At 29.9% G+C, this 115,343-nt stretch carries 112 protein-coding genes, 1 tRNA gene and 4 pseudogenes (2 of these 117 only partly in view); 83 read left to right on the forward strand and 34 right to left on the reverse strand.

Translation table 11 applies throughout. The features are described 5' to 3' along the window. The 13 genes and pseudogenes from KEC48_RS15325 to KEC48_RS15385 all read left to right on the forward strand — a co-directional run. On the forward strand, nucleotides 1-188 hold the 3' portion of the coding sequence (locus KEC48_RS15325) for an AAA family ATPase (protein WP_211963375.1). Its footprint begins 1,486 nt before the window's first position; the window shows 188 of its 1,674 coding nt (coding positions 1,487-1,674); the start codon falls outside the window, past its left edge; its stop codon occupies nucleotides 186-188. A gap of 175 nt (nucleotides 189-363) precedes the next feature. Then, nucleotides 364-2,037 (forward strand): AAA family ATPase, encoded by a 1,674-nt coding sequence (locus KEC48_RS15330; RefSeq protein ID WP_211963376.1) that lies wholly within the window; start codon nucleotides 364-366, stop codon nucleotides 2,035-2,037. A 243-nt stretch (nucleotides 2,038-2,280) separates the two neighbouring features. Then, nucleotides 2,281-3,705: a PTS transporter subunit EIIC gene (locus KEC48_RS15335; RefSeq protein ID WP_211963377.1), complete on the forward strand. Its 1,425-nt coding sequence runs from the start codon at nucleotides 2,281-2,283 to the stop codon at nucleotides 3,703-3,705. A gap of 113 nt (nucleotides 3,706-3,818) precedes the next feature. Further along, nucleotides 3,819-5,159: a glycoside hydrolase family 1 protein gene (locus KEC48_RS15340; protein ID WP_087360081.1), complete on the forward strand. Its 1,341-nt coding sequence runs from the start codon at nucleotides 3,819-3,821 to the stop codon at nucleotides 5,157-5,159. A gap of 87 nt (nucleotides 5,160-5,246) precedes the next feature. Then, nucleotides 5,247-5,765, forward strand: coding sequence for a hypothetical protein (locus tag KEC48_RS15345; protein ID WP_087360078.1), 519 nt, complete (start codon nucleotides 5,247-5,249; stop codon nucleotides 5,763-5,765). 515 nt (nucleotides 5,766-6,280) lie between these two features. Then, nucleotides 6,281-7,678 (forward strand): annotated as a pseudogene (locus KEC48_RS15350) (6-phospho-beta-glucosidase). Between the two features lie 160 nt (nucleotides 7,679-7,838). Then, nucleotides 7,839-8,944, forward strand: a pseudogene (anmK, locus tag KEC48_RS15355) (anhydro-N-acetylmuramic acid kinase AnmK). A 53-nt stretch (nucleotides 8,945-8,997) separates the two neighbouring features. Further along, a complete protein-coding gene (locus KEC48_RS15360; RefSeq protein WP_211963379.1) occupies nucleotides 8,998-9,837 on the forward strand; it encodes a MurR/RpiR family transcriptional regulator in 840 nt (279 codons plus the stop codon). Between the two features lie 255 nt (nucleotides 9,838-10,092). After that, a complete protein-coding gene (gene murQ, locus KEC48_RS15365) occupies nucleotides 10,093-10,992 on the forward strand; it encodes an N-acetylmuramic acid 6-phosphate etherase (RefSeq protein WP_211963394.1) in 900 nt (299 codons plus the stop codon). Nucleotides 10,993-11,005: 13 nt separating this feature from the next. Then, nucleotides 11,006-11,338, forward strand: a complete 333-nt coding sequence (locus KEC48_RS15370; protein ID WP_087360069.1) for a hypothetical protein — start codon at nucleotides 11,006-11,008, stop codon at nucleotides 11,336-11,338. A gap of 14 nt (nucleotides 11,339-11,352) precedes the next feature. Further along, complete coding sequence (locus tag KEC48_RS15375) at nucleotides 11,353-12,699, forward strand: PTS transporter subunit EIIC (protein ID WP_087360066.1); 1,347 nt, start codon at nucleotides 11,353-11,355, stop codon at nucleotides 12,697-12,699. 54 nt (nucleotides 12,700-12,753) lie between these two features. Beyond that, a complete protein-coding gene (locus tag KEC48_RS15380; RefSeq protein ID WP_087360063.1) occupies nucleotides 12,754-13,653 on the forward strand; it encodes a BadF/BadG/BcrA/BcrD ATPase family protein in 900 nt (299 codons plus the stop codon). A gap of 1 nt (nucleotide 13,654) precedes the next feature. Further along, nucleotides 13,655-15,079: a glycoside hydrolase family 1 protein gene (locus KEC48_RS15385; protein ID WP_087360059.1), complete on the forward strand. Its 1,425-nt coding sequence runs from the start codon at nucleotides 13,655-13,657 to the stop codon at nucleotides 15,077-15,079. 237 nt (nucleotides 15,080-15,316) lie between these two features. Here the strand turns inward: KEC48_RS15385 and KEC48_RS15390 are convergent, their stop codons facing one another. The 3 genes from KEC48_RS15390 to KEC48_RS15400 are packed head-to-tail and all read right to left on the reverse strand — an operon-like array spanning nucleotide 15,317 to nucleotide 17,321. Beyond that, nucleotides 15,317-16,369 (reverse strand): IS3 family transposase, encoded by a 1,053-nt coding sequence (locus KEC48_RS15390; protein ID WP_349291064.1) that lies wholly within the window; start codon nucleotides 16,367-16,369, stop codon nucleotides 15,317-15,319. Continuing rightward, nucleotides 16,255-17,001 (reverse strand): helix-turn-helix domain-containing protein, encoded by a 747-nt coding sequence (locus KEC48_RS15395; RefSeq protein WP_211962179.1) that lies wholly within the window; start codon nucleotides 16,999-17,001, stop codon nucleotides 16,255-16,257. The genes KEC48_RS15390 and KEC48_RS15395 overlap by 115 nt, the downstream gene beginning before the upstream one ends. Before the next feature lie 44 nt (nucleotides 17,002-17,045). Further along, nucleotides 17,046-17,321, reverse strand: a complete 276-nt coding sequence (locus tag KEC48_RS15400; protein ID WP_349291065.1) for a DUF4351 domain-containing protein — start codon at nucleotides 17,319-17,321, stop codon at nucleotides 17,046-17,048. Nucleotides 17,322-17,611: 290 nt separating this feature from the next. Here KEC48_RS15400 and KEC48_RS15405 point away from each other — a divergent pair, with 290 nt between their 5' ends. From KEC48_RS15405 to KEC48_RS15425, 5 genes are all read left to right on the forward strand, one after another. Further along, nucleotides 17,612-18,715, forward strand: coding sequence for a metallophosphoesterase (locus KEC48_RS15405; protein ID WP_087360232.1), 1,104 nt, complete (start codon nucleotides 17,612-17,614; stop codon nucleotides 18,713-18,715). A 30-nt stretch (nucleotides 18,716-18,745) separates the two neighbouring features. Next, nucleotides 18,746-19,153, forward strand: a complete 408-nt coding sequence (locus KEC48_RS15410) for a hypothetical protein (RefSeq protein WP_211963396.1) — start codon at nucleotides 18,746-18,748, stop codon at nucleotides 19,151-19,153. Between the two features lie 64 nt (nucleotides 19,154-19,217). After that, nucleotides 19,218-20,132 (forward strand): ABC transporter ATP-binding protein, encoded by a 915-nt coding sequence (locus KEC48_RS15415; protein WP_249191380.1) that lies wholly within the window; start codon nucleotides 19,218-19,220, stop codon nucleotides 20,130-20,132. A gap of 5 nt (nucleotides 20,133-20,137) precedes the next feature. Further along, on the forward strand, nucleotides 20,138-20,938 hold the full coding sequence (locus KEC48_RS15420) for an ABC transporter permease subunit (protein WP_211963398.1): 801 nt from the start codon (nucleotides 20,138-20,140) through the stop codon (nucleotides 20,936-20,938). Between the two features lie 59 nt (nucleotides 20,939-20,997). After that, entirely contained in the window at nucleotides 20,998-21,909 is a 912-nt protein-coding gene (locus KEC48_RS15425; RefSeq protein ID WP_211963400.1) for an NAD-dependent epimerase/dehydratase family protein, read from the forward strand. 15 nt (nucleotides 21,910-21,924) lie between these two features. Here KEC48_RS15425 and KEC48_RS15430 read toward each other — a convergent pair whose 3' ends face one another. Beyond that, nucleotides 21,925-22,737 (reverse strand): purine-nucleoside phosphorylase, encoded by an 813-nt coding sequence (locus tag KEC48_RS15430; protein ID WP_205089998.1) that lies wholly within the window; start codon nucleotides 22,735-22,737, stop codon nucleotides 21,925-21,927. Nucleotides 22,738-22,799: 62 nt separating this feature from the next. Next, a complete protein-coding gene (locus KEC48_RS15435; protein ID WP_205089999.1) occupies nucleotides 22,800-23,318 on the reverse strand; it encodes a ferritin in 519 nt (172 codons plus the stop codon). Nucleotides 23,319-23,439: 121 nt separating this feature from the next. Between KEC48_RS15435 and KEC48_RS15440 the strand changes: the two genes are divergently transcribed. From KEC48_RS15440 to KEC48_RS15470, 7 genes are all read left to right on the forward strand, one after another. Continuing rightward, the gene (locus KEC48_RS15440) at nucleotides 23,440-24,705 is read left to right on the forward strand and encodes an HD domain-containing protein (protein WP_211963402.1); all 1,266 of its coding nucleotides are present in this window, start codon (nucleotides 23,440-23,442) and stop codon (nucleotides 24,703-24,705) included. Next, nucleotides 24,686-25,096, forward strand: a complete 411-nt coding sequence (locus KEC48_RS15445; protein WP_211963404.1) for a GNAT family N-acetyltransferase — start codon at nucleotides 24,686-24,688, stop codon at nucleotides 25,094-25,096. The genes KEC48_RS15440 and KEC48_RS15445 overlap by 20 nt, the downstream gene beginning before the upstream one ends. A 57-nt stretch (nucleotides 25,097-25,153) precedes the next feature. After that, nucleotides 25,154-25,432, forward strand: coding sequence for a hypothetical protein (locus KEC48_RS15450; RefSeq protein ID WP_211963406.1), 279 nt, complete (start codon nucleotides 25,154-25,156; stop codon nucleotides 25,430-25,432). 18 nt (nucleotides 25,433-25,450) lie between these two features. Beyond that, nucleotides 25,451-25,933, forward strand: coding sequence for a sigma-70 family RNA polymerase sigma factor (locus KEC48_RS15455; protein ID WP_211963407.1), 483 nt, complete (start codon nucleotides 25,451-25,453; stop codon nucleotides 25,931-25,933). Next, nucleotides 25,926-26,603 carry a hypothetical protein gene (locus tag KEC48_RS15460; protein WP_211963409.1) on the forward strand — a complete coding sequence of 226 codons (678 nt, stop codon included), beginning with the start codon at nucleotides 25,926-25,928 and terminating at the stop codon, nucleotides 26,601-26,603. The genes KEC48_RS15455 and KEC48_RS15460 overlap by 8 nt, the downstream gene beginning before the upstream one ends. A 216-nt stretch (nucleotides 26,604-26,819) precedes the next feature. Beyond that, complete coding sequence (locus tag KEC48_RS15465) at nucleotides 26,820-27,623, forward strand: PD-(D/E)XK nuclease family transposase (RefSeq protein ID WP_211963411.1); 804 nt, start codon at nucleotides 26,820-26,822, stop codon at nucleotides 27,621-27,623. An 82-nt stretch (nucleotides 27,624-27,705) separates the two neighbouring features. Beyond that, nucleotides 27,706-28,563: a PD-(D/E)XK nuclease family transposase gene (locus KEC48_RS15470; RefSeq protein ID WP_211963413.1), complete on the forward strand. Its 858-nt coding sequence runs from the start codon at nucleotides 27,706-27,708 to the stop codon at nucleotides 28,561-28,563. 480 nt (nucleotides 28,564-29,043) lie between these two features. Here the strand turns inward: KEC48_RS15470 and KEC48_RS15475 are convergent, their stop codons facing one another. Further along, complete coding sequence (locus tag KEC48_RS15475) at nucleotides 29,044-29,310, reverse strand: hypothetical protein (protein ID WP_087936652.1); 267 nt, start codon at nucleotides 29,308-29,310, stop codon at nucleotides 29,044-29,046. After that, nucleotides 29,231-30,628 (reverse strand): transposase, encoded by a 1,398-nt coding sequence (locus KEC48_RS15480; RefSeq protein WP_211962173.1) that lies wholly within the window; start codon nucleotides 30,626-30,628, stop codon nucleotides 29,231-29,233. Before KEC48_RS15480 ends, KEC48_RS15475 begins: the two co-directional genes overlap by 80 nt. A gap of 223 nt (nucleotides 30,629-30,851) precedes the next feature. Between KEC48_RS15480 and epsC the strand changes: the two genes are divergently transcribed. The 4 genes from epsC (at nucleotide 30,852) to KEC48_RS15500 (ending at nucleotide 32,275) form a co-directional block, all read left to right on the forward strand. Continuing rightward, on the forward strand, nucleotides 30,852-31,388 hold the full coding sequence (gene epsC, locus KEC48_RS15485) for a serine O-acetyltransferase EpsC (RefSeq protein WP_205090816.1): 537 nt from the start codon (nucleotides 30,852-30,854) through the stop codon (nucleotides 31,386-31,388). 58 nt (nucleotides 31,389-31,446) lie between these two features. Beyond that, nucleotides 31,447-31,959 (forward strand): phosphatase PAP2 family protein, encoded by a 513-nt coding sequence (locus KEC48_RS15490; RefSeq protein ID WP_211963415.1) that lies wholly within the window; start codon nucleotides 31,447-31,449, stop codon nucleotides 31,957-31,959. 23 nt (nucleotides 31,960-31,982) lie between these two features. Beyond that, on the forward strand, nucleotides 31,983-32,183 hold the full coding sequence (locus KEC48_RS15495) for a hypothetical protein (protein ID WP_087360299.1): 201 nt from the start codon (nucleotides 31,983-31,985) through the stop codon (nucleotides 32,181-32,183). Between the two features lie 17 nt (nucleotides 32,184-32,200). After that, nucleotides 32,201-32,275 (forward strand) — tRNA-Arg (locus KEC48_RS15500). 114 nt (nucleotides 32,276-32,389) lie between these two features. Here KEC48_RS15500 and KEC48_RS15505 read toward each other — a convergent pair. After that, nucleotides 32,390-32,767, reverse strand: coding sequence for a LytTR family DNA-binding domain-containing protein (locus KEC48_RS15505; protein ID WP_211963416.1), 378 nt, complete (start codon nucleotides 32,765-32,767; stop codon nucleotides 32,390-32,392). A 247-nt stretch (nucleotides 32,768-33,014) separates the two neighbouring features. After that, nucleotides 33,015-33,605 (reverse strand): hypothetical protein, encoded by a 591-nt coding sequence (locus KEC48_RS15510; RefSeq protein WP_211963417.1) that lies wholly within the window; start codon nucleotides 33,603-33,605, stop codon nucleotides 33,015-33,017. 185 nt (nucleotides 33,606-33,790) lie between these two features. On the opposite strand from KEC48_RS15510, the gene KEC48_RS15515 reads away from it, so the two are divergent. The 11 genes and pseudogenes from KEC48_RS15515 (at nucleotide 33,791) to KEC48_RS15565 (ending at nucleotide 41,714) form a co-directional block, all read left to right on the forward strand. Next, nucleotides 33,791-35,035, forward strand: coding sequence for a hypothetical protein (locus KEC48_RS15515; protein WP_211963418.1), 1,245 nt, complete (start codon nucleotides 33,791-33,793; stop codon nucleotides 35,033-35,035). Then, nucleotides 35,020-35,772 (forward strand): ABC transporter ATP-binding protein, encoded by a 753-nt coding sequence (locus tag KEC48_RS15520; protein WP_211963419.1) that lies wholly within the window; start codon nucleotides 35,020-35,022, stop codon nucleotides 35,770-35,772. The genes KEC48_RS15515 and KEC48_RS15520 overlap by 16 nt, the downstream gene beginning before the upstream one ends. Before the next feature lie 230 nt (nucleotides 35,773-36,002). Beyond that, entirely contained in the window at nucleotides 36,003-36,365 is a 363-nt protein-coding gene (locus tag KEC48_RS15525; RefSeq protein ID WP_211963421.1) for a MerR family transcriptional regulator, read from the forward strand. A 1-nt stretch (nucleotide 36,366) separates the two neighbouring features. Continuing rightward, nucleotides 36,367-36,909, forward strand: a complete 543-nt coding sequence (locus tag KEC48_RS15530) for a flavin reductase family protein (RefSeq protein WP_211963423.1) — start codon at nucleotides 36,367-36,369, stop codon at nucleotides 36,907-36,909. 150 nt (nucleotides 36,910-37,059) lie between these two features. After that, nucleotides 37,060-37,419, forward strand: a pseudogene (locus tag KEC48_RS15535) (aldo/keto reductase); the annotation flags it as partial. 63 nt (nucleotides 37,420-37,482) lie between these two features. Beyond that, nucleotides 37,483-38,229, forward strand: coding sequence for a helix-turn-helix domain-containing protein (locus KEC48_RS15540; RefSeq protein WP_087357659.1), 747 nt, complete (start codon nucleotides 37,483-37,485; stop codon nucleotides 38,227-38,229). A gap of 20 nt (nucleotides 38,230-38,249) precedes the next feature. Beyond that, nucleotides 38,250-38,990 carry an IS3 family transposase gene (locus tag KEC48_RS15545; protein ID WP_283092247.1) on the forward strand — a complete coding sequence of 247 codons (741 nt, stop codon included), beginning with the start codon at nucleotides 38,250-38,252 and terminating at the stop codon, nucleotides 38,988-38,990. 12 nt (nucleotides 38,991-39,002) lie between these two features. After that, nucleotides 39,003-39,167, forward strand: coding sequence for a hypothetical protein (locus tag KEC48_RS15550; RefSeq protein ID WP_211963428.1), 165 nt, complete (start codon nucleotides 39,003-39,005; stop codon nucleotides 39,165-39,167). A gap of 82 nt (nucleotides 39,168-39,249) precedes the next feature. Further along, nucleotides 39,250-39,930, forward strand: a pseudogene (locus tag KEC48_RS15555) (aldo/keto reductase); the annotation flags it as partial. Nucleotides 39,931-39,943: 13 nt separating this feature from the next. Next, nucleotides 39,944-40,639, forward strand: a complete 696-nt coding sequence (locus tag KEC48_RS15560; RefSeq protein ID WP_211963432.1) for a carboxymuconolactone decarboxylase family protein — start codon at nucleotides 39,944-39,946, stop codon at nucleotides 40,637-40,639. 331 nt (nucleotides 40,640-40,970) lie between these two features. Next, nucleotides 40,971-41,714 (forward strand): carboxymuconolactone decarboxylase family protein, encoded by a 744-nt coding sequence (locus KEC48_RS15565; RefSeq protein ID WP_211963434.1) that lies wholly within the window; start codon nucleotides 40,971-40,973, stop codon nucleotides 41,712-41,714. Between the two features lie 42 nt (nucleotides 41,715-41,756). Here the strand turns inward: KEC48_RS15565 and KEC48_RS15570 are convergent, their stop codons facing one another. Further along, on the reverse strand, nucleotides 41,757-42,437 hold the full coding sequence (locus tag KEC48_RS15570; protein ID WP_211963436.1) for a response regulator transcription factor: 681 nt from the start codon (nucleotides 42,435-42,437) through the stop codon (nucleotides 41,757-41,759). Nucleotides 42,438-42,609: 172 nt separating this feature from the next. Between KEC48_RS15570 and KEC48_RS15575 the strand changes: the two genes are divergently transcribed. Together KEC48_RS15575 and KEC48_RS15580 are read left to right on the forward strand one after the other, a co-directional pair. Then, nucleotides 42,610-44,682 carry a glutamine synthetase III gene (locus KEC48_RS15575; RefSeq protein ID WP_211963438.1) on the forward strand — a complete coding sequence of 691 codons (2,073 nt, stop codon included), beginning with the start codon at nucleotides 42,610-42,612 and terminating at the stop codon, nucleotides 44,680-44,682. Between the two features lie 116 nt (nucleotides 44,683-44,798). Further along, the gene (locus KEC48_RS15580; RefSeq protein ID WP_211963440.1) at nucleotides 44,799-45,260 is read left to right on the forward strand and encodes a GNAT family N-acetyltransferase; all 462 of its coding nucleotides are present in this window, start codon (nucleotides 44,799-44,801) and stop codon (nucleotides 45,258-45,260) included. Nucleotides 45,261-45,303: 43 nt separating this feature from the next. Here the strand turns inward: KEC48_RS15580 and KEC48_RS15585 are convergent, their stop codons facing one another. The 4 genes from KEC48_RS15585 to KEC48_RS15600 all read right to left on the reverse strand — a co-directional run bounded on the left by KEC48_RS15585 (nucleotide 45,304) and on the right by KEC48_RS15600 (nucleotide 50,897). Next, nucleotides 45,304-47,517, reverse strand: a complete 2,214-nt coding sequence (locus tag KEC48_RS15585; RefSeq protein WP_211963442.1) for an alpha-galactosidase — start codon at nucleotides 47,515-47,517, stop codon at nucleotides 45,304-45,306. A 3-nt stretch (nucleotides 47,518-47,520) separates the two neighbouring features. Further along, on the reverse strand, nucleotides 47,521-47,943 hold the full coding sequence (locus KEC48_RS15590; protein ID WP_087359216.1) for a VanZ family protein: 423 nt from the start codon (nucleotides 47,941-47,943) through the stop codon (nucleotides 47,521-47,523). A 52-nt stretch (nucleotides 47,944-47,995) separates the two neighbouring features. Next, the gene (locus KEC48_RS15595) at nucleotides 47,996-49,414 is read right to left on the reverse strand and encodes a glycoside hydrolase family 1 protein (protein ID WP_211963444.1); all 1,419 of its coding nucleotides are present in this window, start codon (nucleotides 49,412-49,414) and stop codon (nucleotides 47,996-47,998) included. Nucleotides 49,415-49,478: 64 nt separating this feature from the next. Beyond that, entirely contained in the window at nucleotides 49,479-50,897 is a 1,419-nt protein-coding gene (locus tag KEC48_RS15600) for a glycoside hydrolase family 1 protein (RefSeq protein ID WP_211963445.1), read from the reverse strand. 159 nt (nucleotides 50,898-51,056) lie between these two features. Here KEC48_RS15600 and KEC48_RS15605 point away from each other — a divergent pair, with 159 nt between their 5' ends. Further along, the gene (locus tag KEC48_RS15605) at nucleotides 51,057-51,425 is read left to right on the forward strand and encodes a DUF2500 domain-containing protein (protein WP_211963447.1); all 369 of its coding nucleotides are present in this window, start codon (nucleotides 51,057-51,059) and stop codon (nucleotides 51,423-51,425) included. A 10-nt stretch (nucleotides 51,426-51,435) separates the two neighbouring features. Here KEC48_RS15605 and KEC48_RS15610 read toward each other — a convergent pair whose 3' ends face one another. Next, the gene (locus KEC48_RS15610) at nucleotides 51,436-53,298 is read right to left on the reverse strand and encodes an ABC-F family ATP-binding cassette domain-containing protein (RefSeq protein WP_211963448.1); all 1,863 of its coding nucleotides are present in this window, start codon (nucleotides 53,296-53,298) and stop codon (nucleotides 51,436-51,438) included. Nucleotides 53,299-53,417: 119 nt separating this feature from the next. On the opposite strand from KEC48_RS15610, the gene KEC48_RS15615 reads away from it, so the two are divergent. The 3 genes from KEC48_RS15615 to KEC48_RS15625 are packed head-to-tail and all read left to right on the forward strand — an operon-like array spanning nucleotide 53,418 to nucleotide 57,030. Next, nucleotides 53,418-55,337, forward strand: coding sequence for an aconitate hydratase (locus KEC48_RS15615; RefSeq protein WP_205090996.1), 1,920 nt, complete (start codon nucleotides 53,418-53,420; stop codon nucleotides 55,335-55,337). Further along, nucleotides 55,337-56,329 carry an isocitrate/isopropylmalate dehydrogenase family protein gene (locus KEC48_RS15620; RefSeq protein WP_211963449.1) on the forward strand — a complete coding sequence of 331 codons (993 nt, stop codon included), beginning with the start codon at nucleotides 55,337-55,339 and terminating at the stop codon, nucleotides 56,327-56,329. The genes KEC48_RS15615 and KEC48_RS15620 overlap by 1 nt, the downstream gene beginning before the upstream one ends. A gap of 11 nt (nucleotides 56,330-56,340) precedes the next feature. Beyond that, nucleotides 56,341-57,030 (forward strand): GntR family transcriptional regulator, encoded by a 690-nt coding sequence (locus KEC48_RS15625; RefSeq protein WP_211963450.1) that lies wholly within the window; start codon nucleotides 56,341-56,343, stop codon nucleotides 57,028-57,030. A gap of 32 nt (nucleotides 57,031-57,062) precedes the next feature. On the opposite strand, the gene KEC48_RS15630 is transcribed toward KEC48_RS15625, so the two are convergent. Further along, entirely contained in the window at nucleotides 57,063-57,968 is a 906-nt protein-coding gene (locus KEC48_RS15630) for a DUF4143 domain-containing protein (protein ID WP_211963451.1), read from the reverse strand. 918 nt (nucleotides 57,969-58,886) lie between these two features. Here KEC48_RS15630 and KEC48_RS15640 point away from each other — a divergent pair. The 5 genes from KEC48_RS15640 to KEC48_RS15660 all read left to right on the forward strand — a co-directional run bounded on the left by KEC48_RS15640 (nucleotide 58,887) and on the right by KEC48_RS15660 (nucleotide 63,179). Then, the gene (locus KEC48_RS15640; protein WP_211963452.1) at nucleotides 58,887-60,281 is read left to right on the forward strand and encodes a 6-phospho-beta-glucosidase; all 1,395 of its coding nucleotides are present in this window, start codon (nucleotides 58,887-58,889) and stop codon (nucleotides 60,279-60,281) included. A gap of 229 nt (nucleotides 60,282-60,510) precedes the next feature. Further along, entirely contained in the window at nucleotides 60,511-61,581 is a 1,071-nt protein-coding gene (locus KEC48_RS15645) for a hypothetical protein (RefSeq protein WP_087359262.1), read from the forward strand. Further along, nucleotides 61,578-62,717: a hypothetical protein gene (locus KEC48_RS15650; RefSeq protein WP_211963453.1), complete on the forward strand. Its 1,140-nt coding sequence runs from the start codon at nucleotides 61,578-61,580 to the stop codon at nucleotides 62,715-62,717. The genes KEC48_RS15645 and KEC48_RS15650 overlap by 4 nt, the downstream gene beginning before the upstream one ends. Then, the gene (locus tag KEC48_RS15655; protein ID WP_211963454.1) at nucleotides 62,714-62,851 is read left to right on the forward strand and encodes a hypothetical protein; all 138 of its coding nucleotides are present in this window, start codon (nucleotides 62,714-62,716) and stop codon (nucleotides 62,849-62,851) included. The genes KEC48_RS15650 and KEC48_RS15655 overlap by 4 nt, the downstream gene beginning before the upstream one ends. Nucleotides 62,852-62,933: 82 nt before the next feature. Then, complete coding sequence (locus tag KEC48_RS15660) at nucleotides 62,934-63,179, forward strand: hypothetical protein (protein ID WP_211963455.1); 246 nt, start codon at nucleotides 62,934-62,936, stop codon at nucleotides 63,177-63,179. A 58-nt stretch (nucleotides 63,180-63,237) separates the two neighbouring features. Here KEC48_RS15660 and KEC48_RS15665 read toward each other — a convergent pair whose 3' ends face one another. Then, a complete protein-coding gene (locus KEC48_RS15665) occupies nucleotides 63,238-64,800 on the reverse strand; it encodes an AAA family ATPase (RefSeq protein ID WP_211963456.1) in 1,563 nt (520 codons plus the stop codon). Nucleotides 64,801-65,312: 512 nt separating this feature from the next. Between KEC48_RS15665 and KEC48_RS15670 the strand changes: the two genes are divergently transcribed. The 20 genes from KEC48_RS15670 to rfbB all read left to right on the forward strand — a co-directional run bounded on the left by KEC48_RS15670 (nucleotide 65,313) and on the right by rfbB (nucleotide 85,094). Further along, nucleotides 65,313-67,184 carry a nucleoside-diphosphate sugar epimerase/dehydratase gene (locus tag KEC48_RS15670; RefSeq protein ID WP_211963457.1) on the forward strand — a complete coding sequence of 624 codons (1,872 nt, stop codon included), beginning with the start codon at nucleotides 65,313-65,315 and terminating at the stop codon, nucleotides 67,182-67,184. Between the two features lie 232 nt (nucleotides 67,185-67,416). Continuing rightward, on the forward strand, nucleotides 67,417-67,929 hold the full coding sequence (loaP, locus tag KEC48_RS15675; RefSeq protein WP_211963458.1) for an antiterminator LoaP: 513 nt from the start codon (nucleotides 67,417-67,419) through the stop codon (nucleotides 67,927-67,929). Nucleotides 67,930-67,962: 33 nt separating this feature from the next. Continuing rightward, entirely contained in the window at nucleotides 67,963-68,484 is a 522-nt protein-coding gene (locus tag KEC48_RS15680; protein ID WP_211963459.1) for a hypothetical protein, read from the forward strand. After that, on the forward strand, nucleotides 68,477-69,091 hold the full coding sequence (locus tag KEC48_RS15685; RefSeq protein WP_211963460.1) for a sugar transferase: 615 nt from the start codon (nucleotides 68,477-68,479) through the stop codon (nucleotides 69,089-69,091). The genes KEC48_RS15680 and KEC48_RS15685 overlap by 8 nt, the downstream gene beginning before the upstream one ends. Next, nucleotides 69,088-69,873, forward strand: a complete 786-nt coding sequence (locus tag KEC48_RS15690) for an NAD-dependent epimerase/dehydratase family protein (RefSeq protein ID WP_211963461.1) — start codon at nucleotides 69,088-69,090, stop codon at nucleotides 69,871-69,873. The genes KEC48_RS15685 and KEC48_RS15690 overlap by 4 nt, the downstream gene beginning before the upstream one ends. After that, on the forward strand, nucleotides 69,863-71,017 hold the full coding sequence (locus KEC48_RS15695) for a glycosyltransferase (RefSeq protein WP_211963462.1): 1,155 nt from the start codon (nucleotides 69,863-69,865) through the stop codon (nucleotides 71,015-71,017). Before KEC48_RS15690 ends, KEC48_RS15695 begins: the two co-directional genes overlap by 11 nt. Beyond that, the gene (locus tag KEC48_RS15700) at nucleotides 71,007-71,840 is read left to right on the forward strand and encodes a glycosyltransferase family 2 protein (protein WP_211963463.1); all 834 of its coding nucleotides are present in this window, start codon (nucleotides 71,007-71,009) and stop codon (nucleotides 71,838-71,840) included. Before KEC48_RS15695 ends, KEC48_RS15700 begins: the two co-directional genes overlap by 11 nt. Continuing rightward, entirely contained in the window at nucleotides 71,837-72,979 is a 1,143-nt protein-coding gene (locus tag KEC48_RS15705) for an EpsG family protein (RefSeq protein ID WP_211963464.1), read from the forward strand. The genes KEC48_RS15700 and KEC48_RS15705 overlap by 4 nt, the downstream gene beginning before the upstream one ends. After that, complete coding sequence (locus tag KEC48_RS15710; protein ID WP_211963465.1) at nucleotides 72,972-73,916, forward strand: glycosyltransferase family A protein; 945 nt, start codon at nucleotides 72,972-72,974, stop codon at nucleotides 73,914-73,916. The genes KEC48_RS15705 and KEC48_RS15710 overlap by 8 nt, the downstream gene beginning before the upstream one ends. Before the next feature lie 33 nt (nucleotides 73,917-73,949). After that, a complete protein-coding gene (locus KEC48_RS15715; RefSeq protein WP_211963466.1) occupies nucleotides 73,950-74,888 on the forward strand; it encodes a glycosyltransferase in 939 nt (312 codons plus the stop codon). A gap of 19 nt (nucleotides 74,889-74,907) precedes the next feature. After that, on the forward strand, nucleotides 74,908-76,074 hold the full coding sequence (locus KEC48_RS15720; RefSeq protein ID WP_211963467.1) for a nucleotide sugar dehydrogenase: 1,167 nt from the start codon (nucleotides 74,908-74,910) through the stop codon (nucleotides 76,072-76,074). 23 nt (nucleotides 76,075-76,097) lie between these two features. Then, nucleotides 76,098-77,171: a TDP-N-acetylfucosamine:lipid II N-acetylfucosaminyltransferase gene (locus KEC48_RS15725; protein WP_211963468.1), complete on the forward strand. Its 1,074-nt coding sequence runs from the start codon at nucleotides 76,098-76,100 to the stop codon at nucleotides 77,169-77,171. 24 nt (nucleotides 77,172-77,195) lie between these two features. Beyond that, nucleotides 77,196-78,668: a lipopolysaccharide biosynthesis protein gene (locus tag KEC48_RS15730; RefSeq protein WP_211963469.1), complete on the forward strand. Its 1,473-nt coding sequence runs from the start codon at nucleotides 77,196-77,198 to the stop codon at nucleotides 78,666-78,668. Next, nucleotides 78,665-79,894: an ATP-grasp domain-containing protein gene (locus tag KEC48_RS15735; protein ID WP_211963470.1), complete on the forward strand. Its 1,230-nt coding sequence runs from the start codon at nucleotides 78,665-78,667 to the stop codon at nucleotides 79,892-79,894. Before KEC48_RS15730 ends, KEC48_RS15735 begins: the two co-directional genes overlap by 4 nt. After that, nucleotides 79,887-80,453, forward strand: coding sequence for an acyltransferase (locus KEC48_RS15740; protein WP_211963472.1), 567 nt, complete (start codon nucleotides 79,887-79,889; stop codon nucleotides 80,451-80,453). Before KEC48_RS15735 ends, KEC48_RS15740 begins: the two co-directional genes overlap by 8 nt. Further along, a complete protein-coding gene (locus tag KEC48_RS15745; RefSeq protein ID WP_211963473.1) occupies nucleotides 80,446-81,561 on the forward strand; it encodes a DegT/DnrJ/EryC1/StrS family aminotransferase in 1,116 nt (371 codons plus the stop codon). Before KEC48_RS15740 ends, KEC48_RS15745 begins: the two co-directional genes overlap by 8 nt. Before the next feature lie 3 nt (nucleotides 81,562-81,564). Next, nucleotides 81,565-82,911: a TRAP transporter large permease subunit gene (locus tag KEC48_RS15750; protein WP_211963475.1), complete on the forward strand. Its 1,347-nt coding sequence runs from the start codon at nucleotides 81,565-81,567 to the stop codon at nucleotides 82,909-82,911. Between the two features lie 10 nt (nucleotides 82,912-82,921). Next, nucleotides 82,922-83,176: a hypothetical protein gene (locus tag KEC48_RS15755; protein ID WP_211963477.1), complete on the forward strand. Its 255-nt coding sequence runs from the start codon at nucleotides 82,922-82,924 to the stop codon at nucleotides 83,174-83,176. 2 nt (nucleotides 83,177-83,178) lie between these two features. Next, entirely contained in the window at nucleotides 83,179-84,060 is an 882-nt protein-coding gene (rfbA, locus tag KEC48_RS15760; protein ID WP_211963479.1) for a glucose-1-phosphate thymidylyltransferase RfbA, read from the forward strand. Beyond that, a complete protein-coding gene (rfbB, locus tag KEC48_RS15765; RefSeq protein ID WP_211963481.1) occupies nucleotides 84,060-85,094 on the forward strand; it encodes a dTDP-glucose 4,6-dehydratase in 1,035 nt (344 codons plus the stop codon). The genes rfbA and rfbB overlap by 1 nt, the downstream gene beginning before the upstream one ends. Before the next feature lie 54 nt (nucleotides 85,095-85,148). On the opposite strand, the gene KEC48_RS15770 is transcribed toward rfbB, so the two are convergent. The 16 genes from KEC48_RS15770 to loaP (KEC48_RS15845) all read right to left on the reverse strand — a co-directional run bounded on the left by KEC48_RS15770 (nucleotide 85,149) and on the right by loaP (KEC48_RS15845) (nucleotide 100,991). Continuing rightward, complete coding sequence (locus tag KEC48_RS15770) at nucleotides 85,149-86,231, reverse strand: NAD-dependent epimerase/dehydratase family protein (protein ID WP_211963483.1); 1,083 nt, start codon at nucleotides 86,229-86,231, stop codon at nucleotides 85,149-85,151. Between the two features lie 5 nt (nucleotides 86,232-86,236). After that, a complete protein-coding gene (locus KEC48_RS15775) occupies nucleotides 86,237-87,469 on the reverse strand; it encodes a nucleotide sugar dehydrogenase (protein WP_211963485.1) in 1,233 nt (410 codons plus the stop codon). 58 nt (nucleotides 87,470-87,527) lie between these two features. Continuing rightward, a complete protein-coding gene (locus tag KEC48_RS15780; RefSeq protein ID WP_211963487.1) occupies nucleotides 87,528-88,667 on the reverse strand; it encodes an NAD-dependent epimerase/dehydratase family protein in 1,140 nt (379 codons plus the stop codon). Then, the gene (locus tag KEC48_RS15785) at nucleotides 88,667-89,710 is read right to left on the reverse strand and encodes a polysaccharide biosynthesis protein (protein WP_211963489.1); all 1,044 of its coding nucleotides are present in this window, start codon (nucleotides 89,708-89,710) and stop codon (nucleotides 88,667-88,669) included. Before KEC48_RS15785 ends, KEC48_RS15780 begins: the two co-directional genes overlap by 1 nt. Beyond that, complete coding sequence (locus tag KEC48_RS15790) at nucleotides 89,711-90,679, reverse strand: hypothetical protein (RefSeq protein WP_211963491.1); 969 nt, start codon at nucleotides 90,677-90,679, stop codon at nucleotides 89,711-89,713. Next, on the reverse strand, nucleotides 90,676-92,163 hold the full coding sequence (locus KEC48_RS15795) for a hypothetical protein (RefSeq protein ID WP_211963493.1): 1,488 nt from the start codon (nucleotides 92,161-92,163) through the stop codon (nucleotides 90,676-90,678). Before KEC48_RS15795 ends, KEC48_RS15790 begins: the two co-directional genes overlap by 4 nt. A gap of 1 nt (nucleotide 92,164) precedes the next feature. Further along, complete coding sequence (locus KEC48_RS15800) at nucleotides 92,165-93,307, reverse strand: CapA family protein (protein ID WP_211963495.1); 1,143 nt, start codon at nucleotides 93,305-93,307, stop codon at nucleotides 92,165-92,167. After that, the gene (locus KEC48_RS15805) at nucleotides 93,294-94,214 is read right to left on the reverse strand and encodes an ATP-grasp fold amidoligase family protein (RefSeq protein WP_211963496.1); all 921 of its coding nucleotides are present in this window, start codon (nucleotides 94,212-94,214) and stop codon (nucleotides 93,294-93,296) included. Before KEC48_RS15805 ends, KEC48_RS15800 begins: the two co-directional genes overlap by 14 nt. A gap of 109 nt (nucleotides 94,215-94,323) precedes the next feature. Next, the gene (locus tag KEC48_RS15810; protein ID WP_211963497.1) at nucleotides 94,324-95,256 is read right to left on the reverse strand and encodes a glycosyltransferase; all 933 of its coding nucleotides are present in this window, start codon (nucleotides 95,254-95,256) and stop codon (nucleotides 94,324-94,326) included. A 19-nt stretch (nucleotides 95,257-95,275) separates the two neighbouring features. Further along, the gene (locus KEC48_RS15815) at nucleotides 95,276-96,346 is read right to left on the reverse strand and encodes an EpsG family protein (RefSeq protein WP_211963498.1); all 1,071 of its coding nucleotides are present in this window, start codon (nucleotides 96,344-96,346) and stop codon (nucleotides 95,276-95,278) included. A 1-nt stretch (nucleotide 96,347) separates the two neighbouring features. Continuing rightward, on the reverse strand, nucleotides 96,348-97,319 hold the full coding sequence (locus KEC48_RS15820; RefSeq protein WP_211963499.1) for a glycosyltransferase family 2 protein: 972 nt from the start codon (nucleotides 97,317-97,319) through the stop codon (nucleotides 96,348-96,350). Continuing rightward, the gene (locus tag KEC48_RS15825) at nucleotides 97,309-98,460 is read right to left on the reverse strand and encodes a glycosyltransferase family 4 protein (RefSeq protein WP_211963500.1); all 1,152 of its coding nucleotides are present in this window, start codon (nucleotides 98,458-98,460) and stop codon (nucleotides 97,309-97,311) included. Before KEC48_RS15825 ends, KEC48_RS15820 begins: the two co-directional genes overlap by 11 nt. Further along, on the reverse strand, nucleotides 98,457-99,320 hold the full coding sequence (locus KEC48_RS15830) for an NAD-dependent epimerase/dehydratase family protein (protein ID WP_211963502.1): 864 nt from the start codon (nucleotides 99,318-99,320) through the stop codon (nucleotides 98,457-98,459). The genes KEC48_RS15825 and KEC48_RS15830 overlap by 4 nt, the downstream gene beginning before the upstream one ends. Beyond that, a complete protein-coding gene (locus KEC48_RS15835) occupies nucleotides 99,317-99,931 on the reverse strand; it encodes a sugar transferase (protein ID WP_211963509.1) in 615 nt (204 codons plus the stop codon). Before KEC48_RS15835 ends, KEC48_RS15830 begins: the two co-directional genes overlap by 4 nt. Beyond that, nucleotides 99,924-100,445 (reverse strand): acetyltransferase, encoded by a 522-nt coding sequence (locus tag KEC48_RS15840; RefSeq protein ID WP_211963511.1) that lies wholly within the window; start codon nucleotides 100,443-100,445, stop codon nucleotides 99,924-99,926. The genes KEC48_RS15835 and KEC48_RS15840 overlap by 8 nt, the downstream gene beginning before the upstream one ends. Before the next feature lie 33 nt (nucleotides 100,446-100,478). Next, complete coding sequence (loaP, locus tag KEC48_RS15845; RefSeq protein ID WP_211963512.1) at nucleotides 100,479-100,991, reverse strand: antiterminator LoaP; 513 nt, start codon at nucleotides 100,989-100,991, stop codon at nucleotides 100,479-100,481. 551 nt (nucleotides 100,992-101,542) lie between these two features. Here loaP (KEC48_RS15845) and KEC48_RS15850 point away from each other — a divergent pair. The 9 genes from KEC48_RS15850 (at nucleotide 101,543) to KEC48_RS15890 (ending at nucleotide 112,697) form a co-directional block, all read left to right on the forward strand. Further along, the gene (locus tag KEC48_RS15850) at nucleotides 101,543-102,781 is read left to right on the forward strand and encodes a hypothetical protein (RefSeq protein WP_211963514.1); all 1,239 of its coding nucleotides are present in this window, start codon (nucleotides 101,543-101,545) and stop codon (nucleotides 102,779-102,781) included. After that, nucleotides 102,778-103,410 carry an NUDIX hydrolase gene (locus KEC48_RS15855; RefSeq protein WP_211963516.1) on the forward strand — a complete coding sequence of 211 codons (633 nt, stop codon included), beginning with the start codon at nucleotides 102,778-102,780 and terminating at the stop codon, nucleotides 103,408-103,410. The genes KEC48_RS15850 and KEC48_RS15855 overlap by 4 nt, the downstream gene beginning before the upstream one ends. Before the next feature lie 577 nt (nucleotides 103,411-103,987). Further along, on the forward strand, nucleotides 103,988-105,448 hold the full coding sequence (locus KEC48_RS15860) for an LCP family protein (RefSeq protein ID WP_211963518.1): 1,461 nt from the start codon (nucleotides 103,988-103,990) through the stop codon (nucleotides 105,446-105,448). Between the two features lie 47 nt (nucleotides 105,449-105,495). After that, complete coding sequence (locus KEC48_RS15865; protein WP_211963520.1) at nucleotides 105,496-107,154, forward strand: O-antigen ligase family protein; 1,659 nt, start codon at nucleotides 105,496-105,498, stop codon at nucleotides 107,152-107,154. A gap of 112 nt (nucleotides 107,155-107,266) precedes the next feature. Further along, nucleotides 107,267-108,163 carry a sugar phosphate nucleotidyltransferase gene (locus KEC48_RS15870; RefSeq protein ID WP_211963522.1) on the forward strand — a complete coding sequence of 299 codons (897 nt, stop codon included), beginning with the start codon at nucleotides 107,267-107,269 and terminating at the stop codon, nucleotides 108,161-108,163. Nucleotides 108,164-108,188: 25 nt separating this feature from the next. Continuing rightward, nucleotides 108,189-108,602 (forward strand): hypothetical protein, encoded by a 414-nt coding sequence (locus KEC48_RS15875; protein ID WP_211963524.1) that lies wholly within the window; start codon nucleotides 108,189-108,191, stop codon nucleotides 108,600-108,602. Between the two features lie 227 nt (nucleotides 108,603-108,829). Beyond that, on the forward strand, nucleotides 108,830-110,692 hold the full coding sequence (locus tag KEC48_RS15880) for a hypothetical protein (RefSeq protein WP_211963526.1): 1,863 nt from the start codon (nucleotides 108,830-108,832) through the stop codon (nucleotides 110,690-110,692). 126 nt (nucleotides 110,693-110,818) lie between these two features. Beyond that, complete coding sequence (locus KEC48_RS15885) at nucleotides 110,819-111,118, forward strand: hypothetical protein (RefSeq protein ID WP_211963528.1); 300 nt, start codon at nucleotides 110,819-110,821, stop codon at nucleotides 111,116-111,118. After that, nucleotides 111,102-112,697, forward strand: coding sequence for an AarF/UbiB family protein (locus KEC48_RS15890; protein ID WP_211963530.1), 1,596 nt, complete (start codon nucleotides 111,102-111,104; stop codon nucleotides 112,695-112,697). Before KEC48_RS15885 ends, KEC48_RS15890 begins: the two co-directional genes overlap by 17 nt. 6 nt (nucleotides 112,698-112,703) lie before the next feature. On the opposite strand, the gene KEC48_RS15895 is transcribed toward KEC48_RS15890, so the two are convergent. Next, a complete protein-coding gene (locus KEC48_RS15895; protein WP_249191381.1) occupies nucleotides 112,704-113,327 on the reverse strand; it encodes a Crp/Fnr family transcriptional regulator in 624 nt (207 codons plus the stop codon). Nucleotides 113,328-113,414: 87 nt separating this feature from the next. Here KEC48_RS15895 and KEC48_RS15900 point away from each other — a divergent pair, with 87 nt between their 5' ends. The 3 genes from KEC48_RS15900 to KEC48_RS15910 form a co-directional block, all read left to right on the forward strand. Then, on the forward strand, nucleotides 113,415-114,266 hold the full coding sequence (locus KEC48_RS15900) for a YitT family protein (protein WP_211963532.1): 852 nt from the start codon (nucleotides 113,415-113,417) through the stop codon (nucleotides 114,264-114,266). A gap of 148 nt (nucleotides 114,267-114,414) precedes the next feature. Continuing rightward, nucleotides 114,415-114,978 carry an alkyl hydroperoxide reductase subunit C gene (ahpC, locus tag KEC48_RS15905; RefSeq protein ID WP_211963534.1) on the forward strand — a complete coding sequence of 188 codons (564 nt, stop codon included), beginning with the start codon at nucleotides 114,415-114,417 and terminating at the stop codon, nucleotides 114,976-114,978. After that, on the forward strand, nucleotides 114,978-115,343 hold the beginning of the coding sequence (locus KEC48_RS15910) for an FAD-dependent oxidoreductase (protein WP_211963543.1). The gene runs 1,239 nt beyond the window's last position; only the first 366 of its 1,605 coding nucleotides appear in the window; the start codon lies at nucleotides 114,978-114,980; its stop codon lies beyond the right edge, outside the window. Before ahpC ends, KEC48_RS15910 begins: the two co-directional genes overlap by 1 nt.

Raw genomic sequence — 115,343 nt, forward strand, 5'->3', positions numbered from 1 at the left:
AATGTATTATTCTTGAATGTAAGCACAGTAAGAGTGTAGGAACATTAATACAGGATAGTCAAATTGCAGCTGACCAGATTGTTCAAAAGGGCTATCGTGAAATATTTATAAGACAGGGATATCCAAAAGTTTTAGGATTTGGTATCTCTTTTTATAAAAAACAGTGCTTTATCACTAAAGTAGACTGAGATCATTTGAGAGATGTCTTAATGTAGGTTTATGAAGGCATCTCTTTTTAGTGTATAAATATCTTCATTCTATGAAATACTTTCTACTTTCATCACTTCTACATATGTATGACATTTTCATATGACTATGATATAATGACAACAGAAATAATACATTGAAAGGAGCATGATCATAATGAAGCGTATCACAACAGGAACAGAAAATTTTAAAGAATTCATGGATAAGAATTATTATTATGTTGATAAGACAATGCTTATAGATGATGTCTTAAGTGATAAGGTCATGTTGTATACAAGACCTAGACGTTTTGGGAAAACATTAAACATGAGTATGCTTTATTATTTCTTTTCTAATCAGGAAAAAGAAAATGCTTATCTTTTTGAGGGTTTGAATGTATCAAAACATCAACATCTCATGCTTCATCAAAATCAATATCCTGTCATTTTTCTATCGCTAAAAGATATGAAAAGTCTAAACTATTTGGAACAAATACAACAATTTGCTTATATTATGAAGATCATCATTTTACAACATCTTAATCTTTTTGATAGTCCATTGATTGATGAATCCGATAAAAAGACTTTGAATGATTTAAGATTTTTAAGAGCGGATCCTATACAGTTAAAAAATTCATTAAGTATGCTATCTAGATGTTTATATCAGCATTATCATCAAAAAGTCATCATTCTCATAGATGAATATGATGTGCCTTTACAGAGTGCCTATCAACATGACTACTATGATGAAATGGTTGATTTTATAAGAAGTGTCTTTTCATCTGCTTTAAAAACCAATGATGCACTGGAAAGAGGAGTATTGACTGGTTGTCTTAGAATATCTAAAGAAAGCATCTTTACAGGTCTTAACAACTTTACAGTCAGAACCATCACGGATGTAGAAGCATCTGATTGCTTTGGATTTACCCAAGAAGAAATTGATGAACTTTTGAAATACTATAATCTTATGGATAATCGTCAAGAGATGAAGGAATGGTATGATGGCTATCTGTTTGGAAAGACGGAAATCTATAATTCATGGAGTGCCTTGAACTATGTCAAGAAATTACTGAATGATGACCATTTTCAGGCTGTATCTTTCTGGGCGAATACCAGCAGCAATGATCTTGTTAAAACATATATCGAATATGCAACGATGACAATGAAGGAAGAATTTGAAAGACTAATCAATGGTCAAAGCATCATCAAGAAGATTGTTCCTGAACTGACGTATCGAGAAATGGACTTTCATAGTATTCAGACAATGAATGACAATGTCTATAGTTTTCTGTTGTTTACTGGTTATCTGAAAATCAAGAGTAAGGTTGATAATGATCATCCTTATACCTATGAACTTGTGATTCCTAATAAAGAAGTCAAATATATCTATGAAGATATCTTCATGAAATGGTTTGACAGTTATCAAAGAGAACGAAAGGGAAAGTTTATTGATAAGCTCATAAAAGGTGAAATGATTGAAGCTATAGATTTATTGAATGATGTGCTGGAATCAAGTATTAGTTATTATGATAGTCTGGAAAGTTTTTATCATGGTTTTATGGTAGGCTTTCTGCAGGAAACAGAATATGAAATACAGTCTAACAAAGAAAGTGGCGAAGGACGATTTGACATAGCTTTAGTACCAAGAAGAATCACAAGAGAATGTATTATTCTTGAATGTAAGCACAGTAAGAGTGTAGGAACATTAATACAGGATAGTCAAATTGCAGCTGACCAGATTGTTCAAAAAGGCTATCGTGAAATATTTATAAGACAGGGATATCCAAAAGTTTTAGGATTTGGTATATCATTTTATCGAAAACAATGTTATATAACAAAATGTAAAGATTGATATTTTAGTAAAACAAGTCACCTATCTTAATTGTAATGACTTGTTTTTTATTTGTAAAACCATGAAAATATATAAATTTGGAATAAAAAAATAAGTAAAATAAACTAAAAATAAAGTAAAAATATTAATTAAAACCACATTTTATTGGAAAAGTACCATACTTTTCATATAAAAGCATTGACTTTTATATGAAAAGAATTTATACTTATATTGTCAAAAATATTTTAAGGGAGGAAAAATTTTATGGATGCTTTTGCTGATAAGCTAGGGCGTATTGGAGCTTGGTGCGGTCAAAACAAGTACTTAGGTTCAATTAAAAATGCGTTCCAAAACTTTATGCCAGCAACTATCGCTGGTGCCATTGGGGTTTTATGGACAAACGTATTGGTTAACAGTTCAAGCGGTTTAGGAGCTTTATGGGAACCAATCATGGCTTTAGAAGTTGTTAACCCTGTATTTGCTGCAATTCAATTTGCAACTATTTCATGTATCGCTATTGGTGTAGTTATGTTAGTTGGGCAAGAAATTGCTGAAGCTAATGGTGAAACTGGTGCTTTCCCAGCAGTATTATCATTTATTGCTTGGTTAGTTGTTACTCCAAATAGTAACTCTGTAGCAGGTTTAGGTCTTACTGACGCTGCTGGTGCTGCTGTTACAAAATTAGTAGATGGAGAAAGCGTAGCTGTTACAATTGGAGAAAAATTAGGTGATTTAACTCCAGCTGCATTCTCTGGTATTAGTGCTAACTATACAGGAGCTACTGGTTTATTTACTGCATTAATCGTTGGTATCTTAGCTATGGAAATTTATGGATGGTTAAGAAAACAAGATGCATTAAAAATTAAAATGCCTGAACAAGTACCTCCAGGTGTTTCTCGTGCATTCGAAGTTTTAATTCCAGCATTCTTAATGTTAGCTATCGTTGGATTAATTGGTCATGTTGCATACTTAGCAACTGGTAAATATTTAAATGACTTAATTTCTTATTACATTCAACAACCATTAACTAATATTATTGGTGGTAATATCTTTGCAGTGTGCTTAATGTATGTATTAATCTCATTATTCTGGTTAGTTGGTATTCATGGTAACAACATGATGGCAGCTGTTAAGGAACCAATCTTCAAACCTATGTTATATGCAAATACTGCATTATTTACAAATGGTGAAACAATGCCTTTAACTGCTGAAATCAAAGCTCATGGTTGGTATCAATTAAACTTAGGTATGTTAGTAATGTTTGGTGAATTCGGTGGTTCTGGTGTTACTATCGGTTTAGTTATTGCAATCTTTATCTTTGGTAAACGTGCTGATAACCGTGCAATCGCTACATTATCAGTTGTTCCTGGATTATTCAATATTAACGAAACAGTAACATTTGGTATTCCATTAGTATTGAACCCAATCTTAGGTATTCCATTTATCGTTGCTCCAGTAGCAAGTATCGTTTTAGGTTATGTATTAACACTTATGGGAATCATGCCTATCGTTGTACTTGAAGTTCCTTGGACAATGCCACCAGTATTCTATGGATTCTTAGCAACAGGTGGTAACCCAATGGGTGCTGTATGTCAAATTTTAGCAGTAGTTTTAGTAACTCTTATCTACATTCCATTTGTTATCTTCTATGAAAGATATCAAAATAAACAAGCTGCTGAAGCTGAATAAGATTTAAATTGAAAATAAAAGGTTGTGCTAAAATAGTTTATCTATTAATAGCATCAACCTTTTTTCATTTAAAATTTTGATCTGAACATTCATAATTTATAAAGGAGAAGAAAATGAGATTTCCAGAAAACTTTTTATGGGGTGGTGCAGTCACTGCTCACCAAAGTGAAGGTGCATATGATATTGATGGAAAGTTGCCTTCAGTATGTGATTTATTGGCTAGAGATGATGCTTCAAATTTTCATGATGGTGTAGATAGTTATCATCGCTATGATGAAGATTTTGCGTTATTTGAAGAAATGGGATTTAAAAGTTATCGTTTTTCGATAGATTGGTCAAGAGTGATGCCAGATGGTTTTCATTTCAATGAAGAAGGAATGGCATTTTATGATCGCTTTATTGATAGTATGATTGCTCATGGAATGGAACCTATTTGTTCTTTATATCATTTTGAAATGCCGATGGTATTATATGAAAAATATAATGGGTTTTATTCACGCATTGTCGTTGATCAATTTATTAAATATGCCTATAAAATGATTGATAGATATGGTGATAGAGTCAAAAAATGGATTTCTTTTAATGAGCATAATGGAATTTTATTGGATGGTCATAAATTAGCATATGGGGCCATTTGCCCTGAGGGGGTTAAGGAAGAATTGTTTTTCCATCAATTGATGCATAATTCATTATATGCACATGCTAAAGTGACTGAAAAGGTTCATACAATTGAAAATGCTTTAATGTTAGGTATGGTTTTGTATATTCCTCACTATAGTGCATCTTGTCATCCTATGGATGAATTGGCAGCAAGAAATCATATGGCAAAAACAAATGTTTTTTTGGATGTATTTGTTCATGGTGAATATAGTCCTTATTTTTTAAAGAAGATGAAACATGATCAAACAATGCCTGTTATGGAAGATAATGATTTGAAAATAATGAAGGAAAATACGGTGGATTGGATTTCTTTAAGTTATTATAACAGTGATATTGTACAGTACGATTCTCATCATTCATATCATATCCTCAATAATCCATGTTTAGAAGTATCTCAGTGGAATTGGTCAGTTGATCCTGTGGGTCTTCGCATCGCTTTAAGAGATATTTATGAAAAGTATCGTTTACCAGTTATGGTGGTTGAGAATGGTTTGGGTGTTGAAGATATTTTTGAAAATGGAACAGTCATAGATGATAAAAGAATAACCTATCTTGATGCACACATTAAGCAAGTTGGAAAAGCTATTGAAGAAGGTGTGGATTGTAGAGGTTATCTTGTTTGGGGTCCTATTGATATATTATCATCACAAGCAGATATGAATAAACGTTATGGAATGATTTATGTGAATAGAGATAATAATAATCTAAGAGATATGAATAGATATAAGAAAAAATCTTTTGAATGGTATAAAAATGTTATCCATTCAAATGGTGGATTAATTGATGATGAATAAAATATATAAAATGTAAGATAAGAGAAATTTTTAAATTGTTATTTATGTCAATATCATGTATAATAGACAAGGAAAGTGGGGATTTTTATGGAAGAAGTAAAAACGTTCAAATATAGAATCAATACTGCAACAATTATTTTTTTAGCAGCATTAGTTTTTTATACATTATTTACTGCATTTACACAAGATTTACAAACAGTTCTTATTATTGGGATCTTTACTATTCTTTGCTTTGTCGTTTTCATTGGTATGCGTCCATATAAATATTCAATTGAAAAAAAGGAATTAACAATTCATTATGCTTTATGGAAAAACAGTCATGTTGATTTAATGCATTGTGAAACTATTTGTGATCCTGTTCCAAGATGGGCAGATTTAGTGACAAGACCACATGCTATTGAAATTTATACTGATACAAAGAAAAGGTATTGTTTCTTCCCTAAAGAAAGAGTGGAATTCGTACATGAAGTCGTAAAAGCAAATAAAAGAATCCATTGTACGGTTAAAGAGTATACAGATGTATATCGTATTTTGGAAAAGAAAGATCGTAAAGAAAGACGTAAAGCAGAAAAGAAAGCTGCAAAAGAAGCACGATCTCAAAAATAAATTCTATATAAGAGCAATAGGGATTTTGATATTAAATGTCGAATCCTTTTTTTATTGGTTTTACTATCATGAATTAGTAAATATGATCACTCATTTTTAAATTATGTTATCTATTTATAATTTATAGAGATAATGTGTTTTAAAGGATTTAATGTATAGGTTAAAATTATGTAAAGAGTTATCTGTCAAAATGAATGGAATGTTAAAATCATTTAAAAGTATAATTAAATATTATTTGTGTTATAAATTTAACGATTCTTAATGAAGAATAATGCTTTGAGTATTATGTAAAGAATGACTAAAAAGAAAGATAGTATATCATAATATTTATAATAAGCAAATATTGTGCTATATTTGTCTTAGAAAAAGATTTTTAAACTTTTTTGTCTAAATAGGAAGTAAAATGAAGCGTTTATTGCGTATATATATAATAGAGGGACATTTCTTGGATTGTTTTATGACTCCTTAAATATTGATGTTGTTGTTAACTATAAAAATCAAAAAAGGAAAAAATAATGGAAAAGAAACCTGTAAAAATTGTTACAATTGGTGGAGGAAGTAGCTATACACCAGAATTAATGGAAGGATTCATTAAAAGATACAATGAACTTCCAATTAAAGAAGTTTGGTTAGTTGATATTGAAGATGGAAAAGAAAAACTTGAAATCGTTGGAGCGATGGCTCAACGTATGTGGGATACTTCACCATATGATGTCAAAGTGCATTTGACTTTAGACCGTAGAGAAGCGTTAAAAGATGCAGACTTTGTGACGACTCAATTTAGAGTTGGACTATTAAATGCCCGTGTGAAAGATGAAAGAATTCCTTTCTCATATGGCATGTTAGGTCAGGAAACAAATGGTGCTGGAGGAATCTTTAAAGCTTTTAGAACAAATCCAGTGATTTTAAGCATTGTCGAAGACATGAAAGAATTATGTCCAGATGCATGGTTAATTAACTTTACAAATCCAATTGGAATGGTCACTGAAGCTGTTATGAAATATGGAAAATGGGATAAAGTGATTGGATTATGTAATGTTCCTGTAGGAGCAATGATGAAAGAACCAGAAACAATTGGAAAAACTTTAGACCAGTTAACATACAAATTTGCTGGATTGAATCATTTCCATTGGCATAAAGTTTTTGATGAACATGGAAATGAAGTTACACAACAAATCATTGATGCTATCTATGATCCAGATGTTGATGATGGAATACCAAAGAATATCTTTAATGTGAAGTTCTTTAAAGAACAGCTCGATACAATGCAAATGATTCCATGTGGATATCATAGATATTATTATCGTCAAGAAGAAATGTTGAAACATGGACTTGAAGAATACAATACAATTGGAACAAGAGCATAACAGGTCAAACAAACTGAAGAAGAATTGTTTGAATTATATAAAAATCCTGATTTAGATCATAAACCAGAACAATTAGCAAAACGTGGCGGAGCACATTATAGTGATGCTGCCTGTGAAACAATTGCATCTATCTATGCTAATAAGAATACACATATTGTTGTCACAACAAGAAACAATGGAGCAGTCCCTGATTTACCAGCTGAAGCAGCTGTAGAAGTTTCTTCATTTATTGGAGCTACAGGAGCAGGAGCGATTGCCTTTGGACCATTGCAACCAGCAGAAAGAGGATGGTTACAATGCATGAAAAATATGGAATGGTGTGTAGAAGAAGCAGCTGTTACAGGAGATTATGGAAAAGCATTACAGGCATTTATTTTAAATCCACAGATTCCATCAGGAGCCACAGCAAAAAGAGTATTAGATGAATTATTACTTGCCCATAAAAAATACTTACCACAATTTGCAGATAAGATTGCCGAGCTTGAAGCAGAAGGTGTAACAATCAAAGATGATGTTGCAAGAGAATTAACTGAACAAGGATTATAATCATAATAAAAGACAGTAGGAGTCAAATCTTACTGTTTTTTATTGAAATAAATAATATTTTAAAAACAAAGTTAGAATATTGAAATTTTATTTTAATAAGTGTATGATTTTTTTTGAGGTGATGATGATGTATGCAATTGGAATCATGTCGGGTACATCTATGGATGGAATTGATACTGTTTTAGTGGATATTGATGGGTTTGGCATGGAAACAAAGATGAAAGTTATAGGTTATCATGAGTATCCTATGCCAATAGATATGAAAGAGAAAATTAAAAAACATGTGATGAAAAGAATTCTTGTGTTGATGAGATATGTAGTTTGAATTTTGAATTGGGGTATTTGTTTGTTGAGGCTGTGAGAATTTTGCTTAAAAAATATGATGTAGCACAAAAAGATATTTCTTTTATTGCGACACATGGTCAAACTATCTACCATATTCCTTTTTTGAAAAATCAATTAATACCATCCACACTACAGATAGGAGAACCAGCTGTGTTGGCATATGAGTTGAATACCACAGTGGTTTCTAATTTTAGGGTCATGGATATGGCTGCAGGTGGACAAGGGGCACCATTAGTACCTTATAGTGAATATTTGTTATATAGTGAACCATGCAAGAATATTGCCTTGCAAAATATTGGTGGTATTGGCAATGTGACATTGTTAGTGGGACAAGATATTGATGCGATTCAGGCTTTCGATACGGGACCAGGTAATATGATGATTAATGAAGCGTGTCGTCAGCTTTATCGTTTAGAATATGATGATCAAGGAAAAATTGCAGCCAAGGGACATACTATAGATGGACTTTTGAATATGTTGATGAAGCATCCTTATATGTCAAAAAAGCCACCAAAATCTACTGGTAGAGAAGATTTTGGAGAAAATTATGTTCAACAGCTTTTACATCATTATAAGTATGAAAAAGCAGAAGATATTATAGCAACATTGACTTATTTTACGGCAAAATCTATAGCGTATCATTATCAACGTGATATTTTGCCAAATTATCCTTTAGATAAAGTTGTAATTGGTGGCGGTGGTAGTCATAACTTGACATTAATGAATATGATTCGTCAAGAATTATCACCTGTGAAAGTTTACACACAAGATGAAATGGGCTATTCAAGTGATGCAAAGGAAGCCATCGCATTTGTGATTATGGGAAATGAAACATTGCATCACCATTTTTCTAATGTAAAAAGTGCCACTGGCGCAAAAGACTATGTCGTATTAGGAAATATCACACCTAAACCTAGATAATTTCTAGTAATTTTCTTTTTTGATTGATATAATAAATATTAGGTGATGATATTGTGAATTGTTTAGTACAGATAAGGGAAGCTCAAAAAAGTTATACAACAACAGAGAAAATAATTGCTGAATATATTTTGGAACATGCTCATGATATATTAAATGATTCAGCACAGGAGTTGGGGAAGAAAACACAGACTTCTGCAGCTGCAGTTATCCGTTTTTCTAAAAAACTAGGTTATAAAGGATTTAGTGATTTAAAAATCAGTTTAGCAGGATCTCAACAAAATGAAGAAGAAAATATTGATGCTGTTTTAGAGGAAACAGATGATCTTTCAACATTGATTCATAAATGTTGTCAATTGAATATTTCAACTGTTCAAAAAACATATCAGATGATTAATGAAAAGAATTTACAAAAAGCTATTGAATATATTATCAATGCTCAAACTGTCTATTTATTTGGAGTAGGTAGTTCTGCCATTGTGGCTTATGATTTTTCACAAAAACTAATTAGAATAGGTAAGAAAGCTATCTACAACTCAGATATTCATGTTCAAATGACATTTGCAGAAAGCATGAGTCCAAATGATGTGGCTGTTTTTATTAGTTACTCTGGAATGACAACAGGATTAACAGGAATGGCTAAAAAGCTTAAGTCCGATGGTATACCATGTATTTCTATTACACAGAATTCTAAGAATATTGTAGCGAAAAATTCAACTGTTAATCTTTTTGTACCTCTAGAAGAGAAAGAAATTAGAATTGGAGCAATTTCGTCAAGAACAGCTTCTTTAGTTATGACGGATCTTTTATACTATGGTGTTTATAAGAACGATTTACAAGATAATAAAGATAAGCTTTTAGAAACAAAAGATCTTGTTTCTAGATTGTTGAAATAAAAATTAATAAGTATTATATTCAAATAAAAGTCTAAGGGTATTCTTTAATGATAAAAAGAGTACCTTTTTTGATGTTAGAAAATATTTAGTGGGATGATTTTTAATTGGTTAGTTTGTGAGCAAAGATATATCATGTTTCTTATAGGAGAATATTTTTATAGGATTTATTAAAATATAATTTCAAATATTTAAAATATATATTGAAATCATATTTTAATAATGATATAATAATTTTGGAAGGAGAGGGGAGAATAAATGAAATTAAATGCCTTGGATACAGAACAGATAAATAAAGAATCTTTACATATTGATGAAATGGATACGTTAGATATTTTGAAAGTCATCAATAATGAAGATCAAAAAGTTGCTATAGCAGTAAAAGACGTCTTACCTAAAATTGCAGAAGCTGTAGATTGTATCTATGAGAAGATGAGTTGTGGTGGCAGATTGATTTACATAGGTGCGGGAACATCAGGAAGATTAGGAATTTTAGATGCTTCTGAGTGTCCTCCAACATATGGAGTCGAACCTACTCTTGTCCAGGGATTGATCGCAGGTGGAAAAGAGGCATTAACAACAGCTATTGAAGGTGCTGAGGATTCACAAGAGCTGGCCATTCTTGATTTGAAATCAATCGAACTCAATGAAAATGATGTTGTTTGTGGAATTGCTTCATCTGGAAGAACACCATATGTTATAGGTGGATTAATTTATGCAAAACAAAAAGGGTGTTCAACAATCTCGATATGTTGTGTTCATCAAGGGGAGCTTTCGCAATATGCTGATTATCCAATTGAAGTTATTGTAGGACCGGAAGTTGTTACAGGTTCAACAAGAATGAAATCTGGTACAGCACAGAAGCTGGTTTTAAATATGCTTTCAACAACATCGATGATTAAGATGGGAAAAGTATATGGGAATTTAATGGTTGATGTTCAACCAACAAATGAGAAATTAAGATTAAGAGCTATTAATATTGTTCATCAAGCAATCGATATCCCGGAAGAAGATGCAAAAAAATTATTGAAGGAAAGTCATTATAATGTAAAAGTTGCTATTCTTAGGGGATTGACAGGAAAAACAGAAGAAGAATGTTTAGAAGCTTTAAAAAATAATAATGAAAATATTAGCTTTGCAGTCAAACATCTTAAATAAAGGAGTCTATAAAATGAGAAAATATGTGGTTAAGGATGCAAATAATAAAAAATATAAAAATGTTTTTGGTGTAACTGATTATGATATACCTATGTTTGGATTTAAAAGTGCAATATTTATTACTGCTATGACACTTTTATCGTTGATTATTTGCATTAATGTATGTGTTGCGTTGCATATTGATTATCGTTTACCAAATGCAATTATTACTGGAATTGTATGTGGGTTTAGTGTAGCTTTTTCACAGTTTTTTATTGAAACGAAAAAAGGAATTTGTAAAGATTTTTTGATTGTAGGATGTTTATTTGGTTGTGTTGCTTTTTTCATTATTTTATTATTTAAATAATTAGGAGGATTAAAATGTTTGAGAAAATTTCGAAATTGATCGAAGGTCGTTTAGCAGGACCTTTGGAAAAATTATCAAATCAAAGACATTTAAGAGCGATTCGTGATGGTATCATTGCGACATTACCATTAATTATTGTAAGTTCATTATTGATGGTTATTGCATTTTCTTATAATCAAATGCCAGAATCATGGGGTATTAGACAAGTAATTCAAGATAATGCCGTAGCTATTTTGTTGCCATATAGAATGTCAATGTATATTATGACATTATATGCTGTTTTTGGTATTGGGTATTCATTAGCTAAATCATATGATTTAGATGGATTAAGTGGAGCTATTTTAGCTGAATTAACTTTCTTATTAACTATTGTACCTGTTTCAATACCTGATGTTACTGAATCTATTTCAGCTTTAGCAGAAACAAATGCAGAATTAAGTACATTCCTTAGTGCTTTGCCATCAGGATATGTTATACCAGCAGAATACTTAGGATCAGCTGGAATGTTTATTGGTATCATCTCAGCTTTTATTGGTGTAGAAATTTATCGTTTTACACAAGTCAAAGGATTTAAGATTACGATGCCTGCTGCTGTACCACCAGCTGTTGCTCGTTCATTTGAATCATTAACACCAACAATTATAATTATTTTAGGTGTTTCAACAATCACTATGTGGTTGGGAATAAATGTACATCAATTAGTTGGTAATTTGATTAAACCATTAATTAGTGTTACAGATACATTACCATCTACGTTGTTAATTATTTTCTTAATTATGTTCTTCTGGTCTTTTGGAATTCATGGGGATTCAGTTGTCAGTTCATTGGCAAGACCAATTTGGTTGATTTTATTAGATCAAAATACAGCTGCTGTTGCATCAGGTGGAGTCGCTACACATATTGGTGTAGAACCATTTTTACAATGGTTTGTACATATTGGAGGGTCAGGAGCTACTTTAGGTTTAGCAATCTTATTCTGTGTAAAAGCAAAATCTAAATATGGAAAAACATTAGGAAGAACAACAATTTTACCATCAATATTTAATATTAATGAACCTATGATTTTTGGTGCTCCAATAGTATTAAATCCAATGTTATTAATACCATTTATTGTAACACCTCTTATTTTGGCAACAATTGCTTGGATAGCAACTGCTATGAATTTAGTGAATTGTGCAGTTACTATTGCTCCATGGACATTACCAGGACCTATTGGTGCTTATTTGGCTTGTGGTGGTGATTGGAGAGCTGCAGTATTGAATGTCATATTAATTATTATTTCAATTATTATTTATTATCCATTCTTTAAAATGTATGATAACGAATTATTAGCAGAAGAAAAAGAAGCACCAGCAGAATAGAGAAGAAGGATTTTCCTTTTTCTCTTTATCTTTAATAATGTATAGGAGAGAAATATGAAATATATAGGAATAGATGGTGGCGGAACAAAGACCAAATTTTCTCTATTTAATGAAGAGGGAAAAAAAGAAAAAGATGTATTAAAACCGACAGTTCATATTTTAAATCAATCTGAGGAGAAATGTGTTCAATATTTAAAGGAAGGCGTAAATGAATTGGATCCAGACCAAAATTGTTATGTAGTTGCAGGATTGGCTGGATATGGACAACAAAAAGAATTACGTGATAAAATTCAGAATGTCTGCAATCGTGCATTTGGTAAAAGACAATTTTCTTTATATAATGATGTCGAAATTGCTGTTCAAGGTGCATTAAATGGAGAAGATGGAATTGTAGTCATTGCTGGAACAGGATCTATTGCTCTTTCGAATATTAATCATAAATTTAAAAGATGCGGGGGCTGGGGATATCAATTAGGAGATGAAGGAAGTGCATTTTGGATTGTAAAAAAAATGTTATCTGTTTATTGTCGACAAATTGATGGACGCTTAGAAAAAACACAATTATATGATATTCTCAAAAAAGAATGTCGTTTGATAAATGATTATGACATAATCACATTTATGAATAACTTAAATAATGATCGTAGTTCTATCGCTTCGTTAGCTTATATAGCAGCAATGGCTGCTGATTGTGGAGATCCACATGTATTACAAATATATCAAGAAGCCGCTTATGAAATTAGTTTGCTTATCAGAACGTTAGCAAAAGAATTCAGTTCTCCCTTTAAGGTTTCTTATATAGGAGGAGTATTTAATGCTGGACACTATATATTAAATCCTTTAAAAGAACAATTAAAATTTTTACCTTGTGAACTTATATCTCCTATTCATTCACCAGAATATGGCGCATTTATGCTTGGAAAAATAGACAATTATAAAGAAAAGAGGAAATAAAATGGTAAAGAAAATTTTATGGGGAGGTGCAACTTCTTCAAGTCAATATGAAGGTGCTTATAAAGAAGGAGGTAAGGGTTTAGATACTCAAGATTGTCGTCCTTATCTTCCTAGAACAGAACAAGCAACAACAAAAACACGTTTATTAAGTTATGAAACTATAGAAAAATCAAAACAATGCCAAGGTGTTGGAAATTATCCTTTTCGTATGGGAAGTGATGGATATCATCATATAAAAGAAGATATAGCACTTATTAAAGAATTAGGATTAGATATTTATAGATTTTCAATTTCATGGGCAAGAATATTTCCTAATGGAGATGAAGAAGAAGCAAATGAAGAAGGATTGAAATTCTATGATGGAATTATTAAGTCGTTAAAAGAAAGTGGAATAAAAATCTTTTTGACAATGAATCATTATGCTGTTCCATTACATTTGGTAGAAAAGTATGGTGGTTGGACGAATAGAAAAATGGTTGATTTTTATTTTAAATTTGCTAAAACAATTATGAATCGTTGGAAAGATGATATTGATTTTTGGCTTCCTTTTAATGAAATAAATGCAGGATATTTTAGTCCTTATAATGGTGTTGGCTTGGTGAAGGAAGAAAACAAACCATATGATCAATCACTTGTTTTCCAATCATTACATCATCAATTCTTAGCGAGTGCCAAAACAATTGAGTATGGTAAAAAAATTGTTAAAGGACAATTTGGGTGTATGATTTCTTGTTTCTGCTATTATCCGTTGACTGCTAAGCCTGAAGATAATATGAAACTTGTTCATGATGAAAATGTCAATCAATGGTTTTGCTCAGATGTATTAGCTAGAGGATATTATCCTTACTATATGAAACGTTTTTTTAAAGAAAGAAATATTCATGTTCATATGGAACCTGAAGATGAAGAATTACTATTAAACAATACATGTGACTTTGTTTCATTCTCATATTATTCTTCAAGTGTGGTAACAATAGAAGAAGCACCTCAAACTGCTGGTAATTTAGTTGTAACAACAAAAAATCCTTACTTAAAAGCTACAGATTGGGGTTGGCAAATTGATCCTATTGGTATGAGAATTACTTTAAATAAAGTATATGATCGTTATCAAAAACCAGTTATGGTATCTGAAAATGGTTTGGGTACACATGATGTTTTAGAAAAGGATTTTACTGTGCATGATACTTATCGTATTGAGTATTTGAAACAACACTTTAATCAAATTTTAGAAGCAGTTGAAGATGGTGTGGATGTATTAGCATACTGCATGTGGGGAATTATTGATATTGTGTCAGCAGGAAGTTGTGAAATGGAAAAAAGATACGGTGTCGTATATGTAGATGCTGATAACGAAGGAAATGGAGATTATAGCCGATATAAAAAAGATAGTTTTTATTGGTATAAGACGTTTATTGAAAATCATTAATAAATATATTGAATAGAATAATAATTTTCAAAATAGTTATTGAATATTATGTTGTTATGTTCTATGAATAACAAGGATTATATGCTTCAATGATTTTGTTGACAAGAAGTGTATTTAACATTATTAATATTTATAAAATGTTAAGCTATATCACATGAACCGCCCCTGTCAAGTAGACAGGTGAAATAATTAAAAATGTTTTTGATGAAGTTGCCGAGGAGACAACTTCATTTTTCTTTATGCAGCTAATGTTGTATTACTTGTATAATGTTCTTGTTTATATTTTATGATTCTTTTATTTTCTAATATTGGATATTGATTTGGTGTTTGTAATGATAGTGCTTCTCTTCTCACTTCATATGGTGTCTTTACTCCAAATCTTCTTTGATATCTTTCATACATGTAATAATGAATCCAATCATCAATAGCCTTAATAAGTTCGTCCTTTGTGTTGTAATGTTTTCCATAATAATACATCTCACATTTCATGATTCCCCAAAAGCCTTCCATTGGTCCATTATCTATGCAGCAGTGAACTCTTGACATGCTTTGTGTCATTCCCTGCTCTTTAAGCATATTTACAAAGGCTGGACTTGTGTATTGATATCCTCCATCCGAATGACATAAAGGATGTGCATCTTTATTAGCTTGAATTGCTTTATCAAATGTATTAAAAACAAGAATATTATTATTGTGATTACCAACTTCATAACTGACGACTGTTCTATCATAGAGATCAAGAAATGCACTCAAATAAAGCTTATATTCATTATGTGGGCCATATTTGAATTCTGTGACATCAGTTACCCATTTTTCATTTGGTCTTGATGCATTGAAATCTCTATTAAGATTATTCTTAGCTGTGTTGTTATTTTTTCTAACTGTACAACTTCTTCGTTTAGGTCGAATGATGCTTTGAATACCTAATGTCCTCATGATCTTATAGATACGTTTGTCACTATAATGTCTATGATGATCTCTATTTATTCTATCAGCCATCATTCTATAACCTAATAATCCGTTATATTTTTTATGATATTCTTTGATCAGCTCAGCTATCTCTTCATTTTCCTTGTCTACAATACTCTTTTCATGATGAAGCCATTTATAATAGTTTGCACGTTTGACATCAAGTATTCTACACATAAGTGATATATTTGGTGTGTTTCCTTTATCTACTTCTTCTTCGCTAATTTCTTTGATTGCTTCATATTCTTCTTCATATTTGCTTTCTCTGTATATCGCCTTCTTTCTATCTCGTCCAATTTTTTTAACATTCTTACCTCCAATAGTGCCATTTCAAGTTCATATTCCTTTTGTTTGAGCTGTCGTTTTAATAAAGTCATTTCATCAACTTCTTCATCAGCTTTATGATGTCCACGTCTATCACCTAAACCATCTTCGCCTTTTTCCTTATACTTCTTGACCCAATTAAAGACATTAGCGTAAGTTGTTTCAAATACCTTAGCTGTTGTCTTATAGTCCAAATCATGTTCAAGACAATACTTTACAATTTCAATACGTTCTTCTTTATTTACTTTTCTGCTTTTCGCCATATAGATATCTTCTCCTCCAGGAATGTAATCCTTCAATTCCATATGACTATTATAATCTTTTATCCACTTTATGATAGTGCTATTAGAAGAAATATTATATTTTATTGCCAGATCATCTAATGAACCTTCGCCGTTTAAATAAGCATCTACAACCATCCGTTTAAATGTTTTAGTATATGCATTATTTGATTTTAAATCATCAAAAGCTGATTCACCAAAAGCATTGTATTTTTTAACCCATCTATAAACAACCATATTATTTGTGCCGATTTCATCAGCTAATGAATAAGTAGAACCTTCACCATTCAAATAACGTTTACATATTTCTATTTTTAGTTCTTTAGAATATTTGCTTTTTCTTCCCAATATAAAAACCTCCCGTATCAGTGTTTAATTATTTACACTGTCTACTAGGAGGTTATCATATCAACATCAGATATAGCTTTTTTAACATGTACGATATGTATTTTTAATATTTTTACAATATCTTGTTCATTTTCAATATCAAAAATATGTACTGTCAGATTATTTAGCTGTTGTGTGTTGCTTGATTGGATTTGGTTAACTGTCTCGTTAGATAATTGGTCAAGCTTTTGTGTCAGTAGTTTCATAAGTGTTGTGATGATACCTTCACTCTTGATCAGATTTTGATTGTCCTTGATAAGGAGAGAAGCATCAAAGAGGATGACATTAAGTTAGTCTACAAGATGGTCAAAGTGATAAAAATAATGCTTAATGCGAATATCAAACAGATTATCAAAATGAATCATAAAAATATCCTTCTCAATTATATATACGCAAAAAGAAGAGAAATTTCTTTTTATGATACAACTTTCAATCATATTACAACATAATGTTTTCTGTAAGCATATTTTTGGGTGTGAATAGTTTATAAATACAGCATAGGAAATCATATGATTTCAATTTCTTTTTATATGAATTATGTTAAAATAGAATGGTAAGGTGAGGTGATGACATGATTACACCAAAACATGTGGTTAAAAAGATTAAAGGAGATTATAGATTAATTGTTATTAGTGATATTCATGGACATTTAGATAGATTTAAGGCTTTATTGAAAAAAGTGAGATATACACCTGATGATTACCTTGTTATTCTAGGGGATTTTGTAGAAAAAGGAGACCAGGTTATTGATACCATTCATTTTATTGAAGAACTTGCACAAAGAGAGCGTGTTTTTATATTAATGGGAAATTGTGAGTGGGCATTAGATGCTTTGTTGACGGTGCCAGAACTAGCCAATCAGATTCCAGGATATCTGAAACGTGTTTCCAGCAATGGTTGTATACGTGAAGTCTATCATCGTCTACATTTAGATAATGGACATGAAACAATGTTAGGAGTTCAAAAACAGATTGCTGATTATCTGCATGATGAATTGGCTTTTATCTCTCATTTACCGGTAACTCTCAAATGGAATCAGTTTTTGTTTGTTCATGCGGGAGTTGAAAAGAGAAAAGATTACAAAAAGAGTTCTTTATCTTCGTTGTTAGAGATGAAATATTTTTATCATCAAGGTCATCTTTTAGATGAAGTGGTTGTTGTGGGACATTTACCAACATCTAATTACTATCCAGATCAAATATGTAATGATGTGATCATTGATGAAGATAAACGTATCATTTGTGTTGATGGAGGAACAGGTGTCAAGTCTATCTCACAGCTTAATGCTCTTATCATTGAATCTCAAGACGGTGTCATTCATTATTCACAGGATTATGTTCAACCTTTACCTTGTCATGAAGTTTTATATGATATTGATTCTATCAATAAAACAAAACATAAAATAGCATATCCTTATTTTGAAGTAGAAATCATTAAACATGGAGAACAATTTAATGATTGTTATCAAAAAGATACAAATCAATACTTGAAAATTAAAAATGAATTTTTATATTCAAGAGAAAATCATACATATTGTTTAGATGATTATACTGATTACTTTATTTCAGCTAAAAAAGGCGATCTGGTGAAAGTTGTTGGTATTTATGATCAATATGCCTATGTGATTCATCAAGGAGAAGTGGGATGGATTGAATTGAAGTGTATAAATCTGTAAAGTTGGTTCATACTTATATGGGTGATAAAAATGAATGAAGAAACATGTATTGAAGAATTATTGAATGGTTTAAATATGGGACTGGTAGCTATTGATCATTTGATTGATAAAATTGAAAATACACAATTGAGAGATATTGTTTTACATCAAAGGAAAGCTTATGGTGATTTGAAAAATAAGTTGACACGTGATTTTGCTTTGGCTGAAGACCGTATTAAAAACAAAATCATGTTGGAGTCTATGATTGAAATGAAAACATTGATGAGTGATGATCATAAAATTGTGAAAATGTTAATAGAAGGAAGCAATCAGTCGGTTATGACAATGACACATTTATTAAACAAAGAAAAGCATGTTGATTTAAAGGTGAAACAATATATTGATGAATTTGAAGATATTTCTCAAAAATATATTGATGAATTAAAACCATTTCTTTAAGATAAACTGTAATGTTGAATCATTGCAGTTTTTTTCATTTGAGAAGAAATACATTTATTTCATTATGAATGTACGTTATAATATGGAGTATAAAGAAAGAAGGGGAAATATGATTGAGATATGTCATCTGACCAAAGATTATGGAAATCATAGAGGTGTATTTGATATGAGTTTCCAGATTCATAAAGGGGAAATATTGGGAATTTTAGGTCCAAATGGAAGTGGGAAAACAACTATCATTAGGCATTTGATGGGATTTATCAAACCAGATCAGGGAACTGTTCAAATTCAAGGAAAAGATTGTTTTCAAGAGGCTGCTTTTATTCAACAAAATGTGGGTTACTTACCCGGTGAGATTGCTTTTATGGATGATATGACAGGAATGAATTTTATTCATTTGATTGCTAAACTTAAAGGTATTCATGATTTAAGTTATGCTCATTGGCTAATTAATTTTTTAGAACTCAATGCACAAGGGCAAATCAAAAGAATGTCTAAAGGAATGAAACAAAAAATAGGCTTAGTCATTGCATTGATGCATGATCCAGCTATTTTGATTTTAGATGAACCTACGAGTGGATTAGATCCTTTGATGCAAATGAAATTTATAGAATTAATGAAGAAAGCAAAACAACAAGGAAAAACGGTTTTTATGTCTTCTCATATTTTTGAGGAAATAGAAAATGTATGTAATCGCGTTGTGATTATTAAAGAAGGTCAAGTTGTGGCAATTGAAGATATGGAACATTTAAAGCATCATCGTTATAAGCATTATGAGATACAATTTCATTCTCTATTAGAAATGGAAAAGTTTATGTATCAACATCCTGATGCTAAAAGACATCAGCAAACTGTTTCATTACTTGTCAAAGGAAGTCCCGACCAATTGATTAAAGAATTATCAAGTTATACGATTGATGATTTTAATGTACAACCACAATCATTAGAAGAAATCTTTTTACAATATTATGGAGAGTGATGAAAATGTCCGGTGTTTTATATCGCAAAGAATTACGTACAAATTTTCCATTAATCTTTCTTTTTCTCATGATTATCACTATGTATGCCACTATTATCATTTCTATGTATGATCCAAATATGAATAGCAGTTTACAGGTTTTAGCTAAGTCAATGCCAGAAATATTTGCGGCTTTTGGAATGATGAATGTGTCATCTTCATTGATAGACTTTATTACGAATTATTTATATGGCTTTTTGCTTATTATTTTTCCGTTTTTATTAAATGTGATACTGTGTTATCGTTTGATGGGAAAATATATTGATCATGGTTCAATGGCCTATCTATTATCTACACCGATAGGTCGAAGAAAAATTGTTATGACACAATATCTTGTTTTATTGACAGCTATGTTGATTGTTGTTATGTATACTTTTATATTGATTATTTTGTTGTCATTTTTGATGGTGAGTGAAGAAAGTTTAGACATCATTCATTTTTTATATGTCAATATAGGATTGTTAGCTCTGCAATATTTTTTAGGAAGTTTATGTTATTTATCAGCGTTGATATTTAATGAAGCCAGACTTTCTATAGGTATAGGTGCAGGTATTAATATTCTTTTTATCATGATCTGGATGTTGTCACAAGTTGGTGATCAACTGGAAATTCTGCATTATTTGACACCATTATCATTGTTTGATCCACAACTGTTATCCACTGGTGATGGTCAATCATGGCTTTATATATTTGTTTTATTGCTGTGTTCTGGGATTGTTATTGTTTTAGGACAGTGGATATTTCAAAAACGTGATTTACCATTATAGGCATATGAGTTGTGCCTACAATGGTTTTTTTATATAATAATCAAAAAGGTGGGATTGAAATGAAAGTATTAATGATTGGTGGAAGCTATTTTTTAGGACGTCTTTGTACCATGCATTTTTCAAAACAATGGGACTGCACACTTATCAATCGTGGTCATTATTCAATGAAAGATTATCATGTGACTGAATATTTTTTTGATCGTCATGATATGAAGGCATGGCAGCAGCTTCCTTATGAAGAATATGATGCTGTGATTGATTTTTGTGCTTATCAATCAGGTGATATACAAACGGTCATAAAAGCTTTGAATGGACGTATTCATCATTATGTATTTATCAGTACAGTTGATGTTTACAAGCGTCAAACAGGTGTTTGTAAAACAGAGGATCATCCATTAGAAACACGTCAATTTGAAGGGGATGCAGGGGCTTATATTACAGGTAAAGTTCAACTTGAACAAGAATTGGTGCATTTATCAAAAGAGTATCAAATACCTTATACTATTTTAAGACCGGGTCAAATTTATGGACCTTTTAACTATGCACCTAGGGAGTCTTTATTGATTGAAAGAGTCGTGAAAGGTTTACCATTGTTTTCATTACATGATGCCACATTGCCTTTTCAAATGGTTTATGTAGAAGATGTTGTGAATGCTATTGAAAAAGTTGTTGAAAAAAGAGCTTATAATGAAATATATAATGTTGTCAATGAAGAAGAAGTGACTTATTCAATGATGAATCAAATTCTTCTAACATGTCAGCCAGACTTAAAAATAGAAAATCATTCTATTGAAGAAGCGATTCAGCTTCATTATCCACTTCCATTCCCTTTGTTTTTAGAAGAAATGGAATATTATAATGGTCAAAAAATTGTCAAGCAGCTCCATCTTCAATATACACCATTAAAAAGAGGTCTTAGAAAAACATATCAGGCTTTCTATCCTGTTTATAGTTCCAATGAAAAAAGATGAGTTGAGGCTCATCTTTTACATATCTTGAATAATTTGTTTGACAAGTTTAACAAGATTCACTTCTGCCTGATCAGCAGCTTCCATCACTTCTTGATGATTGAGTTCACTCTGACCTAAACCGGCAGCTTTATTTGTAACAAGTGAAATACCAAGTGTTGTCATACCTGAATGTCTGGCAACAATAGCTTCAGGAACTGTAGACATACCCACCATGTCTGCTCCTATTGCTTTTAATGCACGAATTTCAGCTGGTGTTTCAAACATTGGACCTTTAAAGAAACAATAAACGCCTTCTTTAAGAGAAACATTTGTTTTCTTTGCAGCATTTTTAGCAATTTCCTGTAATTGTTTTGAATAGACTTCTGTCATATCTTTAAAGCGAGGACCAAATTCATCTAAATTAGGACCACGTAATGGGCTAGGAGCCATAAATCCAATATGATCAGAAATTAAAGTAATCTGACCGGGATTGAGATCATCTCTAATTCCCCCACAGGCATTTGTGACAAATAAATAAGGAATACCAAGTTTCGCAAATACACGAATAGGTAACGTTACAATGTCCATATCATGTCCTTCATAATAATGAAAACGTCCTTTCATAGCACATACTGTTTTATTGGCAATTGTTCCAATATAAAGTTTTCCTTCATGACCGGGAATTGTAGAAACAGGGAAATGGGGAATATCCTGATAATCAATGATTATAGGATTTTCAATTTCATCAGCTAGTGGTCCTAAACCTGATCCTAAGATAATCGCAATATCAATTTTTCCATCATAGCGTGAATGAATATATTCATAAGCTTCATTAATTTTTGTATACATAGTCTTCCTCCTCAAATCCTATTATAAACAAACTTTCTATGAAAAAAAAGACCTTTCGGTCTTTAATCAGCATTTAAAATAGATGCTTGTGTATATGTTCTTTGAGCCAGTTCGTTATTTAATGAATAAAGTGATTTAGGATCATGCCCAAATAATTCAAATTGAGAAAGTAAATCAGAGGCATTCTTTTCTTCTTCACCTTGCTCAGAAACATACCAGTCTAAAAACTTCATTGTACGATAGTCTTTGATTTCATGGGCTGCATCATAGATGTTATGAATAAGGCTTGTGACATATTGTTCATGTTCTAAACCATATTTTAATGGATCATCAAGATGTTTTAATTCTTTATCTGGTTTATCAATAGCTTGAAGTGTGACTTGATAATCATTATCTTGTAGATATTGTAGAATACCAATCGCATGGTCCATTTCTTCTTTGGCTTGGATATTATACCAGTTAGCATAACCATTCAATCCTTTGTAAGCATAGAAATTTGCAAAATCTAAATATAAATAAGCAGAATACATTTCTTTGTTAATTTGATCATTTAGTAAATCAGCAACTTTTTGATTCAACATTTTTTATTCCTCCTTACGTAGTTATTATATACCTGAATATTGATAAAAACAATGTCTATGGTGGGATATTGTAGACTTTATGAGTAATATTTTGGTAAAATAATAAAAAGAAGGTGAGATTATGGGTTTTCCAGAAAATTTTTCTTTGAAATCTATTGAATTGAATGAAAAAAGGGTTATTAGAGATGCGATACATGATTATATTCATGTTGATCATTTAATTATTTGGCGTTTGATTAATTCTCAAGAAATGCAACGTTTACGTAGAATTAAACAATTAGGTGGAACTTATCAAGTTTTTCAAAGTGCTGAACATTCACGTTTTGTTCATTCTTTAGGGGTTTATCAAGTTGTTCGACGTATGTTGGAAACAGAATGTTTAAGCAATGCTTTAAATGATTATGATAAACTTTGTGTGATGTGTGCAGGATTATTACATGATATTGGACATGGTCCCTTTTCTCATTCTTTCGAGGGTGTTTTTGGTGGAAATCATGAAGATATGACAGTGAAAATGATTTTAGAAGACAGTGAGGTTCATCATATTCTATCCTCTTTTTATGAAAAACTTCCCCAAGATGTTGCTTCCATTATTCAGCATACACATCCTCACCATATTTTAATCCAAATGGTTTCAAGTCAGCTGGATGCTGATCGTATGGACTATTTGCTAAGAGATTCTTATATGAGTGGTACAACTTATGGACACTTTGATATGTCACGTATTTTACGAACAATGCGTATTCGAGATGGTAAAATTGTTTATAAAGAATCTGGGGTTCAAGCTATTGAAAATTATATTCTTGCCAGATATCACATGTATTGGCAGGTTTATTATCATCCAACAGCACGTAGTTATGAACATCTTCTACAATGTGTTTTTCAAAGAGTTAAAGATATATATCGAGAGGGTTATGATTTTCAAACACAGCTTGACTATCTTATTCCAATGTTGGAAAATCGTGTTCAGGTGCAAGATTTTGTTGATTTAGATGAAGCTGTTGTCTTGTATTATTTTAAAGAATTTAGACATGAAAAAGATTTTATTTTGAGTGATTTAGCATCACGATTTTTAAATCGTCATTTGTTTAAATATATGCAACTCAAAAATCTTGATGATTTAAAACGGATAAAAGATATTGCTAAAGATAAGGGGTATCATCCAGATTATTATATTGTTAGTGATAATCAAAAACAGATTCCTTATTTACATTATGGAGAAAGTGGAGAATTAAGTGAAATTGAGATTTTGGATAGTGAAGGATCTCTTTCTCCTTTACCTATGAAATCAGAGATTGTGTCCGCTATTTTGAATTCTAAACGTTTTAAATCAGATCAAAAAGTATTTTTTCCAAAGGAGATAAAAGATGAATTATCAATTTTTTAATGTGCTTCCTGTAGAAGCAAAAATGATTAGAGAACAGGTTTTTGTTGAAGAACAAGGCTTTCAAAATGAATTTGATGATATTGATGCAAGAAGTTGGCATTTAGTGATTTATGATTATCATACGCCTATTGGCTGTGCACGTATGTATGATGAAAATGGTGTTGTGATTTTTGGTAGAATTGCAGTGATTAAAGAAAAAAGGCATAAGCATCTTGGAAGTTATATACTTCACGAATTAGAAAAGAAAGCCAGAGAACTGGGATATTTAGAAGCAATGCTTTCAGCTCAAGTCAATGCGAAAGCGTTTTATGAAAAGAATGGGTATGTTGCTTATGGTGAAGAATATCTTGATGAATTTTGTCCTCATATTCATATGAAAAAAATTTTATAAATAATGAATGATTCTGTTGTGTTCAATCGTATTGATAATGAATAGGAGGGAAACAGAATGAAGAAAATCGTTGTTTTGATATTATTGGTTGTTATTGTATTGGGAGTTAAAATGAGTTATACCTACGCGTCATCACAAGAAAGAAGATGTTATGATACAAACATAGAGGATTGCCTTGATAGTCAAGAAACAAATGCTTCCCATTCATCACAATGTTATTATATTGATGAAAACGGTGATGGTATTTGTGATTATTATCAAAACTCTGACTGTCATGTGATAGAACATCATGATCAGCATCATCAACAGGCTCATCATTATGGAAGACATCATTAGTCATGAAGGCAGGTATGTATGCGTAGTGAAGATGAAATCAATCATGCTGTTGATGTCTATGGTGATACAGTTAAGAGAATTTGTATGCTGCATTTAAAAAATTGGGCTGACACGGAAGATATATTTCAAAATGTTTTTTTAAAATATGCATTAACTCGAAAAAAATTTGAAAGTACCGAACATGAAAAAGCATGGATTATTCGTGTCACAATCAATCAATGTCACGATTTATTAAAGAGTTTTTTTAAAAGTAAAACACAATCTCTAGAGACTCTTAAAAATTTACCAGAAAGATCACCTGATTTTATAAACGAAGTTTTAGAAGCTGTTCTACAATTACCAGTTAAATACAAAGATGTTGTCTACTTATACTATTATGAAGGATATGAAGCTCATGATATTGCGAAGCTATTGCATAAAAATGTGAATACAGTTTATACATTGCTTAATCGTGCAAGGTGTATGTTAAAAAAGGTATTAGGAGATGATGAAGATGAATAATTCTATAAAGGATGCTTTTAATTCTATTCATGCACAAGAATCTCTTAAAGATAAAACGAAAGTTTATGTTAAACATACATTACATCGTAGGCATAAAAGACGTTTTCAATATGTGATGGCAGGAGCACTTGTATTGATTCTTTGTTTAGTGATTGGAGGATACAAGGCGTATTATACACCGGTTGCAGCACTGAGTTTAGATATGGATTCTTCAATTGAATTGAAATTAAACATTTTTAATCGTGTCATAAATATGAAAGAGTATAATCGTCATGATAATAAAAAAGATTTTTATTCTATACATCATATGAATTATATTGAGGCTATACAAACAATTCTTTCATATGAAAATATTTCTGCAGATGATTTAGAATTAACTGTTTATTGTCAATCTACAGGTCAATCGAAAACACTTCAAAATGATTTGATATCACAAATTTCTATCTTAAAAAATCGTATTTATCATACTGCCAATCATGATGAGATCAAAACAGCTCATCAATTAGGTGTTTCTTTTGGAAAGTATCGTGCCTATCTATCTTTGCTGGAAGTTGATCCAGAAACAACAGTTGAAGATATAGAAGATTTATCAATGAGTGAAATACATGATTGTTTACAAGAAAAATCACGACAGCACCATCAAAATCATCATGGGTATAGTCATCAATAAAAGTATTAGAGAATATAGCACAATATTTACAATAAGCAAATATTGTGCTATATTTGTCTTAGAAAAAGATTTTTTAACTTTTTTGTCTAAATAAGAAGTAAAATGAAGTATTTAATGCGTATATATATAATAGAGGAACATTTCTTGGATTGTTTTATGACTCCTTAAATATTGATGTTGTTGTTAACTATAAAAATCAAAAAGGAGGAACAATCAATGAATGAGAAATATCTAAAAGTATTAAATAAATTAAGACCTATTGATGATACATTCATGAGAATGATATTCAGGGATCATCAATGTGTTGAGCTGTTGATGAAGATTATCTTTGGTGAACAGTTTTCACTCAAGAGATTTGAAACACAGGAGGACCATAAGCAAGTAGGCAGTCAATCGGTGGAATTGGATATTGTTTTGTATACGGATGAAGGGGCAGTCATAGGTATAGAGGTTGAAAAAAGCAAAGACAATGCCTCACCATTAAGGGCAAGATATCATGCGAGTGTATTGGATTGTGATTTGTCTTATCCAAAAGAAGGATGGAAAGAGTTTCCGGAAATATATGTTGTCTTTATATGTGAAGAAGATGTGTTAAAAAATGGTAAAATGCTAGACCATATACAAAGATATCGAGAAGATGGCAATGTTTTTAAAGATAAGTTACATATCATTTATTTGAATGCATCAATGCAAGATGAAACAGCGTTAGGGAAGTTAATGCATGATATGCTGTGTAATGATCCTGATGATATGTATTATGAAGTTTTAAGAAAAAGAGTCAGTTATTTTAAAAAGCAAGAAGGAGGAAAGAAGACTATGTGTGAAGCGTTAGAAGAATTAGTGAATGAAGCAAAAAATGAAGGAGAAATCAAGAAATTAATGAAATTACTGTTAAAGAAATTTCCAAACAAAAACTTTGAATGGGTGAAGGAGTGTAATAAGACACAATTAGAAAAGATTGATGATTATATCTTTTTGAATATAAGCTACAATGATTTCTATAAATTAGTTCATTCATGACTATCAAAGGGACTTTGAATCCCTTTGATATAATAAATAATCGTTCCTTAATATTGAAGATGAAATCAACTATAAAAATCACATGAAAGGGGCGATATTAGTGAATGAAAGATATCTAGAAGTATTAAATAAATTAAGACCTATTGATGATACATTCATGAGAATGATATTCAGGGATTATCAATGTGTTGAACTGTTGATGAAGATTATCTTTGGTGAACAGTTTTCACTCAAGAGATTCGAAACGCAGGAAGACCATAAGCAAGTGGTTAGTCGATCGGTAGAATTGGATATTGTTGTCTATACGTATGAAGGAGCAGTGATAGGTATAGAGGTAGAAAAAAGCAAGGACAATGCCTCACCTATAAGGGCAAGATATCATGCCAGTATATTGGATTGTGATCAGTCCTATCCAAAAGAGAAATGGAGTCATTTTCCAGAAATGTATGTTATCTTTATATGTGAAGAAGATGTATTGAAAACAAAACGATTAGTGAGTCATATTGAACGCTATATTGACAAACAGGAACAGTTTAAAGATAAGTTACATATTATCTATTTAAATGCATCAATGCAGGATGAAACAGCGTTAGGGAAGTTAATGCATGATATGCTGTGCAATGATCCTGATGACATGTATTATGAGGTTTTAAGAAAAAGAGTCAGTTATTTTAAAAGACAAGAAGGAGGAAAGAGGACAATGTGTGAAGCACTAGAAGAATTAATTACTGAAGCAAAAAATGAAGGAAGAAAAGAAGGAGAAGATATTGGTGAAAAACGAGGAGAAATCAAGAAGTTGATGAAAATACTGTTGAAGAAATTTCCGAATAAAAACTTTGAATGGATTAAAGATTGCAGTCAGACACAATTAGAAAAGATTGATGATTATATCTTGTTGAATATAAGTTACAATGATTTCTATAAATTAATTCATTCATGACATCAAAGGGACTTCAAGTCCCTTTGATATGATAAATAATTATTCCTTGATATTGAAAATGGAACCAAAAAATCACTGAAATTGCTGTTAAAGAAATTTCCAAATAATAACTTTGAATGGGTGAAAGAGTGTAATAAGGCACAATTAGAAAAGATTGGTGATTATATCATAAGTTACAGTGATTTCTATAAATTAATTTATGCATAATTATGAATATGGAAATCTATAGAACTATAAAATTCAATAAAAAAATGATTATATACATAAGTAAAAATATTCAATATTATAATTATAAGTCATTAAGATATTTGCTTTTTAATATATATAGTTGAGTAGCATTGATGCTACTTTTTTGTATTATAGGAATTTGGTTTCGTATGGCTGATAAATGCTTAAAGCAAATATTAACAATAAGCAAAATAAAAAGTAATGCACCAGCATTACTCTATTTTTCTGCATGCAAAAACGTAACCAGATATATCATTTCTTGACCTGGTGCATTGTTCCTTTTCCACATTTCATGCAGATGCATGACAGTTCATCATCTCCATCAGCCTCCGCTATTTCACTTAATATGTATCCGTCAAGTTCCATTTCACATCCGCATCTGTCACATTTCATAAGTACCTTATCTGACTCATATGTGTCATCATGGAGAAGCATTTCATCAACTTCTTCTGGCGTTAATGGTTTGACTTCTGAGATATTTTGATGTGTAGATGCATCTTTCTTTGTACGGGATGTCATTCTTCCGTCCTCCTTCAAAGGGATTATATGTTTCAGCATAATTCATGATCATTCCACATCTGCATTTGATGGGATCCCTCTGAAATGATTGTATCATAAAATAACGGAAATGTGTCTTCTGGATTTGAATTTTTGCGATGGCCTGTCTTTCCTTCTTGTACTGTGTTTCCTTTTTCTGCTTATGAGCCAGAAGCTCAGCCATTCTATTGTAATGTCTGGTCGACCTGTTGGAATAGAATCCATAGTAGCGAGTCATCTTGAAGTTTTCATCCGGACAGTGTCTGATGACTTTTTGGATGAATCTCTCAACTCTTTCAGTGACATCGATTCTTTTGTCATCCTCATGACGATTATAGAACCAATGAATCATTTTGGTCGTGTCATTATATTCTACAATTCTGCTTTCTGCCATGACAGGTCTGTTGGTATAGCGTGTTATATATGCGACGGTATCATCAACATCATCTTCGCTCTGGTCTTTTTTTGGTTCTTTGGCATAGACATAGAAACCGTCGGGATAGTTTTTATAAAGGTAATTTTTAAGTGCATGGAATTGTCTTGTGTTGATTTTCCTGTCAAGAAGGTCAAGGATCTGAAACATCCAGGTTTTTCTGAGCTTATTGAAATCCATATAGGCAAGGCTTTTGATGCAGTCCTTCCTGAGATTGAGGGCATCCTGACAGACAAGCATGTGGATATGAGGATTGAATTCAAGGGGTCTGCCAAAAGTATGAAGGGTAGAGATGGCACCAAAAACAACATTATCCTTTGTATCCTTATAGAGATAGGGGGAAGAGGATTTTCGGAGCTTTCTGTGTTTTTCGAGTCTTTTGTTTTTTCTGAATTTAGCATCGTTGGCAAGAGCGCTGATGGTATTTCTGGAAGCGATGAATAAAAGGTCGAGGAGAGAACGATCTCTGATGAAATAATCACGGAGCTCTTGGGCGACAGTAAAAACGATATGGCGATGCTTGCAGGAGAAAGTCATGGCAGAGATGGAAATGGAACGCTGTTTAGCTGATTTAGCGGCACACTTAGAGCAGAACCTGGATTTGCAGGTATGAGGGATGGTCGTTTCAAAACCGCAGTCAGGACATTCATACGTATCAAAACCAAGATAGACGGAACCACAGAGGATAGTATCGAGAATATTCTTATAAGTCACATCACGCATTCTATTGTCATTGTAAAGCTTAGTAATATAATCGATATTATCAAAAAAAATATAACCAAAAGATTCTTTAGTATTCTTTCTTATATAAGAAGATAAGACAGCAGAATCGTATAAAAGAGTATCAGGAGTAGAGAGATCAATCATAAGAACATCACCTAAGATGATTATACAATACAAAAAAGCGATAATCATCAAAGATGATTAATCGCCATGGACAAAATTTATTTTGTCCTTTTTTTATTTTTTAGAAAAACTATGACAAAAGTAAAATTGTAATTTTATAAAAAGCATATGCTAATATAAAAATGATAATATGATTTGTGTATTTGAATATTTTATGATTAAATATAAAAAAGAGGTGATCAAAATGTCAAAATCATTGATAGGAAGAATATTAGAAATGGATCCGGCAGCACGTCATCCATTGAATGTAATTATAAATTATCCCGGTTTACATGCTATGTTTTTGTTTCGTATTTATCATTTTTTATGGAAGCTGCATCTTAAATTAATTGCACGTTTTTTAAGTCAGGTAGCACGTTTTTTAACGGGAATTGAAATTCATCCAGGAGCAACAATTGGTAAGCGTTTCTTTATTGATCATGGTATGGGTGTTGTTATTGGGGAAACAACAATTATTGGTGATGATTGTACTTTATATCAAGGTGTGACTTTAGGTGGTGTAGGAACAGGTGAACATAAAGTGAAAAGACATCCAACATTAAAAAATAATGTGATGGTTTCTGCTGGAGCAAAAGTCATTGGAGATGTAACAATAGGTGATAATAGTATTATTGGGGCATCTTCTGTTGTTTTAAAAGATGTTCCACCGAATTGTACTGTTATTGGAATTCCCGGAAGGATTGTGAAAGAAAATGGTCAAAGGGTGGATAAGGAATTATAAACACTGGATATTTTTAATAGGCTCATGGCTTTGTTTGTTTTTCTTTCTATTCACTTTTATGATTGGGTTATGGCATGATATAGATGCATTGATTTATGCTTATTGTCTATCTATTCGTCAACCAGTATTAACATTTTTTATGAAAATAATGACTTTATTAGGATCAGCCTTCTTTATTATTATTTTATGTTTTATAGCTATTGTAATGAATAAATCTTCAGGTTTGAGATTAAGTCTTCATATGGTTGTTCTTGCTTTGATTAACTTTGTGATTAAAAATATTGTCACTAGATCACGTCCTACCTATTTTCCTGTGATTCAAGAACATGGTTATAGTTTCCCATCGTTTCATGCAATGATGTCAATGAGTTTATATGGATTCATTGTTTATAAAATATGGAAATCTCATCATTTTCTAGCTATTGTTATTTTGACTATACCTATAATAGTAGGAATAACACGCATATATTTAGGTGTTCATTATGCAAGTGATATTGTGGCAGGTTGGTTAATTTCTCTATGTTATTTGTCTACTCTTTATTTCATTCATAAAAAATCCTCTGTTTCATAAATATGAAATAGGGGGTTTTGTAAATGTCTATTGATATACAAGCAGCTTTATATTATTATCGTTTGGGTTTAATCAAAAGAGAAAATCATTTATATTGTTTAGTCGATTTAAAGACAGGAGAATGGTATGAATTGATGACTATTTATTATATTGAAACATTATTGAAAAGATGGAATCAAATGAGAATGACCAATTGCATTATAGAAGATTACATGTTAGAATAAAACATGTTCATGATTTTCTCTCTATAGTTAAATGGATATAACAAGTCCCTCCTAAGGACTAGTTGTAGGTTCGATTCCTACTAGGGAGGCCATTGAAAAGATACCGAAAAACATTTTGTTTTCGGTTTTTTTGATTATATCATTAGAATAGCTGACCTTACTATTTATTCATAGATATCATATGACTTTTTATATCATAGATTTTTTTAAATGATGTTAATTTCTTTTAGAGATTCTTTATACTTATAACCAATAGGAACTTGATCTTCATTATTTAATACAACAAAATTATTTCTTATAGATTTGATATAATCTATATTAATGATGAAAGATTTATGACATTGAATAAATTTTACTCCTAGTATTTCTCTTATTTTTTTTAAAGTATATCTTAAAGTATATTGAGTATAAGCTGTATGAATGATGATATTATTTTTGTAAGATTCAATATAAATAATATTGTCTTTTTTTATATGATAATAAATATGACCATTTTTAAGATAAAGTGTATTCATCATATTAAGTAAAAGATTTTTAGATTCAAAAATAGCTTTACACAAATCTGTATATAAATTTTTTTCCATTATATAATAATCAATATAAATACTTTGCTTATTTAAAATGTTTTTCTCATCATTATAAACAAAAAAGATAAGATTTCTCTTTTGATAAAAAACAAAATGCTTTAAAAAAGAATAGTGATTAAAAACGATAATGTCATAGTGCTTATGAATATGAAAGGAATATGAGATTTGAATTTTACATTGAAGTCTATCTTCTATTATTTTTCGTGTTTTTTCATGGAAAGGTTGCTCTAGTAACCAAAGAATATTAATCATATATATGACCTTCTTCCATTTTATTTAAATATTCCCATAAAGTCATTTGATCATCTTGTAGTACATTCATAATATGATATTGATCAATAATATGAATTCCTTTTTTTTGTAATAAACGAATCCCTTCTAAATACTTATCTTTATTCATTCCAAGTAAAGAATCAAAAATAATACAATCACCAGATTTCAATTGAATATTGAAAAGAATAACATAAGCGTTATTAAATATATATTGTGATGATGTTTTTGCGAAAGTGATTGAAATACTTTGAATGATTTTGTAATCTATCATTTGAATGGTTTCCTTAAACAATAAACATCTCCATATATCTATTATTCCAGAAGGTTGGATGATAATTATTGATTGGTTGTTTAAAAGCCATCTTGGTGTAAAATTCATTGGAATAATGATCAATAAGTAAAGTAATAAACATAAAGTCATAATAATCCATTGATTTATAAAAGGTAAATAATGAATAAATAATTTCATGCTTATAAAGTAAAATGAAAAATAAATAATGCTGACAATGATTTTTCCAGGTAAAGTTTGGTGATCTTTTTTCATTTCAAATTGATATTTCATATAATTCTCCTCTTTCCTACAATGCAATTATACACAAAAGAGGGAAAAATAACTATTTGTATGTGATAAACATATTCTTTTTGTGACAAATTTTTTTGAAGCTGGATATATCTGTACATGATGTCTTATCAAGAATATAATTATTATAAGGATAGGTGAGTTCTATGATATATCATTCTATAAAAATGTTGTGGCAAGAAAAACAAAAGAGTTATAATCTAGTGGGAACATTATCTCTATCTATATTATGTATTGTTTTGCTTTTACAGGTATTTAATAATCAGCTTATAAATCCATCACAACCTGGTAATTTTGATATGGTGTTTTTGTATAAATCACTTATTTTTTTAACAGTGTGTTTGATTTGTATATCATTGATTGTTTATTCCTGCCAGTATTATAATAAGATTAATTCTAAGCTTATTGGATTTTTAAGAATTTCTGGATATCAACCTATAAAAGTAGTCGGATATCAAATGATACAAATGGTAATTATTCTCATTATTTCTTGTATTTTCGCAATGCTTATAAGTCTTATTTTCATTCCTTTGATGAATATCTTTATTTATAATTATATGGATATTGAAATATCTATTTTTGATTATTCTTATAACTCATTTCTAGAAGCGTTGTGGTTTGTGGGTGCAGTATTTTTAGTTTTAATATTTATGCAATTTGAGTACGTGAATCAATCTTATATTCCATCACTTATCAAAGGTGATGATACGGTTTCTTTTAAGATATATAAGCGTAATATTGTTTTTGAAGTTATATATATCCTTTTGATTATATCAGGTCTTATTTTTGTAACTATTGAACCACTGAATCAAGGAAAAATGATTCCTTCTCTATTATGTGCAATTGGTATATATGGTGTCATTAAAAGAATTTTACCGCCTTATTTGAAAAAACGTAGTATGCAAAAAAATATAGATGGATTTAAAAGTATATTTTACGGACAATTTATCTTATTAACAAAACAATTAAATCTTTTTATATTTTTCTATTTTCTAATAGACATCCTGACAGTCATTACAGTACTTGTGAATAAAGAAGATCCAAGATTTTTAATAACGTATCAAGTTGCTTATCTTGTTTGTAATATTTTGTTGGATTGTGCTTTAATATCACGTTTTCGATTAAGAAGGGTTAATAAGGAATCATATTATGATAATTTATATAAATTAGGATTAACACCTCAAGAAATCAAACATATTTGTCTTAAAGAAGTCTTTTTTCTTTATACATTTATATTTATGATGGTAATCATTTATTTGTCATTGGTATTTGTTCCTTGTTTATTAAGAAAAGAAGTCACATTATTATTAGTCATGGTATTGATGATGGAATTTGTTTTTCCAATTGTTATATCGGGTATGGTTTCATTGTATGAAGAAAGGAGATATATTGAAAAATGGAAACAATCATAGAAACAAAAGAATTAACCAAAATATATAATCCTCAAACGACTCATAAGGTTGTCGCATTAAAGAATATTTCTATGAGTATTCAACAAGGATCATTTGTCAGCATTATGGGGAAATCTGGTTCAGGAAAAACGACATTAATTAATATACTATCAACTATTGATGAACCAACATCAGGACATGTTTATTTACTTGGACAAGATACTTATTTAATGAGTGAAAAACAAAAAGCAGAATTTAGGAAAGAAAAGATTGGTTTTGTTTTTCAAGACTTTAACTTAATGGATTTTCTTGATGTTAAAGAAAATATTATTTTAGGATTACGATTAAACAAAATCAATATTAAAGACAAAGAAAAAGATATACAGGAGATAGTAGATGAATTAGATATTAAAGATATTCTTGATAAATATCCTTTTGAGTGCTCTGGTGGACAAAAACAAAGAATTGCGATTGCAAGAGCTTTGGTTGAACAACCTAGTATCATTTTTTGTGATGAGCCAACAGGAAATTTGGATAGTTATCGTTCTAAGCAACTGATGGAATATTTTACGGGAATTAATAAAAAATATCATATTACAATTGTCATGGTCACACATGATTGTTTAGTATCTTCTTATTCACAGGAAATGTATTATGTAGAAGATGGTATCATCAAAGATCATATATATAGAGGTGAAGATTCTTTTGAAGAATATTATTCACGTATTGCTCAAATCTCTATGGGGATTACTTTATAAAGAATACATGTATCTATTTTTAGAAGCAGATAAATATTTATTTTAATGCAAATATGTCAATGGAGTATTAGATTGTTGATTATAGTTATGAAACTTTTATGTGTTTTATCAATACTTTAAAGGCATAATCGATGATAACATATAAGTATTAGACACTGTGTATAACTCTTTTTATAATAAAGGTGTTCCTAGATGGAATACCTTTATTTTTTGAAGAAAGGAGTTTGTATATGACAATAGAAGAAGCAAGTCAGAAATATAATATACCGATTAAAATACTCAAAGAGTATGAAAAATGGGGATTATGTGATGAAGTGAAAAAGGTAATGGGGACATGGAATTATGATGATAGTGATATTGAACGTTTAAGTATTATTATGACACTTCATGATATTGGGTTTACAAATGAAGATATTGAAAAGTATATGAGATTATTAGTTGATGGAAGTGATACTCAAAAACAACGTATGGATATGTTAAATAAGAAAAGAAATGGAATTTTAAGTGAAGTGCATTTTAAGGAAAAACAAATATCACGATTAGATTATTTAAGATATGAAATTCAAAAAGAAAATCAAAAAAAGGGTGATTGATATGCAAAAAAATATAGGAAAATCTTTAGCTTTATATCCAACACCATTAGTGGTGGTAGGAGCTATGGTCAATAATACACCTAATTATGTACTTGTTGGGCATTTAGGTATTATGGGGCATGATTATATTATGTTAAGTTTAGCAAAACCTCATTATACAAATATGGGAATTAGAGAAAATCGTACATTAACTGTAAATTTAGTCAGTCAAGATATGTTAGCAAAAGCCGATTATGTTGGATCAGTCAGTGGTCATCAAACGGATAAATCACAAGTTTTTGCTTATCAGATATTAAAAACAGGAGCACCTGTCATTGAGGAATCACCAGTTGTGATGGAATGTCAGGTGGAAGATATTTATGAAACAAAAGGTTTTGATAATTTTATTTGTACGATTGTTGCGACATATGTTGATGAAAGTGTTTTAAATGATCAAAACAAAATAGATTATGCAAAATTGAAACCAGTTCTTTTTGAAATGCCCACATATCAATACTTATCAACAGGAGACATTTTAGGGAAGTGTTTAAAATTAAAAAAATAAGACAAAAAATTTTTCAAAAATCTATATATAAAACAATGACTTTATTTATATAAATAGGAGAAATAGATTATCTGATACTGCTATTTTTCTTAAAATTTAGAGAGGATATTAATCAATGTTCACAAGAGTGAGGTTATAAGGAGAATGATTATGGAATATATTCAATTAGGAAATTCTGATTTAAAAGTATCTCGTATTTGTTTAGGATGTATGGGATTTGGTGATGCGAAAAATGGTCAGCATACGTGGACAATTGATGAACAGCATACAAGAGAAATTGTGAAAAAGGCATTAGATGAAGGAATTAATTTCTTTGATACAGCGATTGCATATCAAAGTGGTACCAGCGAACAATACCTTGGTAGAGCATTAAAAGATTTTGCCAATCGTGAAGATGTTGTTGTTGCTACAAAATTTTTACCACGTACAGAAGAAGAAATTGCACAAAATATGAGTGCCAGAGAACATATTGAAAGACAACTAAATAAAAGTCTAGAAAATCTAGGAATGTGATATGATAACCTCCTAGTAGACAGTGTAAATAATTAAACACTGATACGGGAGGTTTTTATATTGGGAAGAAAAAGCAAATATTCTAAAGAACTAAAAATAGAAATATGTAAACGTTATTTGAATGGTGAAGGATCTACTTATTCATTAGCTGATGAAATTGGCACAAATAATATGGTTGTTTATAGATGGGTTAAAAAATACAATGCTTTTGGTGAATCAGCTTTTGATGATTTAAAATCAAATAATGCATATACTAAAACATTTAAACAGATGGTTGTAGATGCTTATTTAAACGGCGAAGGTTCATTAGATGATCTGGCAATAAAATATAATATTTCTTCTAATAGCACTATCATAAAGTGGATAAAAGATTATAATAGTCATATGGAATTGAAGGATTACATTCCTGGAGGAGAAGATATCTATATGGCGAAAAGCAGAAAAGTAAATAAAGAAGAACGTATTGAAATTGTAAAGTATTGTCTTGAACATGATTTGGACTATAAGACAACAGCTAAGGTATTTGAAACAACTTACGCTAATGTCTTTAATTGGGTCAAGAAGTATAAGGAAAAAGGCGAAGATGGTTTAGGTGATAGACGTGGACATCATAAAGCTGATGAAGAAGTTGATGAAATGACTTTATTAAAACGACAGCTCAAACAAAAGGAATATGAACTTGAAATGGCACTATTGGAGGTAAGAATGTTAAAAAAATTGGACGAGATAGAAAGAAGGCGATATACAGAGAAAGCAAATATGAAGAAGAATATGAAGCAATCAAAGAAATTAGCGAAGAAGAAGTAGATAAAGGAAACACACCAAATATATCACTTATGTGTAGAATACTTGATGTCAAACGTGCAAACTATTATAAATGGCTTCATCATGAAAAGAGTATTGTAGACAAGGAAAATGAAGAGATAGCTGAGCTGATCAAAGAATATCATAAAAAATATAACGGATTATTAGGTTATAGAATGATGGCTGATAGAATAAATAGAGATCATCATAGACATTATAGTGACAAACGTATCTATAAGATCATGAGGACATTAGGTATTCAAAGCATCATTCGACCTAAACGAAGAAGTTGTACAGTTAGAAAAAATAACAACACAGCTAAGAATAATCTTAATAGAGATTTCAATGCATCAAGACCAAATGAAAAATGGGTAACTGATGTCACAGAATTCAAATATGGCCCACATAATGAATATAAGCTTTATTTGAGTGCATTTCTTGATCTCTATGATAGAACAGTCGTCAGTTATGAAGTTGGTAATCACAATAATAATATTCTTGTTTTTAATACATTTGATAAAGCAATTCAAGCTAATAAAGATGCACATCCTTTATGTCATTCGGATGGAGGATATCAATACACAAGTCCAGCCTTTGTAAATATGCTTAAAGAGCAGGGAATGACACAAAGCATGTCAAGAGTTCACTGCTGCATAGATAATGGACCAATGGAAGGCTTTTGGGGAATCATGAAATGTGAGATGTATTATTATGGAAAACATTACAACACAAAGGACGAACTTATTAAGGCTATTGATGATTGAATTCATTATTACATGTATGAAAGATATCAAAGAAGATTTGGAGTAAAGACACCATATGAAGTGAGAAGAGAAGCACTATCATTACAAACACCAAATCAATATCCAATATTAGAAAATAAAAGAATCATAAAATATAAACAAGAACATTATACAAGTAATACAACATTAGCTGCATAAAGAAAAATGAAGTTGTCTCCTCGGCAACTTCATCAAAAACATTTTTAATTATTTCACCTGTCTACTTGACAGGGGCGGTTCAATGGATTATGTAGATTTATATATTTATCATATGTGGGATTATCAGACACCATTATATGATATTATGGAAGCTTTAGATGATATGGTGAAAGCAGGAAAAGTCAGATATATTGGGATTTCTAATTGTTATGCCTATCAGTTGGCTCAGGCTAATGATTTGGCAGAACGTTATCATCTGACACCATTTGTATCGGTTCAGGGGCATTATAATCTAATCTTTAGAGAAGAAGAACGTGAAATGGTAAAATATTGTCAGGAAAACAATATGGCGATGACACCTTATAGTGCTTTGGCTGGAGGACGTTTATCAAAGAAACCAGGAGAAACATCGAAGCGTTTAGTTGAAGATAGCTATGCTCGTTTGAAATATGATCAGACAGCCAAACAAGATCAGATTATTATTGAACGTGTGATGGAACTGGCAGATCACTATCATGTATCTATGACAGAAATTGCATTGGCTTGGTTGCTTACAAAAGTAACAAGTCCAGTTGTTGGAGCAACGAAACTTCATCATATTGAAGGAGCAGTCAAAGCTGTGGATTTGAAATTGACAGATGAAGATATTCATTATTTAGAAGAAGCCTATGTTCCTCATGCATTAGTTGGTGTGATGGCACAAAATACTTTAGAAAATGCCAAACAAAAACATGTATGGTCAACAGGGAAACAAAAAATTTAAGGAGGAAATGACAATGGATGTAAAGAAATTATATGAAACAGATCCAGAATTTATGGATATTTTTGAGCACTTTGCAGGAGATGAAGTGATTCATCAAAAAGGACAGGAATTAGATGATGTAACACGTTATATGGCTATTCTGGCGACTTTATTAGGATGTCAGGGGCAGGAGGCTTTTCGTTTTATTTTACCACAGGCATTACAGGTAGGACTGACACCCGTTATGGTAAAAGAAGTTGTTTATCAATCTTGTGATTATTTAGGTTTTGCTAAAATGTTACCATTTTTAAATATTGTTAATGAAGAATTAGAAAAACAAAACATCGCATTACCTTTACCATCACAAAAAACGACAACAAGGGATAATCGTCTAGAAAAAGGTGCTAATACACAAGCTATCATTTTTGGTGACCATATGAAAGAAGCATGGAAAAATGGTCATATCAATCAATGGTTAGCTGATAACTGTTTTGGTGATTTTTATACACGTACTGGTTTAACATTAGCTCAATGTGAGATGATTACTTTTTGTTTTTTAATGGCACAAGGTGGTTGTGAACCCCAATTGATTGCTCATGCGAAAGGAAATATGAACTTAGGAAATGATGAAGCTTTTTTAAGAAAAGTTGTTTCACAATGTTTGCCTTATATGGGTTATCCTCGTAGTCTGAATGCTATGACATGTATTCAAAAGGCTATCGAATCATAAAGTCAATGTTAAAATAATCATTGATATTTTGATGGTAGGACTTGTGCTTGAATATAGTGGTTAATCGTTTTCCTCACAGGCTTTCTGTGAATGGCTCAGTTCAATCACTTTGAATACTTATATCATTTATAATATTGGCATCTTTTTAAAGTGAACTATGTTCATATGATAGTTCATGGAGTTGTTTTTGACTTTCTGAATTTGTATTATTTTTAATTATATGTAAGCGACTTGCATATAGTTCTTTATTGGTATATGTGTATTCAGTATCATCAAATGAGTATAAAATATGTTATAATATCATTAACAATAACAAGAAGGAGTGAAGCTTATGAATCGAATAAAACGTAGTCAAGAAAAGTATGAACAGTTATTTTTAAAGGAACAGACAGTGGATGTGCATGATCCTGAGTTTATGGCACAATTACAAAGATTGATTTTTGGTGAAGTCTTTGATATTGGAAATTTAACAGATCAACAAAGGGAAATGATAACTTGTACAGTTTTAACGGTTTTACAGACTTTACCACAATTAAAAGCTCATGTTCAAGCTGCATTGAATGTGGGGGTGACACCTTTAGAGTTAAGAGAAGCTTTTTATCAATGTGCACCATTTATCGGTTATCCAAGAACTTTGAATGCGATTGGTATTTTTAATGAAGTACTCCAACAAAGAGGTATTGAATTGCCATTAGATCCTCAATGTGATTTTAAAGATGATGAAAGATATGAACGTGGACTTGCGATTCAAAAAGAATTATATGGTGATGAAATTAAAGAACGTTATCAATATTTGCCAGAAGAATTTCGTGAGGCATTACCAAGATTTTTAACAGAATGGTGTTTTGGAGATTGTTATACAAGAAAAGCAATGGATATCCAAACAAGAGAATTATTAATTTTTTGTATTTTGACAGCCTTAAATGCAAGTGGTCAGCTTTATGCTCATGCATTAGGTAATATAAAGGTAGGAAATTCATTAGAAGTGCTTTATAGTGCATTAATTCAATGTTTACCTTATTTAGGTTTTCCTTGTATTTTTAATGCTTTTCAAGCCATTAAAGAGTTAGCATAAAAAAGAGGAGTTCATTTCTTTGAACTCCTCAAAACTTATCTGTTAAAAAGCCATTTTATAACTATCTTTTCCAAAACGTTTAATATATTCCTGTTCATTATTAGCTAGTCTTAATTTCATAATGACATTACTAATTAAAGCTGGAATAGATGTACCATCTTCATATGTAGAAGAACCCCATACTTGTTCAAAAAGATATGACACACCAAAAGGTTGATAGGGATGAGCAATTAAAATAGATAAAAGCTTGTATTCATTTTTAGTCAGTGTCAGTGCTTTTCCATGACATGAACATGTTCTGGCTGTTGTATCCATGACAATATCTTTGAAACGATAGATACGTCTAGGTTTTAAGATTCCATTTTTATAAACAGATTGAATTTTAATATCTAAATCTTTGAGTGCAAAAGGTTCTATTAAGTAATCATCAGCCCCTGCATTTAATAAAGATTCTAAATAATCTGGAGCTAGGGCATCACTTAATACAATAACAATGGGTTGACCATGTAATTTGATTTGAACTAAAAAATCTCTAATACGAATACGTGGAAAATTATCTTCAATGATGACACAATCATAAGTCTGATTTTCAAAATAATTTTCTAAATCTTTATATGTTATGACTTGTTGACAAATATAGTCTTTAGATTCTAAATAGTCTTTGATTTGATTATTGAAATCTTGCTGACTGTGAATAATAAGAGCCTTAAATTGTCCAAACATAAAATTTCACCTCCTCATAAGTATAATATGAAATAAGAAAAATACAATAGAATATGAAAATATTTCATGAAATTTTGATTGAATTTATAGATGAGTGTTAAGATTTTATATAGACATGATGATAAGAAATTGATACAATGGTTGAAAAAAGGGGGATGTATTGTTCATGGATATGAATAAGTTACTTGAAAATTATGGATGTTTGACTTTCAGCGATGATGTGATGCGAGAAAGAATTCCAAATTCAACATATAAGGCTTTTCATAAAGCATTAGATCAAGGTGAGCCATTAGCGAAAGAAACAGCTACTGTGATTGCGAATGCGATGAAAATATGGGCTGTAGAAAATGGAGCGACTCATTTTACGCACTGGTTTATGCCTATGACAGGTTTAACAGCTGAAAAGCATGATGCTTTTTTAGAACCAGATGGAAATAAAGCGATTTTAGAATTTAGTGGAAAAACACTAAGAAAAGGGGAACCAGATGCTTCATCTTTTCCAAGTGGGGGATTACGTGCGACTTTTGAAGCACGTGGTTATACAGCATGGGATTGTACTTCACCAGCTTTTGTAAAAGATGGAAGTTTGTATATTCCAACATTATTTTGTTCTTATACAGGAGAAGCCCTTGATAAGAAAACACCTTTATTAAAATCAGTAGATGCTTTAACAAAAGCTTCATGTCGTTTATTACCAATGCTTGGCATGGAAGGTGTGACACATGTTGATGCTTCAGTAGGAAGTGAACAGGAATATTTTTTGGTGGCTGATGAATTTTATCAAAAACGTATGGATTTGAAGTTGACAGGAAGAACTTTATTCGGGGCTATGGCACCAAAAGGGCAAGAACTGGAAGATCATTATTTTGGAAGTTTAAAACGTAAAGTTGCAGCTTTCATGAAGGAATTAGATCATGAATTATGGAAATATGGAATTCCATCAAAAACCAAACATAATGAAGTTGCTCCAGCACAACATGAAGTGGCTTGTGTTTATCGTAATGTCAATATTACAACAGATAATAATCATTTATTGATGTTGTTGATGCAGGATATTGCTAAAAAACATGGACTGAGATGTCTGCTTCATGAAAAACCATTTGCGGGAGTCAATGGTTCAGGAAAACATGATAACTGGTCTGTTGTGACAAATACGGGAGTGAACTTATTTAATCCAGGTCCTCATCCTATTGAAAATCTGCCTTTTTTAGCTGCTCTTGCTTGTACTATTAAAGCTGTTGATGAGTTTGCTGATTTATTGCGCATGTCTACTGCGACAGCTGGTAATGATCATCGTTTAGGAGCGAACGAAGCACCACCTGCCATTATTTCAATGTTTTTAGGAGAAGATTTGGATAAACTGATTCATGCGATTATTGAAGGAGAAGAATTAGAAAATAATGATAAAGCCAGATTCCAGACAGGCGTTTCTGTTGTTCCTGATTTTTCTAAAGATAATACAGATCGTAATCGTACATCTCCTTTTGCTTTTACAGGTAATAAATTTGAATTTAGAGCAGTTGGTTCTTCACAATCTATTGCTGGACCTAATACTGTCTTAAATTCTATTTTGGCTTATGAAATGGAAGAAATGGCTGATTTGATTGAACAGGGACAAGAACCAATGGAAGTCATTAAAACATTCTTATCTCAACATCAAAGAATTATTTTCAATGGTGACGGTTACTCTCATGAATGGGAAGAAGAAGCAAAACGTAGAGGACTTCCAAATCGTAAAAACACAGTGGATGCGATGGAATGTTTAAAAGATGAAAAGAACATTCAAATGTTTAAACGTTTAGGTATTTATAGTGAAATTGAACTTCAGGCACGTTATGAAATCTTGCTTGAAAACTATAATAAAACAATTCAGGTAGAGGCTTTAACGGCTTTAAAAATGGCAAGAAATGAAATCTATCCAGCCGCTTTATCTTATCTAAATCAATTAACACAAACATCTTTGCATATGAAAGAATTAAATATCGGTTGTGATTATGTGATTGATGATGTTAAAAATCTTTCATCATTGTTATCTCAAATGAAAAATCAAATGATGATTTTAGAAAAACATATTGAAAGAGCACAACATGTTCAAGATGATATTTTCGAGATTGCAAAAATATGGCGTGATGATGTTTTAACAACAATGAATACATTAAGAGAAATTGTTGATTCTATTGAAAACAGTGTTGATGAAAAATATTGGCCTATGCCAACATATATGGATTTATTATTTGGTATTTAAAAAATCAGCTTGTGCTGATTTTTTATATCGTTAAAATGAAAGGGTAAATAAGTGAAAATGTTTCTTATTTGCAAAGAGTATGTTATAATGGAAATAGCTTTGAAGGGGTGGTGTAGATGAAAACGAGATTATATAAGCAAAGTGATTTAGAGGCTGTATTAAAATTATTTTATGATAATATTCATACTGTCTGTGTGAATGATTATACATTGGAACAATTGGATGCATGGGCACCAAAGGAACCTGATGTTTATCGCTGGCAGGCATCTTTGAATCGAAATCATACATTAGTTGTAGAAAATGAATCACAGATTATTGGTTTTGGGGATGTTGGTGAAACAGGATATTTAGATAGACTGTATGTTCATCCAGATTATCTACATCAAGGAATTGCTTCTTTAATTGTTAAACAATTAGAAAAATATGCCAAAGCAAAAGGCATTGGCTTTATGAATACTGCGGCTTCTGTGACATCACAGCGATTCTTTGAAAAACAAGGCTATGTTGTTTTACAGGAACAGATTGTGGAAAGACGTGGTGTACGTATGAGAAGATATTTAATGGAAAAGAAACTTTAATGAAAAAGGCTATAAAGAGCATCATTTCTTTATAGCCTTTTACTTATTTGGCTTTTAAAATATATAAACGTGATACATAATCACCGACATGATCTTTGCTTTCACCACTTGATGAATCACTAAGTAATAAACCAATATTCATTAATTCATCACCATAACAATCTATGTCATGAATAGACACATGATATTTTTTGTGTGGGTCTAGTCCTAACAGCTTCACACGATTATATTGAACATTCACTTGTTGTAAAGGACGATAATATCCCACAATCGCAACATCTTTTTGTGAGGAAACAACCATCCATATTGTTTCATTTGTTTCAAATGGACTTCTCAAGCGATAGAATGTGCCAAACTGGAATAGAGAACGATATTTTTTCATGAATTGAACTTCTTGCATGACTTCCTCACGTTCTTTTAAAGAAAGCTCATTTAAATCCAATTCATATCCAAAAGTGCCAAAATAGGCAACATTGGCTCTGGTATGGAGAGGTGTATTTCTAAAAACTTGATGATTAGGAATAGCTGAAACATGAGAACCAATGGAAGATAGGGGATAGACATAAGATGTACCGTATTGAATTTTTAATCGTTCAATCGCATCACTGTTATCACTGGCCCAGCATTGTGGGGCATAATACAACATACCAGGATCAAATCTTCCTCCACCACTGGCACATGATTCAAATAAAATATGTGGGAATTGTGTTGTCAACATATCATAAAGATGATAAACACCTAAAATATATTCATGCATGACACGTCCTTGATGTTCATGATCATGGCATGAAGAATACACTTCACTCATACTGCGATTCATATCCCATTTGATATAAGAAATGTGTGATGTTGATAAAATTTTATATAACATTTGATAAATGTATTGAACCACTTCAGGATTAGAAAAATCTAAAACATATTGATGACGGCCATGACTTAATGTACGATTGGGTGTCTGTAAAACCCATTGTGGGTGTAAATGATAGAGATTGGAATCTTTATTGACCATTTCTGGTTCAATCCATAATCCAAATTGCATACCTAAATCATTGATTTTTTGAGATAATCCTTGAATACCATGAGGCAATTTTTCAAGATTGGGATACCAGTCACCTAAACCAGCACGATCATGATTTCTATTTCCAAACCATCCGTCATCTAAGACAAAGAGTTCAATACCTAATTCTTTTGCTGTTTTTGCGATAGACAAAATCTTTTCTTCATTAAAATCCATATAAGTGGCTTCCCAGTTATTGATGAGAATAGGTCTAACTTGGTCACGATATAGACCTCTTGTTAAACGTTGTTGATAGAGCTGATGATATGTTTGTGACATTGTATTTAATCCATTTGGAGTATAAACCATAACGACTTCTGGTGTCTGAAAGCTTTCATTAGGCGCTAAAGTCCAACAAAAACCAAGTGGATGAATACCCATCATGATACGTGTGACATCATAAGTATCAACTTCAACTTGTGCTAAAAAGTTTCCACTGTATACAAAACTAAAAGCATAGACTTCACCATGATATTCATCACAATTTTTTCTTTTCAATGCGATAAAAGGATTAAAATGATGACTGGAATGACCTCTTAATGAGTATATAGATTGAATGCCATGTTCCAGTTGCCTTGTTTTGACATGTCTTTCTCTTGACCATGCTCCAGTTAATTCAACCATTTCAAAATCACAATCAGGCAAATCTAAAGACATACTCATGATTTGATTTAAAGTCAAAGAATGTGTTCCTTGATTTTCAATTTTAACGTGGCGAGTGATGACGGGTCTATTTTCATAGATTGTATAACTGAGCTGACACTGACATTGAATAACATGATCATATAAAGTGATTATGAGTGTTGTGGCTTCATTTTCATCTTCAATATAAGTGGCAGGTAAACCCTCAAAAGAAGGTTTGCCTTTGAAAATACAATGATTTTGATATTGTAACTCTAGTAAATGGCTGCCATTATCTTGAGTGATATCAATCGCAGGATGACGCATATCACCATGACCATAGGTTGGATATTCTTGTTTAATATGTTCCATTGAGAAAGTCAAATCACCTTCAAATTGACAGGGTGACATAGGACGAGGGAATAGTTCTAATAAATAGTCAAACTGTTCTTTATCATGGACACGCTTTCCATAATAAAGTTGACCAAGTTGATAATTTTTGAGAATTTTAAAAATATAACTGATTGAATCATTATAAAGATGAAATGTTTGGCTTGATTGATGATAAATAATAGGCATATGTTATCTCCTTTGTTTATATTTCAATTTTGTTAATACATCATAAAAAATAATCGTAAGACATCCACCACATGTATCAATAAGTACATCTGTAAACTGTCCGGCTCGACCTCCAATAAATAGCTGGTGCATTTCATCACTACATGCATATAAAAATGTTCCTATAAGAGAGTAAATCATGATTTTTTGGATAGGGTAGTGATTTTTATAAAAACCATAAATCAATGTCAAGGTCAAAAGAGCATATTCGCTCATGTGAGCGGCTTTTCTGACTATAAATTCACTAATGGGAATATGTAAATATGTTTGAATCCATAAAACAATTTGTGAACTTAATCCAGATGATTCACTTCCTGTTTGATGAGAAAACATAAAAATAAGAATCATTAAAAATATTGATGGTATAAAATATTTGATTTTTTTCATGAATGGCACACCTCAAAAACATTATAAAAGAACTTGTCTTTTTCGACAAGTTCTAATCACTTAAATCTTCACCATTAGAAGCAATGACTTTTTTATACCAATAGAAAGAATCTTTACGATAACGTTTTAAAGTTTTAAGATCAAATTCATCTCTATCAACATAAATAAATCCATAACGTTTTTTCATACCTTCATGAGTAGAAATTAAATCAATAGCAGACCAAGGATTATAACCTAACATTTCACATCCATCACTAATTGCAAGTCTGATTTGTTCAATATGTTTTCTTAAATATTCAATACGATATGGGTCATGGACTTTTCCATCTTCTGTTAATGTGTCATAAGCTCCTAAACCATTTTCAGTGACTAATAATGGTAAACGATATCTTGAATACATTTCACGAATAGTGGCTCTAAATCCTTGAGGATCAATTTCCCATCCAAATTCAGTTGTTGGTAAGTTTGGATTTTTAAATCCTTTATACATTCCTGTTTCACCACGAGCTGTTTGCTGGTCAGCACCAGGATCGCATTCTACAGTTCCATCTTCCCACTGGCAAGTGGCAGTATTGTAGTAGTTGAAACCAATGAAATCAGGATGACCATTTTTCAAAGCTTCTGCATCACCTTCACCAAATTCAGGTGTCGCATCATGTTCTTCTAACCATGCCCAAACGATATTGTTGTAAACACCATAAACGGCCATATCTAAATATAACCAGTTTCTTACAGCGTTATAATTTTGTGCAGCTAGGACATCTTCTGGTTTACAGCTGGCTGGATAAACAAGTGAAATATTTGGTGCTGGTCCAATTTTAGCATTTGGTAACATTTCATGACATAAAGCCATCGCTTTGGCCTGAGCCACTAACATATGATGGTTTTGTTGATAAATTTCTTTTAACTCATTTGTGCATCCTTCAGGGATTGTTAGTGTTCCAATGACAGGACCAACCAAAGTTAACATGTTTTGTTCATTGATTGTTAACCAATATTTGACTCTGTCACCAAAGTTTTCAAACATAACTTTCGCAAAATTCACAAACCAGTCAATAGATTCTCTGTTTGACCATGAACCTCTTTGATCTAAGGCAGCAGGCATATCAAAGTGGAACATTGTCACAATAGGTTCAATGTTGTATTTCAAACATTCATTGATTAAATTGTTGTAGAACTCAATTCCTTTAGGATTAACTTCTCCAGTTCCTTGTGGTAAAATTCTTGTCCATGCAATAGAGAAACGATAAGACTTGAATCCCATTTCAGCCATTAAGGCAATATCTTCTTTATAATGATGATAATGATCTGCACAGACTGTTAAATCAGATGTTCCTTCTGGTACTTTTTTCACGTCTTGACAAGATGGACCTTTACCATCTTCTAAATTTGCACCTTCTACCTGATAAGCAGAAGTACTTGCTCCCCAAAGAAAATCTTTAGGAAATGGTTTTAATGTTTTATGTATCATTTTTTATTCCTCCCTTATATTTATTATATAGAAAATCAAAGACTTTGACTATAGATAAAACTTGTTAATCACTTAAATCTTCACCATTAGAAGCAATGACTTTTTTATACCAATAGAAAGAATCTTTTCTATATCTATCTAAAGTTTTTAAATCAAATTCATCTCTATCAACATAAATAAATCCATAACGTTTAACCATACCTTCATGAGTTGAAATTAAATCAACAGCAGACCAAGGACAATATCCTAACATTTCACATCCATCACTAATTGCTAAACGAACTTGTGAGATATGATCTTGATAATATTTGATACGATATTGATCATGAACTTTTCCATCTTCTGTTAATGTATCATAAGCTCCTAAACCATTTTCAGTGACTAATAATGGTAAACGATATCTTGAATACATTTCACGAATCGTTGCTCTAAATCCTTGAGGGTCAATTTCCCAACCGAATTCAGTTGTTGGTAAGTTTGGATTTCTAAATCCTTTATACATTCCAGTAATGCCTTTAGAAGTCTGTTGATCAGCAGCACCAGATAAATCTTCTGTCCCATCAGACCACTGGCAAGTAGCAGTATTGTAGTAGTTGAAACCAATGAAATCTGGATGTCCATTTTTTAAAGCTTCTGCGTCACCTTCAGCAAATTCAGGTGTTGCATCATTTTCTTCTAACCATGCCCAAACAATGTTGTTGTAAACACCATAAACAGCCATATCTAAATATAACCAGTTTCTAATAGCGTTGAAGTTTTGCGCAGCCAAAACATCTTCTGGTTTACAGCTGGCTGGATAAACAAGTGAGATATTTGGTGCTGGTCCAATTTTGGCATTTGGCAACATTTCATGACATAAAGCCATCGCTTTGGCTTGAGCAACTAACATATGATGGTTTTGTTGATAAATTTCTTTTAACTCATTTGTACAGCCTTCTGGTAAATGTAGTGTTCCAATCACAGGACCACTTAAAGTTAAAACATTTTGTTCATTGATTGTTAACCAGTATTTAACTCTGTCACCAAAGTTTTCAAACATGACTTTCGCAAAATTGACAAACCAGTCAACAGATTCTCTATTTCCCCAGCTTCCTCTTTCATCTAAGGCTGCAGGCATATCAAAGTGGAACATTGTGACTAAGGGTTCAATACCATATTTTAAACATTCATTAATCACATTATTATAATATTCAATTCCTTTAGGATTAACTTCTCCAGTTCCCTGTGGCAAAATTCTTGTCCAGGCAATAGAGAAACGATAAGTTTTAAATCCCATTTCAGCCATTAAGGCAATATCTTCTTTATAACGATGATATTGGTCAGCACAGACTGTTAAATCTGAAGTTCCTTCTGGTACTTTTTTCACGTCTTGACAAGATGGACCTTTTCCATCTTCTAAATTTGCACCTTCTACCTGATAAGCAGAAGTACTTGCTCCCCAAAGAAAATCTTTAGGAAATGGTTTTAATGTTTTGTGTATCATCTTTTTTCCTCCTCTTTTTATACAAAAACTATTATAACGAAAACTCTCTTTAAATAGAAAAATTTCCAGAAGTTGAAAATATTTTTTATCAGATGAAAATTTGATATTCATCATTTATACACATGGTTATGTTATGATATCAGTAGGGAGGGAAAAGGCATGATTTTCGTAGAAAATAATAGTTTTGATATGATTTTTATGATTGTTTTTTTTATCATTGCGGGTACATTTCTTTTTATGATTATTAAAGGTATATCGCAGTGGCATCGTAATAACCAGTCACCAAGACTGACTGTCAAAGCAAAAGTTGTATCTAAACGCATGGTTGTTTCTAGTCACTTACATGGAGATAATATGATGGCTCATTCCACAACTTTTTATTATGTTACATTTGAAGTCAAAAGTGGTGATCGTCTGGAATTTGCTTTAAAAGGAAATGACTATGGTATGTTGGCTGAAAATGATGTCGGTGAACTTACTTTTCAGGGAACACGTTATATTTCATTTGTGAGAGAAAAAATGGATTAAAGAGTTATCTTTAATCCATTTGCATATTTTCCCATTGTTCAAGAAGATCTTCAAGTTGATGATTTGTTTTATCAATGTTTTGAATGACTTCGTTATATTTTTTATAATCATTTAAAACATCTTCTTGTTGGAGTTGATGATTGAAATCTTTTATTTGTTCTTCTAAATGAGAGATTTCTTTTTCTATCTTTTTGATTTGATTTTGATGTTTACGTTGTAATGATTGGACTTTTTTGGTTTCTATATAAGATTGATTTTTTTCTTTTGTTTCTTTGGTTTCTACTTTTTTATCTAAGTATTGTGAGTAATTTCCAGTATAGACATGACATCCATGAGCATTCATTTCAACCACCTGTGTGGCAAGTTTATTAATAAAATAACGGTCATGACTAATAAATAAGATTGTTCCTTCAAATGATAATAAAGCATCTTCTAAAACTTCTTTAGATTCAATATCTAAATGATTGGTTGGTTCATCAAGAATCAAAAAATTACAACGCGACAACAAAAGTTTCATTAAAACGATACGTCCACGTTCTCCACCAGATAAAACATCAATTGTTTTAAAGACATCATCACCTTTAAATTGAAAAGATGCACAGGCATTTCGAATTTCCGTGTTATTCATTTGGGGATATGTATCACTGATTTCTTGAAAAATGGTTTTATGAAATGAGAGAGATGTATGTTCCTGATCATAGTAACCAACCATGACTTTTGTTCCTAATTTGATTTTACCAGAAGTCGGCATATAATCATTTAAGATGAGATGAAATAATGTTGTCTTCCCAATACCATTTGGTCCAATTAAAGCGACACGTTGTTGCTTTTTGACTTCAAAGCTGATGTGTTCAAACAAAGGTTTATCAAATGCCATCGCTAAGTCTTTGACTTTGAGAACATCATAGCCTGATTCTACTAAAGGTTGAAATTGAATACGTATGGCTTGTGGCAGGGCATCTGGTTTTTCGACTTTTTCCATTTTTGCGAGTGCTTTTTCTTTACTTTCAGCACGTTTGACCTGTTTTTCACGGTTAAATGACTTTAACAAATCAATGCTTTCCTGCATACGTTTGATTTCTTTTTGATTATCAATATAATGTTTTAATTCAACTTCACGATTATGCTTTTTAATGATGGCATATTCTTGGTATGAGCATTTATAAGTTGTGGCTTTCCCATGTTCAATTTCTACAATCTGATTAGAAATCTGATCAATAAAATAACGGTCATGAGATACCATAATAATGGCATGAGGATAGTTTTTTAAATAATTTTCCAGCCATTCAATGGATTCTACATCTAAATGATTGGTTGGTTCATCTAAAAGTAAAAGGTCTGGTTTTAATAATAACAATCTTCCTAAAGAAAGACGTGTTTTTTGCCCACCGGATAAAATAGAAATAGGCATATCCCACATAGATTCATCAAAACCTAAGCCTTTTAAAACACCTTTGATTTGACTTTGGTAGCTATAACCATCCTGACTTTCAAATTCATATGTTAAGCGTTCATATTCATCCATAATAGAGTCTAAATGTTGATGAGAGGACATTTGTTGTTCAAGTTCACGAAGACGCTTTTCTTTCATGATTAAGGATTGAAAAACATCTTCTAATGCCTGATAGACAGTCAAATCAGGATTGAGTGTATTATGTTGTGATAAATAGCCTATTTTGGTACTTTTAGGCATAAAGATTTCACCGCTGTCATAACTTTCCTCACCACAGATGATTCTTAATAAGGTTGTCTTACCAGCACCATTGACACCAATAATAGCTAATTTATCATGTTTTTCAATTTTAAAAGTAATATCTTTAAGTAAATCAGTTCCCTGAAATGATTTTTTTAAAGATGAACAAGCTAGTATCATATTTATCACCTTGTCCATTGTAACATACATCATTGAAAATATAAACTCTAAAAGTTATTGTTGATTGTTTAAACATAACCTTGTATAATTGTATACAATAAATATAAGGGGTGATCAAAATGAATTTAGCATATAAAGTTTTACAGGCACATTTAAAAGAAGGAGAGTTAATTCCGGGAACACCTATTTGTATAGGGATAGACCAGACATTAACACAGGATTCTACAGGGACAATGGCTTATCTACAGTTAGAAGCCATGGATACAGGAAAGGTAGCAGTCGAAAAAGCTGTGGCTTATATTGATCATAATATGTTGCAGACGGGATTTGAAAATATGGATGACCATGAGTTTATTCGTAGTGTAGCGAAAAAGCATGGGATTACTTTTTCTAAACCAGGGAATGGTGTTTGTCATCAGTTGCAGTTAGAAAATTTTTCTAAGCCAGGAAAAACATTAGTCGGTAGTGATTCACATACACCAACTTGTGGGGCAATGGGAATGATTGCAATTGGAGCTGGTGGATTGGATGTGGCAGTGGCTATGGCGACAGGAAAATATTATTTACAATGCCCAAGTGTAATTCAGGTGAATTTAACAGGGAAGAAAGCTTCTTGGGTGAGTGCTAAGGACATCATTTTAAAGATTTTACAGATCTTGAGTGTCAAAGGTGGCGTGAATAAAATTGTTGAGTATACAGGGGAAGGTATCGCTTCATTATCTTTAACAGATCGTGCAACTATTTGTAATATGGGTGCTGAACTTGGAGCAACAACATCTATTTTTCCTACTGATGAAAGAACTTTGGAATATTTAAAGCAACAAGGTCGAGAAGAAGATTATGTTGAATTCAAAGCAGATGCAGATGCAAAGTATGATGAAAGATTGGATATTGATTTATCAACATTGGAACCAATGGTTGCAAAACCTCATAGTCCTGATGCTGTTGTGGCAGTCAAGGAATTAGAAGGAATGCATATTCATCAGGTGGTTATTGGTTCATGTACGAATTCATCATTTGCAGATATGATGCGTGCAGCTAAGATTTTAAAAGGACGTAAAGTGGCTGATCATGTGTCTTTAGTTATTGCACCGGGTTCTTCAAGTATTTTGGCTATGTTATCACAAAATGGAGCTTTGGCTGATATGATTCATGCTGGCGCAAGAATCTTAGAATGTGGATGTGGACCATGTATTGGTATGGGACAGGCCCCTCTTTCTAAAGGGATTTCTTTAAGAACAATTAATCGTAACTTTAAGGGACGTTCTGGAACAAATGATGCAGGTGTGTATCTGGTATCACCTGAAGTGGCAGCTCTTTCTGCGATTAAAGGGTATTTATCTTGTCAGTTTGAAGATGATATGTCTTTAGATGAAGTTCCAATGACGCCATTTATTAAAAATCAGAATTTCTTTATTGATGAATATGATCCACAAACAGAAGTTTATATGGGACCAAATATTAAACCTGTTCCTCGTGGTGAAAAATTAAATGATGATATTCAAGGAAAAGTTGTTTTAAAAGTAGGGGATAATATTTCAACCGATCATATTGTTCCATCAGATTCAAAACTTTTACCATTTAGATCAAATGTCCCTCATCTTGCGAAATTTGCTTTTTCAAAAGTGGACGATCAGTTCTATACAAGAGCGAAGGAAAATCATGGTGGATTTATTGTTGGGGGAGACAATTATGGACAAGGTTCTTCAAGAGAACATGCTGCTTTAGTCCCTAATTATTTAAAGATTAGAGCTATTTTTGCTTTATCTTTTGCAAGAATTCATCGTTCTAATTTGATTAATAATGGTATTTTACCGATTGTGATTGATCAGAAAGGTTATGATTTCTTTAATGAAGAAGATGAATATGTATTATTGAATGTTAAAGAATCAGTTGAAAAAGATGAACCCATCATTGTTCAAAATGTTCAAACAAAAGAAACTTTATCAACACAGTTGACTTTAGCACCTAGAGAAAAAGTGATGATTTTACAAGGTGGTTTATTAAATGCGATTAAAGAATTGGGAGGGGATTTTTAATGAAAGCTGTTTTAATTCCAGGAGATGGAATAGGACCAGAGATTGCTGAAAGTATTAAAGATATTACAAAAGCAATGAATTTAGATATTGAATGGTTAGAATATCGTGCTGGAGCTGAATATGCCAAAGAAACAGGAGAAGTGTTTGAACCAGGATTGGTAGAAGCTATTGAGCAATATAAATGGGCTTTAAAAGGTCCAACAGCCACACCGATTGGAACTGGTTTTAGAAGTGTGAATGTGGCTTTAAGACAAAAATTTGCCACATATGCTAATGTTAGACCGATTCGTTCTTTTAAGAGTGTTGAATCAAGATATGAAAATATTGATCTGGTCATCATTCGTGAAAATACAGAAGACCTTTATAAAGGTATTGAATATAAACTGAATGAGAATATGGCTAATGGAGTGAAATTAATAACAAGAGAAGCTAGTGAAAAAATTTGTCGTTATGCCTTTGAATATGCGAAAATCAATCAGCGTCATAAAGTGACAGCTGTTCATAAAGCCAATATCATGAAATATACGGATGGACTTTTCTTGGAAGCTTTTAGAGATGTTGCTAAATATTATCCTGATATTGAAGCACAGGAAGTCATTGTTGATAATATGTGTATGCAGCTTGTTTTAAGACCTGAAACTTTTGATGTTCTGGTTGCACCTAATTTATATGGCGATATTGTTTCTGATTTATGTGCTGGACTTGTTGGAGGACTTGGTTTTGCACCTAGTGGAAATATTGGAGATGAATATCGTATTTATGAGGCTGTTCATGGCAGTGCCCCAGATATTGCTGGACAAAATATTGCTAACCCAAGTGCATTATTATTGGCTTTTGCGTTAATGTTAGAAGATTTAGGGAATATTGAAGCAGCGAAGACATTAAGAGATGCATTAGCAAAAGTTGTTGAAAAACAGGAAGTTGTCACTCCTGATATTGGTGGCCATGCTTCAACTACAGAATTTGTTCAAGCAATTATAGATGAATTATAGGAGGGAAAGCAATGCCATCACATAGTTTATTTGAACATGTATCACATGGCTCTTTAGGAAATAAGATATTTGATATTTTAAGGGATCGTATTTTAAATGAAGAATATGAACATGGACAGAAGTTAAATGAATTAGCTTTGGCTAATGAGCTGAAGATTAGTCGTACTCCAATTCGTGAAGCCTTAAAACAATTGGAATTAGAAGGACTTGTTGAAAGTATTCCTAATAAAGGAGTGTATGTGAAGGGATTTTCTCCACGTGATATTGATGATATGTTTGAAATTCGTTGTGCTTTAGAAGGATTAGCTATTCAGTTGGCTATTGATAGAATGGATGAAGAACATCTGGCTAAGATTAAAGATGTTTTTGAGCTCATGGAGTTTTATACATTAAAAAAGGATCAGGAAAAAATTAATGATTTAAATATTTTATATCATGAAACAATTTATCAAGCGACACAATCTCAATATTTTGAACAATTATTAAAAGATGTTCATTATTATGTATCGGTGACAAGTCGTCATTCTATCACACAACCAGAAAGATTAGAAACAGCGATTCAAGAGCATCGTGCGATTTTGGATTCGATTGTTGCTGGAGATAAAAAGTTAGCGAAAGAAACGATTCAAAAGCATATTAGAAAGACACAGACATTAGTTCGTGCTTATTATGCTAATAAGAAAAAGAAAAATGATAAATAAAAAGGAATGTCATTTCAACTGACATTCTTTTTTCATGGCAAAATAGGTTTTTCTTTATTAAGAATAAATTCAAGTGTATATAATGGGTAGTAACGTACATTTTGAGAATTTTCACCAATATTTTTTTGAGAAAATTTCAAAGCTAAGGAAGGATTGTATTTTTTTATAAAATTATTAAATGATGTTGATACTGTGTTACGTGATGATTTGACTTCAATAGGAGTCACTTCTCCTTGATAATAAATGATAAAATCTATTTCCTGTGATTGCGAAGGTTCATAATAATAAGTTTCTTTCTTTTTTGAATGAAGTATCTGGGCAACGATATTTTCATATAGTGCACCTTTGAAATATCCTAAATCTCCCAAAATCAGTGCTTTAATGACAGCTTCATCAAATTGGGATATAAGAAGACCAGTATCTGCCATATAAATTTTAAATATATGCAATTCTTTGTTGACTTCTAACGGAATATCTGGATTTTTTAATCTATATGTTTTGATAATAAGTCCACTGTCTTTCAACCAATCAAGACTTGATTCATAATAGCGTGCATTTCCACCTTTTTTGATTAATTTATATTGAAACTTTTTATTTTCTTTAGCAAGTTGAAGAGGTATAGAATCATAACATTCTCTTGCTTTTATTTTTTCAGAACCATGAGCATATTTAAGCATATCATTTCTATAGTCATCTACAATCTGTCTTTGAACCATCAAAGCCTCTCTATAGGATTTTGTCTGAAAATAGGTCTGGACAACTTCTGGCATGCCGCCAATAATCATATAGTCTTTAAAGAACTGATTAAATTTTTCATGAATTCCAGTAGGAATAGACTTATGATTTTCAATCGATTGATAAATAATATCAATGACAGATTGATTAATACCCATTGCATCTACGAATTCTAAAAAAGTCAGGGGGGGTACATATCTCATATTTCAACGTAACCAACTGGGAAAGACGAACTTGACGCTACAAGCAATACCTAGCATACTTCCAGAACAGATAATATCACATGGAAAATCTTCAGAAAGAAATTTTAAAGCTGTAAAAGCATTTCTATATGCTTGAATTTCATCTAAAAAGAGTAAAGTATCCTGATCAAACTGAATATCTATATATGTTAATTCAAGATATTGTAATAAATCATGAGAAGTTTTTGTTTGTTTGAAAAGTTCTTGAAATTCGTTATCTCTTTTAAAATTAATTTCAACTAGATTTTTATAATTGTTTTTAGCAAATTTTCTAATGATATAAGTTTTACCTTTATGTAAAGCTTTACATAATGGAAAGTGCCTACTGGATAGATTCCATTAATAGTAGAATCTTTTAAAACTTCCATTATAGAGTAGTAGAGTGGTACTTTTCCTATCATTAAATATCCTGGTATATGAATAAAAAAATTATGATCATTGTATTGCATACATAGGGAAACATATGGATTAAGAATTATTAAAAGAAGAATGAGGAAAAACATTTTATATGAAGAAATGGCAAAATGCTTAAATATGTCAGCTTCAACATTTTATGGAAAAGTCGGTAATCAAACATATCTTTTTTTATTAGAGATGATGACATAATTAAGAAAAGTTTAATATCAATCATAAAGCTACAATATAAAAGAAAAAGGAATGGTCATGAGAGGGGAGAAAACGTATTAGTTTCTTTTAGAACTTTTTTAATTATAGTATTGATTTTGTAACTTATAAATTCATTTTTATATGTATTTATTAACACTATATTACGGAAAATCAATATTTATTGATGAAACTCTTTTCAAGAAATGAAAATAATATGCAAAGTGAGCCTTTTGATATTATACTATATGTAGTAAATACAAGGAGGAAACAATAATGGAAAAGAAACCTGTAAAAATTGTTACAATTGGTGGAGGAAGTAGTTATACACCAGAATTAATGGAAGGATTCATTAAAAGATATGATGAACTTCCAATTAAAGAAATTTGGTTAGTTGATATTGAAGATGGAAAAGAAAAACTAGAAATTGTTGGAGCAATGGCTCAACGTATGTGGGATGCTTCACCATATGATGTCAAAGTGCATCTCACTTTAGACCGTAGAGAAGCTTTACCTGGAGCAGACTTTGTCACAACTCAATTTAGAGTGGGATTATTAAATGCCCGTGTCAAAGATGAAAGAATTCCTTTCTCTTATGGAATGTTGGGACAAGAAACAAATGGTGCTGGAGGAATTTTTAAAGCTTTCAGAACAATTCCAGTGATTTTAAGTATTGTAGAAGATATGAAAGAATTATGTCCAGATGCATGGTTAATTAACTTTACAAATCCAAGTGGAATGGTCACTGAAGCTGTTATGAAATATGGAAAATGGGATAAAGTGATTGGATTATGTAATGTTCCTGTAGGAGCAATGATGAAAGAACCAGAAACAATTGGAAAAACTTTAGACCAGTTAACATACAAATTTGCTGGATTGAATCACTTCCATTGGCATAAAGTTTTTGATGAACACGGAAATGAAGTGACTCAACAAATTATTGATGCGATGTATGAAGGAAAAGATGGAGGAATTCCAGCTAATATTCATGATATTCCATTCTTTAAAGAACAGCTTGATACAATGCAAATGATTCCATGTGGATATCATAGATATTATTATCGTCAAGAAGAAATGTTGAAACATGGACTTGAAGAATACAATACAATTGGAACAAGAGCACAACAGGTCAAACAAACTGAAGAAGAATTGTTTGAATTATATAAAAATCCTGATTTAGATCATAAACCAGAACAATTAGCAAAACGTGGAGGAGCACATTATAGTGATGCTGCCTGTGAAACAATTGCTTCTATCTATGCGAATAAAAACACACATATTGTTGTTACAACAAGAAACAATGGAGCAGTGCCTGATTTACCAGTAGAAGCAGCTGTCGAAGTTTCTTCATTCATTGGTGCCACAGGAGCAAGAGCGATTGCCTTTGGACCATTGCAACCAGCAGAAAGAGGATGGTTGCAATGTATGAAAAATATGGAATGGTGTGTAGAAGAAGCTGCAGTTACAGGAGATTATGGAAAAGCATTACAGGCATTTATCTTAAATCCACAGATTCCATCAGGAGCCACAGCAAAAAGAGTATTAGATGAATTATTACTTGCCCATAAAAAATACTTACCACAATTTGCAGATAAGATTGCCCAGCTTGAAGCAGAAGGTGTCACTATTAAAGATGATGTTGCAAGAGAATTAACTGAACAAGGATTATAATATTGATAAGCACTTTAGTCATTAAGATTAAAGTGCTTTCTTTATATTTTGAGTATATCAATTTTTTAAATAAATATAAAAATAAGGTATTGAAATATCATACAATGAGCAAATGTTGGAATAGATTTGCTTTAGAAAAAGATTTTCTTGTGCTTCGACATCATTATCCAAAAAGTATCTTTATTTGGCAAAAAAGCATGGTATACTTATATAAAAGGATGTGAGAAAAATGCTTTGTTATTATAGTCAGTTTCAAACAAAACACTTAACCCAAGATAGACTTATTGATATGCTGCTGGAGTGGTTGGAACATTCTAAAAATAAAATGAATGGTTTAAATTATGATGGGCGTATTCCTTTTCAATATGAGATTGACCATAAAATATTAAATATACAAATCTTTGAACAGCGATATCTTACGCTTTATTTTTCAACAAAAGATAATTATAAAAATACACACTTTATAGTGGAAATTATTTATGATTTAATTGATGAAACAATACATTTACGTTTTTCTAAAGAAACTTCTAATGAATCCCGTTATATTTCTGCTGTATCTATACCTGCATTATTTAAAACAATAATGACATCACCTTATATCGAAGATGATGTTTATTCTTTTAATAATCAAGCACATCGTATAATTAATGTTGATCAATTAAAAGAAGTGAAAACAAAAAAACCCCTGATTTATATGCGAACAAGATGGATTGATGCTAATCGTTTAGCAAGAGAAGTTTTAGGTTTGGCACATGTTTGTTATTGTATACAACAAAAAGAAGAAGGGTGCATAGAAATTATAGATGGTCAGGAGAGTCACTTTTATCAGTTAAATAAGAAAATAGCTTATCATTATCAGATTCGAGAAATCAATGAACTTTTAAGAAACATGACGATTCAACAATATAAAAATGTCATGCCTTCATATGATTCACTCTATCAAAAATGGCTTTATCATCAACAAAATTCAGCAATCAAGAATAGTCAAGAATATCAACAGGAATTTCAGGAAGAAATTATGCGTCGTCGACAAGAAATCAATGAATTGAAAGAATTTTATCATATGCTGTTGGAAGATATTGAAGAACAAAAACAAAAGAATGATCAACTTTCACAAATTCATAATCATCATGGAACAACATTGTTAGCTATTGATGATATGGAAAAAGTCATCACTTATCGCCAAAAACTTTTGCAGTATATTCAACATAAAGCTAATGAATTAGAAGCAACACATGAAATTTATCGTCGCTTAGATATTCTTCATGCGATTCTTGAAAAGAATGGAGGTAAACTATGAAATCATTTTCAACTTATCTGGAATTGAAAGAGAAATGGACAATTTCTCAATTTATAGAGTCTTTGTTTCAAGTCTATGGTATAGAGTATCAAGATATAGATTATAGCCAAAAAAGAATAGAAAATCATTGTTATGATATTTATCAATATCCTCATGATGGAAGTGTTGTTGTTCATTTATATCATCGTATGGAATACATTTATAATGAAAAAGAGGGAGGTCTATGTATTCATAATGATGGTTATCAAAAAGGATATCGGTATATTGATGAATTATTGTCAAAACATTTGATTAAGGATAAGAAAATTTCTTTAAGTAATCAACCTATAAAAATTTGTCATGAAAATAAACAACAGGTCATACAATGGTTGGATGGAGGAATTCAACTACCGATTCTTTATATTCGTTATGAAAAGATTGTTGATCCATTTTATCTGGCTCAACAATTAAGGGGAATTGCTTATGTTTTTTATGAAGACAATCAAGAAGTTGGCCATTGGATGGCAAAGCATTGTCAAAAGATTTTGACTAATAGTCGCGTGATTATTTATTATTTAAATGGAGATTATAAAACATATAGGTTTGCTAAAAAGGAATCACAGGATCAATTACAGCAGCGTATTTTACATCAATTGACTTTATATTTAAAACAAAGACAATATGGAAATGCATATAGTTTTCGCTATTTAGAGAAAAACTACTTAGATAATTTAAGACAGTTTGCACAAGATTATGAAAAACAGACGATTGATCAATTAGGGGAAGAAATTGATAAATTGGAAGAAGAAAAAGAGAAATATTGTGCGTTGATTAGTGGACTAGAGAGTGAATTAAATGTGCTACAGATGCAAAATGAAATATTAGAAGAAGAACTATCTTTTCAAGATAATTATACGCTTTTAGATAAAGGAGATATTCCAGAATATTATCAAGCTGAACAAAAAGATATTTTGTTAGATATGTTAGAAGATGATGTGAAAAAGAATCATGTTGAAAAAGAGGATTTGTGTTTGTTAAAAGATATTTTAAATCAAAATCCAAAAGATGGAACAAGAGATATGTATTTAGAAAAGATATTGAGAACTCTTATTAGTAGTTATGATTTTAATAAATTAAAAAATATGGTATTTTTATGAAAGGAGATAAGAGTAAGCATTATCTGGTCATGTTCTTTGATAATTCCAGATATCAATCAACCCTTGCTTCAACACCGAGTGATCAAAATGCCTGTCGACAAGTTTATCGACAATTTAGAAAATATTTCTTTTAGCCGATAGAACAATAGGTGAAGCAATAAAAATATTGTGTAATGCAAAGCAAATGAAGTAGTTACCATTGCAGTGAGTCAACTGATGGAATCTTCTTTACCATATAAGAAGTTATCATGTCTTTGTTGTAATGAACCAATAGAACTAGTTTATTATAGAAAAACAAAGCGTTTGTTTTTTGGATGTACACATTATTTATCTCATTTTAGTCAAAATACAATTATGAATCTACAGGTCGGTCTTTCTTATTTAAAAGAGTTAAACCGTATTGAATATCGTACTCTTGATGATTTGTTTGATTTTGATGATGATGTGCCTTTTAAGGAATAGGAATATGTATTTATTGAATAAAATTGTATCATAAAAGATAAAAAGAACACCAGAGTTATCATTCAGTGGTGTTCTTTTCAATATGACATGTATGTTTCTTTGTTTTCTTATCATAACTGATTCCGACAATCAATAAGTTATCTTTATACTTCTCTAATCCTTTTGGATATTTTTTCTCTTTGATTTGAGTTAAGGCTGTTTCAACATCCTGATTCCATTTCAACTCTATAATCATGGCTGGTTTATCTCGATATGGAATCAAAACAACATCTGCAAACCCTTTACCAGTAGGCATTTCTCTTATCATTGTATAATAATCTCTAGCTGATATATAGGCCAATAATAATGTATAGGCTAATGCATTTTCATTGTTGTAGGTTAATATTGATGTGTTCAGATGTGCTTCTTCGATATATCTGGCAACTGCTTCTTCATCCTGTTTCCATGTTGCCTCTAATAATTCACGACTACTCAACAATGCTTTTGTCGTTTCTTCCCAATTGGATTTTCTGATTGAGTTCACAAATGAATCTATCACTTCTTTGTTAGGAATATAGCATGTATTATCTGAACTGTTATATCCTAAATATCCTAGATGTATTAAAAGTGTTAAGACATCATCCTTAGTGTCAAATGTTATCATATCATTCTGGAATGACGATGTCTGCACAGGAACACTTTCACCAGCCAACATTTCAATAACACTATCTTTTAATCCATCCTTGTTTAAATCTATATAAACCTGCAAAGCTTCATAAGTTTCAGTAGACGTCCAATAGTTTCCAAATTTATTTCTTATAAGTGATGAAACAACTGAACGTGGGGAAAGAGTTGATAAATGCTCTGTCATATGATAGCCATCATACCATTGTTTCATCTCGTTATAATCCATATTATATTTTAAGCATAAATCATAAACTTCCTGTTCAGTAAATCCCATAAATTCAGATAATAATCCTGGATCAATCATAGAGATTTCTTCAAACATATTCAAGGCACTGTGTGTTCCGTATTTTTTAATAGGCAATATCCCTGTCATATAAGCAAGTTCTACATATGGCTTATCTTTTAATAGATTTATTAAGAAATCTAAATATTGTTTTTGATCTTCTTGATTTTGAGCATATTCTCTGAATATACAATCCCATTCATCTATGATAAAAATAAATTGATTCTTTGTGGATACGTAGATATCTTCTAGAGATAATGAAAGATTTGTTTCATCAAAGAAAGTGATTGAATATTCCTGTTTGAACTCATTTAAAATTCTCATTGTTAATAATTGGATCATTTTATCAATATTGTGCGTATTACTTAAAAAACTTTGCATATTGATGTGAATGACATGATGTTGATTAAGATGTTCTAAATAATGATCAGTTTGACTGATTTTGAGTGAATCAAAAATATGATGAGAATCACAACCCTTAGAATAATAGGCAACAAGCATATTGGCATCTGTACTTTTACCAAAGCGTCTAGGTCTTGATACACATAGCTTATTATCACCAATGCCTATTAATTGATTGGTATATTTAATTAACAATGATTTATCTACATATATAGGATTGTTGATTGCTTGTTGAAAACTGTCATTTCTTGGATTGAGATATAAACCCATACTTTTCACCTGCTTTCTTTTCTTGTTTTATTATAATATTTGTATAAGTAAAATACCATGAGTATATTATTCAGTTATTGGTTTACTTTTTAGCATTTTTTGTATTGTAAAAATATTGTTTTTATGTTTTTTAATATCTTATTTTTGTGAACAATTGGCTTATTTTTTAAAGATGAGTGCATATTTCACATAATCATTACAATCCTTTATATAAAAGATATTGTTTTTTCTTTTGAATAAGAACAATATAAAATGAAATGCATATCAAGTATCATGTTGATTATCCAAGGGGATAATAAAAATAAAGAAATACTATAAAATATTTTTATTATTTTTATATCTATTATAGGTTGAAGATATATTGATTTAAAATAATAATGAAATAAGCATTTAAAATATGTTGTCGTAAAAGGGTATTGTGTTGAAATATGTCATTAAATTGGTTATAATGGCAATGACTGTTACTATTAAGTCATATTTTGTGATAGAATAATTTTGGGAGATGGGTGTATATGTTACATATGTTTTTTGAAAACACAATTTATAGAAAACATAGGGAAAAATTATTATTGATATTAGATTTATTGATAGTATTGTTTTCTTATTTGATTGCTTATTGGTCAAAAAATGATTTTCAATTAAGAACTATGCAACTTGGATTAACGGGAACTGAAGTTGCAGTGGGGCTTTTTGTATTATTGATTGTATATGCATTCAGTTTTGCTTTTTTTAAAGTCTATAAAAGCTTATGGAAATATATTGGGGTAGATGAATTATTAAGATTAACTGCATCTAATATATTAGCTATGATTATTGTGATGTTTTTATCACAACTTTATTTTGGTATGTTTTCATTGATTAGTTTAGAATTGATTGCTGGAGTTTATGCATTAATTATTATGTCAGGAGTGAGAGTTTTATATCGCTTGCTTAGACGTTATAGTATCAATAAAAATGCTAAAGAAGTGAAAACAATTATTATTGGTGCAGGGGATGCTGGAAACTTATTATTAAGAGAATTAAGACAGAACAATAGTTTGAATTATAAAATTGTTGGTTTTATAGATGACTTTAAGAAAGATTTAATGATTGGTGGGTATCCTATTTTAGGAACAACTGAAGATTTAGCAAAGATTAAAAGTAAATACAATATAGAAAGTGCTTTAATTGCTATATCACATGTCAATCAAAAAGATTTAAGAAGAATTTATGATGCGTGTGTCAATAATGGTTTAGATACAAAGATTATGAATTTTCAATTTAAGAACAATACGAAAAATAATAGTGTTGTTGCAGATATTAAGATTGAAGATTTATTAGGTAGAGGTGAAATTCATCTTGATCAAAGTGAAATCAGCTCTTATTTACAAGATCAGGTTGTTGTGGTGACAGGAGCTGGTGGAAGTATTGGTTCTGAATTGTGTCGTCAGATTGTAAAATTTCAACCTAGAAAATTGATTATGATTGATATTAATGAAAATTCTTTATATATGCTAGAACAAGAATTTAAACGTCATATTGAACATGGTCAAATGAGTCAGAATATTGAAATGAAATCATTAATTGCATCTATTAGAGATAAAAAAGCCATTGATGAAATATTTAGTAGATATCATCCAGATGTTGTTTATCATGCGGCTGCTCATAAACATGTGCCATTAATGGAAACAAGACCTATGGAAGCTATTAAAAACAATGTATTTGGAACAAATAATGTCATTCATTCATGTATTGAACATAAAGTGAAAAGATTTATTATGATTAGTACTGATAAAGCTGTTAATCCGACAAATGTCATGGGAGCAACAAAACGTATGACTGAAATGATTTTACAGGCTAATGGTCATAATGGAGTCACAAAGATGGCTGCAGTGAGATTTGGGAATGTGTTAGGTTCTAATGGTTCAGTTATTCCTATTTTTAAAGCACAGATTGCTGAAGGAGGACCTGTCACATTAACAAGTAAAGAAATTATACGTTATTTTATGACAATTCCTGAAGCTGCACAACTTGTTTTACAGGCAGGATATTATGCTGATCAGGGAGATATATTTGTTTTAGATATGGGAGAACCTGTAAGAATTTTAGATTTAGCTGAAAAGATGATTAGATTAGCAGGATTAAAACCTTATGAAGATATTGAAATAAAAGAGATTGGTCTTAGACCAGGAGAAAAAATGTTTGAGGAGTTACGCTTAGACGGTGAAGATACAACACGTACAAAGAATGATTTGATTTATAAGAATGCACCAATGGATATATCTGTTGAAGATATTGATGCAAGATTAAGTCAATTACATAATGTGATTTATAAAGAAAATGTAACTCCATCAGAAATAAAAGAAACAATTTTGAACTTAATTATTTCTGATAAAAATTCTTAACGATGATATTACATTTTTATACAGTTGCAATCTGAATAAAATTGTAGTATTATGTCTTTGGTTTTATAAAGGATAATAGAGAGTTATCCGTCAGGAATGCTGTAGAGGGAAATCGTTGCCTTGTCACGTTTGTCTTGAGGTATGGTCATAGATGTGTGATACGTTGAGCATGATTCTTTAAAGAAAGCATGATCAACAGGCGAAGCCTACCCTTTTTAAGGAGGTCATGGAAATGAACTGGTATGTCATGCAGGTCAGAAGCGGTCATGAAAGAGAGATAGCCAATAGATGCAAGTTTCTCATTTCAGACGATGTTCTTTATGATTGCTTCATTCCTGAGTTTGTCGTTAGGAAGAAGTTTAAAGGAGTCTGGCAGGATGTCAGATGTGTGCTCTTTCTGGGATATGTTTTCATAATTACAGAGCGCATAGAGGAGCTCTATGTCGAGCTCAAGAAGATACCGGATCTCACCAAGATTATTGGAAAGAAGAAGGATGTCATCTATCCTTTGGAGAATGGTGAGGTAGAGTTTTTAAAGAGATTTGCTGGAGATGACCATCTGGTAGACATGTCAGTAGGATTCATCGAAGGAGAAACAATACACATCAGCGAAGGACCACTGAAGGGATATGAAGGAATGATAACGAAGATAGACAGGCATAAGCGCATTGCCTATATCAGTCTGCATATCTTCGGCAATGATACAACAGCAAAGGTAGGACTAGAAATCATAAGCAAGAATTAGACAATTCTTGTTTTTTTATTGGGAGGAATAAGGATGAATCTGCTTATCATAGGAGCAGGAGGACATGGAAGATGCTGCTATGAAATCGCAAAGCGTATGAAATGCTTTGAAGCTGTTGATTTTGTAGATGATCATGCCAAGCATGTACTGGACAAAAAGGTCATTGGAACAACAGAACAGCTCAAGCTTCTTCATCAGAAATACGACCTTGCATTTGTAGCGATTGGAAGCAATCAGGTCAGAAAGGAAATGACAGAGCTGTGCAAGCAGATTGGATATGGCATTACCACTCTCATTGATCCTGCTGCCTTTGTATCTTCATATTGTCACATTGGTGAAGGATGTGTCATCTTTCCTCATGCCACTGTTGAAGCTACAGCTGTCATTGAAAAAGGATGCATCATTTCATCAAATACAACGATACATCATGATGCAATTGTTGAAGAGTTTTCACTGGTCTATTCACAATGTGCCATTAGACCATACTCCACTGTGGAAGAACTGACAACCATATCCAGTGGAACAATCATTGAGGGAGGGAAAACAAGTGTATAAGCACTTCTTGAAACGTGTTATAGATTTTATACTTTCACTGATTGGACTTATTGTATTGAGTCCTGTTTTTATTATTCTCTGTGTATGGATCAAGCTTGACAGCAAGGGACCCATCTTCTTTAGACAGAAGAGAGTTGGAAAGAATAAAAAGCATTTCAACATATTAAAATTCAGAACAATGTATATAGATACGCCAAAGGATATGCCAACACATATGCTGTCCAATCCAGACCAGTATATAACAAAGGCTGGAAAGTTCCTGAGAAAGACATCGCTTGATGAACTGCCACAGATCATCAATATATTAAAGGGAGAAATGGCTATCATAGGTCCAAGACCTGCATTGTGGAATCAAGATGACCTCATAGCTGAAAGAGATAAATATGGAGCCAATGATATCAAGCCAGGACTGACAGGATGGGCACAGATCAATGGAAGAGATGAGCTTGAAATTGATGTCAAGGCAAGTTTGGATGGATACTATGTAGAACATATGTCATTTCCATTTGATGTGAAATGCTTCTTTGGAACAATCACATCCGTATTGAAGCATGAAGGAGTGGTTGAAGGTGGAACCGGTGAACTCCATAAGGAGGAAGAAGCATGAAGAGAATCCTGATTACTGGAAAGGACAGCTACATAGGAACAAGCTTCAAAAAATACGTTGAACAGTATCCAAAGGACTATTACGTAGAAGAGTTGGATGTTAGAGATGATAGCTGGAAAGATTTTGACTTCTCTTCATTTGATGTTGTCTATCATGTGGCTGGCATAGCACACAAAAAAGAGGTTAAGGAAAATGAGCAACTTTATTATCAAGTCAATAGAGATTTAACAATTGACATTGCAAAGAAAGCAAAGTCAGAAAATATTCGCCAATTTATCTTTATGAGTTCAATGAGTGTATATGGATTGAATTATTCAAATCAGCTCATTACAAAAGATACGAAATGTCATCCTCATACATACTATGGACGAAGCAAATATCAGGCTGAATTAGAATTGAACAAATTAGATGATAAGAACTTTAAAGTATGTATTATTCGACCACCGATGGTATATGGAAAAGGAGCTCCAGGAAATATGGAAAGATTATATAAAGCTGTCAGAAAGTTTCATATTTTTCCTACTCTTAGAAATGAGAGAAGCTCAATATCTATAGAGAAGCTATGTCAGGATATAAAAGAATATATAGATGAGGATAGTCAGGGATTATATCTGCCACAGAACAAGGAATATATGTGTACGGTTGATATGGTAAGAAGACAGATGAAGGAAGAAAATGTCAAAGTATTTTATCTATCACTATTTAATCCTATTATTCGACTATTTATTGGAAAAGTAGGAATTATTACAAAATGTTTTGGAGATTTAAGATATGGAAAATAGAAAGAAAGTACTGATAACAACAACTACACCATATATGATAAGGCAATTCTTACTTAATGATATAAAAATATTGCAAAATTTAGAATATGAGATTGATGTAGCAACTAATTTTCAAACTTTTAATGTAATTTCAGAGGAAGAATTACAAAAATTGAAAAAATATTTAGAAAATGAACATATTCAAATTCATCAAATAGATTTTGAAAGAAGTATGTTTAAAATTAGTAGTCATATTAAATCTTATAAACAAATGAAAAAGTTAATGAATGAAAGAAAATATGATCTTATTCATACACATACTCCTATTTCAAGTCTAATAACAAGAATTGCATTTAAAAATAGTCACATATTTAATAAATGTAGGATGATTTATACAGCACATGGTTTTCATTTCTTTAAGGGAAACAATCCTTTAAAGAATTTTTTATTTAGAAATATAGAAAGATTGGGAGCAAAATATACAGATACATTAATTACAATCAATAAGGAAGATTATGTAGCTGCAAAGAAATTCAAACTAAGAAAAAATGGAACGGTAGAATATGTACCTGGTGTAGGAATAGATATAGATAAAATTGATTCAATACAAGGAAATAAAGAAGAGCTATGTAAAGAACTAAATATATCTGTAGATTCTATATTGTTGCTTTCTGTTGGAGAACTTAATGATAACAAGAATCATAAAGTCGTTATAGAAAGTCTTCCAGAGTTACCTAAAAATATACATTATCTTATCTGTGGTGTTGGACCACTTAAAGAACAACATGAAGAACTTGCCAAGAAACTAGATGTATTAGATAGACTTCATTTATTAGGATATAGAAATGATGTTATTAGAATCATGAAATCATGTGATGTTTTTATATTTCCATCAAAAAGAGAAGGACTATCTGTTGCTTTAATGGAAGCAATGGCTTGTGGATTACCTTGTATTGTTAGTGAAATTAGAGGCAATATTGATTTGATAGAAGAAGATAAAAATGGTTATTTTATCAATTGTAAAATAATTAATAATTTATCTTTCGGTATAGAAAAAAGTATGTGTAATAAAAAATTAATGTCAAAAAAAAATCGTGACATTATTAAAAATTATGATTTTAAAGTTATAAAAAAGACAATGGAGAGAATATATAATGAGCAATAATATTGATAAACCTTTAATTAGTATTTTGATGGCTGCTTATAATTCGGAAAAATATATTGAAGAAGCAATTCAATCTGTAATTAATCAAACATATAAAAATTGGGAATTAATTATATGTGATGATTGTTCCTCAGATAATACTTTAATAATTTGTGAGAGTTATCATGTTAAAGATTCTAGAATTAAGGTGATTAAAAATAATAATAATATGGGTCAAGCTCAAGCTAGAAATAATGCATTTTTAGTGAGCGCAGGTGAATATATTACTATATTAGATTCTGATGATACCATAGATAAATATAAACTAGAAAAGCAATTGTATTTTTTGATAAATAATAAATGTGATCTTGTTGGTAGTAATGCTACTATGTTTAATGAAAAGGATGGCATATATGGGTATATTAAAAAAACATACATGCCAAATCCTTTTGATATAATATGCAATAATGGATATGTATATGCTTCTATCATGTGTACACGAAATTCATTTCAAAGAGCGGGTATGTATACCGTATCACCAATTACTCGAACAGGTGAAGACTTTGATTTGATTTGTAAGATGTATGAACTTGGTTATATAGGATATAATTTACAAGAATTTTTATATGGTTATAGAGTATCACGTGAAAATTATAATAGGAGAAAATATATATGTTATTATCATGAATTTCAAGTTGCATTTTCTTTTGTGAAAAAAGGATGGTTTAATTTATTTAGTATACAAAAATGGAAAATTATATATATTTTTTCTCCTTTAATAAAAGGACTGATTCCTAAAAAATTAATGAAAATTTACCATACAAAAAGGATGAAGAAAAAATGATATTATCAAATGAACAAACATTATTTATGTTTTATAGTATTTTTGTTTTAACAATTGGTATAGGAATTTGTATTGATTATATTCTTTCCATTAAAATATCCAAAGAAGCTATAAGAATTAATAAAAAGAAAATTGGAATCATAATAAATAAAAAAATATTAGATCAATATCTTAAATATATTATTATACCTTTCTTTTTAATTTTTATTTCTTTTTTGAGAAATTATTCCGTAGGAACTGATACTCAAAATTATTTATATATTTTTCATAATTTATCAAATTTTACAAGTGGAATCAAAGAGCCTATCAATTATTATGTTAATTATATCATTCATATTTTAACAGATAATTATTCAATAGTTATTTTAATAGGTAGTATTATTACTCATGTATTAATTTTTAAGTCAATAGATTATTATTTGACAGGAAAATTAAAGTATTTATCTGTATGGATTTATTGTTGTTTATATTATCTTTTAACATATAATATATCACGCCAATTAATTGCTTTATCTATAATATTTTATGCACTTCAATTTATTTTAAAAAAAGATTTAAAAAAATATCTATTATGTTGTTTAATAGCAACATGTATTCACAACACTGCAGTAATATGTACAGTTTTTTATTTTGTAAATTTTTTTGATAGATTTAAGAAAAAACAACCAAAATATTTATATTATTTATTTATTTTAATATTATCTTTTATATCGGCCCCTTTAATGTCTTTTATATTAAATAAATTAATATTTTGGAATAATTATTCGTTTTCAAGTACATTTAAATTTGGCTTTTTATGGGAATATAGATTTGTTTTAATTTTAATATTCCTTGTTGAATGTAATATAATTAAAGTTACAGATAAAAATTATACATTTTTACAAAGAATATTTTTAATTACAATTCCACTAAGAACCTTGGGCTATGGAGATCCGGTATTTATGCGAATAGCATTATTTACTGATATTATACAAATATTGCTTATACCATTAATTATAGGTTCAATTTCAAATAAAAAAATGAAAGTATTAATATCTATTTTAGCAATAATATTTTTCGCATATCAGTTTTACTATAATTTCTATTTAGCTAATACTGGTGAAGTTTTCCCATATATATTAGGAGGTAACAATGTTTAGTATTATAATACCAGTATATAATGTAGAAGATTTTATCATTCAATGTTTAGAAAGTATTTTGAGACAAACATATAAAGAGTTTGAAGCAATTATCATTAACGATGGATCCACAGATAAAAGTTTACAAAAAATCAATGAATTTATGTACAAATATAAAGATAGTAGATTCAAAGTCTTTTCAAAACAAAACGGAGGATTGAGTGATGCAAGAAATTATGGAATCAATTATGCAAAAAACGAATATTTAATCTTTGTTGATTCAGATGATTTCATTGATAAAAATTTGTTATTAAATATAAAGAATGAAATTGATATATATCCTAAATTAGAAATTATTAGATATCCAAAAAGAATTTATAACGAAATAACAAATGAAAAATCCTCTGATAAAATCAAAGAATTTCATGATATAAATGGGGAAGAAGCTTTTTTAAAATTAAGGCATAATAGAATTATACTTGAAACAGCTTGGACATATTGCATTAAAAGAACTTATTGGACTAAAAATAGTTTTGTTTTCCCATATGAGAAAATTCATGAGGATATAGGAGTCATTCCAAGATCTATTATTTTAGCGTCACATGTTTCATCAATTCAATCAGATGCATATTACAATTATCGCATTAGAAATAATAGCATTATGACTATTAAGAATTATGAGTTAGAAGAAAAAAAAGCATTTGATGTTCTGTCATATTATGTTAATGAAAAAAATTTTGTGGATAAAAATCCATTTAATAATAAAAAAGCCCAAATAGAATACATAGAATATTTTTCTGATGCTATTATGCTTAAAATTACTTATTTAAATAAAAACAGTCAAGAAAAATTATTAAATTGGGTTAAAGATAATCATGTACTTAGTAATTACAAAACATTTAAAGCTAAAATTAAAAAAATTATTTATAAAATCAAATTTTATAATCAATTGAGATAATTTTAAAGTTTTTATGTATAGAAGGAGAAAAAAATGGAAACCAAAATTTTAAGTATTATAGTTCCAGTTTATAATGCAGAAAATTACATTGAACATACAATAGAATCTATTTTAAATCAAAATATAAAATGTTTCGAATTGATATTGGTAGATGATGGAAGTACAGATAATTCATTGCAAATCATGAATCAATATAATTCATATAGTAATGTGAAAATTTTTAAACAAAAAAATAAGGGAGCAACTTTTGCTAGAAATTATGGGCTACAGCATGCTTCAGGAAAATATATATTGTTTTTTGATTCTGATGATATACTAAATTCTAATGTTTTATTATCATTAATACAGCAAATTGAACAACAAAATGCTGATTTATTAATATCTAATTATCAGATAGTTAATAAAAATTTAAAAATATTAAATGAAATAAAACATGAGAATATTTCTTCACATGATTTATTAGATATGTTTTGCTTGATTCCATTTCCAGGAAATAAAATTTTTAAAAAAGATATTTTGGATAAATATCATATAGATTTTGATTCTGTTAAAATAGGTCAAGATCTAAATTTTTATTTAAAATATTTGATTCATGCAAATAACGTACTATTTTCAAGTACTAATATGACAAAATATAGAATTATAAATAATAGTATTAGTAATTCATTAGATTATAGAATTCTTGATATTATCAAAAGTTTTGACTATATTGAACAACATTTTAAACAAAATAATGTTGATACTCATATATATAGATTTTTTTATTTAGCAAAATTAAAGCATTTGGTATTTCAAATTTCAAAAACAAGAAAAATTGATGATAAAAAAATAAAAAAGGATATATATATTAAATTATCTATGGAAATTAAAAAAGTTATAAAAAATATTAAAATAACAAATTTTAAAGAATTAAAATTTGCTTTAAAGTTAATTTTGTCTTATTTAAAAACATACATTTTATATAGATTATAGTAAGGAGTGTATTATAAATATGAAAATAGCAGTTGCAGGAACAGGATATGTAGGATTAAGTATCGCTACATTATTGGCACAACATCATGAAGTTGTTGCATTAGATATTATTGAAGAAAAGGTAGATATGATCAATAATCATATCTCTCCTATTCAGGATGAAGAGATTGAAGACTTTTTAAAAAACAAGAATTTGAATTTAAAAGCAACTCTTGATAAAGAAGTTGCTTTTAAAAATGCTGATTTTGTCATTATCAGTACACCTACAAATTATGATGAAAAGAAAAATTACTTTGATACTTCAAGTGTAGAAGAAACAATTGAATCAGTAATGAAGATTCATCCTGAATCTATCATGGTGATTAAATCAACTATACCTGTAGGTTTTACTAAATCAATGAAAGAAAAATATGGTATTAATAACCTTATCTTTTCACCTGAATTTTTAAGAGAAGGAAAAGCTTTATATGATAATCTTTATCCTTCAAGAATTGTTGTAGGAGAAAAAAGTGAGAGAGCAAGAATATTTGCTGACCTTTTAAAAGAAGGAGCTATCAAGGAAGATATTCCAACATTGTTTACAGATAGTACAGAAGCAGAAGCAATTAAGTTATTTGCGAATACTTATTTAGCACTTAGAGTGTCATATTTCAATGAATTAGATACATATGCGGAAATGAAAGGATTAAATACTCAAGAAATTATTGAAGGAGTATGTTTAGATCCAAGAATTGGAAATCATTATAACAACCCATCATTTGGATATGGTGGATATTGTTTACCAAAAGATACAAAACAGCTAAAGGCTAATTATAAAGATGTACCAGAAAACTTGATCAGTGCAATCGTACAGTCTAATACAACAAGAAAGGATCATATTGCACAGATGATTATTGATAGAAATCCAAAAATTGTAGGTATCTATAGATTAACAATGAAAAGTGGATCAGATAACTTCAGAGCCAGTGCAATACAGGGCATCATGAAAAGAATCAAGGCTAAAGGAATAGAAGTTATCGTATATGAACCAACATTAAAAGAGGAAACATTCTTCAATAGCAAAGTTATTAATGATTTAGAAGAATTCAAAAAAATCAGTGATGTGATTGTAGTTAATAGATTAAATGAAGAATTAAATGACGTAAAAGAAAAGATATATACAAGAGATTTATATGAAAGAGATTAGAATAACTTAGATGAGGACAAAATATGAGAAAAACTATTAAATATATTCATTTTTTTCCATATGAAAAATTTACAATGGCATTTATTAATTTTATTAACGAAAATTATAATGTTAATGAGCACTATTTTATTGTTTTTGGAAAAACAAAGTATATAACAATTAATTTAGAATCTTTAGAAAATGTCTTATATTTTGAGTCAATAAAACAAATGTTGAAAATTAATTTAAATAGTTTGATTAACTTAAAGAATACAAAAAAAATTTTTGTACATAGTATTTTTCCTGGAACTGAAATTATTTTATTGCGCTATATTAAATATATAAAAAAAATGAATATTATTTTTTGGGGTGGAGATATTTACGATTTAAAAAAAACGAATTTGAATTTAAGAAATTTCGTTTTACGAGAATTACGAAAAATAATAGTTTCATATGTTCCAAAATTAATAACATTAGTACCAAATGATTATAAGGAAATATCTAATATTATTCATGTGAAAGGAACAAACAAAATAGGAGTATATCCTATGGATAAATCGCAACATTTAATTATAAAGAATATTGATTGCAAAAAGCATGATAATCCATATAAAATTTTAATTGGTAATTCAGCAACATCTTCAAATTGTCATTTTGAAGTATTTGATTTAATAAAAAAGTATAGTAATGAAAACATAATTATATATTGTCCTCTTTCTTATGGAGATGAGGAATATAAAGAAAAGGTTATAAAAAGAGGAATAGAACTATTTAATGATAAATTTATTCCTTTAACAAAATATTTGAATTTCAAAGATTATCTACAAATCATAGGAGAATGCTCCGTTTGTATTTTTAATAATGATAGACAACAAGCTATGGGAAATATAAATTCAGCTTTTCACTTAAAATCAAAAGTTTATTTAAAGAAAAATACGACTATGTGGACTGAGTATATTACTAAGAAATATGTTGTGTATGATGTACAAGAAATCTTACATCAATCTTTTAATGAGTTTATTAATGTTTCTAATGAAGTTATATTACAAAACAAGAAAAATATTGAATATTATAGAAGTAATGAATACTGTAAAAAAATATGGAATGATTTACTTTAATAATTAGATGAAAAGAGGAATTACATGGATTTAAATGAATTAAGAGTAAAAACATTATTTAGCTTATTTTGGAAGTTTGCCGAGCGCTTTGGTGTAAGTGGAATACAATTTATACTTCAAATTATATTAGCAAGATTGCTTATGCCTGCTGATTATGGAATTCTTTCTATCATGATTATCTTTACCAATTTAGCGAATGTTTTCATACAAAATGGTTTTAATACAGCCTTGATTCAAAAAAAAGATACGTCTAATGAAGATTATTCATCAGTTTTTTGGCTAACATTCACAATATCAATTTTTATTTATATATTCTTATTTTTTTCTGCACCATTTATTGCTGATTTTTATAATATGGAGAAGATTATATTTCCATTTAGAATTATTTCATTAATGGTTATTCCTGGAGCATTGAATTCTATCCAAATTGCTATAATAAGTAAAAAAATGGATTTCAAAAAAATTTTTACCAGTAATTTATTTTCCATTTTATTTTCTGGTATTATTGGAATTTTTTTAGCATATAAAGGGCTAGGAATTTGGGCTCTTGTCTTTCAAACATTATCAAATGTTTTTATTGCATGTATTGTGATGTGGTTTACTGTTAAATGGAGGCCACTATTTGTTTTTGAAATACACAGAGTTAAAAAATTATTTACATATGGTTGGAAGTTATTAACATCAAGTTTACTAGATACTTTATATCAGGAACTAAGCAGTTTAGTAATTGGGAAAAAGTATGATAGTAGCACGTTAGGTTTTTATAATAGAGGAAAACAATTTCCACAATTTTTAATTAATGCTATAAATGGTTCTGTGCAGAGCGTTATGCTTCCAGCAATGTCAACTATTCAAGATAATAAATTACAGGTTAAAGCAATGATGCGTAGATCTATTATTTTAAGTAGTTACATTATTTTTCCAATGATGGTGGGCTTAGCTGTTGTTGCTGATCCATTAGTTAAATTATTATTAACTGAAAAATGGAGTTTCTGTGTACCATATATGCAGATATTTTGCTTTACATATGCTTTTTATCCTGTACATAGCTGTAATTTACAAACAATTAATGCCATTGGTAGAAGTGATATATTTTTAAAATTGGAAATAATAAAAAAAACAATAGGTATTATATCTTTGATTATTGCTGTATTTTGCTTTGACTCACCAATTGCAATCGCTATGACTGGAATTTTTACAACTTTTACAAGTTGTTTTATAAATGCATATCCAAATAAAATACTGATTAACTATTCGTATATAGAGCAAATGAAAGATATATTACCTAATTTTATTATTGCTTGTTTAATGGGAATAGTAGTATACCCTATTATCTTTTTAAAATTTAATATTATTCTTACAATTGTATTACAGATTATTTTAGGTGTCATCGTTTATATTATTATTTCGTTAGTATTAAAAATAGAAAGTTTTTCTTATATACTTACTTTGCTAAAAAAAATTATCAATCGTAATAATGGGAGAGAAAAATCATGAAAATATTAGTATTAGCAGGTGGATTTGATCAAATTGCTTTAATCAATGAATTAACAAGTAGAAATCATGAAGTTATTTTAGCTGATTACTTTCCAAATCCTCCAGCAAAAAAATATGTGCATAAACATTATCAAGTTAGCACCTTAGACGAAGATGCTATTTTTAATTTAGCCAAAAAAGAAAATGTAGATTTACTTACAACAGCATGTACTGACCAAGCATTGTTAACAGTTGCAAAAGTATCTGAAAAATTAAATTTACCTTGTTATATTTCATACCAAACTGCCTTGAATGTTACAAATAAAGAATATATGAAAAAAGTTTTTTATGATAATAACATTCCAACTTCTAAATATTTTGTTGTTAAATCAATAGATGATTTAGAAAATATTTTTAGTCAATTAAGTTTCCCAGCAGTAGTTAAACCTTGTGATTGTAATAGTTCAAAAGGAGTTGTTAAGGTAAGAAATACTCAAGAGGCTTATAAAGCAATTAATGCGGCTCTTAGTTTGAGCAGAAGTTCTACTGCAATTATTGAAGAGTTTAAAGAAGGAGTTGAACTATCTGTTGATGTTTGGATAGATCAAGAAGATGCCAAAATACTATCTGTTAGTACAACAAGTAAGATCAAGAATAATAGAAATAGTTTTACTATTTATCAGAGTAAATATCCTATTGAAATTTCAAATGTTGCTAAAGATAAAATCCAGGATATTGCAAGAAAAATTTCTCGTTCATTTAGTCTAATAAACTGTCCAATGTTAATACAATTAATTGTTAATGGAGATGAAGTTAATGTTATAGAATTTAGTGCTCGAATGGGCGGAGGTACAAAATATAGATTAATAAATGAAATAGCTAGTATTGATATAATGTCTATATATACAAATATGATTCTCGGTGATAATAATCAAGTAATTTGTCCTAAAATCTCTCAAAAATATATTGAAATAGATTATTTATATGCAAATAATGGTACCTTTAATAAATTAATTAACTTCGATATTCTTAAAAATAAACACGTGATAAAAGACTATTTCCAATATAAAGAATCGGGAGCAATTATAAAAAAATCTACAACTAGTAGTGATAGAATTGCTGCCTTTTTAATTGAAGATGTTTCTTTAGCTAAACTCAAAGAAAAGCGAAAATTTATATTAGATAATATTGGCATTTTGAATGATAAAGATGAAAATATATTATTAAAGGAAATATTTGATGAGTAGTAATTTTTATACTGTAGAAGAATTAAAACAAATAGGTTTTAAAGCAATTGGTCAAAATGTCAAGATTAGTAAAAAAGCATCAATATATTCCCCTCACAAAATAGAATTAGGAAGTAATGTTAGAATTGATGACTTCTGTATTCTAAGTGGCAATATTAAAATAGGAAACTATGTTCATATATCTGCATCGGTATTATTGTTTGGTGCTATAGAAGGAATTGAAATAAATGACTTTTGCTCTATATCATCTCGAACAGCTATTTATTCATGTAGTGATGATTATAGTGGCGAAGCCCTATGTAATCCGATGGTTAAAGAAAAGTATAGAAAAGTAACAAATAAACCTGTTATTTTAAAGAAACATGTAATAATTGGAACAGGTTCTACAATCTTACCAGGTGTAATTTTAGAAGAAGGTGTTTCTATAGGCACTATGAGTCTAGTTAATAAGACTTTAGAAGCATGGTATATTTATGCTGGAATACCAGCTAAAAAACTAAAAAAAAGAAAAAAACTTTATACATTAGAAGAAAAATTTTTGGAGGAAGAAAATGAATAAAATTTTAGTTACTAGATCTTCAATGCCAGAATATGATGAATATATTGAAGAAATTAAAGATTTATGGGATACTCATTGGCTTACAAATATGGGACCAAAACACCAAAAACTTCAAAAAGAACTTATTCAATATTTAGATGTAAGAAATGTTGAGTTATTTACAAATGGACATTTAGCATTAGAGCTAGCTATACAAGCATTAAACTTATCAGGAGAGGTTATAACCACTCCTTTTACTTTTGTTTCAACAACAAATGCAATCATTAGAAATGGTTTAAAACCTGTTTTTTGTGATATTGATCTCAATGATTATACAATAGACACAAAAAAGATAGAATCATTGATTACAGAAAAAACTTCTGCAATTATTCCAGTACATGTGTATGGAAATGTATGTCATGTAGAAGAAATTGAAAAAATTGCACAAAAATATAATCTTAAAGTTATATATGATGCAGCACATACTTTTGGAGTTAAGTACAAAAGCAAAGGCATTGGATCTTTTGGTGATGCTTCTATGTTTAGTTTTCATGCCACTAAAGTCTTTAATACGATTGAAGGTGGTGCAGTTACTTTTAATGATTCGTCTATAGGTTCTAAGCTTGTAAAATTAAGAAATTTTGGAATCAAAAATGAAACATCCATAGAATATGTTGGATCAAATGCTAAAATGAATGAGTTTCAAGCAGCAATGGGATTATGCAATTTGAGACACGTCAATGAAGAGATAAATAAAAGAAAACAAGTTGTAGAAAGATATTATGAACATTTATCAAATATTAAAGGAATTAAACTAAATCCAATACAAAAAGATGTTCAATCTAACTATGCTTATTTCCCAGTCGTATTTGATAAAGATATTCTAGGGGTTGGCAGAGATGAAGTCTGTGATGAACTAAAAAAATATGATATATTCAGTAGAAAATATTTTTATCCATTAACAAATCAAATCGAAAGTTTAAATGGTCAATATGATATTAATGATACCCCTGTGGCATTAAAAATATCTAATAGTGTTTTAACATTACCATTATATGCTGATTTAAAATTAGAAGAAGTTGATAGAATATGTCAGATTATTCTTAAATTCATTAATAAGGAGGACTAAGTTTTGCCAGTAGAATTACTATATATATTATTATTGCTTATTGTTATTTGTATTGTTTTTGTTTTATTTAAAAGACCTATTTATGAAGCTATGTTTTTTGGTTATATTTCAATGCTTCTTGTTACAGGTCAATTAAGTAATATTTTTACGTATATTATTCAATCTTCAAAAGATTCATTATTATATTCTATCATTGCATTTTTAGTGTTAGCTAAAATATTAGATAAAACTGAAGTTGTCGATAGAATTGTTGAAATCATTATTGCAATTGTTGGAAGATTCAGAGGTGGTGCTGGTTATGCTGCAGTTATCAGTAGTACATTTATGGGTGCTTTATCTGGTAGTGGAGCTGGAAATGTTGCAGCAACAGGTGTTTTTACAATTCCATCTATGAAAAAATCGGGTTTTCCAGCACATTTAGCTGCAAATATTGAGGCAGCATCAAGTACAATGGGAAATATGATACCTCCTTCTGGTGTTATCTTAGCTTCATTGGCCTGTTATAATGAATTTACTAATTCTAATATGGAACAGTCTGTATTTTGGATTGCCATGTGGGGAGTTGCAATTTGGTTTATAATTCAACGTATGTTAACAGTTTTTGTATTTTGTAGAATCTATGATGTTGAACCTATGAAAAAGGAAGAAATTCCTCATTTAAAAACTGCATTAAAAAATGGTTGGAAAGAATTATTATTACCTGTAATTATTTTATTACCATTTGTTTTAGATTATTTATTTAAAAATACATTGTTTACAGTTTTTTTAGGAGAAGGAGCTTCTAATTTATCTTCTAGTCTTCTTATTTTCACTCCTGGTATTGCAGCTATCTATGCATTATTAATTTCTAAAAAGAAATATAGTTTTAAAAATCTAGTTAATGAAATAGGAGATTCTGTCCAATCAATAGTTCCGGTTTCAGCTACAATTTTCTTTTCTTATTGTATAAGCAATCTTTTTACTGCAACAAATGTAGGAAATGCTATTGGAGATTATATTGCATCATTTAATTTACCGTTAGTGGCTTTAGCAATCTTATTGCCATTATTTACAGCAATATTAGGTATGGTATTGCCTGGAACTGCTCAAACCAAGATTTTTGGTACAACAATTATTTCTATTTTTACAGCTGCAGGTGGCAACCCTTTATTAGCAGCTATTATGTTACCAGTCATTACTGGAGCAATGGAAGGAATCACACCACCATTAGCTGTTTGTGTATATACAGCAATGGGAATTGCTGATGCCGATTTTATAGAAACTCTTAAAAATTGTATTGTGTGGGTATCACTACATTATATTTTATCTGTCCTTTGTTTTTTAGGTATATTACCTGTTATTGGTCTATAGGAGGAATACTATGAAGAAGTTAAATATTTTATTTGGTTTTGGAGTTTTGATTGCTTTATTTTGTGGTGCTTTATCTGTCGTGGGCTATTTGATAGCATTTTTTATAGGTCAAACCAATGCTGAAATATTATGTTCATTTATTCAAAATGATTGTTACCCTTATATGATTCAATTAGCAACAGTTAGTGTAGGCATTGGATTAATATCTATGTATTTATCAGGTTCTAAAGCTTTATCTATGTCTACTAAGAAAAGAGGTCAATAAAAATGAAAGGAATTATTTTAGCAGGTGGTACAGGAAGTCGTTTATATCCAATAACTACAGCAACATCAAAACAACTTTTACCAATATACGACAAACCACTTATTTATTACCCTATTTCAGTTTTAATGCTTGCGGGTATAAAAGATATATTGATTATAAGTTCTCCTCAATCTATAGATCAATATAAATTATTGTTAGGTGATGGTAATAATTTAGGAGTTTCATTTAGTTATTGTGTTCAAGAAAAACCTCGTGGTTTAGCAGAAGCATTTATATTAGGTGAAGAATTCATAGGAAATGATTCAGTATGTTTGGTGTTAGGTGATAATGTTTTCTTCGGTCAAAACTTAACACAGTTGTTACTGAAAGCAAGAAATAATAAAGAAGGAGCTACTATTTTTGGATATCCTGTTAATAATCCTAAAGATTTTGGTGTAGTTGAATTTGACGATAATGGAAAAGTATTATCAATAGAAGAAAAACCACAATATCCAAAATCTAACTTTGCTGTTCCTGGTTTATATTTCTATGATAATAAAGTCGTTGAATATGCTAAAAACATTAAACCAAGTGCAAGAGGAGAATTAGAAATTACATCTATAAATAATTGCTATTTAGAAGATAATAATTTAAATGTTGTTCTTATGGGGAGAGGAATGGCATGGTTAGATACTGGTACACCAGAAGGTATGTTAAAAGCTAGTCAATTTGTTCAAACAGTTCAAGAAAGACAGGGATTCTATATTTCTTGTTTAGAAGAAATTGCGTGGAGAAGAGGATTTATTGATGATCAGCAATTAAAAGAAAATGGATTGAAATTAAAAATGACTGATTATGGTCAATATCTATTATCATTACTTCATGAGAAAGAGGGAAATAAATAATGAAAATATTAGTAACAGGTGGAGCAGGATTTATTGGTGGTAACTTTGTTCATTATATGGTGAATAAATATCCTGAAGATATGATTGTTAATTTAGATTTATTAACTTATGCTGGTAACTTAGAAACATGTAAACTAGTTGAAGGAAAACCTAATTATAAGTTTGTCAAAGGTGATATTGCTGATAGAAAGTTTATCTTTGATTTATTTGAAAAAGAAAAGTTTGATGTTGTTGTCAACTTTGCAGCAGAATCACATGTTGATAGAAGTATTGAAGACCCTGAAAGTTTTGTTAGAACAAATGTTATGGGAACAACAACATTGCTAGATGCTTGTAATCAATATGGAATCAAAAGATATCATCAGGTATCAACTGATGAAGTCTATGGTGATTTGCCATTAGATAGACCAGACTTGTTCTTCACAGAAGAAACACCATTACATACATCTAGTCCATACAGTTCATCTAAAGCTGCTGCTGATTTATTTGTATTGGCATATCATAGAACATATGGTTTACCAGTTACAATCAGCAGATGTTCTAATAACTATGGACCATATCATTTTCCGGAAAAACTTATTCCATTAATGATTTCAAGAGCATTAGCTAATGAATCATTACCAGTTTATGGAACAGGAGAAAATGTGAGAGATTGGCTTCATGTTTATGATCATTGTGTAGCTATTGATTTAATCATTAGAAACGGAAGAGTTGGAGAAGTCTATAATGTAGGTGGACATAATGAAAGAACAAATCTTGAGGTTGTCAAAACTATCTTAAAAGCATTAGATAAATCTGAATCATTAATCAAGTATGTAGAAGATAGAAAAGGTCATGATTTAAGATATGCTATCGATCCAACAAAACTGGAAACAGAATTAGGATGGAAACCAAAATATAACTTTGATACAGGTATTCAACAGACAATTCAATGGTATCTTGATAATAAAGAATGGTGGCAAAACATTCTTTCAGGAGAGTACAAAAACTATTTCCAAAAGATGTATGTTGATAAAGGTAGAGTGGAAGAATAACAAAAAAGAGTTAGAACGGAAGAATTTTACTTCTTTTGTTGTAACTCTTTTTCATTATTGACTAGTACTTTTACAGTAGAAATCAGCATACCATTCAGCAAAATTTCTTAATCCTTCTCTTAAAGAAGTGTTTGGTTTAAAATCAAAATCCTGTTCTAAAGGTGTTGTATCAGCATATGTTACTGGTACATCTCCAGGTTGCATAGGTGCTAATTCTTTATGCGATTCAAAATCATAATCAGCTGGTAACACACCTGCTCTAATAAGCTCTTGTTGTAATATATCAACAAATTCTAATAAATTTTCAGGTTGATTATTACCTATGTTGTAGACTTTATATGGTGGTACTGGCAATCCATCTTCTCCTTTAGATCTATCTGGTGCTTTTTGCATCACTCTAATAATTCCTTCTACAATGTCATCTATATACGTAAAATCTCTTTGACAGTTACCATAATTGAAAATCTTGATTGTTTCATTGTTTCTTAACTTATTTGTGAATCCAAAGTATGCCATATCTGGTCTTCCAGCTGGTCCATATACAGTAAAGAATCTTAAACCAGTTGAAGGAATGTCATAAAGCTTGCTGTAGGCATGAGCCATTAATTCGTTTGATTTTTTTGTGGCAGCATATAATGACACAGGATTATCAACTTTATCATCTGTAGAATATGGAACTTTCTTGTTGCTTCCATAAACGCTTGATGATGAAGCATATACAAGATGCTGAACACCCTGATTGCCATTATCATAACTATGTCTACATTCTTCTAAAATATTGTAGAAACCAATAAGATTGCTTTCTATATATGCATCAGGATTTGTTATAGAATATCTGACACCAGCTTGCGCAGCTAGATTAACGACAATATCAAAGTGATATTCTTCAAATAATGAATGAAGTAAATTTTTATCAGATATATTTCCCTTAATAAAAATAAACTTATCATATTGGCTAAGTTCATTTAATCTATATTCTTTAATTTTTACATCATAATAGTCATTCATATTATCAATACCAACGACTTTTACATCGAAATCCTGTAGCAATCTCTTGCATAGGTTTGAACCAATAAATCCTGCTGCTCCTGTAATAAATACAGTTTTATTTTTTAAATGAATATTATATTTTAACATATTTATCAGTCCCTTCTAAAAATATCTCTTGTATAGACTTTATCTTTGACATCATCTAAGCAACTGTCATATCTATTAGCTACAATAGCTTGAGATAATTCTTTGAATTGACTTAAATCATTCACAACTTCACTTCCAAAGAATGTTGATCCATCTTCTAATGTTGGTTCATAGATGATAACTTTTGCTCCTTTTGCTTTAATTCGTTTCATAACTCCTTGAATAGATGATTGTCTAAAGTTATCGCTATTAGACTTCATTGTTAATCTATAGACACCTACTATGACTTCTTTTTCTTTATTTGAATCATATGAGTCATTTGATTGGTATCCACCAGCAATTTCTAAAACTCTATCTGCAATATAATCTTTTCTTGTTCTATTTGATTGAACGATTGCTGTCATCATTTCCTGTGGTACATCTTCATAGTTAGCTAATAACTGTTTAGTGTCCTTTGGCAAACAATACCCACCATATCCAAATGATGGATTGTTATAATGGTTGCCAATTCTTGGATCTAGACATACTCCTTCAATGATTTTTTGGGTGTTCAATCCCTTCATTTCTGCATATGTATCTAATTCATTGAAGTATGATACTCTAAGTGCTAAATAAGTATTCGCAAATAATTTCACTGCTTCAGCTTCAGTAAATCCCATGAATAAAGTATCAATATTTTCTTTGATAGCTCCTTCTTGTAATAACGAAGCAAAAGTATGTGCTGCTTTGACTAATCTTTCATCATCTAAATCAGTCCCTACAATAATTCTTGAAGGATAAAGATTATCATACAAAGCTTTAGATTCACGTAAGAACTCAGGACTAAAAATAATATTTTTTGTATTGTATTTCTTACGTACACTTTCTGTATAACCAACTGGTATTGTTGATTTAATAACCATGATGGCATCTGGATTAACTTCTAATACAAGTTCAATCACATTTTCCACAGCACTTGTATCAAAGAAGTTTTTCTTTGAATCATAATTTGTTGGTGCTGCAATGACCACAAATTCAGCATCACTATATGCTTTCTTTGCATCTAGGGTAGCTGTTAGATTTAATTTTTTGGAATTAAAAAAATCTTCAATTTCATTATCCTGAATTGGAGATTTTCTCTGATTGATCATATTCACTTTTTCTTCAATAATGTCAACAGCCATGATTTCATGATGTTGAGCTAATAATGTAGCTATGCTTAATCCTACATAGCCTGTTCCTGCAACTGCAATTTTCATTTTAATTCGCTCTCCTTTAATAGAACATAAATTCATAAATTATTTATTTAATCTTTTACTAAACTTTTTCATAATATGTATCTGGCTTTTCTGGATCAAATGGTTCATTTGCCCACATCACAGTAACCATATCTGTATCTCCGACATTTTCAATATTGTGAGTATAGCCAGTTGGTATATCAATAACCTCAAGTTTTTCTCCTGATACTTTATATTCTATAACCTTATCATCACCAATTTTTCTGAATCTAATGACTCCTGTTCCACTGACAACTAGGAATTTTTCATTCTTTGTATGATGCCAATGATTTCCTTTTGTAATATGTGGCTTTGATATATTGACTGATACCTGTCCATGTTCTTTTGTTCTTATGAATTCAGTGAATGAACCTCTCTCATCAATATTCATCTTTAATGGATAGCTAAAGTTATCCTCTGGTAAATATGACAAATACGTGGCATAAAGCTTCTTAGTCAATTCATCGTTTTGATTTGGAATAGATAAATTATTTCTACTTTCTTTAAATGATTGAATAGTATGAGCTAATTCACCAAGTGATATTTCATGAATAGGAGATACTTCATAATACTCTCCATTAAAATTTGGATGACCTTTCATACATTCAATAATCTCATTAACAACATCATCAATATAACAAAGAGGTAAAACAACACTGGAATCATTAATTTGTATGTCTAAGCCATTAGCAATGTTATGGCACCAAGTAGCTGTAACACTGTTATAGTTAGGTCTGCACCATTTTCCAAACAGATTGGCAAATCTGTAGATATAGACTGGATTACCATTTGATTGAGAAAATTCTTTCAGATAATCCTCTCCTTCTTTTTTGCTTCTTGCATAGTCATTATCCTTTCCAACCTGAATAGATGATGAAGCAATAACAGGACATTTATTCTTATGCTTCTTGAGATATGAACATAAGGTTTCAATGAATCCCTTATTGCCTTCATAGAATTCTTCAGGATTTTTGGGTCTATTGATTCCTGCAAGATTGACTACATAATCACAGTCTTTTGTAAATCTATCAAGATCATCTAACGAGCTATCTATATCAAATAAAAAAATATCTTCAACTGAGATATCTCTCGTTCTATCTTTATCGTCTTTAATATTCTTTAATGTTTCTACTAGATTTCTTCCTACAAATCCATTAGATCCTGTAACTAGTATTTTCATTATTTATTCTCCCATTTATTAACTTCTTCCTTAATTTCATTTAAAGTTAATAACTTTTCTACTGTTTGATCTATTGTTAATAATTTTGTATTATTACTATTAAATTCTGTTAATCCATTTCTATCAGTACCTTTAGACAAATAATTATCATAGTTCAAATCTCTCTTATCAGCAGGTACTCTATAAAAATCTCCCATATCTATTGCTTTACTACATTCTTCATTTGTTAGTAATGTTTCATATGTTTTTTCACCATGTCTTATACCTATGATTTTGTTTTCTTTTGTGTAATTAAATAATTTTTTTACTGCTTCTGCTAATACTTCTACTGTTGTAGCAGCTGCTTTTTGTACAAATATATCTCCACTTTCACCATGTTCAAATGCAAATAATACTAAATCTACCGCTTCATCTAATGACATAATAAATCTTGTCATATCAGGATCAGTTAATGTTAATTGTTTTCCTTCTTTTATTTGGTTAATAAAAAGAGGTATGACTGAACCTCTTGAACACATTACGTTTCCATATCTTGTACACATGATACTTGTTTTTTTAGGATCAACTGTTCTTGATTTTGCAACAATAACTTTTTCCATCATTGCTTTGCTTGTTCCCATTGCATTAACTGGATAAGCTGCTTTGTCTGTTGAAAGACAAACAATTCTTTTAACACCACATTCTATAGCAGCAGTTAAAACATTTTCTGTTCCTAAAACATTTGTTTTGACTGCTTCAATAGGAAAGAACTCACAACTTGGGACTTGTTTTAATGCTGCTGCATGAAAAATATAGTCTACACCATGCATTGCATTTCTAACTGAATTAATATCTCTTACATCGCCAATATAAAATTTAAGTTTTTCACTTAATTCAGGATGCTTAGCTTGATACTCATGACGCATATTGTCCTGCTTTAACTCATCTCTACTAAAAATTCTAATTTCTTTAATATCTGTATTTAAAAAGCGGTCTAATACCGCATTACCAAATGATCCAGTTCCTCCTGTAATCATTAGGGTTTTATCTTTGAATATTGACATTTATTGTTCCTCCTGCTTATTTTTAATATATTCGATAAATCTCAAAGGATTTATCTTTTCTTTTAATTTAGGACTATCTACTTCTTTAAAGTTTTTTACAAAAGATAAATCTATATTCTCCAAATCTATAATATATACATATGATTTATCAAAATAGGGTGAATTTTTAACGTATAAATTATTTGTTATTAAACCTTGATTAAACATGATTGCCTCATAAAGTCTTATAGAAATAGAAGTAGTATCATTTAAACATACTTCTAAGTTAAACTTTGATTGTGATATGTACTTCATTGTATCATTATATGATATAGAATCAATAAATTCAAAATCAGGATATTTGGTTACATTATCCTTATTGTCGCTACCACATATAATAACTTTCATATTTAATCCTATGGATTTTGCTTGTTGATATATTTTATTTATTTTATTTATCCTTCCTTTGTCTTGACCAATAAAACAAATATCATATATTTTCTTTGAGAGATCAAATTGTGATTTAGAATAGCATAATGGATAATAAGAAATAGAATATTTTTTCGCTTCTTTTTCATCAAAGACAAAAGCATCATCATATAAATTATTTAGTAATTTAAAATCATATCCTCGTAATCCATGAACATCTAAAAATAATAATATGATTCTACAATTTGGATATATTTTTTTTAAATATTTTGCATATCCTTGCTCTAAATATCTGAAATTATCTTTTGTAAAGATAAATATAGGCGAAGGAGCTATAACTATATTTCTAGGTATAAAATATTTAAACCATAATTTTTTAAATGGAATTTTAATATAATTGTTTATTTTTTTGCTAAAAAAAATGGTAAAAATAAAAATTAGTAATCTACTGTTTAGATTCAATATGCCCCTTTTATATAAAATATCTTCTTCTAGTTCTAAATCTTTATACATTTGATGCAAAACATCACCTGTCGAACCAAAAAAAATTACTTTTTTCATATACGCTCCTTTATAAATGTAAGAATAAACATTAATGTCTTACGTTCAAAACAAAAATCAATTATTATAATCATTAATGTAAGAATTAACACATGAATAAAACCATATATAATAAAAACAGCCCATGTGTTTATTACCAAATCATTAAATAAAAAATAATATATAACAGGAATTAATATAGCTATGATGATTCTCCTAATATGTGTTATTAGACTTATATTAAAAATTTTTCTTTGAATGACTTTAATCCTGTCTATAGAAGACAAAATATAGAATAGTGAAAAAACAAGAATACAAAAAACATAATTTTGAAGAGATAAAATTACCGCAAGTAAAATAGAGATAATTCCATAAATAAAATTCTGTCTTGTAACTGATCTATATTCTCCATTAGCATTAATAGCCAAATTGTAAGGCATAAAAACACAATAAGAAAGACTTAAAAGACTCATACTTATAGCAAGGTAAGAATTAATATAATTAATATCAGAAATACCTGATGAATACAATTTAATAAATGGTATACATAAAACAATCATACATGATGATGTTATTTGCCCTAAATTAATAAACAACAAATGTATAACATCAAAAATTAATTGAGCATGAATTTTGTCACTAACAGACAAATCACCGAAACTAGCTGAAATTGAATTTTGGATAGTACTAAAAATCATTTTAAAAGCTGATACAATCATATTATATAAGGAAAATATGCTCACTGTTGCTAAACCATAAAAAGAAGAAATGATTAATGTGGGAACACTTTCGATAATTTGTTGAATTATTTGATTAGATAACAAATAATATTGATTTTTTACTTTATAGTTTGTTTGATCTGTATACATTTTTATTTTGTTATAGTAATTTTTTTTAAAATATATATTCAAAAAAATAATTCTTGCTAAAGTACCACAAATTAATGCCAGATACATAAAAATGAAATGAACTCTTAAATGTAAAACAAGTAATAGTAAAACATAATATATAATTTTTTCTATCAATGAAGAATAAACAAGGATATATTTTTTTTGGTGTGCGGAAATAATGATATCGTAAGAACTTACATATTTAAAAATAATTGCTCCATTTAAGGTAAGGATAAAGACCGATAGCATCATCTCAATAAAAGAAATATTATTTTTAGAGTTTAAAAGAAACAAAGGGATAAAAACAATACCTATAAATAAAAATATCTTACTTAATTTATTAAAATATTGTTTTGAAGAATAAAAGATAGTTCCAAGTAATTTATTATTATTTTCTGATATAGGTCTATACATATCATAAATGGAAGCACCTACGACTCCTGCTTGTAATAGATTTACAATATTTAGAATTTGATTAATAGAGGAAGTTAATCCATTTACTTCAGAACCAAATACTAAAATAATTAATCGAGGAAATACAATGCTTAAGATTAAAAATATAAATTGTGATATTAACGATACTATCATATTATAAAATGTTAATTTCGTTCTCATATTAACTTTTATTTAACTCCTTTATTTCTTTTAAATAAGTTAATATATTTTCATAATGGACCTCACAATCTAAATAATTAATTAATAATAATCTTAATTTTTTGTATCTTCTTTTCATAAAATAAGCTCCTAAAAATTTTTTGTCAATGAAACCTAAATATTTGGTGCTTAGTATTTGTCTGAAATAATGAAAACTAGTATGTTCAATCTCATTAATATATCTTTCTTTAACAAATTCAATATCTTTTATTTGTAATGATCTAGTATAAAAGCCATTATTTATGGAAAAATCACGTAACTTCAGTATGCCATTATCCTTATAATATTCAACAAACTCTATTGAAAAATCATTGAGATTTAATTTTATAAGTAGGCCTTCTTTTGTTAATTCATTCCATAATCCATCTTCATCTACATCAAAAATAAAATTACCTTGTCCATATACTATTGTAGAATTTTTAAATTTTTCATAGCATCCTATACAATGACTGTGCTGGCATACAATTAAATCTGCACCAGCATTTGATATAGAATGACATATTTCTTGCAATTTAGGTGTACAATATTGATATAATTCTTTTCCTCCATGATAAATAACAATTAAATAATCACATTCATTTTTTAGTGCTTGTATACGAAATAATGATGTTAAAGGATTAAAAGGATTTGTTCCAAATTTATCTGTTGTGGCATAAGTAAATTCATGTTCACAACAATTATATATACATATTCTTTTATCATTATATGTATACAACTGATGATCTTTCATTTCGTTAATATTTTTTCCAATACCAATGTAATTTATCTGTGATTTTTCTAATAATTCAATCGTGTCTAAGGCACCTTTTTTTTCTAAATCCAAGATATGATTGTTTGCTAAGCAGACTAAATCAGGCAATAATTTTTCTATACCATTAAAAGTTGCTGTTTTTGCTCCTAATAAAACTCCAGCTTTATCTAAATACTTACTATGTTCAGAAAGAGGTGTTTCTAAATTAAATATTCTGTAAGATGCCTTAGTCCATAATCCTTTAAAATCATTGTCAAAAAAAGCATCAATATTTCCCTGACTAAAAAAATTTTCATTTTTTTTAGTGGGAACTAAATCTCCAGCAATTAATAAATATGAATTATTTTGACACATTAGTTTCATCCTCTCTTTTATATAATGCTTTATTACTAGTTATATCTAACAACTTTCCTAAAATAATATCTCCATTATTGCACCACGGTACCAAGCCAGCGGCATCATATAAAGTAAGTTCACCAAAATATATTTTATTATCTACATAATAAAAATCCACTCTAATATGAATAAAATCTTCTGCTAAAGTTTCAGCCAATTCAATCATCTTATTTATTAATTCCATATCTAATTTAGGAGCAGTTAAATTATCTCTCTCATTTCCAATATTATTAAAATCAGTGGTATTTCCATATCTATCATATAGATAGCTTTTATGATTAGAAAAACGCCCTTCATGTAATTGAATATATTTTACTTTTCCATTAAAACACATAAATTTATAATCTATTGGTGCTTCTCCATTTCTTGATAAATTTTCTTCAATTATCAATCGTGGTTTTACATTTTTATATGGCCATTCTCTACTCTTATAATAAAAATTGTTTTTTAAACCATTAAAAACATTATTTAATTTTGTATAATCAATATTATTTTTATCTTCACAAATATATACATTTCCACTATCATGCGTACATTTTATAACAAAAGATTGTGGCAATTTTTCTATTTTTATATCACTAGGATTGTCAAAAACCCCATATTTTTGGGTTAAATATTTATCTCCAATTTTAGTTTTGACGTACTCTCTTACTTCATTTTTGTCAACAATCATGGGATAAATAGGATTATGATCATATAGTTTTAACCACTGAATTTTTTCATTATACGAGTTAGGAGATTTTAAATTCAATTTAGATCTTGTGCATACATAATACTGAATTTCTAAATATTTTTTATCAGAGATATATTTTTCAATGTGTAAAATTGATATTAATTTTAAAATTATTTTATTTATATAATACATAAAACCACTCCCATATATTTAAGTTTAATTATATTTTCTTTCAATATAATTTATCATCTGTTATATTTAAAAATGTAATATCATCTTATGACTATTGTTTATTTAACCTTTAATAAGGTATTAATTTTTTTATTCTAATTTTTAATAAATATGTATCTCGAATAAAATTAGATTTTACTAATAAAATAAATCTATAATAAATATCTTTAATACGACTAGCTCCTAGTTTTTTTTGTATAGATTGAATTTTATTTATATTTTCTTTATATGATTTATACTTCTTATTACATTTATCGACAAACATTTTATAATTCTTTTCAGAATAATCATCATGTCCATTAGTGAGTCTTTGATAGAATAACAAACTAATATAGTATAAAGTAACTGCTTGTAAAAATTTTTTTCTACTAGTGGTACTATCTTCTCTAACTCGATATTTTAATAAAGGTTCATCAATCATTATGAATTGGCATTGTTGTTCCAGAAGTCTTAACCAAAGATCATAGTCTTGTGAACATGGAAAATTTCTATATCCACCAACCTTTTCAAAATTTTCTCTTTTCATTAAAACAGTAGGATGATGAATACAATTTGTTGTAATTAAAGCTCTTTTTAACTCATCTGGTTGATAATATTTATATGTTCCATTTATCTGATTATCTTCTTCATCTATAAAAATATAACCAGTACAAACAAAATCATAATTACCTTTTTCTAGGCTTTCAACTTCATTTTCAATTCTTTTTTGATAAGCAATATCATCAGCGTCCATTCTAGCAATGTAATATCCATCACTATGATTAAAAGCTTTATTCATTGATAGGGCTAATCCTACATTTTTTTCATTTATTAAAATTTTTATTCTATTATCATCAAAATTTTTTTTCATTATTTTCAGATATTCATTTTTATTAGATGGGTTATCTATAATGATAATCAATTCTAAATTCTTATAAGATTGATTTAAAATAGAATTTACTGATTTTTTTATTTGATTTTCATTTTCATTATAAATACTCATCAATACTGAAACTTTTTTCAATTAAATCAACTCCTCAACACTAAAAGTAAAAAATATATTGTAAATTGTTCGCTTCACCATTGATAAATACATTTAAAATATAGCAAACACAATAAAAAGCTAATACTAAATATATCAAATTATTTTTTATTATGTTTGTGTCGCTATCATTAGCCAATATAGAAATTAAATATGGATTAAAAGACGAAAATAAAATACCTACTCTGTCGAACAGATATGAAGTAATACTTGCGATATTTAATAGTATTCCAAAAAAACACAATAACTGAGTAATTGATAGACAGTTATCTTTCATTTCGGTATAAATAACAAATGTAATCAAAATAGAATTTGATATAACAATAGGTGCAAATAAATCATTTAACGAAAGTTGATTTAACTGTAAGTCATAATTATATGCAAAAATACTTAAGAAATATGTAAAAAGTTCTCCAAAGAAATCTTTAAATAAGATTAATAAAATAACAAAAATAAAAACTGATAATTCAATTATTATAAGATATCGAAACCTTAATAGTTTATATTTTTTTAGATTAAAATAATAAAATGATAATACAATTAAGAAAACAATTAATATTGAAGAATGAATAAAAAATGCAACAAGACTCCATAAGGTGTATTTATTTAGGTTCCCTTTATTAATAAAACTAAATGCATAAAAGAAAATAGATATTGCTAATCCTTGTCGGACTATATTTAGAAAAGTAATTGACGGAATTAAAATGTAGCAAATAATAGCTACAGCCATTGAAAAATCGTTTAATTTTAAATTTTTGAGTCCTAAATAAAAAAAACTAACTGTTAAGAGTTTAACAATCATCATCAAAAAAACAAAATCAAGATTAAAAAATTTTGAAACAATAAATAATATAGACCAAATAAATTCTTTTGGTGAAAATATCATATAATAATAATTAATATCATAATTATATTTATAAGTGCTGTAATCTATACCTAAATCTTTTGATAAGCTCATAATAATTGCAAATGAAAATAATAATATGATAGCTAATATTTTAGCTGTTTTATATTTTTTTAACCACATTAAAAGTATCGCAATTAAACAAATTATGAAAACTAAATAAAACATTTTACCAACTTCCTCTTTTTATTTTATATAAATCACTAATAATACAACTTGAAATATCTAACCCCAAAACAAAATATAATACATATATGATTTTTTCTTTTTTCCCTCTATGTAATAGCAGGTATCTATATTTTTTAAAATACCTTTTTAAAGATTTTTTGTCATCTTTTTTCAACCTATTATAGTAATAGAATAATGTTGTATATTCATAACATAAAATCCTATTAATTTCTTTAATATTTGTAGTGAGATTTAAATTTTTTTCTATTACTTCAAACATATCAAAGCAATTTCTTGAATGAACTGTATGCGTTACTGAGTTAACAACGTTTTGTCTATATAAATACCATGAAATATTACTATGATATATAATAGGATTGTTTGTAAAACAATTTATCATATAATCTATATCCTCATTTACAATACCTTCTATAAAATATAAGCTATATTTATTTAAATATTCTCTAGAAAATATTTTTGAACAGCATGATCCTGGGAATTTTGGTAAATAAGATATATATTCCAAGACATTAGAAGAAATCAAAATGTTTCTCGAGTTATGTTCATTTCTTTTTACTTTATCATTAACTAATAAAGAAATATCACTTAAAAATATATCTATATTTTTTTGTTCCATTATTTCTATACATTTATTTAAACTATTACCAAAAATTAAATCATCTGAATCTATAAAAATCACATATTTTCCAATACTTTTTTTAAGACCATAATTTCTGGCAGAAGCCGCTCCTCCATTTTTTTTTGAAAACACTCTAATTATTGAAGGATATTTTTCTTGTGTCATTTCAGCTATTTTTAAAGTATTATCAGTTGAACCATCATTAATGATTATTATTTCTATAGATTTTAATTTTTGTTTTACAATACTGTCAACACAATCATATAAATATTTTTCACAATTAAATGCAGGAACGATGAATGAAATATTTATATTATTAATTTTAGGATTCATTATTTTTACTTTCTAATTCAAAATAAATTTTTTTCATTTGTTGACAGATTTTTTTTGTACTATACTGCTCCATATCTAAATCACCTTTTTTATTGTTGATTGCTTTTCTAAACGCATTTAATAAATCATTTTCTCTCTTGTTATTAAATAAATATCCATTTTTATCCTCATTAATTAAATCAACATTTCCTCTAATTTCACTAGCAATGCAAGGTAATCCACATGCCATAGCTTCCATAAGAGCTACAGGTAATCCTTCTTGTAAAGATGGGAAAACAAAAATATCACATGACTTCATAATTTGTGGAATATTTGTTCTATATCCCAAAAGATGTAATCTATTATTTACATTTAATTTTTTGGCTAAATCTAATAAATAATTTTCTAATTGCCCTTGTCCACAAATTACATAATGAATATTATCAGGTAACTGATTTAATAGTCGAATAATTACTTCATGATTTTTTCTCTTGCTCAATTCGCCAACAGAAAGCAACAATATAGTATCTACAGGTATTTTTAGTTCTTTACATAGCTCTTCTTTGTTTCCTTGAATTGAATTGATTTTATCTATATCAATTCCTACACCTGGCACATATTCTACCGTTCCATTCTTTTTTAGTTTAAATTTCTTTGCTGCCGCATAATCTTCTCTATTGATTGTAATTAATGTATCTGTATATTTTGCTCCATATCTTTCTATATTTCTAAATAAAAAGTTCTTTAAAGGATTATTTCCCTTAAAGAAATGAAAACCATGAGCTGTATAAATCATTCGTGTCGAATCATAATGTTTTGAATGCTTGTTAGCTAATCTACAGATAATACCACCAATTGGCGAATGACAATGAACAAGATCATATTTTTTTTCATTCATTAAATCTTTTGTCATCTTATAAGACAATCTTAAATTTTTGATATCAGTTATTTTTCTAGGAACAGGTATTTGATAAAAATTAACATCCATTTTTGTCAACTGTTCTTTAAGTTTTTCAATCTTTTCATCTGTAATGGTACTTCCAAATTCAAAATTGCATGCGACATCAACTTTATATCCTAGATCTTGAAGTAGTGATATATTGTTCATGTTAAACTGTTGAATCATGGAAGCAACAGATGCATACATGAGTGCTTTTTTCATAATAAAACCTCCGTCATTTCTATTGACTGTTTCAGTGAATAGATGTTGTAATCGTTCTTGTATTTCGATAATTCCTTATCAATCATCAGATTGCCAAACACCTTGTTTACATAGACTTGTTTGTTGAACATCCTGATAAATGGATTGAATATCCCTGAGAACCAGATCTTATGATTGTTTATTTTGGCTATCTCTTTGATGAGTTCATAGCTTGATACATATTCACTGTTCTGTGGCAGGAATATGCCTCTCTCTTCGTTGTCAATCATCTGTTTGATGAATTCCATCAGATTCCCTAGATACAACATGCTTCTTTGATTTTTCAATGTTGGAAATACGGGTGTCTTCTTCGCAAACTTTGAAAGTAATGGATAGTTTCCCTTTGACCCTGGACCATAAATCATTGGTGGTCTTACAATCACTATATTGAAATGTTCATCTTCAAGTGGTCTTATCTTGATTTCTGCCTGCTTCTTGCTGTCACCATAGAAATTGTCTGGTGTCAATGGTGTATCCCTGGTAATGATTCTATCTTTTCCAATTGTTCCGCTTCCATAGACAATGATGGATGACATAAAAATAAACTGACTTACCTTTGATTCCTTTGCCTTCAGGGCAACATCATAAGTTAAATTAGTATTGACTCTATAGTACAGTTCTCTTTGACTTTCATCTGGTGTAGAATGTGCCAACCCAGCTACATGATAGACAACATCAAATGAAGAGAAGTCAAACTCTTTCCAGCTGTCATCTCTAACATCCAACTCTTCTACATAATAGTCCTCTGGATACTGTTCAAGGTATTTCTTGAAGCTTGTTCCTATGTAGCTGTCCTTTCCAGTAATCAGGATTCTCTTCATGCTTCTTCCTCCTTATGGAGTTCACCAGTTCCACCTTCAACCACACCTTCATGCTTCAATACGGATGTGATTGTTCCAAAGAAGCATTTCACATCAAATGGAAATGACATATGTTCTACATAGTATCCATCCAAACTTGCCTTGACATCAATTTCAAGCTCATCTCTTCCATTGATCTGTGCCCATCCTGTCAGTCCTGGCTTGATATCATTGGTTCCATATTTATCTCTTTCAGCTATGAGGTCATCTTGATTCCACAATGCAGGTCTTGGACCTATGATAGCCATTTCTCCCTTCAATATATTGATGATCTGTGGCAGTTCATCAAGTGATGTTTTTCTCAGGAACTTTCCAGCCTTTGTTATATACTGGTCTGGATTGGACAGCATATGTGTTGGCATATCCTTTGGCGTATCTATATACATTGTTCTGAATTTTAATATGTTGAAATGCTTTTTATTCTTTCCAACTCTCTTCTGTCTAAAGAAGACAGGTCCCTTGCTGTCAAGCTTGATCCATACGCACAGAATAATAAAAACAGGACTTAATACAATGAGTCCAATCAGCGAAAGTATAAAATCTATAACACGTTTCAAGAAGTGCTTATACACTTGTTTTCCCTCCCTCAATGATTGTTCCACTGGCTATGGTTGTCAGTTCTTCCACAGTGGAATATGGTCTAATAGCACACTGTGAATAGACCAGTGAAAACTCGTTAACTGTTGCATCATGATGTATCGTTGTATTTGATGAAATGATGCATCCTTTTTCAATGACAGCTGTAGCTTCAATGGTAGCATGAGGAAAGATGACACATCCTTCACCAATGCGACAATATGAAGATACAAAGGCAGCAGGATCAATAAGAGTGGAAATGCTATATCCAATCTGCTTGCACAGCTCTGTCATTTCCTTTCTAATCTGATTGTTTCCAATCGCTACAAATGCCAGGTCGTATTTCTGATGAAGAAGCTTGAGCTGTTCTGTTGTTCCAATGACCTCTTTGTCCAGTACATGCTTGGCATGATCATCTACAAAATCAACAGCTTCAAAACATTTCATGCGCTTTGCGATTTCATAGCAGCACTTGCCATGTCCTCCAGCTCCTATAATAAGCAGATTCACTGATATTCCTCCCAATAAAAAAACAAGAATTGTCTAATTCTTGCTTATGATTTCTAGTCCTACCTTTGCTGTTGTATCGTTGCCGAAGATGTGCAGACTGATATAGGCAATGCGCTTATGCCTGTCTATCTTCGTTATCATTCCTTCATATCCCTTCAGTGGTCCTTCGCTGATGTGTATTGTTTCTCCCTCGATGAATCCTACCGACATGTCTACCAGATGGTCATCTCCAGCAAACCTCTTTAAAAACTCTACCTCGCCATCCTCCAGAGGATAGATGACATCTTTCTTCTTTCCAATGATCTTGGTGAGATCTGGTATCTTCTTAAGCTCCACATAGAGCTCTTCTATATGCTCCGTGATCATGAAAACATATCCCCGAAAGAGCACGCATCTGACATCCTGCCAGACTCCTCTAAACTTCTTCCTTGCGACAAACTCGGGAATGAAGCATTCATAAAGAACATCATCTGAAATGAGAAACCTGCATCTATCGGCTATTTCTCTTTCATGACCGCTTCTGACCTGCATGACATACCAGTTCATTTCCATGACCTCCTTAAAAAGGGTAGGCTTCGCCTGTCGAACATGTCTTACTTAAAAAAACATGTTCAACGCATCACACATCTATGACCATACCTCAAGACAAACGTGACAAGGCAACGATTTCCCTCTACAGCATTCCTGACGGATAACTCTCTATTATCCTTGATGTGGTCATTAGATGAAATAAAGGAAAAACATCATAATGTCATTTTACCATTACACTGGTGTGATGATATCATCAAATGAATGAAACAATGTAATTTTTTTAGTGAAATATATAGACAGGCTTACATATAATGGTGAAATTGTTGTTTTTAAAAAAATAAATATTTTAAAAAAACATTGAAAGTTTAAAAATAGAATTTTACATATTACAGAATATGCATATAAGTTATGATTTAGATATAGATTATACGAAATTAATAAAATATGATAAAAAGATGTATGATTTAGCACTTGCAAATAAAGAAATATTTTGGGGCTTGTGTTCATGTATTTAAAATTGATAGAATGTATATAGATAATATTATATAGATAAAGAAGGGGAATTTATGAATAATGATTTTACTGATTATGTATATTTAAGTGAATTAGATAGTGTGAAGAGTTCATACGAAGATCAGATTAAAGGTGAAGAAGTTTTATTTAATGCTTTAGTTTATGAGGGTAAAGCAGTTGTACTAACATATAATCAGATTGTTGATTCTGTAATATTTTTGCATTGCATTCATAATGAGGAATCTTTTAAAACGTTATTAAGTTATTTTAAAGACAAAAGATTACTTGTTAATCAATATCAAGAAAATATGAATTTATCTAAATATATTCAACAAAATTATGATCCAAATTCTTCTTTTCGTTCAACATACTTTTCATTTTTAAATAAATATCCAAGAATTTACCAGAATGTTATATTTCAAGGTATTTGTGATTCTATTAGATACGGAGATACACTGTATGCAAGAAAAACTATGCCTAAAGATATATTAGAAGAAGATAAAAGTTCTATATGTCAATATATTGCATTTATATTAACAATTAATGCATATATGGGAAAATATAAGAGTTATGTTAAACCAAGACCAAAAGAAGAATTAGTTAATCATCAGATGGTAGATTATATGAAAAAAATACTATATTATTTAAAGAATATAGATAGTCCTTATGCTAATATATTTCGAAATTTTATTATTTTACATTATTCAAAACAAAGAGGAGATACAAGGAGTGATTACTTGTTAACGTTAGAAGAACTAATACCTATTCAGTATCAGTATATTATAAAAGAATTTATTCATCTAGCTTATAATCAAGCTTTAGAATATAGCATTCCCATTATTCATAGAGAAGATCATCTAGAAAAAGACTTAAATGAAATTTTAAAAAATAATAAAATAGATTTTAATGAAAATATAGCTCCAACGATATGTCATTGGAACGTTGGATATCGAATGACTTCATTAGCTGCTATGATTTACAAGAAGGTACATATTGATTGGAAGTATATTTTATGGACATGTCCATTTATTGAAGCCCTAAGGATCATTACGAGTTTGATTGTGGCTTTTATTGCTATGGTGTTTGTTCAATATCTGTCATTTATAGAAAATATGTGGCAGTCATACTCCACAGCTTTGTTAATAACATTTATTTATAATTTAGCTTTAGATGGAATACAGGATTTCATTATTGGATTCATGCCTGAGTGGTTTTATAAATCTAATGTTATTAAACAAGGAAAGAATGTTATTATGGATTTACATGTATTAATGAAAGGAATGAGACTATGATTGATTTAGAAAGATATTATCAACTTATTAAAAAATATCCGCAACATTTCATAAATAATAATGAACTTTTATCAATTATTACTGATCAAAAGACTATTGAAGATTATATAAATAAATATCACGTTTCAGTAGGTGTGGTTTATGAAAGTGATTACTATATTTTTGTAGTAGATCTAGTTAAAGATCAGAATAATCATTATTTTACGTATGATAGGATTATATGTGAAAATAATGGTGTTCTTGTGATTCCTATATATCAAAATAAATATATACTTTTAAAACAATATAGACATGCTTTAAGAAACTATCAATACGCTTTTCCTAGAGGTTTTGGAGAAGAAGGTATATCAAGTATGGATAATGCATTAAAAGAAATTAGAGAGGAAATAAATGGAAATATAGTAAAAATCAAACAATTTCCTAGTATAATAGCTGATAGTGGATTGATTGGAAATAATGTAGATGTTTATGTTGCTGATATAAACTCATTTAATCTCAAAAGTGGATATGAGGGAATTAAAAGTATTTTATTAGTAGATGAAAAAGAGTTAAAAGAATACATACAAAAAGGTTTAATTAATGATGCTATGTCGTTAGCAGCTTTAACATTGTATTGGAATTATAAATAAAAATATTATTAAAATGCTTCTTTAATTAATTGTATCCTTGTATTTGAAAAAATATAATAATTGCAATAATCATTGATGTCTTTAATATTCTTTTTGTTTTTCATGTAGTTCTTGACAAAACTATGTAATCATATAAATGTGCAGATAACATCTTATATCATTAATTCAGTTTTTAGTAATCATTTGTTGTGTCTTTACTTATGTTTTTTGTAATAATGCTTCAATCTTATCAAGTAATGTTTTCATTGTTTCTACAAATATATTATCACTATGGTATAACATATTTGCAAAAAAGTTTGTCTAATGTTCTGATGTAGCTCTTCTTGTGAATTATTAATGTTGAACAATGTATTTTTGTTAAACTATGGTTGTTTGTGATAAAGTTATGTTTCTTGTTTCTTTTTTAATTGAACGTTTTGATGACTGAGATGAATATTTTGATTAATCCATTAGTCAGATGTTATTACTTGATAGGATGAATAAAAAGCCGAAAAGATATGATTTCAAAATCCTTGATGTTCTTGAAAAATACACACTGATATGATACTATGGTAACGATTAAGAAAAGAGGGATTTCATGTCAAAAGCAAATAGTATTGTCAAAAAAATAATTGATTGGAAAGTCATTTTAGGAATACAGGTTATTGCATCTTTAGCTTTAATTGGTATTATATTTAAATTAGGTGCTTTACCTATGCAATATGCAATGATTGTCATAGCAATTGTTGTCTTATTATGTTTAGGAACATTTTTCTTGATGAAACCATCAAAGAAAAAAGGAACAGGTAAAGTCAGAAATATAATTGGTAAATTAGTCAGTATTTTATTGAGTGTAGCCTTGTTATTTGGAACATTATCAATTGCTCAAGGAACTTCTGTTCTTGATGCTATTACTGGAGCAAATATTCAAACACAACGTTATTCAGTTGTTGTATTAAAGGACAGTTCTTATAAACAATTATCTGATCTTAAAAATGAAACTGTTGAAACTGTATCTTCTGTAGATGAAGAAAATGCTCAAAAAGCAATTGAAGCCATGCAAAAAGAAGAATCATCTATTCAAACGAAAGATATTGATAGCTATTCAAAAATGGCAAATGATTTATATGATGAAAATACAAAAGCAATTTTAGTTAATGAATCTTATTATGCTATTATTGAAGCAGAACATGAAGATTTTCAAAATGATACACGTGTAATCTGGTCATTTGATATTGAAGAAAAGATTAAAGACATATCTAAAAATGTTAATGTGACAAAAGAACCATTTATTGTTTATATTAGTGGTATTGATACATCAGGCCCAGTGTCTACTGTATCTAGATCAGATGTTAATATGATTGTCACAGTGAATCCAACAACAAAACAAATCTTGTTAACAAGTATCCCAAGAGATTACTATGTGACTCTTGCTAATAAGGGACAAAAAGATAAATTAACACATTCTGGTTTAGCTGGTATTGATAATACAGTGGAAACAATGGAAAATTTCTTAGGTATTGATATTAACTATTATGCAAGAGTTAACTTTACATCATTAATTAAAATGGTTGATGCTTTAGGTGGTATTACAATTAATAATGATGTAGCATTTACAGGATATAATGGAACATATTTTGCAAAAGGAAATATTTCTATTGATGGTGATGAAGCATTAGAATATTCAAGAGAAAGACATGCTTTTGGTGCTGGAGATAATGAACGTGTTTTCCATCAACAAATTGTTATTATGGGTATGTTGAATAAGATGATGTCACCAGCAGTTATTACAAATTATTCTAGTGTTTTAAATGCTATTGAAGGATGTTTTGAAACAAATATGTCATCTCGTGAAATTACAAGCTTAATTCAAATGCAAATTAATGATACGGCTTCATGGAATATGGTCCAAAAACAATTCTCTGGGCATGGTGTTATGCAAACTGGAGGAGCTTATATGCCAAGTAGAAAACTGTATTATATGATTCCAGATGATGATAGTGTTGCTGAAAATGTAGCAGCTATTAAGAGTGTCTTGAATGGTGAAACTGTAGAATAATAAAAGTGGAAGGGAACTTCCACTTTTATATATAAAGGGGTATTACTATGTTAGATAAAATTTTAGGTGAAAGAAAATATTTTAAATTATTATTTATCTTTTATGTATTTATAAATACTTTAGCTTTAGGTTATTTTGCAATTGATTTTAATCCATTATCAATCGTTGTATTGATTTATGGTACTTTGATTTTGATATATAGTATTATTAAAAATCAATTCTTTTATTCAAAGAATCATCTATTATTAATTGGTTTATATGGTATTTTGCTTTTTGTAGCCACTTATTTAAATAAAGATTATTCAACAAGAAATTCTTTATTAATAGCAGTGATGCAATTATTTATTTTTATATTGATTTTTGCTCAACCAAAATCTATGACTCTAAAAAAATTAAAACAAGAATTACATACAATCATTCCCTTCACTTGTTTTTTAGTAGGAGGTGCTTCTCTTATCTCTTTGTTTATGTATTTTTTAAACATTTCAGGAAGTCAAAATGGTTGGTATATTGGTTTAGTTGGAGATCGTTTGTTTGGTGTTTATTTTAACTGCAATCCGGCTTCTTTTTTAGCTATTATTGTCATTTTAATGTCTATGATAGCTATTAGAAATCATTATGAATATAGTTTTCTATATATAGTAAATATAGGTATTCAGTTGTCTTATATTATTTTAACTCAATGTCGTGCAGCAATCATCATTTTGGCTATTATTTTAACGTCAGTTGTATATTATCGCTTCTTTAGGGCTAAAGAACTATCAAATGTCAAAAGGGTTTGTTTAAATGTTGGTATGTGCTTATGTTTATTGTTAGGAACAAGAATTGTACAAGAAGTTGCATTCATCATTCCTCAAATACAAGGTGCTAGAGAAGAAACGGATAGTCGTTTTCAATTAGAAAAGATCAAAGAAATTATCTCTTTAACAATGACAGGAGAATTGCAAAACATTCCTAAGATTATCAATTTAGCTGATGAAGTTAGTAGTGGTAGAATTACTTTAGCTAAGGATTCATTGAAAGTCTGGCAACAAAGTCCAATTCAAGGAATAGGAGCAGGCAACTTTAGAAATATGTTAGTTGATGTGACACAAAGTGATGATTGGGGACAACAGATCCTTCATAGCCACAATGTCTTTATGGAATCATTGATTACAGCAGGTATATTTGGTTTCCTGTTATTTATGTTATTCTTTATTAAAACATTATTTACAGCAAGAGATATTTTATTAAAATATCGAAATAAAAAATCATATTTTATTATATTATTATTTGTTATGGTTTTTGTGAGTGAATTTATAGGCGGTTTATTTGATTTTGGTGTTTTCTATGTATATTCATTGTCAGCAACGCTAGCCTGGTTATTTTTAGGATATATATACTGGTTAAATGATCAAAGTGATATGTCATTAGTAGATGATAGCGAAGTGGCTATTTTTAATCGTTATGAATTATTATCCATTATTTATCATAAAGAACAGATAAATAGTTTGAAACCAGAGTTTGAAATATTAGAAAGTCATTATCAAGATGATGATTATGTGATGAAAGTTCAATATTATTTAGGTCAGTCTTCCTTTGCATATAATGTTTATTATACATTATATGATCAAAATGATGATTTAGATAAAAGATTAGCAAGAGATTTTTATTCACTCATTGAAGATGAAATCAAAGGAATCTATAATCAATCACAAATTAAATAATGAGATTTATTGAGTAATGTTTAGTTTTTGTTAAATTATATTGATTTTATTGTGATAAAGTCAATAAATTGGTATAATTATTTTTGAGAAATAATTTAAGGAGCTGAATAATATGAGTCATGTTACACTTGTCGTGATGGCGGCAGGAATAGGAAGTCGATTTGGAGGTGGAATCAAACAGTTAGAACCAGTAGGACCAAATGGAGAAATCATCATGGATTATTCTATTTATGATGCTTTAGAAGCTGGATTTAATAAAGTTGTCTTTGTCATTAGAAAAGATTTAGAAAAAGATTTTGATGAAATCATTGGCCAAAGAATGAAGAAAAAAGTGCATGTTGAATATGCTTTTCAAGAAATAGATGATATTCCTGAACAATATAAGGATAAATTTACAGGACGTACAAAACCTTGGGGAACTGGACAAGCCATTTTAGCTTGTAAAGAACTTGTTCATGAACCGTTTCTTGTCATTAATGCAGATGACTATTATGGTAGAGAGGCTTATGAAGAAGCTTATCGTTACTTGACACAGGAACATCCTCAAGAGCCAATGCCAATATGCATGGTTGGATTTATCTTGAAAAATACATTAAGTGATAATGGTGGAGTGACAAGAGGTGTATGTCAAGTTAAAGATGATCAATTGGTAGATATTGTTGAAACACATAATATTGAAAAGGTAAACGGTAAAGCTGTTGCTGATGGAAAAGAAATTGATTTGGATTCAGCAGTATCAATGAACATGTGGGGATTATATCCAGAATTCTTTGATATTTTAGAAAAGGGGTTCAATGATTTTTTAGCAACAACGCCATCTGATAATCTGAAAGCTGAATATTTGTTACCAACGATTATAGGTGATTTATTGCATAACAATAAAGCCAAAGTAACAGCATTAAAATCACATGATGAATGGTTTGGTGTAACATATAAAGAAGATAAAGATTATGTCAAAGAAAACATTCAATTATTAGTAGAAAAAGGATTGTATCCACAAAAACTTTAAAACCATAGCAGTGGTGAGGTATATGATGAGTAAACAATATTCTATAAAGGTTTATCCAGCAGGTAAAGGACGTGATGTCTATCGAAATATTGAAATCTGTGGGGATGAAACATTAGATCAATTATGTAAGACTATCTTAGATGCTTTTGATTTCATAGATGAGCATTTATATGAATTTTGTATGGATAATCGTCAACATAGTACTGATGCATATTATGCCACTATGATGGAGCGAGAACCATCAACGGATATCGCTCTTGATGAGCTTGGACTTTGTAATGGTCAGAAATTTTTACTTCATTATGATTTTGGGGACGACTGGATATTTCATATTAGAGTGTTAAATATTATTGAAGTCAAGGAAAGTTTTGAGCCACGTATTATCAAATCTAAGGGATATATTTCTCAATACCCTGATTATGATGATTGGTATGAATAAAATTTATGATGAGAGCAAGATGTGAGATTTATCTTGCTTTTATTTTGTTGTAGATTATGTTTCAAATAAATACGATAAATGAAGATTATTTTTTTAAAAGTGAAATTTCATTGACAAAAATACACGGGGGGGGGTACTATATTTATAGTAGAATACAAACAATAATAAAGAATAGTTCTGGGTCTTTATTAGTTTTTATTCTACTGAATATTATGGGAGGATATACAATGAAAAAGACAAGAAAAATTTTAGCATTAGGTTTGTCATTTGTCATGATGCTTGGGCTTTGTCTAACTGCTGGAACTGCATATGCAGCAGGTGATGTTGCTTCTAAGGAAGTTTCTACTGCTGAAGCATTTAAAGAGGCATTTGAAAACGAGACAGATGGTGAAATTCGAATAACGGGTTCTTTTACTATTACTGAACCTATGAATACTAATCCAATACCAAAGACAATTATTGATGAAAGGGAAAATCCAGGTACGGGTTATTTGGCTAATCTAATAAATATTGATAGTCAAGAGCATTATGTGTTTGACAATGTAGTTTTCGAAGCAAATGAACATACAAAAAACTTATTATCAGTCAATGGTGGTGCAATCGTAACTATTATGAATTCAACATTTAATCATCAAAAAGCTAGTGATGGGGCACCAGTTATTATTAATAAATCAGAAGCATATTTTACTGGTGTTAATACTTTGAATTTAGGAGAAAAATCTTGGTATGGTATTAATGTTGATGGAGATGAAGATCACGGATACGCTAGTTTTAGTAATGGAACAATTGTATGCCGTACAGTTGACAGCAATCCTACTCAATCAGTAGTATGTACAGATAATTTTGGATGGGTTGATTCATTGAATTTATCTACAGTCATGACTGATGATGGTGAATCACGTCAACTTGCTTATGTTAATGCAGATGATTTAGTTGATTTTATAACTGCTAAAAAAGATAAGAATGTTGTAGAAGTTAGTGTTAGAGAAGACATTCAATTAAAAGAAACATTCAATATAAGTGAAGCGATGACAATTATAGGTGATGGTGGTGCTTTTGTTGCTGATAATTTCACGACAAAAGATAATGTTGTCACAGTGACTTCAAAAGGTGTTCAATTAAATAATGTTAAGATTGTGACTGATGAATCAACAAAGAGTGGTTTACATATTTATGGTGTCGATGTTAAAACTGATGGATTAGAGATTGATAACAGAAATACTGCTGGAGGAGCTGCTGTTGTATTAAATGGTGGTCAACTTGATTTAAACGGTACAACAACATTCCAATTAGGTGAAAATTCTTGGGGTGGTATTAATATTGATAATAGATCAAGTGTTGATCCAGTATTGAGTGTTGCTAATAATGCTACAATCAATGTGACATCACCAGATGAATCTGTCGGATTATATTATGTTGATGCTGATAAACAAGATTCAATTTTGTTAGAAGAAGTAGTGAATTTACCAGAAACTGTTACAGTTACTATGAATAATAAAGAAGTGACTGTTAATAATGGTGTGATTACAGAACCAACACAACCAACTGAGCCAACGACTCCAGGTGAAGATTCAAAACCAGAACAACCAGAACAAGAAACAATTACAATTACAATGAAAGCTATTGTTGATGGTAAAGAAGTCAACTTAGAAGAATTAGGTTTAACATTAGAAGATACTCAAATTAAAGGAATTGCAAAAGGATCAGTTTTAAGTGAAGCTGATTTAAAAGAATTAGATTCAATGAAAGATGGTTTCAACTTTGAAGGATATACATTTAAAGGATTCTTCTTAGATGTTGAAGGAACAGAAGCTTTAAAAGCAAATGTACCATTTAATGAAGATACAACAATTTATATGATTTGGGATAAAAATATTGATGTAACTGTAACTCCAAATCCAGAAGATACAGATAAACCAGTTCAAGATACAACAAACAAACCAGAACAAAAACCTGCTGAAAGTGATAAAACAGTGAAGACAGATGATAATTCACAAACTATTTTATATGGTTTAATGCTTTCTTTATCTGTTGTAGGAGCTGGAATTGTCGTTCTTAATAAAAAAAGAGAAAAATTATTAAATAAATAATGAGTTTATGGGCGATATATAATCATGAGATATGATTTGTATCGCCTTTTTTATTTCACGTTTTGTTAAACTACACATTTGTAGAAATTCGTAGTAAAATAGAGATATCAAAGGAGGAATTTTGTTATGAATAATTGGAGTGAAGATTTAAAAAAAGTATTATTAGCTGGTATTGGTGCTGTGGCAGTGACAGCTGAAAAATCTAAAGAAGTTGTAGAAGATTTAGTAAAAAAAGGTGAATTAACTGTTGAACAAGGAAAAGTTTTAAATGAAGAATTAAAACATAATGTTGCTGAAAAACTAAGAAAACCTATAACTGTAGAAACAGTAGAAAAAGATTTACAGGAAATGGACGTAGAAGATTTAGAAGCCTTAAAAGCAAAAATTGAGGCATTACAAAAAGCAAAGAATGAAACAAAAGAATAGTTTAAGTACAAAACGTCGACTTGCTCAAATTCTGGCAATACTGAGAAAACATCATCTGGCTAAAGGCATTGATCCTGTTAAATTTAGAATGATTTTAGAAGATTTAGGTCCAACATTTGTTAAGATAGGTCAAATTATGGCTTCCAGACAGGATATGTTTTCTCAACGTTATTGTCGAGAGCTGGTGAAATTAAGAGATAATGTTGCTTCAATGAGCATAGAAACAGTCAAAAGTGTTATTGAAAATGAATATCATCAAAAATTAAGTGATGTTTTTTTAGATTTTGATGAGATTCCTTTAGGAAGTGCTTCGATTGCTCAAGTTCATAAAGCAACATTAAAAGATGGTCGACATATTGTTGTGAAAGTTCAACGTCCTGATATTTACGAAATGATGGAAAGAGATATTTCCTTGATTCGTAAAGCTGTAAAAATTCTTAAGTTAAATGATGTACTTGGAAGTGTTGTAGATTTAAATATTGTTTTAGATGAATTCTGGCATACTGCTAAGGAAGAAATGGATTTTTTAAATGAGGCTCACTATGCCAGAAAATTTGCTTATTTACATCAAGATATTCAATATATTGAAGCACCACTGATTATTGATGAATATAGCACGAGCAAGGTTTTAGTGATGGAATATATTGATGGTTTTGAAATAGATAATCGTATTCATTTAATGGAAGCAGGATATGATTTAAGAGAAATTGCTGCAAAACTAGCTGAAAACTATATTAAGCAGATTGTAGATGATGGATTTTTTCATGCTGATCCTCATCCAGGTAATTTAAGAGTTCGTGATGGAAAGATTGTCTGGATTGATTTTGGTATGATGGGTATTTTGAATCGTGCTGATAAAGATTTGATGAAGGATGCTGTTTTGGCAATCGGACAAAATGATACGCAAAAACTGGTTGATGTGATTTTGACTTTAGGTGAACATGATAATCGTATTGATTATGCTTTGTTTTATGATAATATAGAAACTTTTATGAAACATTATGTAACAGTTGATTTAACAGATATCAACTTGGGAGATGTTGTACAAGAAATCTTTGTCATTGCTCATAAACATCGTATCTCTATGCCAAAAGGTGTCAGTATGTTAGCAAGAGGGTTAGTCACTATAGAAAGCACTGTCATGCTCATTGATCCCCATATTAGTATTATAGAAATTGCGGCTAATCATGTTGCAAATCATCTTTCTCGTCATTTAGATTATCAAAAAGAATTGACCAATGCGATAAAAAATCTCTATAGTGCTTCACAGAACATGTTACATATTCCTGCCCAATTATCCGATGTCATGCGTATGATCATGAAAGGGCGACTCAAAATTAATCTTGATATGATGGAATCAAGTGTACCTATGAATGCTATTAACCATATGGTTAATAAACTTGTCGTCGGTATTGTCAGTGCAGGTTTATTGATGGCAAGTAGCTTATTGTGTACAACACAAATGACGCCTAAAGTTTTTGGAATTCCAGCCTTAGGTTTTATTGGTTATATGACAGCCGTTGGATTAGGTATCTGGTTATTATTGACGGTTTTAAAAGAAAGAAAGCAAAAGAAATAACTGTATTCACTTATGTAAAAGCGAATACAGTTTATTTTTATCTTTAATCACGATGGTTTTATATTGCAATAAAATCATTTTTTCTTTTTCAAATTCATTTAAAACTTTTGTTACGGTGACACGTGATAATCCCAGTAATGAAGCCATTTCCTCATGAGTATAAGAGATTTCTTGTTGCTGATCGTATTGTATTTGATCTAATAGGAAAGCCGCTACCTTTTCATAACGATTATAAGTATAGGATCTTTTCATCATAGCCGTTAAATAATCACATGTTTTAGACATGGATTGCATAATAAAAATCATTAATTCTTGGGATTGCTGACAATAGAGATAGAGTTTTTCAGGATAACAGGCAATGAGTTGAACATCCTGTAAAGCTTCTACTGTTGTAGGACGTTTGGAATGAGGAATCAGAGCAGATTCACCAAAAATTTCACCACTTTTTAAAATATCAATAGTGACTTCCTTGCCATTAGAATTCATCACATAGACTCTAACTTTTCCTTTGATAATCAAGTAAATAAGATCAGCATCGTCTTCTTGCATATAAATTAAGTCTGTTTTTTGATAGTTTTGTATTTGACCTGCTTTTTCAAAATAGGGGTAGCATTCTTTTTTTAATTTCATTGACTTCACCACTTTTCTTTCTAATTGTAACATAGATTACATTTAAAAAAAAGGAGATATGATAAAGTCTTGTTCGGGGTGAAGAACATGAAACAAAAAATCTTAAATCTGGTTTATATCATTATTGGAAATATTTTTATTGCTCTCGCAATCAATACACTCATTTTAGAAAATCATATTATTGTTGGAGGAACTTCTGGAATAGGAAATGTATTAAATCATTATTTCAATATTCCTGTTTCATTAAGTGTTGGATGTTTAAATGTCTGTTTGTTTTTAGTAGGACTCTTTTTCATTGGAAAAAAATTTGCTATGACAACATTGCTTTCCACATTCCTTTTTCCAATTATTTTACAATTCTTTGAAACACATGCAATGTTTCACCATTATTTAGAAGATCCTTTACTAGCAGCTATTTTAGCAGCCTGTCTGGTTGGCGTTGGTATTGGACTCATTTTAAAAGCCAATGCTTCTACAGGTGGGGTTGATATTTTAGCCATTCTTCTTAATAAGAAATTTGGTTTTCCTGTACATATTGTCTTAAATTGTATTGATTTATCTATTCTTGTTTTACAATTTACGTTTAATGATACAACACATGTGATTTATGGAATTATGATTGTCATGATTACAGCTGTCGTGTTAAATAAAACATTGACGCAGGGAACAAGTTTAGTTCAATTGACTGTTATTAGTGATCATTATGAAGATATTAAACAATCTATTTTACATGAATTTGATGCAGGAGTCACACTCCTTGCCAGTGAAAAAGGTTTTACACAAGAAAATTCTAAATTATTATTATCTGTTTTACCTTATCGTAAGCTACCTGCCATTAAAGCAAAAATTCATGAGATTGATCCAGTAGCCTTTGTGATTGTATCTCATGTAGAAGAAGTGGGAGGAAAAGGTTTTACATTAGAAAAAAGAAATGCTTAAAGCTCAAATGAGCTTTTTTTGTTTATAGTGCATATTGTTTGCATAAGAAAAAGTTGTATGTTAAACTGCATATAGTTAGTTAAGGCTAACTATAATGAATCGTATAAAAAAGATAAAAATGTTTAAAATACAATAGGAGGTAGAAACGATGTCATTAATTGGAAAAGAAATCAAAGAATTTAAAGCACAAGCTTATCAAAATGGAGAATTTAAAGAAATTACAAAAGAAAATCTTTTAGGAAAATGGAATGTTTTATTTTTCTATCCTGCCGATTTTACTTTTGTATGTCCAACAGAATTAGAAGATTTAGCGGATAAATATGAAGAATTTAAGAAAAACAATTGTGAAATTTATTCAGTATCATGTGATACACACTTTGTTCATAAAGCATGGCACGATACATCTAAACGTATTCAAAAAATTCAATATCCAATGTTAGCTGATCCAACAGCCACTCTAGCAAAAGATTTGGATGTTTATATTGAAGCTGATGGATTGGCTGAGAGAGGAACGTTTATTTTAAATCCAGAAGGAAAAGTTGTGGCTTATGAAGTGATTGCAGGAAATGTAGGACGTAATAGTGATGAATTATTAAGACGTGTTCAAGCTTCACAATTTGTTGCTGAACATGGAGATGAAGTTTGCCCTGCTAAATGGCAACCAGGTGAAGAAACATTGAAACCATCACTAGACTTAGTAGGAATGTTATAATGGCAAAAGTTTATGATGCAATTGTTGTTGGAGGAGGCCCAGCTGGGCTTTCTGCAGCAATCTATCTTGCTCGAGCAAAATATAGTGTCCTTGTCTTAGAAAAAGAAAAAATAGGTGGACAAATCACTATTACATCAGATATTGTCAATTATCCGGGCGTTTTAGAAGATTCTGGTGAAGGTCTGACTCAAAAAATGCGTCAACAGGCTGAAAGATTTGGAGCCTCTTTTCAAAAAGCAACAGTAAAAAAGCTGATATTAGATCAACCTATCAAAAAGATTGAAACCTCTCAAGGCGCTTTTGAATCAGTTGGTTTAGTTTTAGCCACAGGAGCCCATCCACGTCAATTAGGTTTTCCGGGTGAA

The organism is Clostridium sp. C1, assembly GCF_018223625.1.
Taxonomy (GTDB): domain Bacteria; phylum Bacillota_I; class Bacilli_A; order Erysipelotrichales; family Coprobacillaceae; genus Allocoprobacillus.

Excerpts from the sequence above, each read along its gene's own strand:
- KEC48_RS15330 (WP_211963376.1), top strand. The coding sequence starts at position 364 with ATGAAGCGTATCACAACAGGAACAGAAAATTTTAAAGAATTCATGGAT.
- KEC48_RS15335 (WP_211963377.1), top strand. The coding sequence starts at position 2,281 with ATGGATGCTTTTGCTGATAAGCTAGGGCGTATTGGAGCTTGGTGCGGT.
- KEC48_RS15340 (WP_087360081.1), top strand. The coding sequence starts at position 3,819 with ATGAGATTTCCAGAAAACTTTTTATGGGGTGGTGCAGTCACTGCTCAC.
- KEC48_RS15345 (WP_087360078.1), top strand. The coding sequence starts at position 5,247 with ATGGAAGAAGTAAAAACGTTCAAATATAGAATCAATACTGCAACAATT.
- murQ (WP_211963394.1), top strand. The coding sequence starts at position 10,093 with ATGAAATTAAATGCCTTGGATACAGAACAGATAAATAAAGAATCTTTA.
- KEC48_RS15370 (WP_087360069.1), top strand. The coding sequence starts at position 11,006 with ATGAGAAAATATGTGGTTAAGGATGCAAATAATAAAAAATATAAAAAT.
- KEC48_RS15375 (WP_087360066.1), top strand. The coding sequence starts at position 11,353 with ATGTTTGAGAAAATTTCGAAATTGATCGAAGGTCGTTTAGCAGGACCT.
- KEC48_RS15380 (WP_087360063.1), top strand. The coding sequence starts at position 12,754 with ATGAAATATATAGGAATAGATGGTGGCGGAACAAAGACCAAATTTTCT.
- KEC48_RS15385 (WP_087360059.1), top strand. The coding sequence starts at position 13,655 with ATGGTAAAGAAAATTTTATGGGGAGGTGCAACTTCTTCAAGTCAATAT.
- KEC48_RS15405 (WP_087360232.1), top strand. The coding sequence starts at position 17,612 with ATGATTACACCAAAACATGTGGTTAAAAAGATTAAAGGAGATTATAGA.
- KEC48_RS15410 (WP_211963396.1), top strand. The coding sequence starts at position 18,746 with ATGAATGAAGAAACATGTATTGAAGAATTATTGAATGGTTTAAATATG.
- KEC48_RS15415 (WP_249191380.1), top strand. The coding sequence starts at position 19,218 with ATGAATGTACGTTATAATATGGAGTATAAAGAAAGAAGGGGAAATATG.
- KEC48_RS15420 (WP_211963398.1), top strand. The coding sequence starts at position 20,138 with ATGTCCGGTGTTTTATATCGCAAAGAATTACGTACAAATTTTCCATTA.
- KEC48_RS15425 (WP_211963400.1), top strand. The coding sequence starts at position 20,998 with ATGAAAGTATTAATGATTGGTGGAAGCTATTTTTTAGGACGTCTTTGT.
- KEC48_RS15430 (WP_205089998.1), bottom strand. The coding sequence starts at position 22,737 with ATGTATACAAAAATTAATGAAGCTTATGAATATATTCATTCACGCTAT.
- KEC48_RS15435 (WP_205089999.1), bottom strand. The coding sequence starts at position 23,318 with ATGTTGAATCAAAAAGTTGCTGATTTACTAAATGATCAAATTAACAAA.
- KEC48_RS15440 (WP_211963402.1), top strand. The coding sequence starts at position 23,440 with ATGGGTTTTCCAGAAAATTTTTCTTTGAAATCTATTGAATTGAATGAA.
- KEC48_RS15445 (WP_211963404.1), top strand. The coding sequence starts at position 24,686 with ATGAATTATCAATTTTTTAATGTGCTTCCTGTAGAAGCAAAAATGATT.
- KEC48_RS15450 (WP_211963406.1), top strand. The coding sequence starts at position 25,154 with ATGAAGAAAATCGTTGTTTTGATATTATTGGTTGTTATTGTATTGGGA.
- KEC48_RS15455 (WP_211963407.1), top strand. The coding sequence starts at position 25,451 with ATGCGTAGTGAAGATGAAATCAATCATGCTGTTGATGTCTATGGTGAT.
- KEC48_RS15460 (WP_211963409.1), top strand. The coding sequence starts at position 25,926 with ATGAATAATTCTATAAAGGATGCTTTTAATTCTATTCATGCACAAGAA.
- KEC48_RS15465 (WP_211963411.1), top strand. The coding sequence starts at position 26,820 with ATGAATGAGAAATATCTAAAAGTATTAAATAAATTAAGACCTATTGAT.
- KEC48_RS15470 (WP_211963413.1), top strand. The coding sequence starts at position 27,706 with ATGAAAGGGGCGATATTAGTGAATGAAAGATATCTAGAAGTATTAAAT.
- KEC48_RS15475 (WP_087936652.1), bottom strand. The coding sequence starts at position 29,310 with ATGACATCCCGTACAAAGAAAGATGCATCTACACATCAAAATATCTCA.
- KEC48_RS15480 (WP_211962173.1), bottom strand. The coding sequence starts at position 30,628 with ATGATTGATCTCTCTACTCCTGATACTCTTTTATACGATTCTGCTGTC.
- epsC (WP_205090816.1), top strand. The coding sequence starts at position 30,852 with ATGTCAAAATCATTGATAGGAAGAATATTAGAAATGGATCCGGCAGCA.
- KEC48_RS15490 (WP_211963415.1), top strand. The coding sequence starts at position 31,447 with ATGATTGGGTTATGGCATGATATAGATGCATTGATTTATGCTTATTGT.
- KEC48_RS15495 (WP_087360299.1), top strand. The coding sequence starts at position 31,983 with ATGTCTATTGATATACAAGCAGCTTTATATTATTATCGTTTGGGTTTA.
- KEC48_RS15505 (WP_211963416.1), bottom strand. The coding sequence starts at position 32,767 with ATGGAAAAAAATTTATATACAGATTTGTGTAAAGCTATTTTTGAATCT.
- KEC48_RS15510 (WP_211963417.1), bottom strand. The coding sequence starts at position 33,605 with ATGAAATATCAATTTGAAATGAAAAAAGATCACCAAACTTTACCTGGA.
- KEC48_RS15515 (WP_211963418.1), top strand. The coding sequence starts at position 33,791 with ATGTTGTGGCAAGAAAAACAAAAGAGTTATAATCTAGTGGGAACATTA.
- KEC48_RS15520 (WP_211963419.1), top strand. The coding sequence starts at position 35,020 with ATGGAAACAATCATAGAAACAAAAGAATTAACCAAAATATATAATCCT.
- KEC48_RS15525 (WP_211963421.1), top strand. The coding sequence starts at position 36,003 with ATGACAATAGAAGAAGCAAGTCAGAAATATAATATACCGATTAAAATA.
- KEC48_RS15530 (WP_211963423.1), top strand. The coding sequence starts at position 36,367 with ATGCAAAAAAATATAGGAAAATCTTTAGCTTTATATCCAACACCATTA.
- KEC48_RS15550 (WP_211963428.1), top strand. The coding sequence starts at position 39,003 with ATGTATGAAAGATATCAAAGAAGATTTGGAGTAAAGACACCATATGAA.
- KEC48_RS15560 (WP_211963432.1), top strand. The coding sequence starts at position 39,944 with ATGGATGTAAAGAAATTATATGAAACAGATCCAGAATTTATGGATATT.
- KEC48_RS15565 (WP_211963434.1), top strand. The coding sequence starts at position 40,971 with ATGAATCGAATAAAACGTAGTCAAGAAAAGTATGAACAGTTATTTTTA.
- KEC48_RS15570 (WP_211963436.1), bottom strand. The coding sequence starts at position 42,437 with ATGTTTGGACAATTTAAGGCTCTTATTATTCACAGTCAGCAAGATTTC.
- KEC48_RS15575 (WP_211963438.1), top strand. The coding sequence starts at position 42,610 with ATGAATAAGTTACTTGAAAATTATGGATGTTTGACTTTCAGCGATGAT.
- KEC48_RS15580 (WP_211963440.1), top strand. The coding sequence starts at position 44,799 with ATGAAAACGAGATTATATAAGCAAAGTGATTTAGAGGCTGTATTAAAA.
- KEC48_RS15585 (WP_211963442.1), bottom strand. The coding sequence starts at position 47,517 with ATGCCTATTATTTATCATCAATCAAGCCAAACATTTCATCTTTATAAT.
- KEC48_RS15590 (WP_087359216.1), bottom strand. The coding sequence starts at position 47,943 with ATGAAAAAAATCAAATATTTTATACCATCAATATTTTTAATGATTCTT.
- KEC48_RS15595 (WP_211963444.1), bottom strand. The coding sequence starts at position 49,414 with ATGATACATAAAACATTAAAACCATTTCCTAAAGATTTTCTTTGGGGA.
- KEC48_RS15600 (WP_211963445.1), bottom strand. The coding sequence starts at position 50,897 with ATGATACACAAAACATTAAAACCATTTCCTAAAGATTTTCTTTGGGGA.
- KEC48_RS15605 (WP_211963447.1), top strand. The coding sequence starts at position 51,057 with ATGATTTTCGTAGAAAATAATAGTTTTGATATGATTTTTATGATTGTT.
- KEC48_RS15610 (WP_211963448.1), bottom strand. The coding sequence starts at position 53,298 with ATGATACTAGCTTGTTCATCTTTAAAAAAATCATTTCAGGGAACTGAT.
- KEC48_RS15615 (WP_205090996.1), top strand. The coding sequence starts at position 53,418 with ATGAATTTAGCATATAAAGTTTTACAGGCACATTTAAAAGAAGGAGAG.
- KEC48_RS15620 (WP_211963449.1), top strand. The coding sequence starts at position 55,337 with ATGAAAGCTGTTTTAATTCCAGGAGATGGAATAGGACCAGAGATTGCT.
- KEC48_RS15625 (WP_211963450.1), top strand. The coding sequence starts at position 56,341 with ATGCCATCACATAGTTTATTTGAACATGTATCACATGGCTCTTTAGGA.
- KEC48_RS15630 (WP_211963451.1), bottom strand. The coding sequence starts at position 57,968 with ATGAGATATGTACCCCCCCTGACTTTTTTAGAATTCGTAGATGCAATG.
- KEC48_RS15640 (WP_211963452.1), top strand. The coding sequence starts at position 58,887 with ATGGAAAAGAAACCTGTAAAAATTGTTACAATTGGTGGAGGAAGTAGT.
- KEC48_RS15645 (WP_087359262.1), top strand. The coding sequence starts at position 60,511 with ATGCTTTGTTATTATAGTCAGTTTCAAACAAAACACTTAACCCAAGAT.
- KEC48_RS15650 (WP_211963453.1), top strand. The coding sequence starts at position 61,578 with ATGAAATCATTTTCAACTTATCTGGAATTGAAAGAGAAATGGACAATT.
- KEC48_RS15655 (WP_211963454.1), top strand. The coding sequence starts at position 62,714 with ATGAAAGGAGATAAGAGTAAGCATTATCTGGTCATGTTCTTTGATAAT.
- KEC48_RS15660 (WP_211963455.1), top strand. The coding sequence starts at position 62,934 with ATGGAATCTTCTTTACCATATAAGAAGTTATCATGTCTTTGTTGTAAT.
- KEC48_RS15665 (WP_211963456.1), bottom strand. The coding sequence starts at position 64,800 with ATGGGTTTATATCTCAATCCAAGAAATGACAGTTTTCAACAAGCAATC.
- KEC48_RS15670 (WP_211963457.1), top strand. The coding sequence starts at position 65,313 with ATGTTACATATGTTTTTTGAAAACACAATTTATAGAAAACATAGGGAA.
- loaP (WP_211963458.1), top strand. The coding sequence starts at position 67,417 with ATGAACTGGTATGTCATGCAGGTCAGAAGCGGTCATGAAAGAGAGATA.
- KEC48_RS15680 (WP_211963459.1), top strand. The coding sequence starts at position 67,963 with ATGAATCTGCTTATCATAGGAGCAGGAGGACATGGAAGATGCTGCTAT.
- KEC48_RS15690 (WP_211963461.1), top strand. The coding sequence starts at position 69,088 with ATGAAGAGAATCCTGATTACTGGAAAGGACAGCTACATAGGAACAAGC.
- KEC48_RS15695 (WP_211963462.1), top strand. The coding sequence starts at position 69,863 with ATGGAAAATAGAAAGAAAGTACTGATAACAACAACTACACCATATATG.
- KEC48_RS15700 (WP_211963463.1), top strand. The coding sequence starts at position 71,007 with ATGAGCAATAATATTGATAAACCTTTAATTAGTATTTTGATGGCTGCT.
- KEC48_RS15705 (WP_211963464.1), top strand. The coding sequence starts at position 71,837 with ATGATATTATCAAATGAACAAACATTATTTATGTTTTATAGTATTTTT.
- KEC48_RS15710 (WP_211963465.1), top strand. The coding sequence starts at position 72,972 with ATGTTTAGTATTATAATACCAGTATATAATGTAGAAGATTTTATCATT.
- KEC48_RS15715 (WP_211963466.1), top strand. The coding sequence starts at position 73,950 with ATGGAAACCAAAATTTTAAGTATTATAGTTCCAGTTTATAATGCAGAA.
- KEC48_RS15720 (WP_211963467.1), top strand. The coding sequence starts at position 74,908 with ATGAAAATAGCAGTTGCAGGAACAGGATATGTAGGATTAAGTATCGCT.
- KEC48_RS15725 (WP_211963468.1), top strand. The coding sequence starts at position 76,098 with ATGAGAAAAACTATTAAATATATTCATTTTTTTCCATATGAAAAATTT.
- KEC48_RS15730 (WP_211963469.1), top strand. The coding sequence starts at position 77,196 with ATGGATTTAAATGAATTAAGAGTAAAAACATTATTTAGCTTATTTTGG.
- KEC48_RS15735 (WP_211963470.1), top strand. The coding sequence starts at position 78,665 with ATGAAAATATTAGTATTAGCAGGTGGATTTGATCAAATTGCTTTAATC.
- KEC48_RS15740 (WP_211963472.1), top strand. The coding sequence starts at position 79,887 with ATGAGTAGTAATTTTTATACTGTAGAAGAATTAAAACAAATAGGTTTT.
- KEC48_RS15745 (WP_211963473.1), top strand. The coding sequence starts at position 80,446 with ATGAATAAAATTTTAGTTACTAGATCTTCAATGCCAGAATATGATGAA.
- KEC48_RS15755 (WP_211963477.1), top strand. The coding sequence starts at position 82,922 with ATGAAGAAGTTAAATATTTTATTTGGTTTTGGAGTTTTGATTGCTTTA.
- rfbA (WP_211963479.1), top strand. The coding sequence starts at position 83,179 with ATGAAAGGAATTATTTTAGCAGGTGGTACAGGAAGTCGTTTATATCCA.
- rfbB (WP_211963481.1), top strand. The coding sequence starts at position 84,060 with ATGAAAATATTAGTAACAGGTGGAGCAGGATTTATTGGTGGTAACTTT.
- KEC48_RS15770 (WP_211963483.1), bottom strand. The coding sequence starts at position 86,231 with ATGTTAAAATATAATATTCATTTAAAAAATAAAACTGTATTTATTACA.
- KEC48_RS15775 (WP_211963485.1), bottom strand. The coding sequence starts at position 87,469 with ATGAAAATTGCAGTTGCAGGAACAGGCTATGTAGGATTAAGCATAGCT.
- KEC48_RS15780 (WP_211963487.1), bottom strand. The coding sequence starts at position 88,667 with ATGAAAATACTAGTTACAGGATCTAATGGATTTGTAGGAAGAAATCTA.
- KEC48_RS15785 (WP_211963489.1), bottom strand. The coding sequence starts at position 89,710 with ATGTCAATATTCAAAGATAAAACCCTAATGATTACAGGAGGAACTGGA.
- KEC48_RS15790 (WP_211963491.1), bottom strand. The coding sequence starts at position 90,679 with ATGAAAAAAGTAATTTTTTTTGGTTCGACAGGTGATGTTTTGCATCAA.
- KEC48_RS15795 (WP_211963493.1), bottom strand. The coding sequence starts at position 92,163 with ATGAGAACGAAATTAACATTTTATAATATGATAGTATCGTTAATATCA.
- KEC48_RS15800 (WP_211963495.1), bottom strand. The coding sequence starts at position 93,307 with ATGTGTCAAAATAATTCATATTTATTAATTGCTGGAGATTTAGTTCCC.
- KEC48_RS15805 (WP_211963496.1), bottom strand. The coding sequence starts at position 94,214 with ATGTATTATATAAATAAAATAATTTTAAAATTAATATCAATTTTACAC.
- KEC48_RS15815 (WP_211963498.1), bottom strand. The coding sequence starts at position 96,346 with ATGTTTTATTTAGTTTTCATAATTTGTTTAATTGCGATACTTTTAATG.
- KEC48_RS15820 (WP_211963499.1), bottom strand. The coding sequence starts at position 97,319 with ATGAATCCTAAAATTAATAATATAAATATTTCATTCATCGTTCCTGCA.
- KEC48_RS15825 (WP_211963500.1), bottom strand. The coding sequence starts at position 98,460 with ATGAAAAAAGCACTCATGTATGCATCTGTTGCTTCCATGATTCAACAG.
- KEC48_RS15830 (WP_211963502.1), bottom strand. The coding sequence starts at position 99,320 with ATGAAGAGAATCCTGATTACTGGAAAGGACAGCTACATAGGAACAAGC.
- loaP (WP_211963512.1), bottom strand. The coding sequence starts at position 100,991 with ATGAACTGGTATGTCATGCAGGTCAGAAGCGGTCATGAAAGAGAAATA.
- KEC48_RS15850 (WP_211963514.1), top strand. The coding sequence starts at position 101,543 with ATGAATAATGATTTTACTGATTATGTATATTTAAGTGAATTAGATAGT.
- KEC48_RS15855 (WP_211963516.1), top strand. The coding sequence starts at position 102,778 with ATGATTGATTTAGAAAGATATTATCAACTTATTAAAAAATATCCGCAA.
- KEC48_RS15860 (WP_211963518.1), top strand. The coding sequence starts at position 103,988 with ATGTCAAAAGCAAATAGTATTGTCAAAAAAATAATTGATTGGAAAGTC.
- KEC48_RS15865 (WP_211963520.1), top strand. The coding sequence starts at position 105,496 with ATGTTAGATAAAATTTTAGGTGAAAGAAAATATTTTAAATTATTATTT.
- KEC48_RS15870 (WP_211963522.1), top strand. The coding sequence starts at position 107,267 with ATGAGTCATGTTACACTTGTCGTGATGGCGGCAGGAATAGGAAGTCGA.
- KEC48_RS15875 (WP_211963524.1), top strand. The coding sequence starts at position 108,189 with ATGAGTAAACAATATTCTATAAAGGTTTATCCAGCAGGTAAAGGACGT.
- KEC48_RS15880 (WP_211963526.1), top strand. The coding sequence starts at position 108,830 with ATGAAAAAGACAAGAAAAATTTTAGCATTAGGTTTGTCATTTGTCATG.
- KEC48_RS15885 (WP_211963528.1), top strand. The coding sequence starts at position 110,819 with ATGAATAATTGGAGTGAAGATTTAAAAAAAGTATTATTAGCTGGTATT.
- KEC48_RS15890 (WP_211963530.1), top strand. The coding sequence starts at position 111,102 with ATGAAACAAAAGAATAGTTTAAGTACAAAACGTCGACTTGCTCAAATT.
- KEC48_RS15895 (WP_249191381.1), bottom strand. The coding sequence starts at position 113,327 with ATGAAATTAAAAAAAGAATGCTACCCCTATTTTGAAAAAGCAGGTCAA.
- KEC48_RS15900 (WP_211963532.1), top strand. The coding sequence starts at position 113,415 with ATGAAACAAAAAATCTTAAATCTGGTTTATATCATTATTGGAAATATT.
- ahpC (WP_211963534.1), top strand. The coding sequence starts at position 114,415 with ATGTCATTAATTGGAAAAGAAATCAAAGAATTTAAAGCACAAGCTTAT.